Raw genomic sequence first — 108,780 nt, 5'->3', positions numbered from 1 at the left:
CCTCGCGCACGCCCAGATCGCCGTGTTCGATCGTGCCGGGCAGGCCAGCAAATGCTTCGTCGAGCAGCGCGGCGAGCGCGAGGCTGCTCATCCGCACGGCATAGACGGTCAGGAACAGGAAGCGGCTGTTTTCGTCGAGCAGCTGGCGGCAGTCGGCGATCAGCGGGGCGAGCCCTTCCTCGATCCGCCAGGTCTCGTTCTTCGGCCCGCGTCCGAACTTGGGCGGGTCGAGGATGATCCCGTCGTAGCGATTCTCGCGGCGGACTTCGCGCGCGGCGAACTTGGCCGCATCGTCGACCAGCCAGCGGATCTGGCGATCCTCCATCTTGGCAAGCGCGGCGTTCTCACGCGCCTGCGCCACCGATTTCTTGGAGGCATCGACATGCGTGACCTGCCCGCACCGGCTCAGTGCGAGCGTGCCGACGCCGGTATAGCCGAACATGTTGAGGGTACTCGATCCTCCCCCCTCGGGGGAGGTGGCAGCCGCGTCAGCGGCTGACGGAGGGGGCGTGGCGGGAGTGTCCGCCCCTCCACCACCCTGCGGGTGGTCCCCCTCCCCATTTTGGGGAGGATTGAGCTGGGCGCGCATCCATTCCCACACCGGGGCCATGTCGGGGAAGAAGCCGAGGTGGCGGAACGGGGTGCATTGCGCATTGAAGCGCACATCGTCCCACGCGAGCGTCCAGCTGTCGGGAACTTCGGGCGAGAGATCCCAGCGCCCGCCGCCATCCTCGTCCGCGCCGGGGAGGAACTCGCCGTCGGCCTGCCAGTCGTCCTGCCGCGGGCTCCACATCGCCTGCGGTTCGGGGCGGATAAAGCGGAAGCGGCCGAATCGCTCCAGCTTGCGTCCATGGCCGCTGTCGATCAGCCCATAGTCCGCCCAGGGCTGCCCGATCATCAGCTGCGGTTCGAGGCTCAGCTCGGCCATCAGCGGGTGGCCTTGGCCGAGATGTAGTCGCGCACCGCCTCGTAATCGGCGGACAGCGTCTCGAAGCGTTCTTCCAGCGCGAACAGATCGCCCACGCGGTCGGGCAAATCTGCTCTGGTGCCGATCGCCTGCTCCACGGCATCGGGAAACTTCGCCGGGTGCGCGGTGGCGAGCGTGACGACAGGTATCGCCGGGTCGATCTCGTCCGCCATCGTCAGCGAGCATGCCGCGTGGAGGCCCACGGCGGTATGTGGGTCGATCACCTCGCCGCAATTCTCATACGCCCAGCGCATCGCCGTCAGCGTATCCTCGGGCGTGGCGCGGTGTGCGGAGAACATCTCCGCGATCCCCTCGCGCTGCATGGGATCGAGCGCCAGCGTCTTGCTCTGGCCGAACCCATCCATTTGCGCGGCGAGCCCTTCGGCATCGCGTCCGTTGGCTTCGAACAGCAACCGTTCGAAATTGGAGCTGACCTGGATATCCATCGACGGGGTGATCGTCGCGTGGCTTTCGCCCACCGAATAGTCGCCATCGCGAATTGCGCGCGCGAGGATGTCGTTCTTGTTGGTTGCGACGATTAGCCGCTCGACCGGCAGGCCCATCTGTGCCGCGACGTAGCCCGCGAAGACATCGCCGAAATTTCCCGTCGGCACGCTGAAGGCGACCTTGCGGTCGGGCGCACCGAGCTGGAGCGCGGCGGCGAAATAATACACCACCTGCGCCATCAGCCGCGCCCAGTTGATCGAATTGACCGCGCCGATGTCGAGCGTGTCGGTCAGCACAGGATCCGCGAACATCCGCTTCACATGCGACTGCGCGTCATCGAAGCTGCCTGCAATCGCGATATTGTGGACGTTGGAGGCGCTCACCGTGGTCATCTGGCGGCGCTGGATCTCGCTCACCCGGCCTTCGGGATGGAGCATGAATATCTCCACGCCCTCACGCCCCGCGACCGCATGGATAGCTGCCGATCCGGTATCGCCACTGGTCGCGCCGATGATCGTCAGCGGACGCTCGCGCTTCTCCAGAAATTTCTCGAACAGCAGGCCGAGCAGTTGCAGCGCGACATCCTTGAACGCCAGCGTCGGCCCGTGAAACAGTTCGAGCAGCCAGTGCTGCTGGTCGAGCTGGACCAGCGGCGTCACCGCAGCATGGTCGAACGCGCCGTAGGCCTGCTGGCAGAGCCCGAGCAGTTCCTGGTCGGTAAGGCTGTCGCCCACGAAGGGTGCCATGATCTCGTAGGCAAGTTCGGGATAGCTGAGCCCGCGCATCGCGCGAATCTCGTCCGCAGAAAATTGCGGCCAGCTTTCCGGTAAGTACAGCCCGCCATCGCTCGCAAGCCCGGTCAGCGTGACGCCTTCGAAATCGAGCACCGGGGCTCTGCCGCGAGTGGATATGTAGCGCATCGTCAGCCCTCCTCGTTCTGATCAGCGGAATCGCTTCCCAGCACTCGCTTGCGCACGGCCAGCCCGTAAATCACCAGCGCGGTCAGTGCGAAGAGGAACCACTGCCACGCATAGGCCATGTGGTTGTTCGGCAGGTCCGACGGATCGGGGCGTTCGAGCGGGATGAGCCCGGCACGCGGCGGATCGGCCACAAGGCGCGGTCCGGGAGCGAGAATTCCCGTCACTTCGCCGCCGTTCCAGATGGGGCCATCGGGCACCCGGGTCCACCCCAGCGCGATCCGGGCAGTGCCGCCGCCCTTGATCTCGCACTCGGCGATCTGCGCCCAGCCCGGCGTTCCCTTCGCGTTGGTCCCCGCAACGGCGGTCAGCTCCGTCACCTTGGTGCAATCGACCTCGCTACGACGATAGAGCCGCTTCTTGAGCAGGTCCTTGTCGTCGCCCGGCCATGCGACCAATTCCTTATTGTCGCCTGCAGCCGCATAGCGCGCGAGCAACCCTTCCTTCTCGTCGGCCCGGCCAAGCTGCCAAAAGCCGAGCCCGACCATGATCGCAGCCGCAAGAACGACGACAATCGTCGAGATAAGCGGGAGTTGACGCACATACTTCATTGCCCTGCCTCACCCGCCTTCTGTCGGTATTCGGACCACAGGAGCGCCGCCTTCGCCGCGCGCAGGCCGCCAATCGTCAGGGCAAAGCCCAGCGGCACCCACAGCAAAACATGAACCCACCAGGGCGGCGACACCGCGACCGCGAGCCATGCGGCGAGCCCGACAAGGATCGCCCCGATGATAAGGGTCAGGAAAGCGGCCGGGCCGTCGCCGACGTTGAACCGGTCGAACGCAAGCCCGCAAGAGGGGCACTGCGGCGCAAAGGCCACCCAGCCCGCGAACAGCGTCCGCTCGCCACAGCGCGGGCACAGACCGAAAAGGGCAGCCTCGCCAAGCGCGGGCTGCCCCTTCGTATTGTTCGGGGAATCGGGGGCCTTGCGGCCGTCATCCATCATCAGTGAACTTCGGCGCCCCAGCCACCCCAGACATAGACGACGATGAACAGGAACAGCCACACGACGTCGACGAAGTGCCAGTACCACGCAGCGGCTTCGAAACCGAAGTGCTGGCGCGGGGTGAAGTGGCCCAGATAGGCGCGACGCAGGCAGACGATCAGGAAGATCGTACCGATCAGCACGTGGAACCCGTGGAAGCCGGTCGCCATGTAGAAGGCGCTGGTGTAGTTCACGTACCCGAAGCCGAACGGCGCATGCATGTATTCGTACGCCTGGATCGACGTGAACAGGATGCCGAGGCCGATGGTCGCCCACAGGCCAAGCTTGAGCCCTTCGCGGTCGCCGTTGATCAGCGAGTGGTGCGCCCAGGTCACCGTGGTGCCCGAACACAGCAGGATCAGCGTGTTGATCAGCGGCAGGTCGAAGGCGTCGATCACATGGATGCCGTCAGCCGGGAAGTTGGCGAAAGCGGCTGCGCCATCCTGGCCGATCAGGTTCTGCCAGGTGTTTTCCGCCACCATCTGCAGCGGAGCGGGGAACAGCGCGAAATCGAACCAGCTCCAGAACCATCCGACGAAGAACATCACTTCGGAAAGGATGAACAGGATCATGCCGTAACGCATGTGCAGCTGCACCACGGGCGTGTGATCGCCGGCCTGCGCTTCGTTGACGATCTTGGAGAACCAGCCCCAGAAGGTCGCGATAAGACCGGCAATGCCCAGCCCCAGGATCACCTGCCAGCCCGACAGCACATCATTGTGCATGTAGAACACCATGCCGGTGGTGAAGGTGAGCGCCGACAACGCGCCGACGAACGGCCAGATATCGGGGGCGAGAATGTGATAATCGTGGGTTTTGGCGCCGGCCATAGGTCGTCTTTCCTTTTCAGCGGCTCCGCCCATACCGAGGCGGCTCGCCGTGGTCCAGTGGGTCAGCTATCTTGCGATGGTTTCGCGTGGAAGGTGTAGCTCAGGGTAATCTGCTCCACCCCTTCCATATTCGGATCGTCGAGCGCCGCCGGATCGACATAGAACAGCACCGGCATGCGGACTTCTTCGCCCGGCTGCAGGGTCTGTTCGGTGAAGCAGAAGCACTGAATCTTGTTGAAATACGGCGCAGCCTGCTCGGGCTCGACATTGAAGGTCGCAGTACCCGTGATCGGCTTGCTCGAATTGTTCTTCGCGGTGAAGAACGCAAGGTCACGGATACCGATCTGTACTGTATCCGTGGTCCGCTCGGGCGCAAAGTCCCACGGCAAACCGGGATCGGTGTTACCATCGAAACGGATCGAGATTGGCGGAGTACCGGCACTCTTGGCGAGATTCGCAGCAATGGCGGCGTCGCTTTCTGTCCCCACCTGCGTGGTGCCTGCGAAACCCGTCACCTGGCAGAACATGCGGTACAGCGGCACGGACGCAAAGCCGAGCGCAACCATCGCGAGCGCGATGCCGAATGCGATAATCGCCATGCGCAGGTTCTTGTTCTCGATACCCGAAGATGCTGTCGCGCCCATCAGTCGCCCATCCTCACGATCGTGATCGCGTAGAAAAGCACGGCGAGGAACAGCAGCGCGGCTCCGATCGCGAGATTGCGGCCTTTGCGCGCCTTCTTGAACCGCGCTTCCTCTTCGGGCGTCATCCGGTTGGATTCGTTTTCGTTCATCCGATCACTCCGGCATCCTGCAGCACCCGGTCGATCACCAGCACGCCGAACAGCGCAAACAGGTAAATGATCGAATAGGCGAACAGCCGCTTTTCAGGCTTCATGGTATCTTGCGCGCCCGACGTCCGCAGCCCCACCGGCACGGCCAGAAGAGCGAACATACCGGTCAGGACGAGCGAGGCCACACCATATACAATCCCTGCCGTTCCGAGATACCAGGGCGCGGCAGCCAGCGGGACCATGAACAGTGCGTAGGCGAGTATCTGCCAGCGCGTGGCGCGCTCTCCGCGGACGACCGGCATCATCGGAATGCCAGCCTTGGCGTAATCGCTCTTCACGAACATCGCGAGCGCCCAGAAGTGCGGCGGCGTCCAGAAGAAGATGATCGCGAATAGCAGGATCGGCGTCAGCGTTATGTCGCCCGTGACGGCAACCCATCCGATCAGCGGAGGAAAGGCACCTGCCCCGCCCCCGATGACGATGTTCTGCGGGGTCCGCGGCTTGAGCCACATCGTGTACACCACGACGTAGTAAAAGATCGATACGACGAGGATCGACGCGGCCAGCCACCCAATCGCTAGGCCCATTACGAGTACCGACGCGCCGCACAGCAACGCGGCGAAGTCGCGCGCATCCTTGGGCGCCACGCGCCCGGCCGGAATCGGGCGCCGCGCGGTGCGTTTCATCCGGGAGTCGAGATCGGCCTCGTACCACTGGTTGAACGCGGCGGCGCCGCCCGCTGCGAGCGCAATCGAGAGGATCGCCGCGAAACCGAGCACCGGATTGATGCTGCCGGGCGCGGCGAGCATGCCGCACAGACCCGTAAAGACGACCAGACGCACCACGCCCGGCTTCGCCAGCGCGAGGAAGTCGCGCCAATGGCTCGACATCGGCGTCGCTGCGGTCGGCGTAAAAAGGGTCGTCGTGCTGGTCATTATATTCGGTCGGTCCTCGCGCGGGTCGGGCACCTGCGCGCCGGAAATCGGGGACGAAGGACGGGGCACGAGCTCGCTGGCACCCCGTCCGTCAGTCGATTGCTCAGGCCGTGGCCGGCTTCGCGTCGCGCGGCAGGTGATCGTGATAGTCGTGATGCTCTTCGATCACCGGCAGCGTTTCGAACTGGTGGAACGGCGGCGGGCTGGACAGAGTCCATTCCAGCGTCGTCGCACCCGGGCCCCAGTAGTTGCCTTCGGCCCGGCGGCCCGCGGTGAACGCGTAGACCAGGTTGACGAAGAAGATCAGGACCGACGCCACCACGATCATGTAACCGATCGTCGAAACGTGGTTCCAGAAAGCGAAGGCCTCCGCATAATCCGGGATGCGGCGCGGCATACCGTTCGCACCGAGGAAGTGCATCGGGAAGAACACGATGTTCACGCCGACGAAGAACACCCAGAAGTGCAGGTGCGCGAGGAATTCGCTGTGCATGCGTCCGCTCATCTTCGGGAACCAGTAGTAGAACCCTGCGAAGATCGAGAACACCGCACCCATCGACAGCACGTAGTGGAAGTGCGCGACGACGTAGTAAGTGTCGTGCAGGTTGTCGTCGACGCCGCCATTGGCGAGCACGACGCCCGTCACACCGCCCACGGTGAACAGGAAGATGAAGCCCATCGCCCACACCATCGGCGATTTGAACTCGATCGAGCCGCCCCACATGGTCGCGATCCAGCTGAAGATCTTCACGCCGGTGGGCACCGCGATGACCATGGTAGCAGCGGTGAAGTACATCTTCGTGTTCACGTCGAGGCCCACGGTATACATGTGGTGCGCCCACACGATGAAGCCGACCACGCCGATGGCGACCATCGCGTAGGCCATGCCGAGGTAACCGAACACCGGCTTGCGGCTGAAGGTCGCGACGATCTGGCTGATCATGCCGAAGCCCGGCAGGATCATGATGTACACTTCGGGGTGCCCGAAGAACCAGAACAGGTGCTGGTACAGGATCGGGTCGCCGCCGCCGGCCGGATCGAAGAAGGTCGTGCCGAAGTTACGGTCGGTAATCAGCATGGTGATCGCGGCGGCCAGAACCGGCAGCGCGAGAAGCAGCAAGAAAGCGGTCACAAGCACCGACCACACGAACAGCGGCATCTTGTGCAGGGTCATCCCCGGCGCGCGCATGTTGAAGATGGTGGTGATGAAGTTCGTCGCACCCAGGATCGAGCCTACGCCCGCGAGGTGGAGGGAGAAGATCGCGAAGTCGACCGCCGGACCGACCGAACCGCTGGTGGAAAGCGGTGCATAAACCGTCCAGCCAGTACCCGCGCCAGGGCCCGTGCCGCCGGGCACGAACATGGAGAACAGCAGCGAGAAGAAACCTGCAACGGTCAGCCAGAACGAAACGTTGTTCATCCGCGGGAAGGCCATGTCGGGCGCGCCGATCATCAGCGGCACGAACCAGTTGCCGAAACCGCCGATCATCGCGGGCATGACCATGAAGAAGACCATGATCAGGCCGTGCGCGGTGATGAAGACGTTCCACATGTGCAGCGCGGTGTTCACATCGTTCGCACCGCCCATCATCTGCGCCCACCAGCCAAGGTACTGGATGCCCGGCTGCGCCAGCTCGGCGCGCATGATGCCCGAGATCGTGCCGCCGATCAGACCCGCGCAGATTGCGAAGATCAGATACAGGGTGCCGATGTCCTTGTGGTTCGTCGACATGAACCACCGGGCGAAGAAGCTCGGCTTGTGATCGGCATCGTGATGATGCTCGTCAGTGTGGGCCTGGAAGGTGTCAGCGGTGGTAGCCATGTCGCTCGGATTCTCTTCGGTTCTGCTTATCTGGATCGAATTGCGTCTGTTGGTCGCCGGGTCAATCGGTCCTTAGGGACTAGGCCGGCTCGGTCGCGTCGAGCGGAACCGACGGCGCATTGCCATCGTCCGCAGCGGTCGGGCCGTCGCCCGCAGCCGGCGCCCCTTCGGTCGCACTGGCCGGGGCCTGGATATCGGCGGCTTCGGTCACTTCGGCTTCATCGCCGAAGCTGCCGCCCTTCGAAGCGACCCACTGGCGCCACTTGTCCATCGGCACCGCTTCGATCGCGATCGGCATGTAACCGTGGCGCGCACCGCACAGCTCGGAACACTGGCCGTAATAGATGCCCGGCTCCTGAATGGTCAGAACGCGCTCGTTCAGGCGACCGGGGACGGCGTCCATCTTGAACCACAGGCTCGGCACGGCGAAGGAGTGGATCACGTCCGCGCCGATCGTCTGGATGCGCAGCGGCACGCCAGCGGGAACGACCATGCGGTTATCCACCGCAAGATGCCCGGGCAGCCCGCGGGCTTCCGCCTCTTCGGGGGGCAGCATGTTCGAAATGACCTCGAACCCGCCGTTATCCGAATAGGTGTAACCCCAGTACCACTGGTATCCCGTCGCCTTGATGGTGATCGCATCGGCCGGCGCGGTCTTGTACTGGCGCGCCAGCAGCGTGATCGAGGGAACCGCGATAACGATCAGGATCAGGACCGGCACGATCGTCCAGATCACCTCGATCAGCGTGTTATGCGTCGTGCGCGAAGGCTCGCGCCCCTCGCGGCGGCGATAGCGGACCACCACCACCAGCAGCAGGAAGAACACGAAGGCGCTGATGAACACGATAACCGGCGCGAGGATGTAATCGTTCATCCCCAGCGCGAACTGGCCATCGTCGGTGTACTGGTCCTGGAAAGTCATCGACTTGAGCGGGCTGTCTTCGAACGCTGTCGGCTGACCCTTGATCCATTCCGGCCCGAGGTGCTCGTAGCCGCCATCCGTATTGCCAGCAGCATCGGCCCCCACGGCCGGCTCGCCTTTGGCAGGCGCGGCATCGGCCTGCGCCGCGGCGGGAGCCGAGGCCTCCGGCGCGGTGGCGGCAGGCGCGGCTGCGGATACGCCCTGAACGGCGAATGCAAGGCCCACGAGGGCAAGGACACCGAACACAAGACGGCGGATATCGCGATAGGCGGCGGCAATTGGCATTGTCGGACTGCTTTCCTTCGAACCTGAAGAAATCCGCGCATAACCGCCATTCTCATGGGGTCAGCGCTACACACTGGGCTCGCCCTATAGGGGCGCTTGCCGCGACTCTCAAGCGCCTCTAGACGGGAATTCACGGGTCGTCCAATGCGTTCGTCGCAACGGCAATCACATCACATTATAAGTTACAGGGTCGAGCTGCTGATATGACGGACGAAGAAATCATCGGGGAACTGCGCGGTTGCGACGCCTTGCTCGAAGGTCATTTCCTCCTGAGTTCGGGCCGGCATTCGGCGCATTACCTGCAATGTGCGCGGGTGTTGATGAACCCGGACCGGGCCGGCCGGATGGCATTTGCGCTGTCGCAAAAGATCCCGCGCGAGATTCGCAGCCAGATCGATGTCGTGGTCAGCCCGGCGATGGGCGGCCTCATCATCGGCCATGAAATGGGCCGCGCGCTGGGGAAAAATGCCATGTTTCTCGAGCGCCCAGAAGGCACGTTCGAACTGCGCCGCGGCTTCGCGCTTGAGAAAGACGCCAAGGTTTTGATGGTGGAAGACGTCGTCACCACCGGCATATCGAGCCGCGAGGCTATCGAAGCAGTTGCACGCGAAGGTGGCGAGGTGATCGCCGAAGTCGCGCTGGTCGACCGTTCTTCGGGCGAAGCCGACATGGGCGTGCCCTTCTTCCCGCTGATCCAGCTTTCCTTCCCGACCTATGCGGAAGAGGACGTTCCCGCAGAACTGAAGGCCGTGCCGATCACCAAGCCCGGGAGCCGGAAGTGATCCGGCTGCTCGCGCCGCTCGCGTTTCTGATCGCGGGATGCGCGGGCCAGCCCGATATCCGAACTGCAGAGAGCATCCCTGCAATCACCGACACAGAAACGTCTGGCCTGTCGTCATGGGGATATCGCGCGGACGACGATTCTCGGGCGGTCGACGCTCTTGAGAAGAGCGATTTCGAAGGAGATTTCGCCATCAGCAGGCGCGATGGAAGCGTGCACATCTTCGCGCTCCGTCCTCCATCATCGCAGGAAAAATGGCCGTGGGCCTCGGTCACCAAGCAGGTTATGGCAGTGCTGGTGATGCAACAGGTCGAAGCCGGCACGCTCGATCTCGACGCCCCGGCGGATACCTATCTCTCCGATCTCGCCGCTGACGCCCCCTCCCCCACGATCCGCCAGCTGCTCCAGCATCGTTCCGGCCTGCACAATCCGGACGACAGCCCGGAAGATGCGACCGGCTTCCCGTCGTTCTATTCCGACGGCCCCACGGGCCTCGATTGGTGCATCGCCGACCGAACGGCCCCGACAGAAGAGTGGCGTTACAATAATTGCGACTACATCGTCCTCGGCGGAATTCTGGAAAAGGTAACGGGTTCGCCGGTCGAGGTACTTCTCGAAGAACGAATCGGCACGCCTTCGGGCTGGAGCGATACCGCGCTGCTGCGTGAAGGAAGCGCCCGCGACTTCCAGGGCCGCGATCCCACCTACACCACCCGGATCGCCCGCTACGGCTCTTCGGCCGCGCTGGTGGGCCCGCTGGAAGACATGGTGCGCTTCGACCGTGCCCTGATGTCGAGCAAATTGCTTTCACCGGAATCGCGCGCGATTCTCTGGGAGAGCGATCCCGCGCTCGGCTATATGGCGCTGGGCCAGTGGGTGTTCGAAGCCCCGCTGAAGGGCTGCGACGCGCCGGTGAAAATCGTCGAGCGGCGCGGCAACATCGGCAAGTATCAGGTGCGCAACATCATTATGCCCGAGCGCGACATCGCGATTGCCCTCGTCACGGAGAAGGAAAGCTTCGACTTCGGTGAGATCTGGACCGGATCGGGCGCAATGCACGATGCGCTGAGCGCGGTGGCCTGCCAATGAGCGAGCGGCTGCGCCTCGGCGTCAATATCGATCACGTTGCCACGATCCGCAACGCGCGCGGCGGCGATCATCCCGATCCGGTTCGCGCGGCTGAGATCGTCGCGGCCGTCGGTGGAGACGGGATCACCGCTCACCTGCGCGAGGACCGGCGCCATATCCGCGACGACGATCTGAAACGCATCCAGGACGCGACCGATCTGCCGCTCAATTTGGAAATGGCGGCGACCGAGGAAATGCTGGCGATTGCGCTCCGCCATCAGCCGCACGCCGCCTGCATCGTGCCCGAGAAGCGCGAAGAGCGCACCACGGAGGGTGGGCTCGACGCGGCTGGGCTCCACAACCAACTGGCGCCCATCGTCTCCCGGCTCACCGATGCGGGTATCCGAGTATCGCTGTTCATCGAGGCGAACCCGCGTCAGCTCGAAGCGGCAATGCGCCTCGGAGCGCCCGTGGTCGAGTTTCATACCGGGGAATATGCCCACGCTATGGGCGAGCAACGCGCGGTCGAGCTGAAACGGATCGCGGACATGGCGGCTCTCGCAGTGAAGAACGGGATCGAGCCCCACGCCGGCCACGGGCTGACCTTCGAGAACGTGCAACCGATCGCCGCCATCCCGCAACTCGCCGAGCTGAACATTGGGCACTATCTGGTCGGCGAAGCGATCTTCACCGGCCTGGAACCGGCGATCCGCCGGATGCGCGACCTGATGGACGACGCGCGATGAGTGGCGAGACGCAAGTTACCAACGCCCAGCATTTCTGGCTTATCGCAGGCGCGATACCGTTCCTGCTGAGCTTTTTCGTGCTTGGCCTTTCGTTCACGACCGGCGCGCTGACCGCATTCGCCGTTGGCTGGCCGCTCTTGCAGGTCTTCGGCTACGCGATGACACTGCGGATGGCGAAGGGCGACACCTCGCACGATCTGGTGAAGGTGCAGGTCGTACTGCACTATATCGCTCTCATCCTTCTCGTTACCCTACTGGTGCGCGCCTCATGATCATCGGCCTTGGCTCCGACCTCTGCAATATCGAGCGCATCCAGAACTCGCTCGACCGCTATGGAGAGCGGTTCGAGAACCGCGTCTTTACCGAGATCGAGCGAGCGAAAGCGAGGAAGCGCCCGTTCACCATCGCGGGCACCTACGCCAAGCGGTTTGCGGCGAAGGAAGCGTTCTCCAAGGCCGTCGGTACCGGTTTCAGGCGCGGCGTCTTCATGAAGGACATCGGCGTGGTCAACGCACCCTCGGGCGCACCCACTCTCGAACTGGCACACGGCGCAGCCAAGGCGCTTGCGCAAATCACGCCCGACGGCCATGTGGCGCATGTTCACCTTACCCTCACCGACGATCATCCATGGGCGCAGGCCTTCGTGATCATCGAGGCCTTTCCGCAATGAGCAATACCACCGGCATGAGCAACTCAGACACCGCCAAATCCGCCAGCGAAGACGAAAAGGTCAACTGGTTCGTCGAATTCCGCGGCCTCGCGCTGATGTTGCTTGCGGTGCTGGCCTTCCACAGCTTCGTGGCCAAGCCGTTCTACATCCCATCCACCAGCATGATGCCCAACCTGCTGGTCGGCGACCGTCTGATCGTCAGCAAGTATCCCTACGGCTATTCGTGGGCGTCGATCACCTTCCACCTGCTGCCGCGCGGCAAGTGGCGGCTGTTCGGCGGCACGCCCGAATATGGCGACATCGTCATTCCCGTGCACCCGGAGCGTAGCGAGGATTACATCAAGCGCGTGGTGGCCCTGCCGGGAGACCGCATCGCGGTGAAAGACGGACAGATCATCCTGAACGGCAAGCCCGTGCCGCAGAAGGTCGAACCCGATCTGCTGCTGCCCTACGACATCAATTCGCCCTGCACGGAAGCCGGGTTCGAAGTCGTCACCACGCCCAAGGGCGTGCAGAAATGCAAGGTCCCGGTGACGCGCGAGACGATGCCCAACGGCGTCAGCTATTCTATCATCGACGCCCTGCCCGACCAGCCGCTGGACAATTACGACGAAATTCTCGTGCCCGACGATGCCGTATTCGTGATGGGCGACAACCGCGACTATTCGGCGGACAGCCGCGCCTCGATCGCGCGCCAGGGTCTCGGCGGCCCGGTGCCGCTCGCCAATATCGGTGGGCGGGCTGAGTTCATCACCTTCTCGCTCGACGGGACGGCCAACTGGAACCCGTTCAGCTGGTTCGGCGCCATGCGCGGTGACCGGGCGTTCACGACGCTTCGCCCGACTCACACCGACACGCCGGCAAAGCAGGACTGACGCAGGGGGACATGGGGCAGTCTGACACCTCAGGCACAGGCGATTCGGGGCAGCAGGCTTCCTCGACGACCGATGCGCAATACGAAGGCTGGGACGATGCAAGCCCAACCTATATCTCCAGTCCCAGGCTGAGAGTGGAGGCCCAGAAGGCTCTGATCTGGGTCGGAGTGATCGGGCTTGCCGCGCTGACGGTTTACATATCCCAGTCGCTGCTGGTGATCTTTGCCGCGCTGGTCTTCGCCTCGATGATCGACGGCGGTGCGCGACTGATCGGCCGTTATCTTGCGATTCCCCGCACGCTGCGGATTGCGATGGTGCTCCTGCTGGCGGTCGCCTTCCTCGTGTGGCTCGGCTATTTCGCCGGATCGCAGATTGCCGAACAGGCAGCCACCCTGCCCGCGATCGTCGAAAAGCAGCTCAACCAGCTCATCGATCTCGCGCAGGACAATGGTGTTCAGGTGTCTCTGTCGGACGCGCAGTCGATGCTGAACCAGGTCGTCAGCGGCGTCGGCACCGTCACCCGCGCAATCGGCGGGATCGCCGGTGTCATCGGTACGAGTGCGGTGATCCTGATCATCGGTATTTACGTCGCGCTCGAACCCAACCTCTACGAACGCGGCGTCGAGTGGATGGCGCCGCGCGGCGAACGCAGCGAGCTTCGCAAGACGCTGGCCGAGATGGCGCAGACCCTTCGCCGCCTCATGGCCGGCAGGATCGTCGGCATGGTCTTCGAAGGTTTCTTCACATGGGTCGCGCTGGAGATGTTCGGCGTGCCCATGGCGGCGCTCCTGGGGATTTTGACCGGCCTCCTGGCATTCATCCCCAATATCGGCGCGGTCATCTCCGGCCTGCTGATGGCAATCGTCGGCTTTTCTGCCGGGGTCGAGACGGGGATTGCCGCAGTCGTGATCTACTTCGTCGTCCAGACCTTCGATGGCTACGTCGTGATCCCGATGATTGCGCGCAAAACAGTCGACCTGCCACCCGCACTGGTGCTGGGCGCGCAGCTGATCATGGGCCTGCTTTTCGGGATCATCGGACTACTGCTGGCCGACCCCCTGCTTGCCATGCTCAAGGTCGCACTGGTGCGCCGTTCCGAAGCGAACACCGCGATGCAGGCTGCCGAGGAAGCAGGAAAAGCCAGGTCCGGGGCCGCATAGGGGAAAACCGATGGTTCGCGCATTTCTGTACTTCGTCGCGACGATGATCGTGCTCGTCATTATCGGCACGTTCGCGCTCAACTACTGGTCCGACAAGGCGACCGAAATCGCCTTCGTCCCCAACACCGAATTCGTCGAGCAGGACCCGCTGGCCGACAACGCCTACGCGGACCCCGACATGTGGTATTCGCGCCCCGGCATCGGCACGGCCGATCCCGCGCGCTACCAGCCCGCCATCGCCGAAACGCAGAACCCCCTTCCGCGCAGCGAGAACGAAGGCACGCTGGTCGAACAGGCGAGCAAGGCGGGGTCGCGCCGGATCACTTCCGAAGAGGAGGAGAAGGCCCCGCCCTTCGCAGTCTTCTTCGTCCATCCGACGAGCTACATCCCGACCAACCTCGACCGCGACATCCAGTGGAACGCTCGGCTGGGCGACAAGGAGACCGAGGATCGCGCAAGGCTGTTCCTGCGCGGTCTCGCCAGCCCCTTCAACCGGGCGGCGGAGATCTGGGCGCCCAAGTACCGCCAGGCCACCGTCGGTGCCTTCCTGACCGACAAGCCCGAAGCAGAGCAGGCGATCGACGCGGCATACGGAGATGTCGAACAGGCATTCGACTACTTCCTCGAAAGCGTCGACAAGGATCGACCGATCGTCCTCGCAGGGCACAGCCAGGGCTCGCTCCAGTTGCTGCGACTGCTGCGCGAGCGGATCAAGGGCCGCCCGGTCGAGAAACGCATCGCCGCGGTCTACGCGGTCGGCTGGCCGATCTCGCTCGATCACGACCTGCCCGTTCTGCCGCTGCCTGCTTGCGAGCGCGCCAACGAATCCGGATGCATCCTCAGCTGGTCGAGCTTCGCCGACGATGGCGACCCGACGCAGCTGCTCAAACGTTTCCGCGCGAGCCCCGGGTTCGATGGCAAGCCGCGTGGCGATACCCCGATACTGTGCGTGAACCCGATCACCGGCTTCGCCAACAGCACCGCCCCGGCCGACGACAACAAAGGCACTCTCGTGCCGAGCGAAGACCTCACATCAGGTGAGCTCGTCGCTGGTGCGGTCGGCGCGCGCTGCGACCAGCAGGGCATCCTGCGGATCGGAGACCCGCCCGCGATGGGCTCCGCCGTGCTGCCGGGCGAGAATTACCACGTCTACGATATCCCGCTGTTCTGGCGGAATGTGCAGGAAGACGTCGTCACACGCGTGCGCGAATGGGCGGCAGCGAACTCGTAGGCGAGAGTGCTTCGGGACTGGCCGAGGCGCTGCCCGACGGCGGCGCGCTGATCGGCCTGGACCTGGGCACCAAGACCATCGGTGTCGCCGTGTGCGATGCGGGCTGGCGCTTTGCCAGCGCGCTGAAAACGTTGCCGCGTGGCAAATTCGGCCGCGACCGCGACGAGCTGCGCAAGATGATCGAAGCGCGCAGCGTGCGCGGCATCGTGATCGGCCTGCCGCGCAACATGGACGGCAGCGAAGGCCCGCGCGCGCAGGCGAGCCGCGCCTATGCGCGCAATCTGGCGGAAGCTTTCGGGCTGCCGGTGCTGCTGTGGGACGAGCGCTGGTCCACCCAAAGCGCCGAGGCGGCGATGATCGGGCTCGACGTCAGCCGCCGCAAGCGCGCCGAGCGGATCGATGCCGAAGCGGCCACGGTAATTCTGCAGGCGGCGATCGACGCGGCGACAGGTTCGCCGCTGCTATAGCAAGCGCTGTCCGTTCGCCCTGGGCGGCTTCTCAGCTGTGGGGTGGGATCAGCTCCCCCGCCACCCTCCGCATTGCAGCGCTCGGATGGTGGTCGGCATACTCCGCTGCGAGCGCGAGCGCATCTTCCTGCCCCAATGCCACGCCAAGCCGCAGCATCACCTCGTTCGCACTGGCGTTGAGCACACCCGCGATTGCACCCCGATCAAGGTCGAACTGGTACTGGTCGAACCACCCCTGCGCGGGACTGGCCGCGCAGATATTGAGCGAGACCGAGAGGCTTTCGGGCGGGTGCTGGCAATGGACATCGCGGTGCGCCCGGTAGTGCAGCACGCGGCCCTCGCTCAGCGCCGATCTCTCGACGAAGCGCAGATCCACCTGTTCGCCCACTTCGCCTGCGACGCTCTCGTAGTCATATTCATAGTAGTCGCTGACATAGCCCGGCCCGAAATAGCCGACCGTGAGGAAGTCGAAATTATGGTCGTGCGGCAGGCCGTAGACGAAGCTTCCCGCGCCGCTCGATTGAAAGGCCGGGTCGCCGCGAGCGGGCCAGATATTGGCGCGCAGGAAGTATCCGTTAGCGGGCGGCCTGAGCATGATCGCCTGCGGGCCATAGGCGGTCGCTTCCGGCGCGGAACGATCACAACCCAGCTCTTCAATCAGGATGTCGCCGAGAAATGTCCGGTTGGCGGCGAGACCGGCTAGCAATTCGGCTGCATTGATAAGAGAACGCTCGTCGCTTGGATCAAAGCCAGCCTCATCCAGTCGCGCGACGTATTCCTCGAGCGAAAGCGGCACGGGATCGACCACTTTCAGTTCACGAGGCATAGCTGATCCTGCAGGTGGGCAAGCTGTGGATAAGTTGTGCACAAGCTGTCCCGCAGTGCTCCCGCTTCATCAGCTATCGTATCGTCATTTCGATCCGCAATCCGGCAGAGAGCCCCGAATCCGACGCGTGTGTCGAGCGCAAGTGCATTCCTCAGCGCCTGCCAGCGCGCGCCCTCTCCGGTTTGTCCACAAGCATAGCGCGCCAGCGCCGGTGCGGCATCTTTGCGTCCCATCGCACCCAACAATGCGGCGGCAAGCTCTGCGCGTCCTTCTGCAGGGCTGGCGGAGGCGCGGTGAACGATCTTGCCGGTTGCGATGTCGACCTGCCGCGTCGATGCAGGGTTTTCGGGCTCGCGAACCAGTCGGAGAACGACAAGCGGCGTGTCGAGCGCAAGGATTGCGCGTGAATGGTCCTTGTCACCGCAAAAGCGTGTTCCGGGTCGCAATGGCAGCATAGAACCCTGCAGAGGACCATTCGCTTCGAACGCGTAGGCCATCCCCCTGCCCGTGCCCGCCAGGACGATCTCGTGCCGCTCGCAATCGGTGAAGGCGATACTCCTTGCAGGCGCATCGGACTGCGGCTCGATCGCAATCAGCGAAAGCGTTACGCGACCGACCCGATGCAACTGAATCGTGCCGACACCGCCCGAATGGCTGTGCCGAAAAGGCACCTGCGCGAGCGGATCGGCACGGCATGCTTCGACCATCGCCATGAGCCACTCGTTGGCGAAACCCACGGCTGCGTCGCCAGCCATAAGCTGCGATAATTCGGCACATTCGGGCAGCGTTGCTCCCTGCGCGAAGGTCGAGCAGTCTTCGAGAATCTTCCCGGTGTCGTCTCGCGATTGCCACCGCGCCTTGGCCAAGTTCACACGACCCTGCGCCCCCACGATCGCTGGATGATCGCTGGCGTAATGTTGGAGAGCAGGGTCGATGTGCACGTGGCGCCAGCCTCAGAGCATCGCGTCCGGCGGGAGCACTTCGTAGAGATACACCATCAGGTACACGATACGGTCGTCGATACCCGGCGTGTCGGCTTGAAAGAAGCTGCCCACCAGACCCGGCGCATCGGCGAGCCCCGGCAGATTTTCGAGCAGGATATTTGGCAGATTCATTGGCGCTAGGTCCCCCTTGCTTTGCGCGCGGCACCCCCACCGCGCCGGGGCACCGTTCCTGCAAAGACCCAGGGCAGGCGAATTAAAATATTGTCATCGCTGCGCGTACCGCACAGATGGCAGCGCATGGAAAAACAGCCATCTCCCAGAGATCCATCCGCCACGTTCGACCCGAAAGGTGCTGCGCAATTCCTGCTTTCCGGCGGGCATCCCGGCTGGCTCGGCCTGTCCTATCGCGGCCACGGCGAAGACTGGACCGAGCTCACCCTGCCCTGGCGCGAAGACCTGGTCGGCGACGATGTGCGCCGCGTCATCGCGTCCGGACCGATCTTCTCGATGCTGGACATGGGTGGCGGGATGGCGATCTGGACCCGTGAGAAACGATTCGTCGCTGTTGCCACGCTCGACATGCGGGTGGACTATCAACGCCCCGCCGGGGAGCGGGCCGATGTGATTGGACGCTGCGAATGCTTCCGTACCACGCGGTCTGCCGCGTTCGTGCGAGGGATCGCTCACGATGGCGATCCGGACGATCCGGTCGCGACGATGGCGGCGGTTTACATGACCATCGGCAACTCCGGCGCGGGAGGATCCAAGAATGGCTGAGCAAGCGCGCCCCGACCTGCTTTCCAATTATGCCCGCTCGCTCGGCATCGAGGTGGCCGAGTTCGAGGACGGCATGCCTGTGTTCTGGGTATCGGGCATCGACGCCATCGAAGGCCGCCCCGGCCATTTCCACGGCGGAGCGACCAGCGGCCTGATGGAAACGGCAGGCTACGCAGCATTGCGCGTTGCGCTGAGCGAGGCTGGCGAAGAAGCGCAGCTCAAGCCAATTAACATCACCGTCCAGTTTCTAGCCGCAGCCAAGAAAGCTCCGCTGTTCGCCAAGGCGCGGATCACCAAGCTCGGCCGACGCAGCGCCAATGTGACGGTCGAAGCATGGCAGGATCAGCGCGACCGGCCCCGGGCAAGCGCGGTGATGAACGTCATGATCCAGCGGGCCGTGCCTGAAGGCGCCTGATTAGCACGCGCTAGTTCGCCGGCGCCGCTTCGGTCTCTCGCGCAGCGGGTAACGGCGGCGCCGCGCGCGGCTCGCCCGGCGGTGCATCGATCGGTGGCGCTTCCCTGTCGGGCGTTTCTTCGCGGATCGTGATGCCGCTGGCATCCGTCGTGATCTCGACATTGTCCTCCGCAACAGGCGCGGGAATGTCGCTCGCGTCGGGAACATCGAGCGGCTGGACCGGTGCAGTCGGGCTCTGGCGACGCGTCGGCTCGCCGGGCCCGATGCCTTGGGCGCGCAGCATGAAGCTTTTCCAGATTTTCGCAGGCAAACCGCCGCCGCTGATACCCTTGAGCGGCGTGTTGTCGTCATTGCCGATCCACACGCCCACCACGAGGTCGCCTGCATAGCCGACGAACAGCGCGTCGCGATTGTTTTGCGTCGTCCCGGTCTTGCCGAAATTGACACCCGGCAGCCGCGCGTTGCGTCCGGTCCCCTCGTTCACCGCAGCGCGCAGAAGCTGCTCGATCTCGCGGTGCGTGGAGTTGGAGGTGCTGCGCGGGGCGTTGAAGATGCTGTCCCACAATCCGCGCGGCTCGCGCAGGAACGCGGTCGGTCGCACGGGGTAGGAATTGCCCGCGATCCCTGCATAGGCGGCGGTCAGCTCCATCAGGGACATCCCCGCCGTGCCCAAGGCCACGCTCGGGTCGCCGCGCGGGATCGGGCTGGTTATGCCAAGATCGCGCGCAAGGTCGATCACCTTGCCGCTGCCGACCTCGTTGAACATGCGCACCGCGGCTACATTGCTAGATCGGGCGAATGCCTGTTCCAGAGTGAGGAAATCGGAATATTTGCCGTCGTAGTTCTCGGGCCGGTAGCTGCCTTCGGTGAAGGGTCTGTTGCTGACCGGATCGTCGGGCTGATAACCGTCCTTCAGCGCCGCGAGATAGACAATGGTCTTGAACGTGGAGCCGGGCTGGCGTTGCGCCTGCGTCGCACGGTTGAAGGCGCTTTTCGAGTAGTCCTTCCCCCCGATCATGGCGACGACTTCTCCATTGGGCCGCATCGCGACCAGCGCCGCCTGCGCATCGCCCAGCGGTGCCTTGGCGATCACGTCGCTCGCGATACCTTGTAAACGCGCGTCGAGTGTCGTCGTCAGAGCCTGCAATGCATAACCGGGCGAAGTGCGATCGCGCGCCTCGGGCAGGGCCCAGTCGGCGAAATAGGTGCCCGTGGGCAGATCGTTGGTCAGCCGCATGTCGAGCTTGGGCGGCTGCATTGCTTCGGCCTCTTCCGAGGTCATGAACCCGGCCGACACCAGGCTCGCCTTCACTGCCTGCATCCGGTCGACCGCGCGATCGTAATGCTGCGACGGTGCGTAGGCGGAGGGAGCCTTGAGCAGCCCCGCCAGCATCGCAGCCTGACTGGGCGTGAGCTTTTCGGGCTGGCGATAGAAATAGTGCAGGCTCGCTGCGCGCAAGCCGTAGGTGTTGTCACCAAAGTACGCGTTCGAGAGATAGCGTTCGAGGATCTCGTCCTTGGTCAGCCATGTTTCCAGCCAGAACGCGATCAGCATCTCGCGCGCTTTGCGCGACAGCGACTGTTCGGGCGTCAGGAAGGTGAACTTCGCGAGCTGCTGGGTGATCGTGCTGCCGCCCTGCGTCGGCCCGCCGGTCATGTTGTTCCACGTCGCACGCGCAAGGCCGCGGGGGTCGACCCCCCAGTGATCGTAGAACCGGCGATCCTCCGTCGCCAGGAACGCATCGACCACGTGGTCGGGCAGGCGGTCTATCTCGACCGGTTCGTCATACACCGCCCCGTTTCGAGCGATCGGCGTTCCGTCGGCGGCGAGCAGCGTGACCTGCGGAGGTGCGATCGGTTCGAGCGATTTGGAAAGCGGCGCGGTGATCGTCAGCCACGCGACGATCAGGATCAGCAGCAGGGCAAAGGCCGCGACCGCGCGGACGGCCCAGTAACGGGTTTCGTGAGAGCGCAGGATGTCCAGCGCTCGCTGGCCGATGCCCGGCCCGGTCGACCTGTAATCGAAGTCGGTATCGTCCCCGTCCCACGGGTCTTCCAGCATGCTCTCGCGGGTGGAATAATAGCCGCTATGGCCCACGGGAGCTGCCCCGTGTCCGGTCCAGTCGTCTCCGGAGCCCCGCCGTGCCATGTTTCGTCCTTACTCCAACCTTAGGGCCGGCACCAGCGGCAAGCGGGCCCTCTACTTCCACACAACTATACCCGGGATTTAGAAACCTCGGATTTACCACTCGGCTGTAACACCAGCAAATGTGGCGAAATTTTCTTCAGATGACGCTATGAGCGACAATGGACACGCTCCCCTGATCAGGCGGGGCAGCGCGCTGTACAGACTCTTTCACTTACAGCTGATCGATCATCGGCCCGAAGAGAAGGACATCGAGTGGTGGGCGCGATGTCGGCTGGAGCACATCTGCGTTACGCCCTACCTCGCGTACGACTTCCTGCGAACATCGATAGCAGCGCTCGTCTTCAGCACGTTCATGTCGCTGACGTTCGTCGATCTCTTCGTATTATCCGGCATTGCGGTCGGAGTTTGCCAGATGGTCGTCAACCGGCGTCGCAAGACCCAGGTGCATCCACACTCCGACACGCTCACGCTGGTCAGGCGACTTGTCGTGCTCCGCACGATCTTGTGGGGCACATTCGCCGCAATCGCATTGAGCCATGCCCCGATCGAATACCTGCCCGCATTGCTGCCCACAGCCATCATGGTGATGTGGATCGAATCGGTTGCGCTGATCGCCGTGCCTCGTGCGGCAGTCCTCAATGCCGCGATCAACGGATCGACCATCGCAATCGCGGTTGTGCCAATTGGCGGCGCGGTCGCGATGGGCGGGATCACCGTGGCGCTTTGCAGTTTCCTCGCCCTTCACTGGCTCGTTTTCCACCTGAACTACATGTTTGCGACCCGCCGGCTACGCACGCGCAAGCTGACGGAGGCGAACGAAACGATCCAACTGTTGCTCAACCAGTACGACCAGGATGGTAGCGACTGGCTGTTCGAATGTACCGAAGACGGCCATATCATGCGCCCGAGCGGTCGCTTTTGCGATGCCGCGGGACGTAGTGCCGAGCGACTGGAGGGTATGCAGCTGCTCGACTTGTTCTACGACTCCCCCGAACGCGCCGAGTTACGCCACATGGGTGGGCAGGACGAAAGCTTTCAGCGGGTTGTCGTACCGCTCAGGATACGGGGCGAGCAGCGTTGGTGGTCGATCTCCGCTCGTAAGGTCACTTCGGACGACGACGAGACGCGACGCTACTGGCGTGGTTTCGTCGCCGATGTGACCACCGCACGCGAGGCAGAGGCGCGGATCAAGTACATGGCGCATTACGACGTGTTGACCGATCTGCCCAACCGCGCCCTGTTCAATACGACCATCAAACGTGCCTTCGATCGTCTGGGCTCGGACGGAATGGTCGCGATCCTCGCGATCGACCTCGATCACTTCAAAGCCATCAATGACACCTTCGGCCATACAGGCGGCGATGTGGTGCTAAAGGAAGCAGCACGCAGGATCGAGAAATGCGTGCCTCCTGGTGCGATGGTGGCGAGATTTGGCGGTGATGAATACGCCGTCCTCATCGAACACCCGCTCAGCCGCGAGCGCGTAATCGAAGTGGCTCACAGGATCGTCGATGCGATGGATCGCCCGATCGTGATCGAAGGCCAGAAAGCAAGTGTCGGGGCCAGCGTAGGCATCGCGTTCGGCCCCGATGACGGTTGCATCAGTGACGAAGCCATCTACGCAGCCGACCTCGCGCTGTACGACGCCAAATTGCGCGGGCGAAAGACCGCGAGTATCTTCAACCTTCGGATGCACGAAGAGGTGCAGGAGCGCCGTCAGCTCGAATTCGAACTGCGCGATGCGCTCGTGAATGGCGAGCTGGAACTGCACTATCAGCCGCTTGTGGCGACGCAAAGCATGGAGACCGTCGGGTACGAGGCACTGCTGCGCTGGAACCATCCCACCCGCGGCCCGGTCAGTCCCGACCAGTTCATTCCTATCGCGGAAGAAACCGGCCAGATTGTCCAGATCGGCGAATGGGTGCTGCGCGAGGCTCTGGCAGAGGCCGCTCGCTGGCCCGATCATCTTACGGTGTCGGTCAACCTGTCCCCTGTGCAGACGATGGACAAGGAACTCTACGGGACCATCGTCCACGCACTCGCGGCGAGCGCGGTGCCCGCCCATCGGCTCGAGCTCGAGATTACCGAAACCGTGCTGATGCGCGAGTGCGATGAGACGATCGCCCTGCTGCACAAGATCCGCGCGCTCGGTGTGCGCATCGCGCTCGACGATTTCGGAACCGGCTATTCCTCGCTCAACTACCTGCGCGCCTTCCCGTTCGACAAGATCAAGATCGACCGCTGCTTCGTGGGCGACATGGCCGAGCGCGAGGATAGCGACACCATCGTCAAGGCGGTGATCGCCCTGGCGACCCGCCTGAACATGAGTACGACCGCGGAGGGTATCGAAAACGCCGAGCAGATGGAGTTGTTGCGCGCTACCGAATGCAGCCAGATGCAGGGTTACCTGTTCAGCCGAGCGGTCCCTGCGGCGCAGCTGGTCCACCGAGTGCCGACACGAAAAGTCGCGGCGCCGTCGGTCGAACGGCTCGCTTCAAGATCGCCGAAAAGCCAGCCCAGGCGCGAAAAGGAAATCAGCCGTCGAGCGGGCTGACGACAGGGCATTCGGGCGTCAGGCCGATCCTACGACGCTTTCCGGCAGATCTTCGCCGAACACGCGCTGGTAGTACTCCGCCACCAGCATCCGCTCCGCTTCGTCGCACTTGTTGAGGAAGCTGACGCGGAAGGCGAAGCCGATATCCTTGAAGATCGCGGTATTCTGCGCCCAGGTGATGACGGTGCGCGGGCTCATCACGGTCGAGATATCGCCGTTCATGAAGCCCTGCCGCGATAGATCCGCCACCTTGATCATGTTGGCGATGGTCTTCTTGTCCATTTCCGGCGCCTTGGTAGCGACGATGGCTCCCTCGGTCTCTGCGGGCAGATAATTAAGTCCAACGACCACATTCCAGCGGTCCATCTGGCCCTGGTTGATCTGCTGCGTGCCATGGTAGAGCCCACTGGTATCGCCGAGCCCGACGGTGTTCGCGGTGGCGAACAGGCGGAAGCCGGGGTTTGGGCGGATCACCCGATTCTGGTCGAGCAGCGTCAGCTTGCCCTCCGCTTCCAGCACGCGCTGGATCACGAACATTACATCTGGGCGGCCCGCGTCGTATTCGTCGAAAACCAGCGCGACCGGGTGCTGCAAGGCCCAGGGCAGCAAGCCTTCGCGAAACTCGGTCACCTGCAAGCCGTCGCGCAGCACGATCGCGTCGCGGCCGACCAGGTCGATACGGCTGATATGCGCGTCGAGGTTGATGCGCACGCACGGCCAGTTCAGACGCGCCGCGACCTGTTCGATATGCGTCGACTTGCCGGTGCCATGATAGCCCTGCACCATCACGCGGCGGTTGAACGCGAAACCGGCCAGGATCGCCATCGTCGTATCCGGATCGAACACGTAGCTGTCGTCGCGATCGGGCACGCGGTCATCCGCCTTGCTGAAGGCGGGTACCTGCCAGTCGATATCCACGCCGAAGGTCTCGCGCACGTCGATCTTGGTGTCGGGCGCGGCGAGCACGGTGCTCTCGGTCGGATTGAAGGTCTTGCTGTCGGTCATCGCAGGCGGGACTAGAGAGGTTGCGCAGCCCTCGCAAGACGGCTTCGGCGATGGATTTCCAATCCTCGGCGATAGCCTATATTTCGCTGCCATGGCGCGCAGCGATCCTCTCGACCCCCTGCTCAACCCGGTGCGCGACGCGATCGTCAACCAGGTGCGCGCCGCGTTCAATCAGGGCAAGGTGCCCGAAACGCGCATTCCGCCTTCCGATGAAGCGCTGTTCGTGAAGGATTCGCCCATCCGCATGGTGCACGCGGATGTGATGGGAATGATGATCGGCGGCATTCGCGGGCTCTTCCTGCAAATGCTCCACCCGGCAGCGTTGCAGGGCGTGCTCGACTACTCGAATTTCCGCGAGGACGCGCAGGGGCGCTTCCATCGCACCGCGCAGTTCATCTCGGTCACGACCTTCGGCCACCGCGACGGCGCGCAGGACGCCATCGCGCGGGTCAACCAGATCCACCGCAAGATCACTGGCACCCTGCCCGACGGCACGCCTTATGCCGCGAGCGATCCTCGCACTGCGGCGTGGGTCCATATCGCCGAAGCATCGAGCTTCCTGGCAGGCTATCTGCGCCATGCGCGACCCGGCATGCCTCACGCCGAGCAGGACGAGTACTATGCGCAAATGGCGGTGATCGGGCGCGCACTGGGGGCCGATCCCGTGCCGACCAGCGTGGCCGAAGCGGAAGCGATCCTGCGCGATCTGCGCGGCGACCTCACCACATCCAAAGAAGCGCGCGAGGTCGCGCAATTCGTGCTCGCGATCCGTCCGCAAGGCTTTCCGGTCGCCTTGCAGCAGGCGATCGCGGCGGAGGCGGTGATGCTATTGCCGCCCTTCGCGCGTTCGATGCTGGGTCTGCACCGCCCCGGCCTTGCTGCCCTGCCTGCCCGCGCGACCACGCGCGCGCTTGGGCGAACCCTGCGCTGGGCGATGCGGCAGTAACGTTCTCAGCGCGGCAGGTGGAACAGGTCGATGAAACGCTCCGCCACCTTCGCATCGCCTTCGATCGTCGCGCCGACTGCGCCGGCGGATTGCTTGCCGTAGAACACCGCTGCCAATTGCGGAGCTTCGGCGACGATGAAGACGCTCTCCGCACCATCCGGATCGCCCCGCTCGATCGGCAGCTCTCCATCGGCAAGACTCGCGATGAAGCTGTCCTCGCCGATCCGGAAACCGATTGTGGCGCTCCACTGCCCCGCCCGACCCTGATCGAGCATTGTCCGCAGCGAGATCATGAAGGACACCGCAGACAGCGGCAGGGTCGGATCGTGCAAGGGAGAGGTGGCGGCCCAGCGGCCCAGTTCCTGCAGGATCGTCTCCGCGGAATAGCCCCACTCGGTCAGTTCGTAGACCTGCGATGCGGCGGGGGGCGGCAGCTTGTGACGGGTCAGCACGCCAGCCTCTGCCAGTGTCGCCAGCCGCTCCGTCAGGACCTTTGCGCTGATCCCCGGCAAGGTTGCGCGCAAATCGGAAAAGCGGCGCGGCCCCATCATCAGTTCGCGGATGATCAGGAGCGACCAGCGTTCACCCACCAGTTCGAGAGCAAACGCCGTACCGCATGCATCGTCGTACCATCTTCCGTGCAGATTAGTTTCTTTTTGTAACTTCATTGTTGCCTTACGTAATCGCGACGCGCATAAGATTCAATATCGAGTCGCGGGAATTGAGAGGACGCTGCGATGACAAAAATGATTTTCGTGAACCTGCCGGTCGCCGATCTGGCCGCCTCGACCGCGTTCTATTCCGCGCTCGGCTTCACGCAGAACCACATGTTCTCGGACGAAACCGCCAGCGGGATGGAATGGAGCAACACGATCAAGGTGATGCTGCTGAGCCACGACAAGTGGAAAAGCTTCACCAGCAAGCCCATCGTCGACGCTCATTCCGCCGCGCAAGTCGCGCTGTGTGTCAGCATGGAAAGCCGTGAGGCGGTCGACGAGATTACCGAGACCGCAGGTAAGCACGGCGGCAAGGCCGACATCAACCCGAAGCAGGAATTCGGCGACATGATGTATGGTCGCAGTTTCGAAGACCCAGACGGGCATGTGTGGGAGCCTATGTGGATGAACCCGTCCATGGCTACCGACGGCCCGCCCGCCGAAGCCGCCGTCGACGCCTGAGGCAACGGCGGCATGTCGATGATCGATCCCGGCGCCGATATCGAAATAACCGGCTATCAGTGGGTGCCACCGTTCGCGCGCGGTTTCGTGCGCGATCTGCGCCCGCGCTGGGCGTGCGAGGAGGCAGGCATCCCGTATCGCGAGCGACTTGCCGACGTGACCGACAAACCGGACTGGCTGCTCGCCGCGCAGCCTTGGGGGCAGGTCCCCACTATGCGCGATGGAGACATCGTGCTGTTCGAAAGCGGTGCGGCCCTGCTGCATCTCGGAGAGAAGAGCGAGGCTCTGCTGCCGCGCGAGCCGAAGCAGCGCGCCGACGCGATTTCGTGGCTGTTCGGCGCGTTCAATTCGGTCGAACCGTGGATGTTCGAGTGGGTCGACGTCACCGCCTTCGCACGCGACGAGGATTGGGCCAGGCTTCGCCGCCCGAGCCTCGAGGAATTCATCGCCAAGCGTCTCGCACCGCTTGAACAGCGACTGGGCGGGCAGGATTGGCTCGGCGAGACCTTCACCATCGCAGACATAGCCATGGTCACGGTGCTGCGAGCCATCGGCGGTAGTCAACTGCTTGCCGACCATCCTGCAACGCAAGCCTACGTCGCGCGCGGGGAAGCCCGCCCGGCATTCCAGGAGGCAATGGCCGACCAGCTTGCAGCCTTCGACCGCCACGATCCGCCGAATTCCAAGGGAGAGTAAGAATGTACGTGAATGGATTCGTCCTCGCAGTGCCTGGGGGCAACAAGGCCGCCTACATCGATGTCGCCAAGAAGTTCTGGCCGCTGGCCAAGGAGTTCGGCGCGGTAAGCCAGGTCGAATGCTGGGAAGCCGATGTGCAGGACGGGCACACCACCGATTTCCGCCGCGCCACCAAGGCAGAGGATGGCGAGAAGATCGTCTTCAGCTGGGTCATATGGCCCGATCAGGCAACCGCAAAGGCCGCGGAGAAGAAGATGATGGAAGACCCGCGGATGGCGGAGTTCGGCGATATGCCGTTCGACGGCAAGCGGATGATCTTCGGCGGGTTCGAGCCGATCGTCGAAGAACACGCCTGAGGAGGACCGAATGGCCGATAGCAAACGCGGTGCCTTCATCTGGTACGAACTGATGACCGACGACCCGGCAGGCGCGCGCGAATTCTATCGCGCGGTTGTCGGCTGGGTGATCGAGGCAGAGGGGCAGACAATGCCTACCGGTTCGACCTATCGAATGATCGGTCGGTCGGACGGCGGCTTCGCCGGTGGCGCGCTCGAAATCACCGCCGACATGAAGGCGGGCGGCGCGACCCCGGTCTGGCTCGGTTATATCCACCACCCCAATGTCGATGGTGCAGTATCGGCATTGAAGGACGCTGGCGGCACGGTGCACATGCCGCCAATGGACATGCCCGGCGTCGGCCGTATGGCGATGGTTTCCGACCCGCAGGGCGCGGTTCTCTACATCATGAGCCCTACCCCGCCCGCCGACGATCCCGATGCTACCAGCGACGTCTTCTCGGTCGACAAGGCGCAACACATGCGCTGGAACGAGCTGTGGACCAGCGACCCGGACGCTGCCGTTTCGCTCTACACCGACCTGTTCGGATGGACGCAGGAAGGTGCCATGCCGATGGGGCCGATGGGCGACTATCTCTTCATCCAGAACGAGGGGGTCGGCGTTGGTGCAATTGGGAAGACGCAAGCCGATGGCGAAGGCTCACGCTGGCAGTATTTCGCGGGCGTCGACGATATCGACCGCGCCTGTGCGGCGGTCACCGAAAACGGCGGCAAGCTGCTCGGCGACCCGCAGCAAATTCCCGGCGGCGAATACACGGTTTATGCGCATGATCCGCAGGGCGCGACCATCGGCCTGGTCGGGCCCAGAGGTTGAATGGCATATGGGAGACTGAGGATGGCTGACTACACATTCTACACCAACCCGATGAGCCGGGGGCAGATCGCCCGCTGGGCGCTGCACGAGGCGGGTGCCGATTACGAACAGGTGATCATCGAATACGGACCCGATCAGCCCGCAGGGTTCGTCAAGGCCAATCCGATGCGCAAATTCCCCACGCTCGTGCATCACCACGGCGGCCATGACCATGTGGTCACCGAAGCGGCGGCCATCTGCCACTATCTCGCGGAAATGCACCCCGATGCAGGGCTGCTCCCCGACGCGCACGAGAAGGCGGACTATTTCCGCTACCTCTTCTTCGCCGCCGGGCCGGTCGAGCAGGCGGTGGTCGCAAACAGCATGGGCTGGTCGTCCGATGACCCGCAGAAACAGGGCATGCTCGGCTACGGCAGTTTCGAGCGTACGGTCGACGCGTTCGAATCCATGCTGGCCGGGCGCGACTATGTCTGCGGCGACCGGTTCACGATGGCGGACGTCTATGTCGGGTCGCATGTCGACTGGGGCATGCAGTTCGGATCGCTCCCCCAGCGCGACGTGTTCGAAGCCTACGCGGATCGGCTGCGGACGCGCGACGCATACAAGGCGGCAAAGGACATCGACAACACGCTGATCGCAGAGCGGGAGGCGGCCAATGCCTGAGGCCCGATCCGCCCTGTGCCTGTGGTTCAAGGACCGGGCCGACGAAGCCGCGCAATTCTATTGCGATCTGTTCCCCGACAGTAAGATGGGCAGCGTCGAACGATCCCCGTCGGACTACCCCGGCGGCAAGGAAGGCGACGTGTTGCTCGCCAATTTCACGCTCCTCGGGATGCAGGCGCTCGCGCTCAACGGCAATCCGGGCGAGTTCTCCGACGCGGTCTCGATGCAGGTGTTTACCGATACACAGGAAGAAACCGACCGCTACTGGGCAGCGCTGACTGCCGATGGCGGCGGAGAAATGGCGTGCAGCTGGTGCCGCGACCGGTTCGGGATGCGCTGGCAGATCGTGCCGCGTGTGTTGACCGAAGGGCTCGGCGACCCCGACCCGGCGGCGCGCAAGCGCGTGTACGTGGCGATGATGGGCATGGCGAAGATCGATCACGCCGCCATCGAAGCCGCACGACGAGGAGACTGACATGGCGCGGAAAATCACCGGCGCGGCGTTCCTGTCGCTCGACGGGGTGATGCAGGCTCCTGGCGGCCCGACAGAAGACCCCACCGGCGGCTTCGATCAGGGCGGCTGGGTCTTCAAGCTGTGGGACGAGGGTATCGACGAGACGCTCGGCGCGCTGTTCACCCCGCCCTACGACCTGCTGCTGGGACGGCGCACCTACGATATCTTCGCCGCCTACTGGCCCTATGCCGATGGCGAGAACAAGCCCATGGGGGAAGCCTTCGACGCGGCGAACAAGTACGTGATGACGCGCGGCGACCAGCCGCTCGACTGGCAGAACAGCCACCGGATGCGCGGGGTGGAAGACGTGGCGGCTATCAAGCAGACCGAGGGGCCAGACCTCGTCATCCAGGGGTCGAGCGAGATCTATCCCGCGCTCCTCGCCGCAGGGCTGATCGATACGCTGATCACGATGACCTATCCGGTAATCCTCGGTCGTGGGAAGCGCCTGTGGGGCGAAGGCACTCCGGTCGACAAGCTGGAGATGACCGATCACCGCGTCACTGCGAAAGGCACGGTCGTCGCGACCTACAGGCCGGGCGGCACGCTGCCACCCTACCCCGACGAAGCGCCGATACCGATCACCAGCGACCGGGAGCTGGAGCGGCGCAAACGGATCGAAGACGGAACCTGGTGATGGAGCTCTACGGCCACCCCTTCTCCTCCTACACTTGGAAGGGCCTGATCCCACTATACGCCTACGACATCCCCTTCACCTTCCGCGAGGTGAACCCGATGGAGCAGAACGAAGCTTATGCCTTCGTTCAGTCGGCCCACCCGGTGGGCAAATTCCCGGTGCTGGTCGACGGCGATCATAGCGTGTGCGAAGCGACCGCGATCGCCGAATATCTCGCCGCGCGTGACCCGGAAGCTGCGGCGCTGATCCCCGCCGATCCGATCGAGGCGGCACGTGCGCGGATGATGGACCGCTTTTTCGATCACTACGTCATGGACGTCGGTCAGCTGGTCGTAAACGCTTGCATCTCCAACCCCGAAAACCCCGATCAGACACAGGTCGAAGCGGGGAGGAAGGGCCTGCTTCGCAGCTATGCCTGGCTCGAGGACTGGCTCGCGAAACACGATCTGCCGCCCCACGTCTCGCTGGTCACCTGCGCCGCAGCGCCTTCGCTGTTCTACGCCGACTGGATCGAGCGCATTCCGGCCGATTGCCCGCGCGTCGCCGCGCTTCGTGCGGAAATACTGGCGCTGCCTGCGGTGGCGCGGTGCGTCGACGATGCGCGGCCCTACCGCCACTACTTCCCGCCCGGCGCACCCGACCGGGATTGAGCGGATCAGGTGAAGACGCGGCTCTTCCTGAGCAGCTGATACGCCTCGACCACCCGGCCCAGCCGCGCCTCGTGAGTGCGATCACCCCCATTGCGGTCGGGGTGGTAGCGGCGCACGAGCTCCGAATAGCGCTGACGCAAACGTTTGCGGTCGGTCTCCACGCCGAGCCCAAGAACGTCCAGCGCCTTCGCCTCTTCCTTCGAGAAACGCCCGTCCATCGCCATTTCCGTCTCGCGCCGGGCGCGGCTCTTGATGCCGCCCGCACGCGCGGAAATCGCATCGAGCGGATCGTCGAACTCGCCCCAGCGCGGCATCCCGTCGACTGGGCCGCTCGCGCGAAACGCAGGTGTTTCGGTCTGCCACCCTGCCGAGGGCGATTGCGCGCGCAGGATTTCCTCCGCGCTCATCCCTTCGAACCAGTCGTAACCGGCGTTGAACTCGCGTATGTGCTCAAGGCAGAACCAGCGCCACTGGCCCGGCCCGTCGAAACTGTTGCCGTAAACGCCGGGGGCGCGAAATTCGCCCGGCTCGTCGCATGTGGGGTGGGCGCAAAGTCTGCCGTTCGCTTCGTAGCGACCATGGAACCGGGTCTGACGCATAGCGCTTTAGGATGGGCAGCGCAGACGCAAATTGCAAAGGGATAGAACGAGAAAATGGCACAATCCGTAGCTCAGGAGATGGAGCAACTGCTGCGCGAGGCGTTCTCCCCTACGAAGCTTGAGATCGTCAACGACAGCGCCAGGCACCGCGGCCATGCGGGCGATGACGGCACCGGGGAATCGCATTTCACGATTGTGATCGAGGCCCCCGCCTTCGTCGAGAAATCGCGGCTTGAGCGGCAGCGGATGGTCAACGGGGCGCTGGGCGACATTCCCGGCGACCGGGTCCATGCACTGGCGATCAAGGCCACTGCGCCGAGCCATCCGGGCTGATCCGATGGCCTACGATCTCTGGTACTGGCCGGGCATTCAGGGTCGCGGCGAATTCGTACGGCTGGCGCTTGAGGCTGCGGGCGTCGAATATCGCGACCGCGCGCGCAACGAAGGAGCGGAGGGACTGGTCGACGATCTAAACCAGCGCAGCGGCATCCGCCCATACGCCCCGCCCTACCTCGTAGATGGCGATTTCTGCATCGCGCAGGTCGCGCATATCCTCGCCTGGGCGAGCGAAAAGCATGGCTTCGGCGCTGGCGATCTCGATGGCGATCTGCAGCTCATTATGCTGCAACTGACCGTCAGCGATATCGTCGCCGAAGCGCATAACGTCCATCATCCGATCGCGGGCGACCTGTATTACGAGGAGCAGAAGGAAGCAGCGGCGCGCGCGGCGAAGAATTTCCGCGAGCAGCGTATCCCCAAGTACTTTCGCTATTTCGAGGATGCGCTGTCGGCCAATGAAGGCCCCTTCGTGCTGCGCGAGAAGTGGAGCCATGTCGACACTTCGCTCTTCCAGCTGGTCGAGGGGCTGCGCTACGCCTTCCCCATCCGCATGAAGGCGGTCGAGGGCGATTATCCGCTCCTGATCGCCTGCCATGACGCGGTGGCGCAGCTTGGCGGCATCAACGACTACCTTGCCTCAGACCGCCGCATCGCTTTCAACGAAGACGGCATCTTCCGCCACTACCCGGAGCTCGACGACCAATGACCGGACCCATCGAAGCCACGATCACCCCCACCAACCACGACCTCGGCGACTTCGAGGTGCGGCGTGCGCTGCCATCGAAGCAGCGGCGCATGGTCGGGCCTTTCATCTTCGTCGACGAGTTCGGCCCCGCGCACCTGCCATCGGGCGGCGGAATGGACGTGCGCCCGCACCCGCACATCAACCTCGCCACGGTGACCTGGCTGTTCGAGGGCGCGATCGACCATCGCGACAGTATCGGCACCTTTTCCACCATCCGCCCCGGCACGGTAAACCTGATGACCGCCGGCAGCGGAATCGTGCATTCCGAACGCTCCCCCGAAAGCGAGCGCACCGGCGGACCGCGCATGTTCGGGATGCAGACCTGGCTCGCGCTGCCCGACGGACGCGAGGAGATCGATCCCGCCTTCGAAGCGATCGCCAATCTGCCGGTGATCGAGGATGCCGGCGCGCGTGCCATCGTCATCATGGGCGATCTGTGGGGAGAGAGCGCCAAGACCACGACCTACGCCGACACGATCTACGCCGAAATCGTGCTCGCCCCCGGTGGCCAGCTGCCGATCGATACACCTGCGGACGAGCGCGCGCTGATGGTGGTCGATGGCGAGGCCACGCTCGATGGAATGGAACTGCCGCTTTACACGCTGGTCGTCATCAAGCCCGGCGATTGCCCTGCGCTGCGATCCGGGAAAGGCGGCCGCGTGATGTTGCTCGGCGGGGAGAGCTTCAAGACCGAACGCCACGTGTTCTGGAACTTCGTGAGCTCCGACCGCGAGCGGATCAACCAGGCGAAGAAAGACTGGAAGGCGGGCAATTTCCCCAAGGTGCCGGGTGATGAGGAAGAATGGATTCCTTTGCCCGAGAAGCCCAAGACGGTGACCTACCCTTGAGCTTCGCAGGAAAAACCGCGTGGATCACCGGTGCCTCGTCGGGCATTGGCGCCGCGCTCGCGCGAACATTGAGCAGCGACGGCGCCAGTGTCATCCTGTCTGGCCGTGACGAGGCCCGGCTGGCACAAGTGGCGCAGGACTGCGATAGCAAAACGCTGCTGCTGCCGTTCGATGTGCGTGACGAAGACGCGATGCATGTCGCGACCGAGAAGGCCATCGACTGGCAAGGCGGCATCGATCTTTTCGTCGCCAACGCGGGAATTTCGCAGCGCAGCCGCGCGACGCAGACTGCCATGCAGGTCTACCACGACATTATTGACATCGATCTGACCGCCCAGATCGCCGCCTCGCAGGCTTTGCTGCCTCACTTCGCCGGGCGCGGGAGCGGGCACCTGGTCTTCATCTCCTCGGTCGCGGGCAAGATCGGCATTCCGTTGCGAACCGCCTATTGTGCGGCGAAGCACGGGCTCGTCGGATACGCCGACGCGCTGCGGGCCGAACTCTCGCAAACGGGTGTGTCGGTACATGTCGCATGCCCCGGATCGGTGGCAACCAATGTCAGCCGCAATGCGCTGAGCGCCGACGGTTCGCCGCGCGGGCGCAGCGACAGCGTGATCGACAACGGAATGCCACCGGAAGAGGCCGCACAGCGCATCCTCGACGGCGTAGCCAGGGGCGAGCGCGAAATCATAGTCGCTCGTGGCGGTGAAAGCAGCTGGGGCGAGCAGCGCCGCACGCCCGACGACCTGTTCGATCAGGTCGCGGCGATGGTTGCGAATGGTTACATGGAAACGATCGAGGCGGAGGGGTGATGATGGATTTGAAGCGTGTGAAGCTGGCGAACGGGATCGAGCTGGATGTGATAGACGAAGGGCCGAAGGACGCCCCAGCGCTCATGTTCCTCCACGGATTTCCCGAAAGCCACCGCACCTGGCGGCACCAGATCGCGCATTTTTCCGATCGCTTCCGCTGCATAGCACCCGACCAACGCGGCTATCGCGGGTCGTCCAAGCCGCAGGAGGTGGAAGCTTACCGGCCGGACAAGCTGATCGGCGATATCTTCCTGCTAGCGACCGAGCTGGGTGTCGATGAGTTCACCATCGTCGGCCACGACTGGGGCGGCGCGATCGCCTGGGGTGTGGCCCTGATGGGTCAGAAAGGGATCGGCACGGGCCGCGTCAGCCGCGCGGTGATCGCCAATGCTCCCCACCCTGCCATCTTCCAGAAACTGCTGTTCACCGATCCGCATCAGCGCGAGAGCAGCCAGTATATCCGGGGATTTCGCAACACCGACAACGACGCTCTGGTGAGAGAACACGGGCTCGCCGCGATCCTGATGAAGGAGATCAAATGGGATCGGCCCAGCGCAATGGAGCCGGAGGAGCGCGAGGCCCTCTTGCAGGACTGGCAGGATCGCGAAGCCGCCTTCGGAATGCTCAACTGGTATCGTGCGAGCCCGATGATCGTGCCGCCAATGGATGCGCCCTTCGAACTGCCCGCCGATTACAAGCCGCCGCAGCTGCCGAATCTGGCAATCCCCACGCTCGTCATCTGGGCGATGGACGACATCGCGCTGCCGCCGGGCAATATGGTGGGGATGGAGGATATCATCGACGACCTGACCATCGAAAAGGTCAGCGGCTGCGGCCACTTCGTCCCGTGGGAAGCCCCGGAAAAGTTCAACGCGGCGATGGATGCCTTCCTGGCGCGAACCGCCTAGTCAGCCTTCCCACTCGACCCATGCGCCGTGAGGATGGGCAACGCCGAGCCGCTGCCAGTCCTCACCGCCCCCTTCGCTACCGGCCCAATAGCGCACGGATAGCTCGTGCCGGTGGGTATCGCGATTGGCTTCGAGCGAGATCCACGCCAGCGGTGCGTCTGGCATGGATCTCGCACCTGCGGCCTCGATCGCCGCGGTCACTTTTTCGCGCTGATACTCGGGCACATATTGCCACACGACCGAGTGCATGATGACACGGGTCACGCCTGACTCGGCAGGCTCGGCGAGAACCCCCTCAACGAAGACATCAGCGGTTTCTCGCGCGACCTCGGGCGGCATGGTGTTGGCCGCCGCGATGGCAGCGTCCATCCTCGCGAATCGTTCGGTAAATTCGGGCCAGATATAGGCCTTGAGCCTCAGCGCCTGTGCCGGATCGGTCAGGTCGACCGGGGCAATGTCGCACCCGCGTGCGGCGACGATGTCGTAGTGGGTGTCGGGCGGCGGCGAGCCCCGCCATTCGGGCGCCAACCGCATCTGCGCGCCCTTCGGCCCGGCGGTCACTCCGCCAAGATCGAAGAAATAGCGGCGCATCATCAGGTTGATCCCCGCGCTCGATCCGATCTCGTTGAGCGCGAATTTTCCCGGGAGACCCTTGTCCACCAACCAAAGCATCGCGGCGGCATAGGCCCAGCTGCGTCCAGCTTCGTTCGTCTGCGGCGGCCCGTCGAGCCACGGCATCAGAAATGCCTCGTTCCGCTCAATCGCATCGGCAACCAGTTCGGCCGCATTGCTGACGCGCTGTTCGAGGTAGATCGCCGATAGTGCCGGGTCCTGATCGGCCAAATGCAAGGCATGCAAGCCACCGGCAATGCGCAACGGCAGCGCATCGGCCAGCGGCGGCCCCGCCCATCTGCGCACGCGGCGCATTACCGCCCCGCCGCGCTCGGTCTCCAGCAAGTCACCCAGCGCTTGGCAGATCGTGGCAGTGATGGGGGCGCCATTGTCGCGGCAATAGGCGACCTGGTTGGCAAAGGCGCGCTGTACCGCCTCGAAGCCTTTTGCCTGCGGATCGACCAGTTCGTATTTCGCTTTGCCGGCTGCCATAACTCGCGCGCAATTGCCCTTTCGTCTCGCTCGCCCTATCTGGCGCCCATGCCGCAAAGCGACCTCACATTTGCCGTGCCCAAGGGCCGACTGCTCGACGATGCCTTGCCCGTCATGGAGCGCGCGGGCGTCGTGCCCGAGCCGGGCTTTCACGACAAGACCAACCGTGCACTATGCTTCGCAACGGAACGCCCCGATCTACGCCTGATCCGGGTGCGCGCGTTCGACGTAGCGACCTTCGTGGCGCATGGTGCGGCACAGATCGGGATCGTCGGCTCCGACGTGATCGAAGAATTCGACTACTCGGACCTTTACGCACCGGTCGATCTGGACATCGGCCATTGCCATCTGGCGGTGGCACAGGCTGTCGGTGAGGATGCCAGCCCGATCAGCAGCCACGTGCGCGTTGCGACGAAATATCCGAACATCACCCGCCGCTATTACGAAAAGCAGGGCGTGCAGGCCGAATGCGTCAAGCTGAACGGCGCGATGGAGCTGGCCCCCTCGCTCGGCCTCGCGCGGCGTATCGTCGATCTCGTGTCGACCGGGCGCACGCTCAAGGAAAACGGCCTGGTCGAAACCCAGCCAATTCTCGACATTACCGCGCGCCTGATCGTAAACCGTGCTGCGTTGAAAACCGATAGCCGCGTGGCCGATCTGGTGGAGGCTTTCCGCCGCGAAGCCGACGCCCGCCTGCAAGCGAAGGCGGCCGCCTGATGCAAGTCCTCGATGCAACCGCACCCGATTTCGCAGTTAAGTTCGATCGCCTGGTGCATTCCCGCCGGGAAAGCGGCGATGACATTACCCGCGATGTGGCGGACATCATCGCCAAGGTGCGTGCGCAAGGCGACAGGGCACTCGCGGAACTGAGCATCCGCTTCGATGGTCACACGCTGTCGTCGGAAGACGACTGGCGCATTCCTTCATGGCGCTGCGAACAGGCGTATAGCGAGCTGGATGGCGAGCTGCGCGATGCGCTCGACCTCGCGGCGGCGCGCATCCGCTCCTATCACGAGGCGCAAAAACCCAATCCGCGCGATTATACCGACGATGCCGGAGTGCGGCTGGGCCATCGCTGGAACGCGGTCGACGCTGCGGGGCTCTACGTCCCCGGCGGGCGCGCTGCCTACCCATCCTCGCTGCTGATGAACGCGATCCCTGCGCGGGTCGCTGGGGTGGAACGGCTAGTGGCGGTCACGCCGACGCCCCGGGGAGAATCGAACCCGCTGGTCCTGGCTGCGGCTCACATTGCCGGGATCGACGAGATCTGGCGCGTCGGCGGCGCGCAGGCGATCGCCGCGCTGGCTTACGGCACTGAGAAGATCGCCCCGGTCGACGTCATCACCGGCCCCGGCAATGCGTGGGTCGCGGAAGCCAAGCGGCAGGTGTTCGGCACGGTCGGGATCGACATGATCGCGGGGCCGAGCGAAATTCTCGTGATCGCGGACGACAAGAACGATCCCGAATGGATCGCCGCCGACCTGCTCAGCCAGGCCGAGCACGATCCCAGCTCGCAATCGATCCTCATCACCGACAGCGCCGATTTCGCAGCGCAGGTCGAAGATCAGGTCGACGTGCAGGCGGCAATGCTCGCCACCGGCAAGACCGCGCGCGCCGCGTGGGATGCGCATGGCGCGCTGATCGTGGTTCCCTCGCTCGACGACGCGGTACCACTCGCCAACCGGCTCGCTGCCGAACATGTGGAGCTGGCGGTCGACGATCCCGAAGCGCTGTTCGCCAAGCTGCGCCACGCGGGAAGCGTGTTTCTTGGGCGAATGGTGCCCGAAGCGGTCGGCGATTATGTGGCTGGCCCTAACCACGTCCTGCCCACCGGTCGCCGCGCGCGTTTTGCCAGCGGTCTGTCGGTGCTCGATTTCATGAAGCGGACCAGTTTTATCGAGGCGAATGCCGATGCGCTCGCCCAAATTGGCCCCGCAGCTATCGCCCTTGCCGAAGCCGAAGGGCTCCCGGCCCATGCCCAGTCCATAAGATTGCGATTGAAGTAATGTCCCACCAACGTTCTACCGCCCGCTCCGCCGCGCGCCTCGCCGCTGTACAGGCTCTCTACCAGCGCGACATGGAGGGCACTGGCCTTCCCAAGCTGCTCGACGAATTTCACCAGCACCGTCTGGGTCGCGAGATCGAGGGCGACACCTACGCCGATGCCGAGGTGCCCTTCTTCGACGATGTCGTGCGCGGGGTGGATGCAAGGCGCGAGGAAATCGACCTGCAGCTAAGCGAAAAGCTGGCCGAGGGCTGGAACCTCAAGCGACTCGACAAGACGATGCTGCAGGTGCTGCGCTGCGGCACTTACGAACTCATCGCGCGTGCAGACATTCCGACCGGTGCGGTCATCAGCGAATATGTCGACGTCGCGAAGGCGTTCTTCGACGATCGCGAGGCGAAGTTCGCCAACGGCGTGCTCGACGCTGTGGCCAAGGCCGTTAGGTAAATTCTGCAACCAGAAAACCGTTCATGCTGAGCTTGTCGAAGCATCGTCCTTCTTGAAGTAAAGTGCGGCCCTTCGACAGGCTCAGGGTGAGCGGTTAGGAGGTTGGATGACCGAACTCGATTTCATCGCCGCCCTTCGCGCGCTGGCCACGCAACCCTCCGCGCGAGGGTTGTCGGACGATGCGGCAGTGCTCGAATTCGGCACTGAGACGCTGATCCTGACCAAGGATATGATGGTCGAAGGCGTACACTGGCTGCCGCAGCAATCGCTCGCCGACGTGGCGTGGAAGCTGGTAGCGGTGAACCTGTCCGATCTTGCCGCCAAGGGTGCAGAGCCGGTGGGCGTCATGCTCGGCTATTCGCTTGCGACCAACAATGCTGCATTCCTGACGGGGCTCGAGGAAGCGCTTACGGCATTCGATGTGCCGCTGCTGGGCGGCGATACGGTGGCAGTCGAGAAGTCGCGCACCTTCAGCCTGACCGCTCTGGGCCGTGCAACCCACACACCCGTGCCATCGCGCAGCGGCGCGCAGCCCGGCGACCACGTCTGGCTATGCGGATCGGCGGGCGGCGCGATGATGGGGTTCGATGCGGTGAGCGGGCTTGCGGATGCGGACGAGAGGCCCTTCACCCGCCCGACGCCGCGTCTGGCAGAGGGGCGTGCGCTGGCCCCACACGTGACTGCGATGATGGATGTTTCGGACGGCGTGCTGCTCGACGCCTGGCGAATGGCGAAAGCGAGCGGTGCGCGATTTGCTATCGACAGCGCGAGCGTCCCAATTGCAGCACCCGAAAGCCGCCGCGACGAAGCGCTGCGGTGGGGGGAAGACTACGCCCTCCTTTTCACCGCGCCAAGCGGTGCCGATCTGCCCGTCCCGGCAACCCGCATCGGCACCGTGATGGAAGGCGGGCCAGAGCCACTCGTGCTCGATACGAAGATCATCGATGGCCCCGAGGGGCTCGGCTACCAGCACTGAATAGCGCCGCGTCACATTCGTGAAGTGTGCAGAAACGCTACGAGGGCTTGCGCCTTCATGCGTGCCCTTATAGCCCTACTCCCCTTCAATTGCCCACAATAAGGGCGAGCATCCGAATGCTGTTCGGTACATAACCTGGGGAGGTAAGGCGTGGAACTTGTTCTGGTCGCTATTGGACTTGGCCTGTTGGCCATCATCTACGGAATATTTACGAGCCGACAGGTTCTCGGTGCCGGAGCGGGCAACGAGAAGATGCAGGAAATTGCCGGCGCCATTCAGGAGGGCGCGCGCGCTTACCTAAACCGCCAGTACACCACCATCGCCATCGTCGGCGTCGTGGTCTGCGCACTGGTCTTCTTCCTCCTCAACTGGATCGCAGCCGCCGGTTTTCTGATCGGTGCGGTGCTTTCGGGCGCGGCGGGCTATATCGGGATGAACATCTCGGTGAAGGCCAACGTGCGCACCGCCGCAGCCGCGCAAAGCGGGTTGCAGCAGGGCCTGACGCTGGCGTTCCGCGCCGGTGCGATCACCGGGCTTCTGGTGGCCGGCTTGGCACTGCTCGCCATTGCAGGCTTCTTCTACTTTCTCGCAGGGGCCTTGGGCTTCGAGGCGAACAGCCGCGAAGTCGTGGACGGCCTCGTCGGTCTCGCCTTCGGCGCCTCGCTGATCTCTATCTTCGCGCGTCTGGGCGGCGGTATCTTCACCAAGGCGGCGGACGTCGGTGCGGACCTTGTCGGCAAGGTCGAAGCTGGCATTCCCGAGGATGACCCGCGCAACCCCGCCGTTATCGCGGACAATGTGGGCGACAATGTTGGCGACTGCGCGGGCATGGCGGCCGACCTTTTCGAAACCTATGTCGTGACCGTGGGCGCGACGATGGTGCTCACCGCGCTGCTGCTCGGCGGCACGCTCGGCGCGCTCCTGCTGCCGATGATGTCGCTGCCGCTGCTGATCGGCGGGGCGTGCATCGTCACCTCGATCATCGGCACCTACTTCGTGAAGCTTGGTAGCAAGCAGAACATTATGGGCGCGATGTACAAGGGTTTCATCGTCACCGCAGTTCTCTCGATCCCGGCGATCTACGCCGTAATGACTTGGGCTCTGGGCGACATGAACGCCCTGATCGGGGCGAACGTCGTCAGCGAAACTGCGACGGTTGCGCTGGGCGACACGCTGGTGACCGAAGGCGCTGCCGAAGTCGTCGGCGGCTTCACCGGCATGGACCTGTTCTGGTGCTCGATGCTGGGCCTCGTCATCACCGGCCTGATCATCTGGATCACCGAGTACTACACCGGAACCGAGTATCGCCCGGTCCGCTCGATCGCCAAGGCTTCGGAAACCGGCCACGGCACCAACGTGATCCAGGGCCTCGCCATCAGCCTCGAGGCGACCGCGCTGCCGACGCTGGTAATCGTTGCCGGGATCATCATCGCCGACCTGCTCGCAGGACTCGTCGGGATCGCCTACGCGGCGACCGCGATGCTGGCGCTGGCGGGGATGGTCGTGGCGCTCGACGCCTATGGGCCGGTCACCGACAATGCCGGCGGGATCGCCGAAATGGCAGGGCTGGACGACTCGGTTCGCGAGAAGACTGACGCGCTGGATGCGGTGGGCAACACCACAAAGGCCGTGACCAAGGGCTACGCCATCGGTTCGGCGGGCCTCGCCGCGCTCGTACTCTTCGCCGCCTACACCACCGACCTCACCGAGTTCTTCCCGGGCGTCACGGTGGACTTCAGCCTGAAGAACCCGTTCGTGATTGTCGGGCTGCTGCTGGGCGCACTGCTGCCCTACCTTTTCGGCGCGATGGGCATGACCGCCGTGGGCCGCGCAGCGGGCGACGTGGTGAAGGACGTGCGTGAGCAGTTCGCTGCAGACAAGGGCATCATGGAAGGCACCAGCCGCCCCAACTACGCCCGCACCGTGGATCTGGTGACGCGAGCGGCGATCAAGGAAATGATCGTTCCGTCACTGCTGCCGGTGCTGGCACCGGTGGTGGTCTACTTCGTCATCACGCTGATCGCAGGTCAGGCCAACGGCTTCGCCGCTCTCGGCGCGCTGTTGCTGGGTGTGATCGTCGGCGGTCTGTTCGTCGCGCTTTCCATGACTGCCGGTGGCGGCGCGTGGGACAACGCGAAGAAGTACATCGAGGATGGCAATCATGGCGGCAAGGGCTCCGATGCCCACCATGCCGCAGTCACCGGCGATACCGTGGGCGATCCCTATAAGGACACCGCGGGCCCGGCGGTGAACCCGATGATCAAGATCACCAACATCGTCGCGCTGCTCTTGCTCGCAGCACTGGCGGCAGGGGCCGCCGGATAACCGACGCCTGACAGGCGAACGACACAAGGGGCGCGGTTCCAATCGGGGCCGCGCCCCTCCCTTTGCCAGCCGTCCATTTCGCGCGCCGATTTAAGCAAATCCTAGTGAATCCCGCTTAGGCTTAACGCCACGGTAAGGGCTGATCGCTGGGAAGGGCATCGGGCTGCGATGGTCTTGATTGACACGGAATTCGACGATGCCAGCGGCTCGGCGCCACGGCTGCTGGTCGCGCCCTGGCTCAACGCAGCTCTTGGCGACGCCGAATGGGACACGCTGGCAGCCAGCGCGGCGGAGCCCAACCCCTTCTTCGAACGGCCTTTTCTGCGCGCTTCGCTGGACGCCTTCGATCCGCAAGGCGAGGTCAAGCTTGCGCTATTGAGAATCGACGACAAGCTCGCCGGGCTTCTCCCGCTGCATTACCCGCGCACCTATTACGGGCGCCCCATCCCGCATGTTGCCAGCTGGCTGCACGACAATGCCTTTTGCGGCGTGCCGCTGATCGCGCGTGGCTTCGAAACGATATTCTGGTCGATGTTGCTGCGCTGGGTGGACCAAAACCCAGGCCTTGCCGCCTTCCTGCACCTCCCGAGCATACCGGAAAGCTGTGCGCCGGACGCCGCGCTGGGCGTGCTGACGCAGGAGGATAGCCGCGCGAACGGCGTGGTCGAACGCGAGGTCCGCGCGCTCCTTGCGTCCAACCTCTCGCCCGACGACTACTTCGAACAATCGCTCTCGACCAAGAAGCGCAAGGAATTGCGGCGGCAAGCGCGTCGTCTTGCCGAACAGGGCGAGGTGACGGTGGATCGCGCCGAAACCCCCGAGGCCATCGGCGTCTTCGCGGACACATTCCTCGCCCTCGAAGCGGCCAGCTGGAAAGGTCGGGCCGGTTCATCGCTTGCGAACGATCCAGCGTGCGCGCGGTTCTTTCGCGAAAGCTTGATTGGCGCAGCACAGGGCGGTCGCGTCGAAGGCCTGTCCCTGCGCCTCGATGGCGAGGCCATTGCGATGCTAGTGACCTTCTTCGCTCCCCGCGGCGCGTTCAGTTTCAAGACCACTTTCGACGAACGTTTCGCCAGATTTTCGCCGGGCGTCCTCCTCCAGAAGGAAAACCTCGCCCTGCTCCAGCGCGAAGGGATCGACTGGTGCGATAGCTGCGCGGCGCCGGACCACCCGATGATCGACCATTTCTGGCGGGAACAGCGCAGCGTCGTGTCACGCAACATCGCCATCGGCGGTGCCCTCCGCCGCGCACTGGGTGGGCGCCTGATCGCCTTCGAATCCGCAAGACACGCGATGCCGAAGACTACGGAGAGTTAATCGCAATGAATGCCGTAAGCAGCTTCCCGCAGGATAACCATTCGGCCCAGCCCGATCGCGTCTTTCCCGAAAGCGCGCGCGAAACCTTTGCCGCGGCCTATCCGGAGCAACCGCATGTGCTCGAACATCGGCTGAAAGATCATCCACTGCTGCGGCTGGACGCGCTTGCCGAGCTTGCTGGACGCCTGCCGGAGAGCTCGATCGAGTATAATCGCGGCGATCTTCCGATCGGTGTCGATGGCAAGCCAGGCCAGACCGGCCTTTCCATTGCCGATACGATCCGCCGGATCGCCGAGGCGAACAGCTGGGCCGTGCTCAAGAACATCGAGCAGGACGATGGCTATCGCGCGCTCCTGCACAATCTGCTGGAGGAATTGCGTCCCGAAATCGAAGCGAAGACAGGCGAAATGCTCACGCCGCAGGGCTTCGTGTTCATCTCCAGCCCGAACGCAGTCACGCCCTACCATTTCGACCCCGAGCACAACATCCTGATGCAGCTGCGCGGCAGCAAGACGATGACGCAGTTCCCTGCCGGCGACGCGCGCTATGCGCCCGACGAGGTGCATGAGGGCTATCATCTCGGCGGACCGCGCGAACTGACCTGGAAAGACGAGCTGGCGCAAGGCGGAGTGGAATACCGCATCGGCGCCGGGCAGGCGCTGTTCGTGCCGGTCATGGCACCGCACTTCGTACGCAATGGCCCGGAAAGCTCGATCTCGCTGAGCATTACTTGGCGTTCGGACTGGAGTTATGCGGAAGCGGACGCGCGTGGCCTCAACCGGGAATTGCGGCGGCTCGGCCTCAATCCGCGTGCGCCGGGCCGCTGGCCCGCAAGCAATCGGACAAAGGCCCTCGCGTTCCGCGCTATCCGCAAGATGGGCATGATCCGCTGAGGTCTCACGTTGACCTGAACGTAAAGCCGTCGCACAGATGTGCAGATGACAGATAGTGCTTCCCGAAACCTCGATTTCGATAATGTCGAGCGCCCCACTCCCGCAGAACTGACCGCGCAGCTTGTCGACCTGCTGACAGTCGAGAAGATCGACAACGACAGGTTCCGGGGCAGGCCGCAGGTGGACGGGATCGGCCGCGTCTTCGGCGGCCAGGTGATCGCGCAAGGGTTACAGGCGGCGCAGGCCAGCATCGGCGACGGAAAGGTGGCGCATTCGCTGCACGCCTACTTCCTGCGTGGCGGCGAGGAAGGTCCTCCCATCGATTACACGATCGCGCGCGACTTCGACGGACGGAGCTTTGCAAACCGGCGCGCAGTGGCGAGCCAGGACGGTACCCCGATCCTGAATTTGACCGCCAGTTTCCAGACACCCGAAGACGGGCTCGCGCATGAGAACATGCCCTTCCCCCATGTCGCCGATCCTGAAACGCTCAAATCCGACTACCAGCTGCGCCGCGAGATCTTTGCCGACAAGCTCGACCTGATGAGCGAAGGCCAGCGCCGCTTCATGGTCCGCCCCCGCCCGATCGAGATGCGCCCGACCGACGGGTTGCACTGGATGAGCACGACCCCGCGCACCCCCAAGTCGCAGACCTGGTTCAAGACGGTCGGCAAGCTACCCGACGATCCGGCCTTGCACCGGGCGGTGATCGCATATGCGAGCGACTACACGCTGCTCGGCACGGCGGCGATCGCCCACGGGCTTTCGTGGATGCGTGGCGAACTGGTCGGCGCCAGCCTCGACCACGCGATCTGGTTCCACGCGCCTGCGCGCGCAGACGAGTGGCTGCTCTACGATACCGACAGCCCCTGGTCCGGCAACGGGCGCGGCTATAATCGCGGACGCATCTTCACCGAAGGCGGCACGCTGGTCGCCAGCGTTGCGCAGGAAGGCATGATGCGTAAGCGGCGGTCCAAAGCCAACTAATGGCGATTGCGGAACGCCTTCGCCCAAGGCCCGTTCGCGCTTCATGGATTTCGAAAAACAGCAGCAAGCCTTCCGGACCAGCAAACCATCGCTGATCGGGCGCGGTTTCGAAAAAATTACCAGCCCTGTGGGCGGAGCGGTCGCCGGGTTCATACCCAATGGGCTTGTTCGCGGTGTCTTGCAGGGCATCGATCAGGCAGTCGGGACCCCGCAGCTGGTAAAGTTCGATCACGACCTGACCGACCTGAAGGCCTGTCAGGACGCCGCCGAGCGCGTCGCCATCGCGACGCGCGCGATCAGCGGCACGACCGGAGCGGCATCGGGCATCGGCGGCATCCTGACCATGGGGCTGGACATTCCGGCGACCATCGCCCTCGCGCTGCGCTGCATCCGCGATACGGGCCGGGCCTATGGCTACGATGGCAAGGGCGCGCGCGAGCGGCTGTTCCGCCTTCAGGTACTCGAACTGGCGAGCCTCAACGACAAGAAGCAGCGCGCCGAACGCATTGCTGCGCTCGAAGCCGGAATTGGACCCGACGGCAACCTGTCGGAAGTGCCGCCCGAAGAAATCGACCCGGTGATTGAACAGGCGATCGAGCGCGTCTCGCGTGCCCTGGCCATCGCACTGTTTCGTCGCCGTGTGGGTGCGGTCGTGCCGTTGGTGGGCTCGGTGATCGGCGGCGCGGTCAACGTGTCGTTTCAGGGCGATGTCGGCGAGGCCGCGCGCTTCGCTTTTCAGGAACGTCGCCTGCGCGCGGGCAACGCATAAGCCTTCAGAGCAAGGTTTGATCCGCAGCGGATTCGCTGCATAAGGGCCCCGTAATCGGGAGTCCGAACCACTATGAATTTTGCCAAGACCGGAGCGCTGCTGCTCCTGCCATGCGTCCTGTCCGCCTGCGCGCATCTCGCTACGGACGAAGCTTCTCCGCAACCGACCGTGGCGGCCGAAGCACCGGTTGAAGCGGCTCCCATCGACTTTGATGCTGCGTTGACGCGGACAATGCAGGCCTACGATTCAACCGGTATGGTCGCTGCCGTTTCGAAGGACGGCACAACCATCTGGCAGGGCGCGGACGGCCTCGCCGAGGAAGGCACCAACCGCCCCGTTACACAGGATATGCTGTTCCCCATCGCCAGCATTTCCAAGGCGTTCACCACCACCGCACTCGCCATGCTGGTGCAGCGCGGAGAGGTGAAGTGGGACGAGCCCATTCGCACCTATATCCCCGAATTCGCGATGTACGATCCGTGGGTGAGCGAGCACTTTACAGTGCGCGATGCTCTGACGCACCGCTCTGGCCTGCCGCTTGGCGCGGGCGACCTGCTGATCAGGCCCGACGGCAACGCCGAGCCGGAAGACGTCATCAAGGCGCTCCCGCTGCTGCGCCCAACCGCCGGGTTCCGGTCCGAATATGCCTACGACAACCTGCTGTACGTGGTCGCGGGCGAGATCGTAGAGAGGGTCTCGGGCAAAAGCTGGGCCGACTTCGTCACGGACGAGATTCTCAAGCCGGTCGGCATGGAGCGCTGCGTGGCGGACAAGAGCCGCATCCCTGCAGGGGCGCGCTTCGTTACCGGGCACGAGCGTGCCGCAGGCGCGGATGCAGGCGTTCCGATCGACGAACGCCTCGCCTTCTCCGAAACCTGGAACGCAGCTGGCGGCATCTGGTGCGACACTGCGGGAATGATGAAGTGGGGCAACTTCTGGATCGACGGAGGCGTGACCGAGGACGGGACGCGTCTGCTCGACGAGAAGCAGGTGCGCGAAGTGTGGCAGGGCGTCACCCCCACCGGCGTCAATGGTCGTCTTCGCGCGGCGGGCCTATCGCACCTTTCCGAATATGCTCTGGGCTGGAACACGCAGGATTTCGCCGGCAGGCTGCTCGTCAGTCACGGCGGCGGCGCGCCCGGCGTGGTCAGCAACTTCATGATCATCCCGGAAGAAAAGCTGGTTCTGTTCAGCGCGACCAACGATTATCGCGGCGCGCCTTCGACATTCAACTACGCCGTTGCGGTCGCGTTGTTGGGTCATCCCGAGTACGATTTCATTACCGACTGGGGTGGCGCCTTCGCCAAGGCAGAAGCCGAAGGCACGCAGCTGATCGCCGATACCTCGGCGAGCGCGCCCGAAAACGCTGCCCCGCCCAGCCTGCCGCTATCCGCCTATGTCGGCACCTATCATGACCCGTGGTACGGCGATGTCACCATCCGCATGACAGCCCCGGATCGCCTGTTCATCGATATGGGCCGCAGCGAAATTCTCGATGGCGACCTGACCCACTACGATGGCGATCGCTTCGCGGCATTCTGGCCCGACAGCTCGCTCAAAGCCGACGCCTTCGTCGATTTTTCGATCGAGAACGGCAAGGTGACGGGAATGAAGATGAAGGCGATTTCGGACCTGACCGACTTCTCCTACGACTTCCACGATCTCGATCTGAAGCGCGTCGCGAATTGATGTGAAAAGCGGGCCAGCTCCTCCGTGGAGCTGGTCCGCTTCGTATTCAAAGGCAGCCCGTCAGTGAGGCACCTGCATGAAATCGAGGAAATTGGTCCGCAGCACCTTGTCTGCGTTCTTGCGCCAGAATTCGGATGAATCGAGCGCGCGCCTGAAATTGTCGAGGTAGCGACTGGCACCGGCCTGCTGCCCGAGCATGATCCAATCCGATCCGAAGGTGAGGAAATTGCCTTCGTCACCTACATCCTTGCAGACGCGTTCCAGCGCATTGAGGAAATACCGCAGCACGCCCTGGTTGTCCTCCAGGATGTCGATGTCGTAGCTGAGATCGAAGTAGACGCGCGCCTTGGGCTCCCCTCCGACCTGCTCGACATTCAGTTTCATCAAGTCTTTGAAGGCGCCTAGATCGTAGACGTAGTATCCGAAGTGACCGAGACAAAGCCTGAGCGGGCGACCTAACTCTGAAAAAGTCTGTTCGACCCTGGGCACCCAGTTGCGGATCAGCGCCTTCCTCGCAGAATTGCTCATGGCATCATTGCTCGGTGAGGCGTGTGCCATGATCGGCACATCTTCTTCCGCGCAGAACTTGAAGAACCCATCGAGCGAAGCGTCCAGACTGGTCCCAAGCTTGCTCAGCGGCCAGCCATTGTCGTCCCACCAACGCTTTACCTCGATCTCCGCCCGCTGCTCACGTGGTTCATTCGTCGGCAGCACGGGTTCGACGTTTTTGTCCGGCTGAAATCCCATCGGAGGATAAAGCTTGAAACCGGCGATCTTGTGCGCCGCATTCGAACCCGGTTCACGGCCAGCACGATACCATTCCTTCATGGTCTCGAATGTGGTCCCCTTTCCGCTCGAAAGTCTTTCGCCCGCGTCCTTGAGAGGATCGAATCCGGCAAAGGTGTGGAGACGCGGCCAGCCCGGGATGGATTCGGTACGCGCGGCGTAGGCCGTCCAGAATTCCACTTGCTGCGCATTTGTAGAATTACCGAGCGGACGATCGCCCAGCCACCGATCATAGTCCACCAGCAGGTTGCTCACATGCGTCACCTGGCTTCCGCCGGAAGGAATCGTGTTGAGATACCTCCGAACGTGCGAGCAGCGCGATTGGCACATCACGAAAACCCATTTGATGATCGCTTTGACGTCGACCGATGACTGCGCTGCGTATGCAACCATCGCTTCCGGCAAATCGAGCGAGTCCGGCAAGGTGCGCTGCGGCGCATCCCTGCCCTGCCGCGCGATATCTTCGTACACCTGCGGGTCGATCCTGACGTGATCGTCGTTCAGAGTGCGGCGCGTTCCGTAGTCGAAAGCTCCGAGCAGCGTCGCGAGATAGAAATAGCTGTCTGCAAGACTCTCGGTCGGCCTGCGCTCGGCAAAAGGCAGCGAACCGGCTTCGTTGATCACCCGTTCCTGCCGTTTTGCAGCGGTGCGCGCGAACTCGTCTTCCTGAATTTCATCGCGGCCGAACAGTTCGCCCGATCGCAAGTGCTTGATTTCCGAGGAAGCCGAGACCGACAGGCGTTTGGCAATCCACAGGGCCATGTCGGCGAGCGCCAATACAACCTCGGGCAGGTTCGGTGCATATACGGGCACGATTACGTAACGGACGAAATTATGTACCGGGAGATCCGCTCCGTTGAAGAAATGCGCATGAGCATCCGAGATAGGGCTGCTAACTGGCAAAGAATCCGGGAACTTGCAGCTAACGCACCCGCCAAGTGTTGCCGCGCTTGATGCGGCCATGAAATTGCGTCGATTGAGCATGACTTTCTCCCCCAAGAAACCATGTTCAAGAATACACAAAAGTTCTCGCGAGACGACCCCGCGTAATCACGGATAGGTGAGCGAGCGGGTCACGACCAGTCAGCTGGCCCCGGCGTGATAGAAATCGAACACCTGCTGCGCGACCGCATCGCTGATCCCGGGCGCGCGCTTTAGGTCGTCGAGCGCCGCCGCGCGCACCTTGCCCGCAGTCCCGAAATGCAGCAGCAGCGCGCGCTTTCGCGCGGGGCCGATGCCGGGGATTTCGTCCAGCGGCGAGGCGGTGATCGCGCGGCTGCGCTTCGCCCGGTGCGCACCGATCACGTAGCGGTGGACCTCGTCTCGCAGGTTCTGGAGGTGGAACAGCAGCGGCGAATTGACCGGCAGCGTTTTCTCCCGTCCGTCTGGGAAGTGGAACACCTCGCGCCCTTCACGGCCATGGTCGGGCCCCTTGGCGATCGCGATCAACGGCACGTTGTCGATGCCCATTTCGGCGAGCGTATCGCGCACGGTCGACATCTGCCCCTTGCCGCCATCGAGCAGGACGAGATCGGGCCAGACTGTCTCGTGGCTGTTGCGTTTGCCTTCCTCCCCATCGGGATTTTCGGCAAGATTGCGGAAGCGGCGCTGCATGACCTCGCGCATCATCCCGAAATCGTCGTTGGTCTGCGCGGTCTTGATGTTGAACTTGCGGTACTGGCCTTTTTCGAACCCTTCCGGCCCCGCGACCACCATCGCGCCGACTGCCTTGGCGCCCTGGATATGCGAGTTGTCGTAAATCTCGATCCGCTGGGGCGGCTCTTCCAGTTCGAGGAATTCGGCCAGATCGCGGTTGAGCTTGGCCTTGGTGCCCGACTCCGCGAGCCGCCGGTCGAGCGCGTCGACCGCATTGCGCTGCGTCTGCTCCATCAGCCGCCGCCGGTCGCCGCGCTGCGGCACTGAAATCTCTACCTTGTGTTCGGCCATCTCGCACAGCGCCTGCGCCAGCAGTTCGCCCTCGGGCAGCGCGCGGTCGACCAGCACGGTGCGCGGCGGGGGTACTTCTTCGTAAAATTGCATGATGACGCGGGCGAGGACCTCGTCCTTGTCCACATCCTGGGTGTGCGTCGGGAAGAAGGCGCGGTGGCCCCAGTTCTGCCCGCCGCGGATGAAAAACGCCTGCACCGCGATCTGGCCACCCTTGGCGGCAAGCGCGAATACGTCCGCATCGCCTACCCCGGTCGCGTTCACCGCTTGCGCGCCCTGAATGAAGGTCGCCGCCCGCAACCGGTCGCGCAGGATTGCTGCGGTTTCAAAGTCGAGCTTTTCCGCCGCCTGTGCCATCTGCTTTTCGAGGTCCAGCTGCACCGCAGAGGACTTCCCGCCGAGAAAGTCCTTTGCCTGCTGGACCAGCTCTTCGTAGCCGGCCTCGTCGATCCGGCCGACGCACGGCGCCGAGCAGCGCTTGATCTGGTAAAGCAGGCACGGCCGGTCTCGGTTGGAGAAAAAGCTGTCCGTGCAGGACCTCAGCAGAAACAGCTTCTGCAGCGCATTCAGCGTCTTGTTGACCGAACCCGCGCTCGCAAACGGGCCATAATAATTGCCCTTCGCGCGTCGCGCCCCGCGATGCTTGTGGATGCGGGGGAAGGCGTGGTCGGCGCGCAGCAGGATGAAGGGGAAGCTCTTGTCGTCGCGCAGCAGCACGTTGAACGGCGGGCGGTAGCGCTTGATAAACTGCGCTTCGAGCAGCAGCGCGCCAGCCTCGGAATTGGTGGTGACGATCTCCATGCTGCGCGTCTGGCTGACCATCCGCTGCAACCGGTTGGTCAGCGCGCCCACCTGCGTGTAATTCGCCACCCGCGCCTTCAGGCTGCGCGCCTTGCCGACGTAGAGCACGTCGCCGCGCGCATCGAGCATCCGGTACACGCCCGGACGCGGCGGCAGTGTTTTCACCGTTTCGCGGATCGCGTGGACGCCCGCTTCAAGGTCAGGCTGCGCGCTCGCGACTGTATAGGCGGCGCGTTCCTCGTTGAAGCGCTCCTTGCCGCGCGGATCGTGCGGCCGATTGGCTTTGGATTCAGCCGGTGTACGGGAGGGCGGGCGAGCCATGCGCGCCTAGATAGGCGGCACCCACCACTCATGCCAGCGCGTTGGGCAGGTTATCCGCTCGGGTCGTCAGTTCGGTCAAAATGGCGACAGTCTGGCTATCCAAGCCCCTCCACGAACCTTTCGACGTTCGCGGAGGGGCTTGGGGATGAGCCGGTCAGAACAGCTTGCGAAACTCGACGGAAACCGTCCGCCCGAGCGGATCGATCAGCGCGGGCTGGAAGCGCGTGGGAGTGAGCCCGTTGCCATCGACCACGTCCTGTCGCGTGTTGAACAGGTTATCCACCCTCAGCGAAAGGCGCGCACCCTTGAAGAAACCCGGTGTCTCTCCGGTCAGCCATTTCTGCTGCTCCAGGTTTGCGAACAGCCGCAGGTCAAACGTCACAAGATCGCCGAAATAGAGATCCTGCGCGCCGGTCGTATCGCTGCCGTCGATCCGCGTCGGACCTTGGTATTTGCCGCTCAGGCGTGCGCCGAGGCCTTTGTAGAACAGGCCGCCCTCCAGTTCGACCTGATGGCGCGGCACTCCGCCCGACTGGCCGGACGCATCGCCATCGAGGAAGTTCAGTTCGGGCACGCCCGCCGCGATCAACGCCGTGTTCTGGAATTCGATCGAGTGATAAAGGCTCAGGCTCCAGCGCCCCTGGCCGTCGCCGCCTCCGAACGGCCCCCCGCCGCCGCCGCCGCCGCGACGACCACCGCCACCGCCACGCCGCTGGCCTTCGCCGGCTTGCGAACCGTCTGCCTGGCAGATTGCCGTGCGCAACCGGGCGAGACGTTCCTCGTTCACCGTGCCATCCTCGTTGGTCAGCCGCTGGCGCAGGCCCTCGGGCAGTTTGGCAAGGTCGATCGGCGCATCGGGAGCCGTGCACAGCGCTTCGCGGATCGCTGCAACTTGCTGCGGATCGAAACCACCCGGACCGCCGGGGCCACCGGCGCCATCGCTCGAACAGATCCGTTCGCGCGCCTGGGCCAGTCGTTCCTGGTTGACCGAACCGTCTTCATTGGTCAGCCGGTCGCGAATGAAGGGCGGCAGCTGCGAAAGGTCGGGCACCGTGCCGGGTTCGCTGGCGCAGAACTGCTCCCGCATCTGTTGAAACTGTTCGGGTCCCATCCGCCCTGCGCCGCCGGACGGTGCGCCGCTTGTACCCTCCGCGGAAGGACGACCGGAACCGCCTCCGGGGCGTCCGCCACCGCTGCCGCGCGATCCCTCCTCTGCCTGAGCCTTGCCGACCTTGCCGAACAGGTTGATGCCGTAGCGCAGTCGCCGGCTGTTCCGCTTGGCATAGGTGATCGGGGTCTGGTCGACCGCAATCAGCGTGCCCGCACCATTACGTGTCACCCGATCGGGGAACGCCGCCTCGATATCCGCGGTGAGGAGGGGAAAGCTCTCGGTCGTGTTGCGCGCGTTGTTGTCGAAAAATTCGACCAGAATGCTCGCCCGATCGAACAGGTCGAGATCATAGTTCGCGCTCAGCTTGAAATCGTTCTGGTTCGACGCGGGCAGCGCAGCATTGCCGCCGGTCGTCACGGTCGCCAGCACATTGTCGCCGGTAGCGAAATCGTACACCGGCACGTTGAACGTCTGCACGTTCGGGGCACCCAGTTCGGTGAGGCTGGGCGCAGCATCGCGGTTGACCCACGTCGCGCCCAGAGTCAGCCGGTCGGTAATATTCCATGTCAGGCCCAGCGTCAGGTCGGTCAGCGTGCCGAAGTCGGAAAGATGGTCGACACCGAACGCGGCATTCAGCGTCAGGTCCCCGATCGCGTCGAGGAAGCCTTCGCGCCGACTGGTCAGCGGAATTCCGAGGTTGATCCCCCCATTGATCCGCCCCCGCGTCAGCTGGACACCGCCCAGCGCAGTACGCGTGTCGTCGCTTTCGATACGGTTCCATTTGTAACCGCCGTCCAGCGTCATGTTCACTTCGCCGCCGGGCAGCAGCAGCGGCGTACCGCGCAGCGTGGCAAGCGAATTGACCGTGTAGGTCGTGCTGTTGGAACGGTCCGTTCCGTTGCCCGGAACAACCGGCAGCGGCCCGTCGATCTCGATCAGGCCTGCATCGACCTGATCCTGCAATATCGAGAGGTCGCGGCGCCGGTCGATATCGGTCTGGCTGTCGCTGTACGTACCGTCGAGCGTAGCATCGAAGTCGAAATCGCCGAACCTCTGGCGATAGGCTCCTCCGCCGGAAATCGTGGTGCTACGTGTACGCCGGGTCAGCGGGTTCGCATCGACCGCGCGAACCTCGCTCTGGGTTCCGTCGGTCAGGGTGACGATTTCCAATCCCGACAGAGAGCGCGAATAGTTCTGCGCCGCCGAAAGATTGGCCGATATCGCCTTGGCATCCGCGCCTTCCCCGATCGCGGTGTTGAACGACCCTTCCAGTTCGTAGCTTTCCGACCCGCCTTGCAGACTGCGGAAGCGGGCCGGGTCTGGATCCGTCGCAACCGTGGGCTGCGTGCCCGGGGTTTGCACAATGTCGCGCTCCGCCTCGGTCAGCATGCTCGTGGTGTTGAACTCGGCGGCAATATTGATCCGTCGCGGGCCGCTGATCGAAAGCTGCGATACCTCGATCTCGCCGTTATCTGTGCCACCTTCCAGCGAGCCGCCATATTCGACCTCGATTTCACGGGCCTTGAAATTATCCTTCAGGATGAAATTGATCACCCGCTGATCGGCCGGATAGCCGTATTGCAGCGCGACCTCTTCGGGGAAGACTTCGACCTTCTCGATCGCTTCGGGCGGGTATCGGCGCAATTCCCTGAAATTGGCGATCCGCTGGCCATTGACCAGGATAACCGGGCGTCCGTCGCCCCGTCCCCTGCCCGACCCGGTCTGCGGGCCGAGCTGGGCGATAAGGTCTTCCAGCGAATCGGCACCGTAAGATGCAATGTCGGCTGCGGTCAGTTCGATGACCGGGGGAACATCGGTGTCGACCGAACCACGCTGCCGCTGAGCAGTTACGACGATTTCGGTCGGGTCGCCGCTCTGATCTGGCTCGGCCACCTGATTGGTGGCGGGGCCATCGCCAACAGCGTCCTGAGCGAGGGCAGGCATGCAGATGACCGTGGCGAGCGCAACAGCGGAAACCCGGGTGGCAAGGCGGGGAAGAGACGTCATAGTGGGCGTAATTCCTGAATTATCCTGCATCCGCCCCGGGGCATTGGGTTGCAGGCGAAAGAGCGAATTGCAATCGTCGGTACGTAACGGATTGTCGCCCGTTCCTTTCGCGTTGCTGACACGGACTTTCCTTTTCGCCCCATGATCGCTAAATCGCCGGAAAATTCGACGAACTGCATAAGGACACGATCAATTCATGGCTAAGGAAGAGCTCCTCGAAATGCGTGGTAAGGTGGTCGAGCTGCTGCCCAACGCAATGTTCCGGGTCGAGCTCGAAAACGGCCACGAAATCCTCGGGCACACCGCGGGCAAGATGCGCAAGAACCGCATCCGCGTGCTGACCGGCGACGAAGTGCTGGTCGAACTGACCCCATACGATCTGACCAAGGGGCGCATCACCTACCGCTTCATGCCTGGTCGCGGCGGGCCTGGTCCGCAGAACAACCCGCCTTCCTGATCCACCCCAAGTGGAGCGGATAGTGACGCCGCGCCTGATTCTCGCCAGCTCCAGCCCGCGTCGGCGCGACCTGCTCGCGCAGATCGGCGTGATCCCGGACGATATCCGCTCGCCCGACATCGACGAGGTGCCGCGCAAGGGCGAGCTGCCCCGCCCCTATGCCGAGCGCATGGCGAGCGAGAAGGCACTCGCGGTGCCGCGGGCCGAGGGCGAAGTCATCCTCGCTGGCGACACCACGGTGGCGGTCGGGCGACGCATCCTGCCGCAGGCGGCATCCGAAGCCGACGTATCCAGCTTCCTGCGCTTGCTGTCGGGTCGCCGGCACCGGGTCTATTCGTGCATCTCGGTCATCGATGCTACGGGGAACCAGCGCACCCGCTGCGCAGCCTCGCAGGTCCGGTTCAAGCAGCTCTCCGCAGAAGAAATCGCTGCCTATGCCGCCAGCGGCGAAGGCATCGGCAAGGCAGGCGGGTATGCGATCCAGGGGCGTGCGGCAGGGCTGATCGACTTTCTCTCCGGCAGCCATTCGGGCGTCGTCGGGCTGCCGCTGTACGAAACGCGCGGCCTGCTGAAGGCGGCGGGTATCGCGCTTGGCTGAGTGGTTGCCATGACCTGGTTGATCGAGCGCGGGGTCGCAGAGACCCGCGCCATCCAGGTCGAAGGCGAGCAGGTGCGCGCCGCGAGGGTGCAATGGCCGGGCGATATCGCGCTCGGCGTAGCACCCGCCCGGCTGGTCCAGCGCCGCGCTGGGGCGAAGCGAGGTGTCGCTCGCACCGCCGATGGCACCGAGATCAACGTCTCGGGCCTGGCTCGTGAAGCGAGCGAGGGCCGCGAGATTACGGTCCGCATCACCCGTGCCCTGATCGCGGAAAGCGGTCGCCTGAAGCGCGCGCAGGGCATTCAGGTCCGCGATGGAGCGAGCGACGCGGCATCTCCTTCCGTCCTTCACGATGCTACCACGGTCCACCGCTTTCCCGCCGGTGCGTGGGAGGATGTGTGGGCCGACGCATGGACCGGCGAGGTCGCCTTCGCGGGCGGATCGCTGATCGTGAGCCCGACGCCCGCGATGTGCGTCATCGATATCGACGGCGACCTGTCCCCGCCCGAGCTGGCGCTGGCAGCAGTTCCGGCGATCGCACGTACCCTGCGCCGATTCGATCTTGCCGGGTCGATCGGGATCGACTTCCCCACCCTTTCCGAAAAACAGCACAGGCGCGCGGTGGACGATGCGCTGGGGCAGGCGTTGGACGACTGGCCGCACGAACGCACGGCGATGAACGGCTTCGGCTTCGTCCAGCTTGTCGCCCGCCTCGAAGGACCGTCGCTGCTCCACCGCTTTCACTTCCACCGCGTAGGCGCGGCGGCGCGGATGCTGCTGCGGCGCGGCGAACTGGCCGAAGGCGCAGGTCCGCGCCTGCTGCTGCGAGCGCACCCCGCGGTTGCGGAGCGACTCGCCCCCGAATGGCTCGCCGAACTGGCCCGTCGCAGCGGACGCAAGGTCGAGGTCGAACGCGATGCGACGCTTGCACTCGATGCGGGGCACGCCCAAATCCTTGCATCATGAGCGAAACCAGACGCCCCCCCTCCAAGCGCCCCTGCCCCATCTGCAAGTCCCCCCGCCAGACCGAGGAATACGCGCCATTCTGCTCCGCGCGCTGCCGCGACAAGGACCTGAACCGCTGGTTCAACGACGGCTACAGCGTGCCCGGCAGGCCCGCCGATCCCGAAGAGATTGCCCGCGAACAGGATTGAGCGCGGGATAGGGCTTGCCAAGCGGCCGAGGCTTCGCCATAGGCGCGCACTCATTCGCTCGCCGGACCATCCGCCGCCAAGGCAGGTCCGTCGTCGTGGCGACGCCCGGGTAGCTCAGTGGTAGAGCAGACGACTGAAAATCGTCGTGTCGGTGGTTCGACTCCGCCCCTGGGCACCACGCCCCTTCCTTCCAGACCATCGCCTCGCCAAGCGGCAGCAGATGCCGATGCAGGCATCGCGTCCCGCCCCCGCAACACGATCGCTGCGTCCGATCGGTAGCGTGGAGAGAGTGACAGGGTGACAGGTGTCACCCAGGTGTCACCCTGCCAGCTGGAAAAACGACACTTTATTTTTCAATAGCTTATGGGGAACACCCGCCCCTCAGGGTGACAGATCGGCGTTTTTACGGCGTTTTTTCTCGGACGCACACGGCTCGCCCATGCGGATCGGCTCCGCACTTACCTCCCTGCGCGCAAACGCGGAACGGCGCGGCCTTCCAGCAGGTGCCCGACGGTGAGAATGAGCGCGTCCGGCCTAGCGGATCGGCCGCCTGTAGGAAAATCGGGACGCCGCCCTCTGCGAAACACCGACGCTTCCCACGCATTGGTCGATCACACATCGAACACACGCGAAGGGAAATCCATGACCAAGATCCTCGTCCTCTATTACTCCTCCTACGGCCACACCTCTGCGATGGCGGAGGCGGTTGCCGAAGGCGTGCGCGACGGCGGCGGTGAGGCCGTGATCCGCCACGTGCCCGAAACCGCGCCTGAAGAGGTCGCGAAGAACGCGGGGTTCACCGGGATGCCCGGGCACGACGAGATCGAGGGGCCGGACGCGTTGACCGACTACGACGGCATCGTGGTCGGCAGCCCCACCCGCTACGGCCGCATGACCAGCCAGATGGCGTCTTTCTGGGACCAGACCGGCGGGCTGTGGATGAAAGGTGCGCTCGTGGGCAAGGTCGGCGCGGCATTTACCTCCACCGCCAGCCAGCACGGCGGGCAGGAGACGACGCTGCTCTCCATCCTCACCAACCTGCTTCACATGGGCTGCACGATCGTCGGGCTCGACTACGGGTTCCAGGGCCAGATGGGCGTCGACGAGGTCAAGGGCGGCGCGCCCTATGGTGCGACGACGATCGCAGGCGGAGACGGCAGCCGCCAGCCGAGCACGACCGAGCTGGACGGTGCGCGCTACCTCGGCAAGCGGGTCGCCCAGACGGCGGCCAAACTGCACGGCTGATTGCCGATCGGACAGGACGGCGCGGCTCGCACTCGCGGGCCGCGCGGTGCCTGTTTCAGGCCGATGCCTGACACAGTGGGTCAACGCGAAAAACGAAGCCACCTCCCGCGCTCTGATGGGGCACGACAAAAGCTCGGCTACGGAGGGCGGCCATTCTCCGAAGCTAGCGTATCTCCAGCGTCGCAGCGCGGATCACGATGACGTCGCTATCACTTGCCATGCCAAGTACTTTAAGTTTTAAAGTGCGCGTCGCAACAAAGGAGAGTGACATGATTCGCCGATCCCTCTGCGCCGCTACCGCGCTCGTCGCGATGGCGACTGCCAGCCCTGCCCTCGCGGGCGACGTTACCGTCACGCTGACCGATGTGCGGCCGGACGCGGGCGACCTCTACATCAGCCTGCAAAGCGAAGATCAGTTCATGCAGGCCGCAGCCGTCGCGGGCGAGAAGGTGGTCGACCCGCAGACCGATACGGTGACGGTGACCTTCCGCGATGTCCCCGATGGCCGCTATGCGATGTCGGTATGGCACGACATCAACGGCGACGGCACGTTCAACATGGGCCCCCACGGCCCCGCAGACGGCTGGTCGATGATCGGCGCTGACGATCTGCGCGGGATGCCGACCTTCGCCCGAAACAGCTTCGCCCTCTCCGGCAGCGTTTCGCTTACCGAACGCGTGCACTACCCGGAGAACAGCCAATGACCGCAACCTCAGCACCCAGCGCGCAGGACGATCTGCGCATGATGCGCGAACTGGCGGAGGAAGGGCGTAGCCGCCCCCTCCTCTCAGGCCGCCATCTGCTGTTGTTCGGCGCGGCGATCGCTCTGGCGAGCCTGCTGCACGGGGCTGTGCTGGCGGGCTTTTTCGCCTGGCCGCCCGTCGCCCTGCCGATCATCTGGCTGGCCCTGATCGCTCCCGCCGCGATCGTGAGCCGCATGTGGCGCCCCGCCCCAGGCGATTGCCCGCAGACGATCGGCAACAAGGTGGAACAGGCGGTATGGCAGGCAGGCGGTGCTTTTCTGGGCGTGGTCTCGCTTTCGACGCTTGCCCTCGCCTACCTGAGGCTCGAACAGTCGGGGGAGACGATGACGTTCTTCCTGATGAGCATGATCGCGCCGATCACCTTCGGCGTCTACGCCACCGCGCTGGCCGCCAGCGCGGCCGCAGGGCGCGTGCCCGCGTTGAAAGCCTACGCTGCCCTCGCGATGGTCTTCGTCGTCGCCAGCGCGCTCACCGCAGGGACGGCGATTCAGTTCGTGGTCATGGCGCTGGGCGCGGTGGTGGTGTCGGTGCTCCCCGGTCTGATGCTGCTCAAGCGAGAGAGGCTGCCCCGTGGCTGATCCGCCGCTCGATTACCGGGCGATCGACGATACGATCCACGGGCGCGTCAGGCTGGCCACGATGGCCTACCTCTCAGGCGCGGAATGCGCCGATTTCGGGGATTTGCGTGCGCGCACGGGGGTGAGCGACGGCAACCTGTCGGTCCACCTGCGCAAGCTGGAGGACGCGGGCTACGTGAGAATCGAGAAACGCTTCGAAGGCAAGAAGCCCGTCACCACCGCGTGCCTGACCGACGCAGGGCGCGAGGCGTGGATCGTCTATCTCGACCGGATGAAGGCCATGCTGTTCGGGGAGGACGCGGAGTAACGGCAAAGCGGTCGCCCCTTCCCGCCAGCGCCGCGCGCGTCTAGGCGGGGTGCATGCACACCGCCGCCGCAACCGCGCTTTCGCCGTTCGACATCGCCGCGATCCTCGTCGTGGCGGCGGCGGTGTTCGGCTATATCAACCATCACTACATCCGCCTGCCGCATGTGATCGGCCTGACGATCATGGGCGCGCTGGCGTCCGTAGTGCTGACCGTGCTCAACGCGCTGGTGCCCAGCATCACGCTGGACGAGACGGTTTCCGGCCTGCTCGAGCAGATGAATTTCACCCAGACGCTGTTGCAGGGGATGCTCAGCTTCCTGCTGTTCGCGGGCGCGCTGCATGTCGATCTGGAGCGGTTGAAGGCGGACTGGCTGCCGGTGCTGCTGCTCTCCACCGTCGGCGTGATCATCTCCACCGTCGTAATCGGTGCGGCGGCGTGGGGCGTGGGGATGCTGATCGGCGTGCAGATCGCGCCGATCTGGTACTTCGTGTTCGGCGCGCTGATCTCCCCCACCGATCCGGTCTCGGTCCTCGGCGTGCTCCGCGAAGAGAACGTGCCCGCCTCGCTCCAGAGCGCGGTCGCGGGCGAGAGCCTGTTCAACGATGGCGTAGGCATCGTGGTCTTCACCATCCTGCTGGGCGCGGCGGTGACGGGCGCGGATTTCAGCTTCGGCGAAGGTGCGCGGCTGTTCGTGATCGAGGCAGGCGGCGGCGTGGCGATGGGGCTCGTGATCGGCTGGCTCGGCTTTCGCGCCCTGCGCTCGATGGACGAGTATACGCTGGAAGTGCTCATCACCCTCGCTGTGGTGATGGGCGGCTATGCGCTGTGCACCCAGCTGCATGTCTCCGGCCCGCTCGCGATGGCGGTTGCCGGCCTGCTGATCGGCAACCACGGCGCCAATCTGGCGATGAGCGACCTGACGCTCGATTACGTCAACAAGTTCTGGGAACTGGTCGACGAGGTGCTCAATTCGGTCCTGTTCCTGCTGATCGGGCTGGAAGTGATCGCGCTGGTCCCCGGCGTGAGAGAGCTGGTGTTCGGACTTGCCGCGATACTCATCACGCTGGCTGCGCGTGCCATTGCGGTGGGCGGCGCGATCAAGGCGATCCCTGCCGCGCGGCTTTCCACCCCGGGGTCTGGCCGGGTGCTGTGGTGGGGCGGCCTGCGCGGTGGCATCTCGGTCGCGCTGGCGCTGTCGCTGCCCGCGGGCAGCACGCGCGACCTGCTGCTGGCAGCGACATTTGCGGCGGTGCTGTTCTCCGTCCTCGTCCAGCGCGCTACGCTGGGCAAGTTGATCGACAGTCTCAAGGCCTCGCATTCCCCCGTGATGGACGCGAGCGGGCCCGGCGCGGATTGAAGCGGCACGCGTTTGGCTGTACGGCGAGCCGATCCGCCCCGGCAGGGACGCGCCGCATAGGTGCCGTTCGCGATGCCGGGGCGCAGTCATTTTTGCTAAATTGCGCAAGGTAAGCCCATGTCCCGTCGCCGCCAGATCTACGAAGGCAAGGCCAAGATCCTCTACGAAGGTCCCGAACCCGGCACGCTGATCCAGTATTTCAAGGATGACGCGACCGCCTTCAACGCGGAGAAGAAGGGCACGATCAACGGCAAGGGCGTGATCAACAATCGCATCAGCGAATACGTGTTCACCCGCCTCGGCAATATCGGCATCCCGACGCACTTCATCCGCCGCCTCAACATGCGCGAACAGCTGATCCGGCAGGTCGAGATCATCCCGCTCGAAGTGGTGGTGCGCAATGTCGCGGCGGGTTCGATCTGCAAGCGGCTGGGGCTGGAAGAAGGCGAGCCGCTGCCCCACTCGCTGATCGAATATTACTACAAGGACGACGCGCTGGGCGATCCGCTGGTCGCCGAAGAGCACATCGCCTGCTTCAACTGGGCGAGCCAGGACGAGATGCAGGACATGGCCGCGATGGCGATCCGCATCAACGACTTCATCGCAGGGATGTTTGCCGCAGTCGATATCCGGCTGGTCGACTTCAAGCTGGAATTCGGCCGTCTGTGGGACGGCGACTATAGCCGCGTGATCCTGGCCGACGAGATCAGCCCCGACGGGTGCCGGCTGTGGGACATGAACTCGGGCGAAAAGCTCGACAAGGATCGCTTCCGCCGCGATCTGGGCGGCGAAGAAGAAGCCTACCAGGAAGTCGCCCGGAGGCTCGGAGTGCTCCAGAACGACGACAACGCCCCCGGCGAAGTCTTCGACCTCTCCGCCCATCGCGGCCGCATGCGCACCGGCGCCCCGAAGAAGAAGTAACGGAAGAAGTCGTGAGCATCCGCTTCGGCCGCGTTGCGCTTCAAGCGGGGCGACGCTAGGCGACGGGTCGCATTCACTTACCGGACGACGAAAGCCCCTGCCGATGAAAAAGCGCATTTTCGTGACCCTCAAGCCCGGCGTGCTCGACCCGCAGGGCCGCGCGGTTCATCACGCTCTCGACGGGCTCGGCTACGCTGGCGTCAACGACGTGCGGATCGGTCGGCTGATCGAGCTCGACGTGGCGGACGACGTTTCCGACGAGACGATCGCAGAGATGTGCGAGAAGCTGCTCGCCAACATGGTGATCGAGAATTACCGGATCGAGGATGCGGGCTGAGCCATGAACAGCGCGGTCATCACCTTCCCCGGCTCCAACTGCGACCGCGACATGATGGTCGCGCTGCGCGACGTGTTCGGCAAGGCACCGACGCAGGTCTGGCACCGCGACACCGCGCTGCCCGACAACCTCGATTTCATCGCCCTGCCCGGCGGTTTCTCTTACGGGGATTACCTGCGTTCGGGCGCGATGGCGGCGAACAGCCCGATCATGCGCGAAGTGAAAGCGGCGGCGGAGCGCGGCGTGCCCGTGCTGGGCGTGTGCAACGGTTTCCAGGTGCTCACCGAAGCAGGCCTTTTGCCCGGCGCGCTGATGCGCAATGCGGGGCAGCATTTCGTGTGCCGCGATGTCGCTCTGAAGGTGGAGAACGCGCAGACGCTGTTCACCGCCGCCTATGAGGCAGGCGAGACGATCACCATCCCGGTCGCGCACCACGACGGCAACTATTTCGCCGATGAGGCGACGCTCGACGCGCTGGAAGGCGATGGCCGCGTAGTTTTCCGCTACACGCAGGCGACCAACGGCTCGCGTCGCGATATCGCCGGGATCGTCAACGCGGGCGGGAACGTGCTCGGCATGATGCCGCATCCCGAACGCGCCATCGACCCCGCACATGGCGGTACCGACGGACGGCGTCTGTTCCAGGCCGTCATGGAAGGCCTCGCCGCAACGGCGTGACCCGGCCTATCAGGCGCGCAGGGCCTGATAGTCGCGATCGAACAGGGCGCACGCGTCGACGCTGGTCATCGGGCGCCCGAAATGGAAGCCCTGAATCCGGTCGCAGCCCATGTCGCGCACCAGCTTCGCCTCTTCCTCGGTCTCTACGCCCTCGGCGGTGGTCTTCATCTCCAGGCTTTGCGCCATCGCGACCACCGCGCGCACGATCGCCAGGCTTTCGCTGCTGCCTTGCGCGGCCCCCTGAACGAAGCTGCGGTCGACCTTGATCGTGGAGAATTGCAGCTTGCGCAGGTAGCCGAGCGAGGAATAGCCCGTTCCGAAGTCGTCGAGCGCGACTTGGCAGCCGAGTGCCATGACCTTGCTGAGCGCAACGCGGGCGACCTCGGTATCGTTCAGGAAGATGCTTTCCGTCACCTCGATCTCGAGCCGGTGCGGGTCGAGCCCGCTGTGCGACAGGGCTTCGACCACCGATTCGACGAAATCAGGCTGGACGAGCTGCTCGGGCGAAACGTTGACATTGACCTTCACGTGATCGGGCCAGAGCGTTGCCTCGCGACAGGCGTTCTGCATCACCCAAGTGCCGATGGGCACGATCAGGCGGGTATCTTCGGCCACGGGGATGAATTTGGCGGGGCTGACCAGCCCGTGTTCGGGGCTGTGCCACCGCACCAGTGCTTCGAAGCTGACGACCTTTTCGGTCTTCGCGTCGACCACCGGCTGGAAATTGAGCATCAGCTCGTCTCTTTCGAGAGCCTTGCGGAGCGAGAATTCGAGCTGGCGGCGTTCCTCCGCATCGGCGTGGAGCGAAGGCTGGTAAGCGAAATGGACGCCGCGCCCATCGTCCTTCGCACGGTAGAGCGCCAGATCGGCATTGCGCATCAGCTCGTCCACCGTCTTGCCGTCGCGCGGCGCGAGGGCGGAACCTGCGCTGGCACCGACGAAAAGCGTGTGATTATCCACCTCGTAGGGCTGAGAGAGGCGCTCGATCACTCTGCAGGCGATCGCGTCGACTTCGCCGTAGTCACGTACTTCATGAAGAACGATGCCGAACTCGTCGCCGCCCAGTCGGCCGCAGATATCCGCTTCACCGACGACCTGGCGCAAGCGTCGCGAGACCTGTTCCAGCAATTTGTCGCCGATGTGGTGGCCCAGCGAATCGTTGACCGCCTTGAACCGATCGAGGTCGACCATCAGGAATGCGCACCGCCGGCGGGATTCGCGCGCTTCGTCCATCGCAGCGTTCAGCGCCTCGTGCAGCATCAGGCGATTGGGAAGTGCGGTCAGCGTGTCGTATCGCGCCAAGTAGGCGATCTTATCGGACGAATTGCGCTGCGCCGTCACGTCGGAGCCGACGCCGCGATAGCCGAGATATTCGCCCTTTTCGCCCACGATCGGTGTGCCGGACAATTCCCACCAGCGACGCTCGCCCCGCACTTCGACCTGGACCAGCAGGTTGGAAAAGCTCTCTCGCGACTTGATATGGTCAGCGAGATCGCGAAGTCGCATCGCCGCAGGGTCGGTCTCCGCCATATTGCCGGCAATCAGGCTGAAGAAGGGTTGTCGTTCGAGCTCGGCAGCGGTGGAGCCCATCGCATAGGCGAAGCGCGGCGATGCCGAGCGCACGCGCCGGCTCGGGTCGATCTGCCACAGCCAGTCGGCCTCGTTCTCTCCGAATTCTCTCAGGAGCAGCGAAACCGTGTGGGTTTTTTCGAGCAGCAAGCCTTCCGCGACCGCAAAGCGCAGGAAGTCCGTCGCCCTGATCCACACCGATCCGTAAGCGAAGAACGTGAAAAACGCGACGAATACGATCATGTCGTCGTGCCCCGCGAGCCAGAAGCCCGTGGCAGCACCCGCCGCCAGAAAGGTGATGAAGGCATAGGCGCTCAGCGGCACCACCCCCATCATGACGACACCCCCGATCGCGATACCGGCGCCCAGCACCAGCCCGCGAATTGCCATTTCCGATCCTGCCACGAGGTGCAGCAAGGGCATCAGGCTGGCCCAGCCCACCCCCAGCATGATGCTGCCGAGGAGGTGCGAGCGTGCCTCGCGGACAGTCAGGGCGGGCTCGTCGATCTCCAGGATGTACGCGTCGCGCCGGGTGTAGATGTACAGGCTGACGGCAATCCAGGTGACCCAGCAGGCCATCAGCGGCAGCGGGAGATCATCCGCGAACATCACCAGCGCGAGCAGTGCGCCAGCGACATGTCCGGCGATCCGGGGCCCCCGGAGCCTTGCGAGTTCGCGATGCTGGAGCAGCCACAGGCGTGGCCAATCGAGGCCCCGCCCGGCCTTCAGGCCGAACACTGCCGTCACCGGCAACCTCTGGCGCAAGGCCGGGTCTTCCAATGCTGTGTTATCGCTCACCCACGGGGGCGTATCGATAAATGGTTAGGTCCGGGTAAAACCCAAGCGACTTGTCAGATTTTTTATTCGACCGTCACCGATTTCGCGAGATTGCGCGGTTGATCGACATCCGTACCCTTCACCAGCGCCACATGATAGGCCAGCAGTTGCACCGGTACCGCGTATACCAGCGGCGCGATCAGCGGGTGCACGCGGGGCATCTCGATCGTGGCAAGGCAGCCCTCGCCCGCTTCCTCCAGCCCCTCGCGGTCTGAGATCAGCACGATCTTGCCGCCGCGCGCGCGGACTTCCTGCATGTTGGAGACGGTCTTTTCGAACAGCGGGCCCGAGGGTGCGATCACGATCACGGGCACATGCTCGTCGATCAGCGCGATCGGCCCGTGCTTCATCTCGCCGCTGGCGTAGCCTTCGGCGTGGATGTAGCTGATTTCCTTGAGTTTCAGCGCACCTTCCATCGCCATCGGATAGTCCGGCCCGCGCCCGAGATAGAGCACGTCGCGCGCGGGCGCGATCAGGTGGGCCATCGCGGCAATATCGTCGTCGTGATCGAGGGCGCTGTTGAGCGCGGCGGGCGCTTCGAGCAGGTGGCGCACCACCTCCTGTTCCTCGGCGCGATCCATGCCGCCCTTCACCACCGCGAGCTTCGCGGCGAGCGCGGCGAGCACCGCCAGCTGGCAGGTGAATGCCTTGGTCGAGGCAACGCCGATTTCGGGGCCCGCGTGGATCGGCAGCAGCAGGTCCGCCTCGCGCGCCATGGTGCTGGTGGGCACGTTGACGATCGCGGCGATGGTCTGCCCCTGCGCCTTGCAATAGCGCAGCGCGGCGAGCGTATCGGCAGTCTCGCCGCTCTGTGAAATGAACAGCGCAAGGCCGCCCTTGGGCAGCGGCGGTTCGCGGTAACGGAACTCGCTCGCGACGTCGATGTCGACGGGCACGCGCGCGAATTCCTCGATCCAGTACTTGCCGACCATGCCCGCGTAGTAGGAGGTACCGCAGGCAACGATGGTCATGCGTTCGATGCTGGAGAGATCGAAATCCATCTGCGGCAGCGCAACCGTCTGGTCCGCCTGACGCACATAGCTGGACAGGGTCTGCGCAACCACGGTCGGCTGTTCGAAGATCTCTTTCTGCATGAAGTGGCGATAGTTACCGCGCTCGACCGCAGCGGCGCTTGCGCCCGAGGCGACGATTTCACGTTCGACTTCATGGCCGTCGATATCGAAAATCTGCGCGCCTTCGCGCGTCACGACTGCCCAGTCGCCTTCTTCGAGATAGGAAATCCGCTGGGTTAGCGGGGCGAGCGCGAGTGCGTCGGACCCGACGAACATCTCCCCATCGCCGTAGCCGACCACCAGCGGAGAGCCGAGCCGCGCGCCGATGATCTTGTCGGGATGCTCGGGAAACAGGATCGCCAGCGCGAAGGCACCGCGCAGCCGCGGCAGCACGGTCTGCACCGCTTCTTCGGGCGATGCGCCGCGCTCCACCTCGCGGCTGACCAGCAGGGCGACGACTTCGCTATCCGTCTCGCTTTCGACCGCGTAACCGTCGGCAAGCAATTCGTCGCGCAGCGGGCGGAAATTCTCGATGATACCGTTGTGAACCAGCGCGGCGGCCTTGCCCGCGTGCGGGTGGGCATTGGCTGCGGTCGGCGCGCCATGCGTGGCCCAGCGGGTGTGCGCGATCCCGATATTGCCGGGCGCGGAATCCTTCGTCAGCACTTCGACCAGATTGGCGAGCTTGCCCTGCGCACGGCGACGAACCATCCGGCCGTCATCCAGCGTGCAGACCCCGGCACTGTCGTAGCCGCGATATTCCATCCGCCTGAGGCCATCGACCAGCCGGTCGACGACGCTCTCACCACTCACGATTCCGATGATGCCGCACATTTGCTCGGTTCCTTAAACCTATCTGTAGGGGACGCGTATGCCCGGCATCGCTGCCGGGAAATCGCGTGTATTTTTAGTGACCAGGATCGCGCCGTGCTGTTGCGCGGACGCAAACACGATCGCATCCGGAATAAGGAGGCTCTTGCGATGGAAGCGCAGTTCCGCCGTCCGGCGCGCGATCTCTGCCGAAACCTCGCTGATCGCGAAGTTCGACAGGAAATGCTCTGTCTCCTCGCGGACGACCGGCGGAACGCCCGCGAGCACCTCGATCCAGCTGATCCGGCTGATCCACGGGCGCGATGCACGGCGCAATTCGTCGAACGCCTCCCGCCGGTCGGCAAGCGCGTCGATCACGATATTGGTGTCGAAGAAAATGTCGCTCACGCGTCGCGCTCTTTCCCGACATGCTCGCCTTCCGGGTCCCACTCGCCGCGCAGCCGGTCCTGATAGGCCAGCCCGTCTTCCGAAAAGCCGTGCCTCGCCCACAGGCCGAAGCCTTGCTCGAGCCAGTCCTTGTCCCGGGCACGATAGGCGCTCACCGCTTCGCGAAGAATGGCCGCGCGCGACTTGCCCTGCTCTTCCGCCAAGCGGTCGAGCCACTGGATGTCGTCGTCGGGCAGGTCGGCGAGGATGCGGGTCATTGCGATATTCCGATATCATATCGCGATATCATGTCAATCGCGTCTGGCCGGAAGAGGGAGCAGGTTGGGCGGACGTGCCGCGCCCGCCCTCTACGCGATCAAAGGTCGTCACGGCAAATGCTCCATCGCGCCGCTTAGCGAATTGATAAGGTTTCGATCATATTCACCATCCCCGAAAAGGTGGTGTTGGCCATTTTGCCTTCACCCCGCACCGTTGGTTGCCGCATGGCTTTTGGGGGATTTCACAAATGAGCGCTTTCGGACGCAGGAACGGACCGGGGGGCATGGCTCCCGGCAGCCGTCCAGCATTCGGCAACGCCAAACCGATGAAGGGGAGCCCGCAATCGGCGACCCCGTCCGAGGGTGGCGAACAGTTCCCGCCGATCCCGGAAGACCAGCAGTCTGCAGGCGAAACGCCCGCAACCCCCACTCCCGCTGCCACTCCTCAACACCGCCACGCCGACGCGATGAGCCGCTTGAACGAGCGTTCCAACGCGATCCACGTGAAGGAAGAGGTTTCGGGCTTCGAGGCCAGCGTCCACAAGATCAAGGAGCAGGTGCTGCCGCGCCTGCTCGAACGAATCGACCCCGAAGCCGCATCGACGCTGAGCAAGGATGAGCTGGCGGAGGAATTCCGTCCGATCATCATGGAAGTGCTGGCGGAGCTGAAGATCACCCTCAACCGGCGCGAACAGTTCGCGCTGGAGAAGGTGCTGATCGACGAGCTGCTCGGCTTCGGCCCGCTCGAAGAATTGCTGACCGATCCAGATGTGACCGACATCATGGTCAACGGGCCGGACCAGACCTACATCGAAAAGAAGGGCAAGCTGACGCTCGCCCCGATCCAGTTCCGCGACGAACAGCACCTGTTCCAGATCGCGCAGCGGATCGTGAACCAGGTCGGCCGCCGCGTCGACCAGACCACGCCGCTGGCCGACGCTCGCCTCAAGGATGGCAGCCGCGTCAACGTGATCGTCCCGCCGCTATCCTTGCGCGGCACCGCGATCTCGATTCGTAAGTTCTCCGAAAAACCGATCACCATCGACATGCTTGCGGGCTGGGGCTCGATGGACAACAAGATGGCGACCGCGCTCAAGATTGCGGGCGCTTCGCGGATGAACGTGGTCATCTCGGGCGGTACCGGCTCGGGTAAGACGACCATGCTCAACGCCCTGTCGAAGATGATCGACCCGGGCGAGCGCGTGCTGACCATCGAAGACGCCGCCGAGCTCCGCTTGCAGCAGCCGCACTGGCTACCGCTGGAAACCCGCCCACCCAACCTCGAAGGTCAGGGCGCGATTACCATCGGCGATCTGGTCAAGAACGCGCTGCGTATGCGCCCCGACCGCATCATCCTGGGCGAAATTCGCGGCGCGGAAGCGTTCGACCTGCTCGCCGCGATGAATACGGGCCACGATGGTTCGATGTGTACGCTGCACGCCAACTCCCCGCGCGAGGCGCTGGGGCGAATGGAAAACATGATCCTGATGGGCGACATCAAGATTCCCAAGGAAGCGATTTCGCGCCAGATCGCGGAAAGCGTCGACCTGATCGTTCAGGTGAAGCGCCTGCGCGATGGCTCACGCCGCACGACCAACATCACCGAAGTGATCGGGATGGAGGGCGAGGTCATCGTGACGCAGGAACTCTTCAAGTTCGAATACATGGACGAAGCCGAAGACGGCAAAATCCTGGGCGAGTTCCGCAGCCAGGGCCTGCGCCCCTACACGCTGGAAAAGGCCCGCCAGTTCGGCTTCGACCAGGCTTACCTGGAAGCCTGTCTCTAGCAAGCGCGCGCACTACCCCTGCAACAGCGCGGGGAGCGCCATCGACAGCAGGCCGCCACCGATCACTGCCGCAGCGAGGAAGATCGTCAGCCACGGCATGCAGCCGACGCGGTCGATACGGGCGCGCTTGCCGCGCCTGCGCTCCGCCACCATCGCCACCAGCGCAAGCAGGATGAAACCGACGCCCAGCAGCGCAACGCGCCCCGCGTCGCTCAGGAATACCAGATCGTGCAGCCAGTCCATGCGCGGCCAGATGGCGATCTGCGCGCAATATGGCAATGCGCCCCCGACGCGGCTTGCGTGCGCACGGCTATTCTCTACCAGCGGGGCATGGAGTCCGGTGTTGCCCAATCCCGCCCGCTGACGGCGATCGGCCTTCGCCTGCTGGCCGCGCTCGCGCTCACGACCCTGTCGATGCTTGTGAAGCTGGCAGGCGAACAGGGCGTTAACCTGTTCGAGATGATCTTCTGGCGGCAGGCGATGACGCTGCTGGTGATGATCGCCTTCGCATCGGCCACGGTGGGCCTCGCTGCTTTGAAACCGGTGCGATTCCGCGCCCATGTCGTGCGCAGCACCTTCGGCATCGTCGGCATGGCGCTGGTCTATGGCGCGGTCATCCTGCTGCCGCTGGCAGAGGCGACCACGCTCAACTTCACCGCGCCTATCTGGGCTGTGATCCTCTCCATGCTGCTGCTGAAGGAGAAGATCGGTCGCTATCGCTGGAGCGCGGTGGCGATCGGCTTCGTCGGCATCCTGATCGTGACGCAGCCGGGCGGCACGCCGGTGGACCCGAAGGGCATTGCCGTGGGCCTTGCCGCAGCCTTCATGGTCGCGCTGATTTCTATCCAGATCCAGGATCTCAACAAGACCGAAGGATCGACCAGCATCGTCTTCTGGTTCTGCCTGCTGACCACGCCGGTGGCCGCGCTGGCGCTGCCCTTCGTGGGCAGGGCGCATTCGCCTGAAACATGGCTGCTGCTCGGCGGTATCGGACTGAGCGGCGCGGCCGCGCAGCTGCTGCTGACCAATTCACTGCGCTATGGATCGGCGGCGACGGTCATCGTGATGGACTACACCGCGCTGCTGTGGGCGACGCTGTACGGGTGGCAGGTGTTCGACGAACTGCCCGCCGCGACCACCTGGATCGGCGCACCGATCATCATCCTTGCCGGCTCGATCATCGTGCTGCGCGAAGGGCACCTCGCCCGGCAGGCGCGCAAGGAAAACCGGCGCGTGCGACCGCCCGAGGAACCGCTTGTGCCATAAGGCCGTTTCCTGCCCAATCGGGACCGCCGCGCATTGCGCGCGGAGCCCGGCTGGAATGAGGACACAGCCATGATCCGCAAGATCGCACTCGCCGTCAGCGTCGCCGCACTCGGCCTGACCGCCACCGCCTGCAACACCGTCAAGGGCCTCGGCCAGGATGTCGAATCGGTCGGCCAAGCCGGCGAAGACGCCATCGACTGATCACCCTGGCAGCCGGGTGGGCGCGATCGCCCCCCCCGGCAGCCTAGTTGCGGCGATAGACCAGCACCAGATTATTGGCGGGCATGGCAACGCGCCGCGTCCGCCTCAGCCCGTTCCGCGCAGCAAGCGCGTCCACATCGGCTAGCTCGCGCAGTCCCCAACGCGGGTCGCGCGCCTTCAGGCTCTCATCGAACGCCAGGTTCGAGGGCGCCGTTTCCACGTCTTCCTCAAGATACGGCCCATATAACACCAGCGGGCCATCATGCAGTGGCAGCAGCCTCGCCGCCCCCGCGAACAGGCCCTCGGTCGCCTCCCATGGGCTGATGTGCACCATGTTGACGCACACGATCGCATCCGCTGCATCGAGCGGCCACTCTACCGAAGCGGCATCCAGCGCCACCGGAGGCATAATGTTGTCGAGCCCGGCGGCATCGCGGTAGGCCGCAATCGACGCGTGCGCGTCTTCCTGCGGATCGGTCGGTTGCCAGTCGAGATTCGGGAACCGCGCGGCGAAATGGACGACATGCTCGCCCGTGCCGCTGGCGATTTCGAGAACGCGGCCGCCGTGCGGCAGCTCGTCCGCCAGCACATCGGCAATCGGTCCGCGGTTGCGCTGGGCGGCGGGGCTTTCTCGCATCGCCATGCCTAGATCCACCGCCGAACGCGCTGGCAGTACGCGCGGTACTCGTCCCCGAACGTCGCGCGCAGGTGCCGCTCCTCCCGTGCAATCACGAAACGGTCGACCAGCAGGATCGCCAGCGGGACGGAGAGCAGCCCGCCAATGCTCTGCGCGAACAGCGCGATGCCCAGCTGCACCAGCACCATCCCCAAATACATCGGGTTGCGGGTGAAGCGATACAGCCCCGTGGTAACGAAGGCGGTGTCCTTCTTCCACGGCTCGGGATCATTGCCCGCACGCACGAAGCCGAGAATCCCCGAGGCGATGATAGCCGCGCCCAGCAACCCGATCACGGCACCGACCGGGCGCATGGCCGCAACATCGATCCGCGCAAGTTCCAGCACATCGCCCAGCCCCAGGCCGAGCATCAGCGCGCCGAACACGATCAGCGGCGGGGGAAAGCGGACCTGCGCGCTGTCTTCTTCAACCAGCGCCATCGCCATCCCCACGGATGAACGCGCGCGCCACCAGCCAGCCGAACAGTCCGGCGGGCCCGGCCATGAAGGTCGCGAGCAGGAACGGCACCTGGATAATGCGCCCCACCCCGCGCTTGTCCGCGTCGCGCGCGATCCACAGACCGGTCATCAGGTCGAGCGCGAGATAATGCGTCCAGCCGACCACGATCGCCCCTTCGGACCGGAACATCGCCATCAGGCCTTGCACACTATATTCGAAATCGGGCGCGGGCGGCGCGCCTGCCGCCGGCATGGGATCGACCAGATTGCCGACCAGCGAGACCAGCATCACGAGATAGCAGGCGCATAACAGCCCGATCGCGCCGTAGAGCACCGCGTAAAGCACACTCTCACGGCGCGGCAGCAGGATCAGCAACGCCCACCCGATCAGGGCGACCACATTGGTGATGTCGAACAGCGTCTGCCACATCGTCCCTACCCCTGCTGCGCGTGCTGCTCGGCACCGTCCTTCATGGCAGGCGCGCGGGAGAGCATCGCTGCCGCGCGCTCGATCCCTTCTTCGTCGTGGGTGAACTTGCCCGGCGTTCGCCGCAGGCTCAGCGTCATCAGCGCCTTGGCCACGGTATCGACATCGGTGCCACGCCCCCGCAGCGCCGATATCCGCCGCTTTCCGCCGCTTTGCGACAGCGGGCCGGGGCGCACGATGTCGAGCCGCTTGAACCCGAGCCGCGAAAGCTCGGTCTCAGCCTTGCCCTTGGCGCTCAAGTGCCGGTCGCGCGACCAGCGGTCCGCCCCTTCGGAACTGATCGCGATCAATCGCTCGACACCGGCGAAGCGGGCGGTCTTGGCGATTTCTACCACCGTTTCCTCATCGTCGATGGCACGAAGGGCGCTGTCGTCTTTTCCGACGAGGTTGAGCGCAGGCCCCAGCCCGACGACGAAGACCTTCGGTTTCATCGCCCGCATGACGCGCGACCAGCGATCGGCATCGGCGATGAAGACCTCCATCCGGCTACCATGCGGCACATCGATCTCGCCCAGTGTCAGCGCCACCAGCCTGACCAGCGGCTGGTGTCGCGCGAGTTCGATCAGGCTCTCCCCGATCGGCTCGCTCACGCCCCCCATCGCCACACGAAATCGGCTACTCATCTAATGCCCCTGAGCCCCCACTCAAACGTGCCCCCACTCACACATTGCTCAGGTCGGCAGGAGCCGACCCGTAAATCTCCCGTACCTGCTCTAGCGCGAACCGGTCCGTCATGCCCGCGATATAATCGGCGATATGGCGGCTGCGATGCGGTTCGCTGTCGGGCAGCGTGCTGGTCCACTGCGATCCCATTCTTGCAGGATCTTCGCAATAGGCCTGCCACAGTTGTGCAATAACGGTATTGGCCTTGTCGGCGGTCGCCGTCTGCTCGGGATGGTAATAGAGCTTGGCGTACATGAACGCCTTGAGCCGCCGCTCCGCCGCGGCGAGCGCGGGTGAAAAGCCTGCGAGCGCGCGGTTCGCAAGGGCAATTTCATCACGATTCTCAACCCCTTGCGTGGCCGAGCGCGTGTGGCTGAGCACGTCGTTGACCATCCACCCGATCTGCCCGCGCACCAGTTCGCGCAGCTGCCGGTCGCGCGGCGCATGGGGAAACCGCCGCTCCACCTCGCGCCACTGATCGGCGATGAAATCGAGCGTCAGCAGGTCATCGAGTTCGAGAAACCCTGCGCGGAGCCCGTCGTCGATATCGTGATTGTCGTAAGCAATGTCGTCCGCAACTGCGGCAACCTGCGCCTCCAGCGATGGCCACTGCATCAGTTCCAGCGGAAATGCGTCGTCCAGCTCGGCCAGCGCCCAGTGCGGCTTTTCGACCGGGCCGTTATGCTTGGCGAGCCCTTCGAGCACTTCCCAGCTGAGGTTAAGCCCGTCATGCGTGCAGTAGGGGCTTTCAAGCCGCATCAGCGTGCGCAGCGTCTGCGCATTGTGATCGAACCCGCCATGATCGATCAGCGCGCGGTCGAGCGCCTCTTCGCCCGCATGGCCGAACGGCGGATGACCGATGTCATGCGCAAGGCACAGCGCCTCGGTCAAATCCTCGTCCAGCCCCAGCGCACGCGCAATCACGCGCCCGATCTGCGCGACTTCCAGGCTGTGGGTCAGGCGGGTGCGATAGTGATCGCCCGCCGGGGCGACGAACACCTGCGTCTTGCTGCGCAGGCGGCGGAAGGCGATCGAGTGGATGATCCGGTCGCGGTCGCGCTGGAATGCGGTGCGCGGCCCCCGGCTTTCAGGGACTTGCGCTTCATCTGGGGTACCGGGAAATTCGCGCCCGCGCGAGCGTGCGGGGTCGGCGGCGAGATGCGATCGGCTCATGCCGCGCTCGTCTATCCCCCCGCGCGCCACCGGACAACCGCCCTTCCGCGTGCCTCAGGCGCCCTCGCCCATGATCCAGTCGACCACCGCCTGGCTGTGGATGCGTGCGGAATCGAAGATCGGCAGCACATTGGCATCGACGTCGATCACCATGTCGAGCTCGGTACAGGCAAGCACGATGGCCTTGGCGCCATCCTGTTCGAGATTGGTGATCATCGTGCGGAAGAACCGCTCCGCATTGCGGCTGGCCTTGCCGTACATCAGCTCGTCGTAAATGATCTCGTTGGTGCGATCGACATGCGTCATGTCGGGCGGCAGCAGGTCGATCCCGTGGCTGACCAGCTTCTTGCGATAGAAGCTCTCCGTCATCACGTTGCGGGTGCCGATCAGCGCCGCGTTGACCGCGCCTTCCGCCTTCATCTTCTCGCCAACCGCGTCGGCAATGTGCAGCACGGGAACATCGACCGCATCGGCGACCTGATCGTAGACGCGGTGCATCGAGTTTGCGGCAATCGCGAGCGCCTCTGCCCCCGCAGCCTCCAGCCGTTTGGCGGAATCGGCAAGGATTTCCGCCGCGCGATCCCACTCGTCCTCGCTCGTGAGGCCGCTGAGTTCTGCGAAATTGAGGCTTTCGATCAGCAGCGGTGCGGACACCATCGCCCCGGCGCGCGCGGCCACGCCCTTGTTGATCCACTTGTAATACATTGCGGTGGAAACCCAGCTCATTCCACCGATCAGGCCAAACTTGCGCAAAACTTCAATCCTCGAATCCGGTCGTGGGGGATGGCCGACCTTACCGAGGAAATTTGCGCTGCGTCCATAGCGGCGCCGCGGCTTTGCCGGTCAATTTGCTGCGGATGCGAGATTCATTTCGTCGAGCCATTTGGCAACGTAGGCGGCAGACCGCTGCGCCTCTTCCTCGTGCGGCAAGTGCCCGATGCCATCGTAGACCACCAGACGGCTGTTCGGGAGGTATTTGTCGTACCACAGCCCGGCTTCCACGGGGATCAGTCGATCCTCGTCACCCCAGATAACCAGCGCAGGAACCGTGATCTTCACCATCTGCTCTGGCGAAAAGGTGTTCCACTTGCCGGAGAAGCGGCGGCGGGTGGCATCGCGATTGCCGGGATAGCGCAGCAGCTCCCAATAGCGGTCGACCATCGCGTCGGTGACGATCGCCTGATTGCTGACCGTTTCGCGGAGCGACTTTTCGATCATGCTGCGCGGGGTGACGTAATTCATGATCCGGTTGACCACCGGCGTGCGGGCGAGCGTGAAGCCGATATTGCCCTTGGATTTCTTGGTGATCGGCGCACCGCTCGCATCGACCAGGATGAGGCCCTTCACCCGGTCGGGATGGGCAAGCGTATAGGCGACCGCGTGGCCCCCGCCCATCGAATTGCCACCGAGGACGAAGGTTTCGACGCCAAGCTTGTTTGCCACCTCGTCGATATCGGAGACGAAATTCGCGACCGAATAATCGTTGTTCGGGTCGGGTCCGGTCAGCCCGTGCCCCACCTGGTCGAACCGGATCACGCGGTAGCGGCCCTTCAGCGCATCGACCCATGGCTGCCATGTGTGCAGATCGGCGTTAGAGCCGTGCAGCAGGATGATCGCAGGAGCGTCCTTCGGCCCTTCGTCGCGCAGATGCACATTGACGCCATCGCCGATCTCGACGAACTGAGATGGCTCGCCACCATACTTGGCGCGCATTTCCGCCGGATCGGTATCGGGCGTGCGGAAGATCAGGAACGCGACGACCAGCAGCGCGACGATCAGCAGGACGATGCGCAGGAGCCACTTCACTTGGCGGGCATTCCCGCAATCCAGCGTTCGACCACCTCGACACCCTCTTCATGCACGGTTCCCTTGCCAAGTTCGGGCATGGCAACGCCCGGCTCGTCACTCGCCATGCGATAGACGAGGATCGAGGCTTCGGGATCGCCGGGCACGATGTCGAACATCAGCCCGCCCGATCCGCGACCGGCAGCGACGGGTCGCTTGTTGATGCCGAAGCCGTGCGGGTCGTCGTTCTCCCACCGAAGATCGAGGCCCGAATTGGACGCGGTCGCACCCTGCCGGTGGCAATGCGCGCAGTTCACATCGAGGTAGGCACGCGCTGCGGCGGCGGGGTCCGCAGTTTCGCGATCCTCCCACATCGGCAGCGTGTCCGCCCCCTCGGGCACTTCGCCCAGAAACGATTGCAACCATTGGGCAGACATGTTGCGCGCCTTCGGCCCGATCGGCGTCACCGCACCATCGAGCCCGTGACATTCCTTGCACTGGTTCTTGTTCGGCACGCGGTAGCTGATCCGCTCGCCATAGGGCGTGGTCACCTCTCGCCGCGCGCCTGCCAGCGCCAGGGTCGCCTCGGTCTGCTCCTCGTTCCACACGTAGGGCAGCGCGACCCAGCCCTCGGCCCGGTGCAGCAGTACGCGCGTTTCGATATACCGCAGATCGTCGCCTTCTTCGAAAGCGAAGGTCTTGATCAGTGCCGAACCGACCGGCAGCTGCAACAGGCCCGGCCCATCACTCTCGGCCTTGGCGGTCGACGGCACGTAGACGTAGCGCAGCTTGGTCGCGCCGTCGGAAAACAGGGGCGTGTTGAGCCGGTACGGCACCACATCCATCGACGGCTCACGCCCGCGCCAGTCCTGAAAGAACCCGAATTCGGACAGCTTCTTCGGGATCGCATCCGACTGGATCACCCAATCGTGCACCACTGGTGGCGGCGTGGCCTGTACACCCGCACTCACCGCCAGCGTGGCTGCGGCGGCCGCAAGAATGCCGAGATGCCGGATCACTTCAGCCGCGCCTCCAGCGCCTCGGGTGCGCCCCAGCCCTCGATGCTGATCGGCTGCCCGATAAGGCCCGCGTCGAGCGGCCCCGGGTTCGCGGATTCGATGCCCTTGCCCTGCGCAGGCAGATTGACCGACCAGCCCTTCATATCCGGGTGGACCATCAGCGTGCCGCCGTCGGGCGTTTCTTCCAGACCGTCCCACATGACCGGCGGCAGTACCCCGCCGAATGCGGCAAGCAGCTGCTCCGCGCCTTCGAACTGCGGATCGGTGCCGCCCTCGTCGGTCTCGTTCCAGTCGATCGTGATCTCGCGGGGGTACGGATTGTACTCGGGATCGTCGAAGGCCATCGGGTAGGCGATCACCATAATCGGCGCAGTCGGGTTTTCGTAGATGAGGTTCTGGCCAACCCACACGATGTCATTCGCCATCACCATGATGCCCGTGCCGCGCCGTACGCTGGCGACGATATTGCCTTTGGGCGCGAAGTTGGCGGTGGTGTTGTTGGCCACCAGATTGTTGCGCACCAGCACCTCGCCGCCGTTCTTCACCGGCAGGCCGGGCAGGTCGAATATCAGGATGCCGCCGGTATTCTCGGTCACGAAATTACGCTCGACGATCGCCTTGCGGCTGTTCTCGATCTCGATCCCGGCGACATTCGCGCGCGCGGTCGAATTGCGCACGGTGATCCTGCTCGACTGGCCGACATAGATCCCTGCGTCGGACGCCCCCGAAACCTCGCACCCATCGATCATCACGCCGGTGCTTTCGACCGGGTAGATGCCGTAGGCGCCGTTCGTGGCGGCCGGGCCGTTGGTCCAGGTGACGCGGATGCCTTGGTAGACGATGTCGTCCGCGCCCTTCGATTTGATCCCGTCGCCTTGCGGGTTCTCGACCGCGAAGTCGCGCAAGGTCACGCCGTCGCTGGTGACGAGCAGCCCCTCACCCGCACCGCGCTGCCCGGTGAAATCGAGCACGCTCGCGTGCATCCCCGCACCGCGCACAGTCACGCCGTCGGCATCGAGGCTGAGGCCATCGGTCAGCTCGAACCGGCCCGCCTCCAGCACGATCTCGTCGCCCGGTTCGGCGAGGATCAGCGCCTCCTGCAAACGGTCCTGCGCGCCATCCCCGGGCGCGACGGTGATGGTTTCGGCAAGCGCAGGCGAAGCAAGAGTGGCCAGCGCGGTGGCAGCCATAAGCGTGCGGATCATGTCTCTCTCCCTTATGCGTTGCATTGTGCCACGCAATCGAGCGAAGACAAGGGCCTAGAATTGCGAGCCACTTCTGCCCCTGCCCCTTGAGGGGGAGGCTGGGAGGGGGTGTATCCCCGTTAGCGTGGACGCTCGGCTTGGCCTCGCTCCCCCACCCCCGGCCCCTCCCCGTGGGGAGGGGAGGAATTGCTACAGCTTGTCGAAGATCCCGCCAAACGTGCAGGCGGCAGCCGCGCGGACCGTCACCTCGACCGCTTCGGGATCGTCGACCCGGCGGATACGCGCCAGCGCTTCACCCGCGTCGCGCGGTAGCCTGCCCTCGCCTTCCTCGGGCGCGACCCGCTCCAGCTTGCGCAGCTGTTGCGGGGTCAGCCGTTCGGCCATGCGCGGGGCCATGCATTCGGCCTGTTTCTCCGGCACGCCTGCCTCGACCAGTGCGACCTTCACGCTGCGCTCGGTGACGATCTGCATCCCCCCGCCCCAATACAGCCAGGCACCCACGCCCAGCACGACGAGCAGGATCAGCAACAAAAGCTTGCGCATCAGTCGAGCGCCTTCACGATTTCCTCGACCATCTTCTTGGCGTCGGACAGCAGCATGGTCGTCTGGTTGAGGTAGAACACGTCGTTGTCCACGCCCGCGTAGCCCACGCCGCCCATGCTCCGCTTGATGAAGAACACCTGCTTGGCATTGCCCACGTCGAACACCGGCATGCCGTAGATCGGGCTGGACTTGTCGGTCTTCGCCGCCGGGTTCACCACGTCGTTCGCGCCGATGATGAAGGCGATGTCGGCCTGCGCGAACTCGGAGTTGATATCCTCCAGCTCGAACACCTCGTCATAGGGCACGTTGGCTTCGGCCAGCAGCACGTTCATGTGCCCGGGCATGCGGCCCGCGACCGGGTGGATCGCGTATTTCACGTCCACGCCCTTCTTCTTGAGCACATCGCCCATCTCGCGCAGCGCGTGCTGCGCCTGCGCCACGGCCATGCCGTAGCCGGGGATGATGATCACCTTTTCCGCCTGTTCGAGCATGAAGGCCGCATCGTCGGCGCTGCCCTGCTTGTAGGGGCGCTGTTCGCGCGCCTCGCCGCCGCCAGCCGCGCTGTCGTCCGCACCGAAGCCACCCGCGATCACGCTGATGAAGCTGCGGTTCATCGCGCGGCACATGATGTAGCTGAGGATCGCGCCCGAGCTACCGACCAGCGCGCCGGTGATGATCATCGCGGTGTTGCCCAGCGTGAAGCCCATCGCCGCAGCGGCCCAGCCCGAATAGCTGTTCAGCATGCTGACCACGACCGGCATATCCGCCCCGCCGATAGGGACGATCAGCAGGAAACCGATGACGAAGGCGAGGACTGCGACCGCGATAATCATCCAGCCTTCGCCCGGCCCGGCCGTGGAGGACATCGTATAGGCCGCGATCAGCGCAATGATGGCCGCGAGCGTGCCGAGATTGATGACATGGCGCCCGGGCAGCATGATCGGCTTGCCGCCCATCCGGCCCGACAGCTTGAGGAAGGCGATGATCGACCCGCTGAAGGTGATTGCACCGATGGCGATGCCCAGCCCCAGCTCGATCCGGCTGACGGTCAGAATCTGGCCCGCGGCGTCGAGAATGCCGAACGCGCCGGGGTTCATCCACGCGGCAAGGCCCACCAGCACGGCGGCCAGACCGACGAGGCTGTGAAAACCTGCGACCAGCTCTGGCATCTGCGTCATCGCAATCTTGCGCGCGATGGTGAAGCCGATCAGCCCGCCGATCGCGATGGCGATCAGGATTTCGACGATATTGGCAACGCTGTGGGTGACGAGCACGGTGACCACCGCGATCAGCATCCCGATCATCCCGTTGCGATTGCCCGCACGGCTGGTCGCCGGACTGGAAAGCCCGCGCAGCGCGAGGATGAAGAACACCCCCGCCACCAGATAGGCGAGCGCAACCCACGGATTGGTCGGCCCGTGGGTGGCAGCGGTCTCGACCGCATGGCTCATGCCGTAATCCGAACCCGGTGGCACGGCGAGCGGCTCTACATCGCGAGGAAGGCTCATTTGCTGTCCTTCTTCTTGTACATGGCGAGCATCCGCTCGGTCACGGCGAAGCCGCCGAAGATGTTGATGCTGGCCAGCACCACCGCCGCAAGGCCAAGCCACTTGGCAACATCGCTACCCGCCTCGGCGCTGGCAATCAGCGCACCCACGATGATGACCGAGGAAATCGCGTTGGTCACCGCCATCAGCGGCGTGTGCAGCGCGGGCGTGACCGACCACACCACGTAATAGCCGACGAAACACGCCAGCACGAAAATCGACAAAACCGAAATGAAGTCCATGCGAGTTTTCCTCAGCTCCCCTGCTGTTCGATTGGCGCCTTGCGCAGTTTTACGTCGCCGGTATCGCGGATCGTGAAAGTCAGTTCGCCGTCGATTGCGGCGATCAGTTTGGCAATTTCCTCGAGTGTGAACGAAGAAAGGCGCGCGCCGTTGATCCGTTCGACGATCATGCCCACGCGCAGACCTGCGCCCTCGGCCGCCGATCCGTCCAGCACCTTGGCGATCCGGACCTCGCCATCCACGATCTGGTATCCGAAGCCGACCACCGGCTGGCTCGTGTCGAAATCGGGCTGTAGGTCGGGCAGCCCCTTCATCATATCGAGCAGTTGCTCGACAGGAGATGGCTGCTGCGCATCGGCTGTGCCGGGTTGCGCGTCCTGCGCGGCAACTGGCTGCAAGGCGAAGATCATTGCGACCGGCAGGGTCATACAGGCAATTTTACGTCGCATGTGCCCTCCCCCGTGGCCGAAAGCGAATGGAGGGCTTATTGCAAGGCGGATCGACGCTGTCGATGGGTCAGGCGCGCGAACGCACGGCTTTGACGAAGAAAAAGGCTAGAGAACGTTCATCCGCGACGCGAGCAGCTTTTGCAGCGCCTCGGTATTGGTGAACTTGCCGACCTTGAATTCGATCGGCGGGTGGCCCGAGAGGAACACGGCGATCTCTGCATCGATGTCGATCGTGCCCGCGCTGGTGATCGAGAATGCGGTGATCGAGCGATAGGGGACGGTCAGGTATTCCTTCTTGTTGCCGAGGATACCCTGCACGTCGACATAGATCAGTCGCCAGTCGGTGAACGCGATCCAGTCACGAATCGTGCGGAACGCGAAGTAGACCTCTTCGCCTTCGACCAGCGCGTGGCCGTGATTGTCCACGAACCCCTGCGGCGTGGTCTGCGTCTGATTGAAAACCCCCATCGGACGTTTACCCCTCCTTCAAACGCGCGCTCACCACCTGGCCACCTTTGGTCAGTCGCACCGCATCGCCGATTTCCTCGTCGAGGATCGGCTCGCCCGCCTCACCGTCCCAGAAGGCGGAGAGGAAATTGTACAGGTTTCGCGCGAACAGCGCGCTCGCATCGGGTGCAAGATGCGCGGGCGTGTTGGCGTAACCCATGATCGTGACACCATGGCGCGTAACGATCTGGTCCGCCACTGCGCCTTCGACATTGCCCCCTTGCGGCACAGCAATGTCGTAGATCACGCTGCCAGGCTTCATGGTCGCAATCTGATCGTCGCTGATCAGCCGCGGCGCGGGACGCCCGGGAATCAGCGCAGTCGTGATCACGATGTCCTGCTTGGCGATGTGTTCGGAAACGAGCTTGGCCTGTGCGGCCTTGTATTCGTCGCTCATCTCGCTGGCATAGCCGCCGCTGCCCTCGCCCTCGATCCCGCCTTCGGCGACGAAGATCGCCTTGGCACCGAGCGATTCGATCTGCTCGCGCGTGGCCGAGCGGACATCGGTCGCGGAAACCTGCGCGCCCAGCCGCTTGGCCGTGGCGATGGCCTGCAGTCCGGCAACGCCGACGCCCATCACGAAGACGCGCGCGGCCTGCACCGTGCCCGCGGCGGTCATCATCATCGGGAAGGCGCGGCCATACTGGTTCGCCGCCGCCATCACCGCCTTGTAACCCGACAGGTTGGACTGGCTGGAGAGCACGTCCATGCTCTGCGCACGGGTAATGCGCGGCATGAACTCCATGCTGAGAGCCTCGAAGCCCGCCGTGGCATAGGCATCGACCCGCGCGCCATCGCGGAACGGATCGAACAGCGCGGCCACCTTCGCATCCGGCTTCGCGCCCGTCAGCAAGGCGGGATCAGGCGCCTGGACGCCAAGCACGATGCCCGCATCCTTTACCACCTGGTCTGCCGTGCCAACGGTTACGCCTGCATCGGTATAGGCTGCGTCGGTGATCGAGGCAGTTTCGCCCGCGCCTGCCTCGACCGCGACATCCGCGCCGAGCGCGACGAATTTCTTCGCGGTCTCGGGCGTCAGCGCAACCCGGGTTTCGCCTTCTGCCCGCTCTTTGAGAACCGCGATCTTCATGCGATTCAGGAAGAGATCAGCAGAACGACGATGAAGACGATCACCATGATAACCGGGATCGCCCATTTGAGCGTGCCCATGAAGCGTTCGTAAGTGTGGCGCGCCTTTTCAATATCCTTGGTGGGCGCGTCGGTCGGGTTGGCCATGACGAATAGATTCTCCGGTTTGGGCACTGATTGCCAGAGCGGTCTATCCGCGCGTTCCGGCATTCTCAAGACATTGCTGACGCCCGTTCCCCCGTGTCGGCGCCCTACTTGTCCTTAATCTGGTCTTTACCGCCATCGGGTAGTGCATCCCCCTGCACCGCAATGGGACGGTTCCCGTGCGGCCTTTCTGCGGGGGTTCATGGCCGATCAAGACGAACGTTTGCTGATGCTGATCGATGACGAGCCGGCTCAAAGCCGCCTTGTCACCGCTCTTGCCGCGCGAGAAGGATGGCGCACCGTGGTCGTGAACGACGCCGAGACGGCGATTGCGACGCTGGGCACGCGCCAGGGCATGCAGCTTTCCGCGATCATTCTCGACCAGTGGGTGCCCGGCGATGCCGCGTGCGACCTCATTGCCGAACTGAAACAGCGCCGCCCGGCCCTGCCGATCCTGATGCTGACCACCAGCGCCAGCCCGCTGCTCGCGGTGGAAGCGATGCGTGCCGGTGCCACCGACTACCTTATCAAGCCGATTGCGCCCGAACGCCTGATGCGCGCGCTGCGCAGCGCCACCCGCATGGAAGCGACCCGCAACGAATTGCAGCCGCTGACCGAAAAAATGCCGGCGGTGCTCGATTTCGATGCGATGATCGGTACCGATCCCGCATTCCGGATTGCGCTTGCCCGCGCCGCCAAGGCTGCCCGCGCGCATTCTCATGTCCTGATCGAAGGGGAGAGCGGCACCGGCAAGGAAATGCTGCTGCGCGCTATCCACGCCACCAGCCCGCGTGCCCGCGCTCCCTTCCGCCTCGTCAATGTTGCAGGCGTTTCGGTCAATTCGATCGAATCGGCGCTGTTCGGGCATGAAAAAGGCGCGTTCGCCGGGGCTTTCGAGAGCCAGATGGGCGCGCTCCAGCATTGCGACACCGGCACGCTGGTGCTCGACGAGATCGACCGGCTTTCGCCCGATCAGCAGGCGCGGCTCGCCGCGACGCTGAACGACGGGATCGTCCGCCCGATCGGGGCCAAGCATGGCTTCCGGATCGACACCCGCCTTCTTTCGGCGAGCAATCGCCCGCTGTCCGAGCTCGCTGCGAAGGGCCAGTTCGACCAGGACCTGCTCGCCGCGATTTCCGCGACCCGCATCACCCTGCCGCCCTTGCGCGAGCGACCCGGCGACATCGCCGCACTTGCCCGCCACTTCCTCGCCCGCATCGGCGAGCAGCCGGGCCTGCGCCATCTGAGCCTTGCCGACAGCGCGCTCAATCTGCTGTGCGCGTTCGACTGGCCGGGCAATGTTCGCCAGTTGCAGGCCGTCCTCTTCCGCGCCGCGGTTTTCTGCGAAGCAGAGATGCTCACCGCAAGCGACTTCCCGCAGCTCTCCGAACTGATTGGCGAAAAGGCGGAAACCGGCCAGCATGTGCAGGAGGCGGTGGGCGTGATGCTCTATACCGACGACGGCAACCTGCGTCCGCTCGAAGAGATCGAGGCCGACGTGATCCGCCTCGCCATCGGGCATTATCGCGGCCGGATGACCGAGGTGGCCCGGCGGCTCGGCATCGGGCGCTCGACGCTTTACCGCAAGCTGAGCGATCTGGGCATCGACAACGCCGCCTGATGCGGACCTGCGCCGGTCGGCTCGGAACCGGCACAGGGAGACGACGTTTCCCTTTCGATCTTCAAAATTCGAAACGGGGGCTATCCGCAAATGGATATCGTCGACTGCATTCTTGCCGACCATGATCGCCAGCGCCGCTGGTTTGCCGCACTGGACGAGGCGCGCGACGACCTCGATTCGGCGGGCAAGATCTTCAAGCGGCTGCGCGACCATCTCGAAGCGCACGCCATGGCGGAAGAGAAGTATTTCTACCCCACCCTGCTCGAACTCGGCAAAGGCGCACTCGATTCGGGCAGCGCCGACGAGACGACCGAGGACGCGATCGACGATCACAACAAGATCGCCAACGCCGCCGACGCTGCGCTGAACGAAGAGGTCGGGTCGGACGCCTGGTGGGAATGCGTCGACAAGGCGAACTACCAGAACAGCGCGCACCTTTCCGAAGAGGAACGCCAGGGCCTCACCGATTTCCGCCGCCGTGTGCCGCTCGAAAAACGCATCGCGCTCGGGATCAAGTATCTCGCCTTCGAAGCGGATCACGTGACGAACGTGGAGCGCGAGGAGAAGGATCCGGACAGCTACATCAAGGAAAACGAGGCGGCCTGAGCCGCCAGCCTTTGCTCCCCGGGCATCGACAATGGCGCGCAACGCGCTAAGCCGCGGCGCATGATCCAGGGATACGACTTTACCAACCGCACCGCGCTGATCACCGGGGCCGCATCCGGCATCGGCGCGGCGAGCGCCCGCTGGCTGGACCGGCAGGGGATCGCACGCCTTATCCTGATCGACCTCGACGGCGATGGGTTGAGCAAGCTCGACCTTTCCTGCGAGGTCGAAACGCACGCCGCCGACGTGGCCGACGAAGCTTTCTGGCAAGCTCTCGAACCCAGGCTCGGCAAGCTCGATCATGCCGTGGTCAACGCAGGCATCGGCGCAGGCGGCCAGATGGCAGAGCTCGAATTCGCCGAGTGGCGGCGGGTTATGGCGATCAACCTCGATGGCGCTTTCCTCACTCTTTCCACCGCGCTTCGGGCGATGCGCAAGGCGGGTCGCGGCAGTGCGGTCGTCACCGCGTCGGTCACCGGGCTCAAACCGATCCCCGGCATTGGCGCATATGGCGTCTCGAAGGCGGCGGTCGCGCACATGGCGCGGATTGCGGCGGCGGAGAACGCTGCGCATGGCATCCGCGTCAACGGCATCGCGCCCGGCGGTGTCGACACCGCGATCTGGAACTCGCCCGAGCTGGAAGCCCAGTTCGCTGAGCACGGGCGCGAGGCGGTGATCGGGCAGATGGGCAAGACCACCCCGCGCGGCCGCTTCGCCACAGCGGACGAACTGGCGCAGGACATCGGCTATCTCCTGTCCGACGCCTCTGCCAACGCCACCGGCACCGTGCTGACCAGCGACGGCGGCTATACGCTGTAGCGTGCTAGCCCGGTAAATCGCCAAAATCGGTGAGCGCCGCATCGCGAAGCCCGCGCCAGACATCGCGCGCCTGCACCGTTTCGGGGACGTCGTGTACCCGCAGGATGTGCGCGCCCGCGTCCATCGCTTTGAGCGCCAGCGCGATGCTCCCGCCGAGCCGTGCATTGGCCGCCGCTTCCTTGCTCAGCGCGCCGATCATCCGCTTGCGGCTCGCGCCTAACAGGATCGGGCAGCCCAGCGCATGGAACAGCGGCAGCGCGTTGATCAGCGCGAGATTGTCGCCCAGCGACTTTCCGAAGCCGAGCCCCGGATCGATCAGGATTTTGTCGCGCGCAATGCCCGCCGCAACCGCCGCATCGCGCCGCTCGCGCAAGGCATCGAACACGTCGAACACGACGCTTTCGTACCCACCGCCCCCTAGATCGGATTTGGCGTGCAGGTCGGTGCCCGATCCCGGCGCGTGCATCAGCACCACCGGGCAACCGGTCCTGGCGACCAGCTCGGCAGAACGCGGGTCGTAGCGCAGCGCGGAGACATCGTTGATGAGGACTGCCCCCGCCTGCAGCGCGGCCTCCATCGTGCCCGCCCGGCGCGTATCGATGCTGACCGCCGCGCCCATGCTGGCGGCGGCTTCCACCGCGGGGAGGACGCGGCGGATTTCCTCTTCCTCCCACACGGCTTCGGCGCCGGGCCGCGTGCTCTCCCCGCCAATGTCGATGATCCCTGCGCCCGCCTCGACCATCGCGGCAATCGCATCGCGCGTGCCCGCCGGATCGCCCACATGCTTGCCCCCGTCGGAAAAGCTGTCGGGCGTTACGTTGAGGATGCCCATCACCTGCGGCTGGTCGAGGCGCACGGTTCGTGCGCCCAGCTCCAGCGGCGGGTGCGACTTGCGCAGGTTGCCCCACTGCGCCTCCGCCTCCGCACCCACGCTTTCGGGCAATTGGCCAAGCACCTGCGCAATGCTCTCGGGCGAGGCGCGCCATCGTCCGACCACGCGGCCATCTTTGCGCAGGATCACCGCGAATCGGCTGGCATAGACGAGGCCCCCGGCAAGGCGGACGGCATCGCCCTCCTCGCTCTGCGGACCCGGCGCGAAGCCGATCGGGCGGATGTAGACCTGTTCGCTCATGGCAGAAGCCCAGCCAGTACGGGAGCGACACGGGTGACACGTGTCACCCTGGTGTCACCCTCCCGACGATCGACACAGCGCCCTGATAAGTCACGGAAAAAATACCCCGAGAGGGACGTCGGGTGACACATTCGCGATTTGGAAGGCTGTATATTCGAAGGACGGGACGCGCTGCGGTACGGGATCGTGATCTTGGCCATGGGCTAAGCTGGTAGCGGCCTATCGCCTCGTAGGACAGATGTTGCAGCAGGGGCCTCCCGGCATAACTGCCCCGATCGGCAGTTCACCGCCGATCCGCGCGCCTGCAATCTCACCCGGTGCGGCACGCTGCCCCCGCAGGTTTGCTTTCGATGCATTTCGTCGGTCATTTTCATCCGTTGGGCGAATTCCGGTGCGTGAAGGGCGACACACCCATAGAAACGCGAACGGTTATCAATAAGGTGCTCCTCTCGGTTCCATCGCCAGAAGTTCGACGAAACATGCCATCCCCCGCCCACCTCGTCCCGACATTGTCGGCCCGTTCTCTGGAACGCGCCGGTTGCGGCGTTGCGTAAGGGCTGACGAATGGAAACCATGCGCCTTTTTCATGAAGCGCAGCAGGCCGCTGCCAGTCTCGATCGACAGGGCATGCGCAATGCGATGATCGAGCTGCTCAGCGCCAGCGACGGCACGCCCGATTTCTGGCATCGTCTCATCGATTTCGCGAGCTCGGTGGGCGAAGGCGGTGCCGCGATCGAGGCCGCCCGGCGCTACGCCTCCATCGATTCACGCTTTCTCCAGCCGCAAACGATGTATTGCGAAACGCTCGCGGAATTCAGCCGGGAGGAGCAGGCGCTCTCCCTGTTGCAGCAATTGCCCGAGCCGGATCAGAAACACCCGGCAGCCGCGTACCTGATGGGCCTGTTGTACGCGCAGAACGGCGATTTCTCCGAAGCGGAGGAATGGCTGCGATGCGTCGTGGAGGCAGGCGTGTCCGTCGATGCGGCATGGCTCACCCTCAGCGGGATCAAGAAATTTACGCCGGACGACCCCGATCTGGCCGAGATGCGCGTTCTGGCGACCCATCTCGACGGGCAGGACCGTCGGCGTGCCTCGCGGATCGGTTATGCGATCGGCAAGGCCGAATGGGACATCGGCGAATTCGACGCCTCGCTCGACACGATCACTGCGGCGGCGGACCTGCAGCGCGGCTTGCAGGCGTTCGATCCCGATCGGCACGACGCCTTTGTCGGGCATGTCATCAAGTCCTTCGATCGCGCAGCTCTCGATTCCCTGACCCCGTCGCGGCTGCAGGGATCGCGGTCACTGTTCGTAACCGGCCTGCCGCGGTCGGGCACGACGCTGGCCGAACGCCTTCTGGCGGCGCACCCCGATGTCCGCTCCGGCGGAGAGGTAAACCTGTGGGGCTATCGCCTCTTCCAGACCGAAACGCCCGATATCGAATGGGCGCGTGCGCGCGACCGGGCGGGCAATGGACCCGGCGTATGGGAGAAGCTGGCCAGCGCCTATTCGCTGCTTATGTGGAACCAGTTTCCCGAGGCACGCTGTGTGGTGGACAAGACCCTGCTGCAGACCCAGTGGATGGGGCTGCTGCTCCACGCCCTGCCCGATGCACGGGTGATTTACGTGATGCGCGACCCGGTGGACACGGCATGGTCGTGCTACCGCTCGCTGTTCCCGGGATCGCTACCGTGGACCAACAGCCTGCGCGACATCGGCCGGTATTTCGCCGCGGAGGCGGCATTGCTGAAGCACTGGCAGAGCATTTTCGGCGACCGCATCCTGACGGTGAAGCACGCGGACCTGGTCCATTCGCCGCTCGGCCAGTCCGAACGGATGATGCAGCATTTCAACCTGCGTCCACCCGGCGAACAACTGAATTCCGGCGGAAAACCGCTGCGGATCAAGACCGCCAGCATGTTTCAGGCCCACCAGAGCGTGGACCGCAACAGCAGCGGCAATTCACTCCCGATCCGCGAACGCCTGTTGCCCGAACTGCGGGCCGGAATCGAAGCCAGTCCGTTCAAGGATGGCTATTGCGACCTTTCCGGCGACCGCGAGCTGGAACCGACCTCCTGACACTGCCCGCCGACGGCCGGGCCCGGGCTTTGCGGTCGGCCTACCGCTCTCGCGAAAGCGTGTAGATCGCGACGTCGCAGACGCCCTTGTGCGTTTCCTCGAATGCAATGTGCAGCGCGCTTCGATGGAAACCGAGGCGGTCCAGCAGGCGGATCGACGCGATGTTCTCCGCATCGACCTCGGCGATGACCTCGCGCTTGCCCTCTTCACCCAGCAGGTATGCGAGCAGCGCAGCGGTGCATTCGCGCGCGATCCCCTCGCCCTGCCGATGCGCGCAGGTGATGTAGCCGATTTCCTCGACCTCGGGGTCGTCGGTCGGCACCGCAACGACGCGAGCCACCACTTCGCCCTCGCCATCCTCGGCAATCCAGGTGCGCCCGTTCCAGCCCGGTTCGGCCAGCCAGCCCCACAGCTCTTCCTCGCTCCCGAACGCCGGGCGCGTGAGGTAGAGGCACTGCTGCGGATCGCCCAGCGTCGGGAAAAGCGCGCGTGCATCGTCGCGCACCAGCGGGCGCAGCCGGAAGCGTTCGGAATGCAGGGTGGGGACGGACGGGATCATGACGACGGGTGGAAGGGAGCGGACGTCAATCCTCCGTCGCGAGCAGATAGAGCTGCCGCGCGGCGTCCAATGGCTTCACCAGCCCCTCGTCCTCGTAGTGCCAGAAGGTCCAGCCGTTGCAGCTGGATGCACCTTGCAGGTCCTTGCCGACCTGGTGGATCGAACCGTTGAGCTTATCGCAGACGAGCGACCCGTCGGCGCGCACCGTGGCGGTGAAATGGCGCTTCTTGTCGAACACCTGCGTGCCGGGTTTGACGAAGCCCGCCTCCACCAGCGTGCCGAAGGCGACGCGCGGTGCGGTGCGCTTGCTCTGCATCGTGGTCAGCGCGGTTTCGTCGAGCGGGAGTTCCTTCTCGATCCGTGCGCGGGCGACTGCGCGATAGCTTTCTTCACGCTCGCAACCGATCCATTCGCGGCCCAGCCGCTTGGCGATCGCGCCGGTGGTGCCGGTGCCGAAGAACGGGTCGAGCACCACGTCGCCGCGCTCCGTCGTGGCGAGCAGCACGCGGTAGAGCAGCGCCTCGGGCTTTTGCGTCGGGTGGGCCTTGTGGCCCTCGTCATCCTTCAGCCGCTCCCCGCCCGAGCAGATCGGGAAGGTCCAGTCGCTGCGCATCTGGAGTTCGTCGTTGAGCGTTTTCATCGCGCGATAATTGAACTGGTACTTCGCCTTTTCGCCCTGGCTCGCCCAGATCAGCGTCTCGTGCGCATTGGTGAAGCGGGTGCCGCGGAAATTGGGCATCGGGTTGGTCTTGCGCCACACGATGTCGTTGAGGATCCAGAAGCCCAGGTCCTGCAAGGTCGCGCCGAGGCGGTAGATATTGTGATAGCTGCCGATCACCCACAGCGCGCCGTCGGGCTTCAGAACGCGTCGGCACTCCGCCAGCCAGGCCTTTGAAAAATCGTCGTAAGTCTTGAAGCTGTCGAACCGGTCCCAGTCGTTGGTCACGGCGTCGACATGGCTGCCATCGGGCCGGTTGAGATCGCCCCCCAGCTGCAGGTTGTAGGGCGGATCGGCGAACACGAGATCGATGCTGTTGTCGGGCAATTCGCGCAGCCGCTCGACGCAATCGCCATCGAGGATCTGCCCCAACGGCAGCGCGGGAGCGGGCGCAGCCTTGGCCTTGCCCCGCGTCCGGCTTTCCGCCCGAGTCCTTGCAATCGTCTCTACCGGCATTGTTTGCTTGAGGCCCCCTCACCAGATTTATCCACAGGGCGACTCGATGAGTCCTCGCGGACTCGCCGTCAAGTCAAACTTGGTAAACGGGTTTGGTTAGCGCCTGGTAAATCGAACGAAACCGGGTGCCGGATCAGGTGAACGCAATCGCCGTGTTGGCTGCGAAAGCGCCCAGCATCAGCAGGCCGAACAGCCGCCCGATGCGGTTCATGTAGCGGCAGAGCAACACCAACAGCAAAGCCGACGCAATGCACACGGGCCATGCGGTCGCCAGCAGTTCGGGCGGCAGCGGCTGCCCCGAAACGCTCATCGTGACCCCGCCGATCAGCAGGATGTTGAAGATGTTCGACCCCAGCACGTTGCCCAGCGCCAGTTCCGCATGGCCGCGAAAGGCGGCGACGGCGGATGCGGCAAGCTCGGGCAGAGACGTGCCGACCGCGACGATGGTCAGGCCGATCACCGTCTCGCTGACGCCAAGGTCGCTCGCGATTTCGATCGCCCCGGTCACCAGCCAGCCGCCCCCGAAGACCAGCGCCGCGACGCCCGCGACGAAGAAGACGAGCGAGAGCAGGAAGTTGGGCGGTGCAGCGGTCTCTTCCGCTTCGACTTCGGCCTTGGCCGGCGGGTGGCGGTATCGCCACACGATATAGAGTACCAGCGCCACCAGCAGGGCAACGCCGACGTACCGGTCGGCATAGCCTGTATAGGCGATCCCCGCCGCCACCAGCGTCACCAGTAGCGCAACCACGGAATCTCGGCGCCCGACGCCCGCCAGCACGATCGGCGCAACCACCGCCGCACCGCCGAGGATCAGCAGCGAGTTGGCAATATTGGAGCCGACGATATTGCCCCACGCAATCTCGGGCGAACCGGCCAATACCGCCTGAATGCTGGCGACCATTTCGGGCATCGAGGTCGCCGCGCCGACGATCACCAGCCCGGTGAACAGCGTCGAGACGCCCAGCTTGAGAGCGATACCGACCGCACCGCGCACCAGCAGCTCGCCGCCAACGGCCAGGGCAACCAGCCCGATGGCGACGAGGATCAGCGATCCACTCATGCGCGGCGTCCCTTCAGAAGTATCGTCACGCCGAGCAGCGCGGAGATGATCGAGCCCGCAAGCACGCCCAGCTTGACCGCATTGATCGCGGCAGGATCGGCGAAGGCGAGGTTACCGATGAACAGGCTCATGGTGAAACCGATACCCGCAATAAGCGAAAGACCCCAGACCTGCATCCAGCCTACCCCCTGCGGAAGACGGGCAATTCCCGATTTCACCGCCAGCCAGGCAAGGCCGACGATCCCGAGCTGCTTGCCGATGAGCAGGCCCAGCGCAATGCCGAGCGGCAGCGGCGCAAGCAGCGCGGCAGGCTGCATCCCTTCGAACGAGACGCCCGCATTGGCGAGCGCGAAGATCGGCACGACCATGAACGCCACCCACGGGTGCAGGCCATGCTCCCAATGCTCCAGCTTCGGCTCGCCCTTGCGGTCGGTCATCGGGATGCACATCGCCAGCGCGACACCGGCCAGCGTCGCATGGACGCCCGATTTCAGCACGAAGTACCACAGCGCCACGCCGAGGATGGCGTAGGGAATGGACGAGCCGACGCGCATCCAGCCGAAGCCCGCCAGCAGGACGAGCACGACCGCAGCCGCGCCGAGCATTCCGAGGTCCACGCCCGGGGTATAGAAAAGCGCGATGATCGCGATTGCGCCGATATCGTCGATCACCGCCACCGCAAGCAGCAGCGCCTTGAGTGCCACGGGCACCCGGCTGCCGAGCAGCGCGAGAATGCCGAGCGCGAAGGCAATGTCGGTCGCGGCGGGGATCGCCCAGCCTTGCAGGTTGCCCGGCTGGCCGAGGTTGATCGCCACGAACACCACAGCGGGCATGGCCATGCCGCCCAGCGCGGCGAAGATGGGGAGCGAAGATTGCTGCCAGCTGGAAAGCTGCCCGATCAGCACCTCGCGCTTCACCTCCAGCCCGACGAGCAGGAAGAACAGCGCCATCAGCCCGTCGTTGATCCACAGCAGCGCGGATTTCTTGACGCCCTCCCCACCCACGGTTGCTGCGACCTGCGTGTCGAGCATCCCGAAATAGGCAGGCGACAGCGGGCTGTTCGCCCACAGCACCGCAATCGCGGCAGCAGCCATCAGCACGATCCCGCCCGCGCTTTCCTGCTTCAGGAAGTCGCGCAGCGAACGCGCTGCTCGGGCAAGGATTTCGGGCGGTCTGGGTGCAGGCACAGGCTCGGTGGTCATGAAAGGCCCCGGATTATTGTCCTTTAAGCCTGTCTGGCAGGCGACGGCGGTGGAAACAAGCGCCGCGCAGGACGCGGGGAGGAGCGCCCTGCGCGGCGGGAGGCAGGATCACACGCGGCGAGGGGATCGGGGGGTGCCGATATCCGCGATGCGATCCTTGAGCGCGAGCCGCATCTTCTTGAGCCGCTTCACGTCTTCCTGGCGACCGGGTGCACGGGTGGTGTCGATCGCGCGGTTGAGGTCGCGATGCGCCTGACGAAGCTTGTCGAGGTGGGATTGCATGTTCGTCTCCTTTCACTCGGTACGCCAACCGATATCGCAAGGCCGCAATCATGATTCCAATTGAAACAGAAACAGTGGTTCAATAGATTTTATCTATGGCGCTCACGCTCAAACAGCTCCGCTACCTCGTCGCGATCCAGCAGGAACGGCATTTCGGTCGCGCCGCGCAAAGCCTGCACGTCACCCAGCCGACACTGAGCCACCAGCTGCGCAAGCTGGAGAAGACGCTGGGGGCGGAACTGGTCGAACGCGGGCAACCCGTCGCGCTGACGCCGGTCGGGCGAGAGATCGCCCGCCGCGCGCGCGGCATCCTGAGCGAAGTGTCGGACATCCAGCGGCTCGCCTCGCGCGTCGGCGGGTTGCTGGTGGGCACGATCCGTTTCGGCGTGACGCCCACGCTCGGCCCCTATCTGATGCCGCAGGTCGTCATGCGGCTGCACGGCGCGCACCCTGACCTGAGGCTGCATGTGCGCGAAGGCATTCCCGACGATCAGGCGCAGGCGCTTGCGAGCGGCGATCTCGACATGATGCTCGCCCCGCTGCCGATCGACGATCCGCGCCTGACAATCGAACCGCTGTTTCGCGAGCCGCTGCTGCTGGTTGGGCCGACCGACCATCCGTTTCACACGCGCGAGGCACTCTCCATCGCCGATTTCGAAGGGGTGGATATGCTGACGCTCGACCGGCGGCATCACTATGCCCGCCAAGTGGGTGAAATCTGCGAACAGATCGGGGCGCGCGAGCTGCGCGATTACGAGGGCACCAGTCTCGACGGATTGCAGCAAATGGCAGGTTCAGGGCTCGGACTGGCGATCCTCCCCGAAACCTATCTGCGGTCGGAAAGCGGCGGGGAGCATATGGTCCGGCGCTTCGACATTCCCGACTGGAAGGCGCACCGCTCGATCGCGGCGGTATGGCGCAAGGGCAGCGTGCTGGCCGACGCCTATCATCAAATCGCCACCACGATTACCGAGGAAGCCCGGCGGATGCTCGACTAACGTCTGCCTGCCGCACCCCGATCAGGTCGCGGGTTTGAGCCCGGGATCGACCCCGGTCATGTCCTTGGAAATCTCCCACAGTCGCGCGGCGAGCAGCGGGTCGCGCGCGGTAGCGGTGGCGACCGCCCTGCCCGAGGTCGCGCCCCGCGCTTCCATGAAGCCGTAGGGGCCATAATAGTCGCCGCCCTGCGCCGCCGGATCGGTCGCCGCCTGCAAGGCGGGGAGCGCGCCCTGCTTGGCGGTGTTGAGAAGCGGTGCGGCAACCGGCATCACCCACTTCGCCCAGGTCACCTGCCGCGTCAGCTCGGTCTTGGCGACGCCGGGGTGGCACGCGATGCTGGCTATGGGCGATCCCGCCGCGCGCAGCCGCCGGTCCAGCTCCAGCGCGAACATCAGGTTGGCAAGCTTGCTCTGGCCGTAGAATTTCTGGAGCGCGTAGTCGTGTTCCCCCGACAAGTTCTCGAAATCGATCGAGGCCGGGCGGTGCGCGATGCTCGACTGGACGACGACGCGCGGGTCCTTGCCCTTGGCGAGCTTGGGCAGCAGCAGAGAGGCAAGCGCGAAATGGCCGAGATGGTTGACCGCAAAGTGCATCTCCGCCCCGCCCGTGCCGATGGCGTGCGGCACCCACATGATCCCGGCATTGTTGATCAGCACATCGAGGCTGTCGATACTCTCGGCCGCCGCGCGGACCGATGCCATGTCGGCAAGGTCCAGCTCGACGATCTCGATGCTCGCACCCGGCGCCAGCTTCAGCAGGTCCTGCCGCGCGCTTTCCGCTTTGTCGCGATTGCGGCAGCCCATCAGCACCTTGGCGCCGTTCTTCGCGAGCATTTCGGCGATGTGGAAGCCGATGCCGGTATTCGCACCTGTGACCAGCGCGGTGCGCCCGGTCTGGTCGGGAATATCGTGGAAGGTGAAACCGCTCATGCAAACATCTCCTGCTGGGCGACCGGTGCGAAGCTGCGGCGGTGCAGCGCGCATGGCCCGTGTCGCCTCAACGCATCGAGATGCTCTGCGGTCCCGTAACCCTTGTTACGCTCCCACCCGTAATGCGGATGCTCAGCTGCGGCGGCGATCATCAGCCGGTCGCGCCATTCCTTGGCGACGATGCTGGCGGCGGAAATCGCCGGTTCCTTCGCATCGCCGCCCACGATCGCGCGCGCGGGCCATTGCCACTCGGCGCAGCGGCCATGCGGGGTCAGGTTGCCGTCGACCAGCACGATATCGGGTGCTCGCCCCATCGCTTCGGCCACCCGCGCCACCGCCAGCGTCATCGCGTACATCGTCGCGCCGAAAATGTTGCGCCGGTCGATTTCGTCAGGCTCGATCACCGCGACGCCCCACGCGCAGCGGCGCCTGACCTGCAGGTCGAGCGTGGAACGCTTGTTCGCGGTAAGCTTTTTTGAATCGTCGAGCCCCGCCGGGCGCGGCTTGCACAATGCCACGGCCGACGCCACCACCGGCCCGGCAAGCGGCCCGCGCCCCGCCTCGTCCACGCCGACGACGAGCGCACCCGGGGGGCAGTCGTTCACGAATTTTGCGAAGGGAATAGCTGCCAGCATGACCAAGAACCGCCTGATGTCTGCCGCCCTGTCTATCAGCGTCGCCCTCGCCGCCTCAAGCTGCGGCAGCGCCTCGTCCGGGGAGAATGCGCCTAACCCGACCTCTTCCACCCCCACCACTGCCACGCCCGACGAGACTGTCGGGCCGTTCGCGGTGCAGAATATCGCGAGCTTCGACGAACCCTGGGCAGCGGCCTTCGTGCCCGGCACTAAGGTGCTGCTGGTTACCGAGAAGGCAGGCAGCATCAAGGCTGTCGACAGCGCGACCGGAAAAACGGTGACCGTCAGCGGTGCACCGAAAGTCGACTACGGCGGTCAGGGCGGGCTCGGCGATGTGGCGTTCCTCGACAGCGAGGCGGCCGCCACCATCGGTACGCGCACGATCTATCTCAGCTGGGTCGAAGCGGGCGACGGCAACACGCGCGGCGCGGTGGTCGGGCGCGGCCAGCTGGCGTGCGACGATGCGTCCTGCGCGGTCGAGAACCTCGAGGTTATCTGGCGCCAGACGCCCAAGGTGACCGGACGCGGCCACTTCTCGCACCGTATCGCCTTCAGCCCCGACGAGAAGTACATGTTCGTCTCCAGCGGCGAACGCCAGAAGGGTGAGCCCGCGCAGGACACCTCGAACACGCTCGGCACGGTGGTACGCCTCAACCTCGATGGCAGCGCGGCGGCGGGCAATCCGTTTGCGAACAAGGGCTCGCCCAGTGACCAGATCTGGTCCTACGGCCACCGCAACCTGCTCGGACTGCAATTCGATAGCGCCGGGCGCTTGTGGGATCTGGAGCACGGGCCTGCGGGGGGCGACGAGCTGAACCTTGTTGAGCGAGGCAATAATTACGGCTGGCCGGTCCGCTCGAACGGCGACAATTACGACGGCACGCCGATCCCCGATCACAGCGCGGACGACGGCTTCACCAAGCCCGCGATCTACTGGACCCCGGTCATCGCGCCCGGCGACTTCCTGTTCTATTCGGGCGACCTGTTCCCCGACTGGAAGGGCGACGCACTGATCGCCAACCTCAAGGAAGAGAACATCGTCCGCGTGAAGATGGACGGCACTACCGCGACCGAGGCCGCGCGCTACGATTTCGGCAAGCGGCTGCGCGAAATCGTGCAGGGGCCCGATGGCGCGCTCTGGGTACTGGAGGACGGCGACGGCGGCAGGCTGCGCAAGCTGACGCCAGCGAGTTAGGCAGCCAGTTTCCCCCGAGACTCCGCTCACCCTGAGCTTGTCGAAGGGCTGCACTTTTCTTCAGAGCCGTGGTCGCGAAAGAAAAACTGCCCTTCGACAAGCTCAGGGCGAGCGGGAAAGCTATCGACTCGCACCGCGCTGCGGCCTAACCGGCGCAGCCCATGCCCACGATCGTACCCATCGACGCGGTTCCGGCCGCCATGCACGAAGAATTGCTCGACGCGGTGTTCGGCGACGACCGGACGACGCGCACCGCCTATCGCATCCGCGAGGGGCTGGAGCGTCTGGCCGGCCTCAGCTTCGCCGCGCTCGACGATGATGGCTACCTTGCCGGCACGATCGAGCTATGGCCGGTCTCGCTGACCGACGAGGACGGGCGGCAATATCCGCTGCTGATGGTCGGCCCTGTGGCGGTCGCGCCGAGCCGCCAGAACGAAGGCTATGGCCGCGCGCTGATGGCGGCCGCGCTGGGCGCCATCGAGGGCCCTGCGACGGCGGAGAACCCTGCGCTTCCGCAAGTCCTGATCGGCGACCCCGAATATTACGACAAATGGGATTTCACCGCCGCACCGACCGGCGGATGGGACACTCCCGGCCCGGTCGAACGGCACCGCCTGCTGGTCCGCTGCGCCAATCCCGCCGTGCTGCCCAAGCGCGGAATGCTGGGCCCGTGGCGGAGCTAGCCGTGCTCGATTGCGCGACCTTCGCGCTTCTGCCAAGGAATCCGAGATGCCCTACGAGCCCCCACCCCACCTCGCTTCGCTGACCCTGGCGCAGATCGCCGAGCAGGTTGAGGCGCGCAAGTTGCCGCCGGTGGAAGGCTGGGCGCCCACCAAGATGGGCGAATCGGGGATGCGGATCGCGGCCGATGGCACGTGGTTCCACGATGGCAGCCCCATCAACCGGCAGGCCATGGTCCGCGCGTTCTCCGGCCTGCTGGTGCGCGACGAGAGCGGGCGGCACTGGCTGATCTCGCCGTTCGAAATGCTTTCTATCGAGGTCGAGGATGCCGCGTTCGTCGCCACCGACATGGTCGTGCGGCAGGAAAACGGGGGGCCTGCCCTCGCCTTCCGCCTCAATACCGACGAGCTGGTGATTGCGGGCCCCGACCACCCCATCGTCGCGCGCGGCGATGCGGAAACGCCTGCGCTCTATCTCGGCGTGCGGCGCGGGCTGGACGCGCGGCTCAACCGCAGCACTTACCAGCAGCTGGCCGAACACGCCCTTGCGGTCTCCGCGGATCAGGCGGACGACGACTGGACCGTCTCGAGCATGGGCGAGACGTTTGCCCTGAAGCCGTGAGCGCACCTGCTGGCAAACTGGTCGACCGCCTCCAGGCGATCTTCGACGAAGGCCACGGGATCGAACTGCCCGGTCTGCTGACCGACAAGGAATTCGCCGACCGCGATCCGCGCCCCGCCGCGGTGCTGATCCCGGTCACCGACCGCGAACAACCCGGTGCCATCCTCACGCAGCGCCCGCGCGGCATGCGCAACCATCCCGGACAGGTCGCATTTCCCGGCGGCAAGCTCGATCCGGGGGAGGATGCGGTGGAGGCTGCTCTGCGCGAGGCGCATGAAGAACTGGCGCTCGACCCATCGCTGGTGCGGGTGATCGGTGCGACCGATCGCTACCATACCGGAACCGGGTTCGACGTAACCCCGGTGCTCGGCGTGATCCCGCCCGACCTGCCGCTGGTGCCCAATCCGGGCGAGGTCGACAGCTGGTTCGAAGTTCCGCTGAAGGTGCTGTTCGACAGGTCCAACTACACCGAGCACCGCGCGCAGTGGCGCGGGGCGGAGCGCCGGTATTACGAGCTGCATTTCGAAGGCTATCGCATCTGGGGCGTGACCGCCGCGATCATCTTCAACCTTTCGCGCAGGTTGGAGATTACCGAAACATTTTAGAAGCGCCCGGCAGAGCTTGTCGAAACCCCGCACTTTTTCTAGCGCGAGGGATCGAGCAATAACGGCCCTTCGACAGGTTGAGGGCGGGCGGAGAATGGTTTGACCGCGACACTACCTTCACGCGAATGGACGCAGCGCGCCGATCTGGCGGCGCTGGTCGCGGCGCTGGGGGCAGACAATGTCCGCTGGGTCGGCGGCGCGGTGCGCGACACGCTGCTGGGCGCGCCGGTCAAGGATATCGACGCCGCCACCCCGCTCCGGCCAGAAGAGGTGATCGAAGCCTGCAAGGCGGCGGGGATCAGGACCGTGCCGACCGGGATCGATCACGGCACGATAACCGCACTGCTCGATGGTGGCCCGGTCGAAGTGACGACGCTGCGCCACGACGTTTCCACCGATGGCCGCCGAGCGACGGTCGCTTTTGCGAGCGACTGGCGCGAGGATGCGGCGCGCCGCGATTTCACGATCAATGCGCTCTACGCCCATCCGGAAACGCTCCGGATATCGGACTATTTCGGCGGGCTGGACGATCTCGACGCGCGCCGCGTGCGCTTTATCGGCGACCCGCACGAGCGCATTCGCGAGGATCACCTGCGCATCCTCCGGTACTATCGCTTTCAGGCGCGCTTCGGTTCGGCGCTGGACGAGGCGGCGGAGGATGCCTGCGCCGAACTCGCCCCGACGATGAAGGGCCTCAGCCGAGAGCGTGTGGCGATGGAGCTGCTTGCGATCCTCGCGCTGCCCGATCCCGCGCCGACCATCGCGCGGATGCGGACGCGCGGCGTGCTACCTGTGATCCTGCCCGAAGCAGGCGCCAGCCAGATCGCGGCGCTCGAACGCCTTATCCAAAGCGAAGCCCGGTTCGAGGTCGAGGGCGATGCGATCACGCGCCTTGCTGCGCTGATCCCCGCAGTCGACGGCGTGGCAGACAACGTCGCCGCGAGGCTGCGCCTTTCGCGCAGGCATCGCGATCTTCTCGGCTGCCTCGCACGCCGCCAGCCAGACGACGGCGAAGCTGCCAAGGCGCTTGCCTATGCCGAGGGGAGCGAATGCGCCGTGGGTCGCCTGATCCTGGAAGGGCACGATCCGCGACCGCTGAGCGGCTGGGACGTGCCCGACCTGCCGCTAAAGGGTGGAGAGATCGTTGCGCGCGGGCTCGCAGGCCCCGAAGTCTCGAAGGCTCTGCGCGAAGTCGAGGCGCGCTGGATCGCGGAGGATTTCCCCGACAGGTCGCGCGTCCTCGAACTGCTCGACGCCGTGTTGGCCGGACGCGGCTGACGGGCCTGCGCGGTCTGCCGTGTTCGACGCGGCCGCCCAAGAGTCATTCGAACATGACGGCTTTGCCCGCCTGTCCGGCCTCATTCCACCGCCTGTTCTCGAGCGGCCGCGCGCGTTCATCAATCCGCTGCAGATACCGGCGCGGGTAATCCAGCGCGCGACGAATAATCCACCCCAACAGGCTCTTAAGCTTCCCTTCATGCGCAATATTCTAATTATTGTGCATCGGATCAGGACGGCTGAGGATGATTGACCGCATCGCGGTTGACATCATTTGCCTCATTTACATACCGACCGACCCCGGAAGGTGCCCTGAGCGGCACATTCGTCCCCTTTTTGCGGGACCATCCGGCGCCACAGACCGTTTCCTGGGGGACACCCCCATTGCGGCCTTGCAAGAGGTCGCCATCAACAAGGAGAGTTCGATGAAATTCAAGACCGCCCTTACCGCCGCCGCCGCGCTGACGCTGGCGACCGCCGCCTATGCCCAGGTCGGTCCCGAAGTCGGCGCGACGATCTACACCGCCGATGGCGCCGAAGTCGCCACGATCGAATCGCTGCAGAACGGCGTTGCGGTCGTGAACACCGGTTCGCACACCGGTTCGATCCCTGCCAACGTGCTGGGCGAAGGCCCTGACGGTCCGGTGATCTCCGTCACCAAGGCGCAGCTCGACCAGCTTTTCGCCGATCAGGAAGCGCAGGCAATTGCCGCGCGCGACGCAGCGCTGATCACCGGCGCGACGGTGATGAGCACAGATAACGTCGAGATCGGCACCATTACCGAGGTCAACGGCGACACTGCCATCCTGACTCTCGCCGACGGTCCGCTGACGCTTGCTCGCGACCAGTTCGCGACCAACCAGACCGGTGCGCTGGTCGTGCTCGTCCCGCAGGCAGACCTGATGGCTGCGCTGAACGGCGCAGCGACCGCAGAGGTCGATGCCGAAGTGGAAGCTTCGGGCGGACAGTAAGAACACGCGATTTCCCTCGGGGCCACCACTCACGAGGGTCGCAAGGGGCGGGTCGGATGGCGCAAGCTGTCCGGCCCGCCTTTCTTTGTGGGGCCCCCACCCCCTCTTCCGCTCATGCTGAGCAGGTTAAGGAAGGTGGCTTAGAACCTGTTATCCCGCGGGAAGCCCTGCGGCGGCATTCGGCCTGCGCCGCCGCGCGCAACCTTCCACTGCCACATCTCCATCTCGGTGCGGGTGCGTTCGCCCGATCCGCCCATCTGCCAGCTGAGACCTTCGTCGAGCTTGAAGGTGGTGACGTCGGCCATCCCTCCATCCTTGTAGCGTTGCAGCTGGACGCCCTGCCCGCGCTGCATCTCCGGCATTTCCTCCAGGTTGAACACCACCAGCTTGCGGTTGTCGCCCACGACCGCGACGTGATCGTGCCCCTCGCCGATATGCGCGACGCGAGTCAGCTTGGCATCGCCCTTCAGCGTCATCACCGCGCGGCCCTTGCGGGTTTCGGCCAGCAGATCTTCGCTTTTGATGACGAAGCCCTTGCCCAGCGTGCTCGCCAGCAAAAGTCGCTCGTTCGGCTTGTGCGCCCATGAGGCGACGATGTGCGCCGCGTTGTCGATATCGAGCATCGTGCGCACCGGTTCGCCGAAACCGCGCGCGCCGGGCAGCTTGTCCGCCCCCATGGTGAAGAAGCGCCCGTCGTTGGTCGCGATCAGCAGCTTGTCCGTGGTCTGCGCGTGGAAGACGAAGGCAAGTTCGTCGCCTTCCTTGAACTTCCAGTCCTGCGTCAGGTCGACATGGCCCTTCGCCGCGCGAATCCAGCCGCGCGCCGACAGGATCACCGTGATAGGTTCCTTCTCGATCATCGCGTCCATGCTGAATTCGACCGTCGGCGCCGCTTCGTGGATCGTCGTCCGGCGCGCGCCCAGCCCGGTGTCCTTGCCGTATTCCTTGAGCAGGGCATTGAGATCGCGCTTCAACCGGGTGCGCTGGCGAGCCGGAGAATCGAGCAGCTTCTGAAGCTCGTCCTGCTCCTTCAGCAGGTCGTCCTTCTCCTGCCGCAGCTGCATTTCCTCCAGCTTGCGCAAACTGCGCAGCCGCATGTTGAGGATCGCCTCGGTCTGCCGGTCGGTCAGGCCGAATTCGGCCATCATCACCGGCTTTGGCTCGTCCTCGGTGCGGATGATCTCGATCACCCGGTCGAGGTTGAGGAAGGCGATGATATAGCCTTCGAGCAGTTCCAGCCGGTCCGCGATCTTCGCCAGCCGGTGGCGGCTGCGGCGCTGGAGGATGTCGATCTGGCTGGCGATCCAGTTCTGCAACAGCTCCTTCAGGCCCATCACCATCGGTGTGCGCGTCGCATCGAGCACGTTCATGTTGAGGCCGAAGCGCGTTTCCAGATCGGTCAGGCGATAGAGCGACTCTTTCAGCAACTCGGGATCGACATTGCGGCTGCGCGGGACAAGTACGATGCGGATCTGCTCGTCGCTCTCGTCGCGCACATCCTCCAGGATCGGGACCTTCTTGTCCGCGATGACCTGCGCGATCTGTTCGATCAGCTTGCCCTTGGGCACCTGATAGGGAATTTCGCTGATGACCAGCTGCCACTGGCCGCCGCCCAGCCGCTCGATCCCGGCGTCGCGGTCGGCCGCGTTCTCGCTTTCCGCCGCATGGAATCGCGCGCGGATGCGGAAGCTTCCACGTCCGGTTTCGTACGCCGCACTGATGGTTTCCGGGCTGTCGACGATGAGCCCGCCCGTGGCGAGGTCCGGTCCCTGCACCAGCTGCATCAGTTCGGCATGCTCGATTGCCGGGTTCTCGATCAGCGCCAGCGTCGCGTCGATCACTTCTGCGACATTGTGGCTGGGGATGTTGGTCGCCATGCCCACCGCGATCCCGCTGGCCCCGTTGGCGAGCAGGTTGGGGAACAGCCCGGGGAAGATGACCGGCTCTTCTTCCTCGTTGTTGTAGGTCGGCACGAAGTCGACCGTGCCCTCGTCCAGCCCCGACATCAGGGCCATCGCGGTCCTGGTCAGGCGCGCTTCGGTGTAGCGGGCGGCAGCGGCATTATCGCCGTCGATATTGCCGAAGTTCCCCTGCCCTTCGACCAGCGGGTATCGCAGTGCGAATGGCTGCGCGAGGCGGACCATCGCGTCGTATACCGCGGTGTCGCCATGCGGGTGATACTTGCCCAGCACCTCGCCGACCACGCGCGCCGACTTCTTGAACGCAGTGTCGGGCCCGAGGCGCAGTTGGCGCATCGCCCAAAGCAGGCGGCGGTGAACCGGCTTCAGCCCGTCGCGCAGATCGGGCAGCGAACGTGCGGTGATCGTGGACAGGGCATAGACGAGATACCGCTCGGACAGCGCGGTCTCGAACGGCGCATCGACGATTGCAGCGGGGGAATCGGGCTCCGCGGGGCCCTGATCTTTGGAAGCCATCGGCTCGCCCTACCACCGGCTCGCCTCGGCCAGAAGCGCGGAACGCAAAGCTTTCCCCGCCCGTTTAGCCCGTGAAAGCACAATTGATACGAAAGGACTTCATCATGGCCAAACGCGTTATGATCCTCGCCACCAACGGGTTCGAGCAGTCGGAACTCTTCGATCCCAAAAAGAACCTCGAAGATGCCGGCATCGAGACCGAACTGGTCAGCCTCGAAGCGGGCGAAATCAAGGCCTGGGACAAGGACGACTGGGGCAAGACGATCAAGGTCGACAAGACTGTCGACGAAGTATCGAATTGCGAAGGCTACGATGCCCTTCTTCTTCCCGGTGGCCAGATCAATCCCGACCTGCTGCGCGTCAACGACCGCGCCGTCGCCATCGTCCGCGAGTTCAACGCTGCGGGCAAGCCGATCGCCGCGATCTGCCACGCCCCGTGGCTGCTGATCGAAGCGGGTCTGGTCGAAGGCAAGACGCTGACCAGCTACCACTCGATCCGCACCGATATGAAGAATGCAGGCGCGAACGTGGTCGATCAGGAAGTGGCCGAAGATGGCAACCTCATCACCAGCCGCAATCCGGACGACATTCCCGCCTTCTCGGATCGTCTGATCAGCCGCGTGATGGAGAAGGTGCCCGAAAACGCCTAAGCTTTTAAAAAGCCTAGAAAACCGGGGCCCGGTCGCAGGAATGCGGCCGGGCTTTTTTCTGCGCGCTTGTCGATGTGGCGGAATTGAGGCATAAATGTGTTCGCAATGTGATGGCCACATTGAAATTGGGGAGAGAATTGATGGCTTTGCGTTCTTCGCTACTTCTCGTGTCCGCCGGCGCCCTCGCGCTGCCTGCCTGTTCCGACAACAGCTCCTACGAGACGGCAGAGGCGGTCACCACGGTAGACGTGGCGGAAGAACCGATGGCCGACGCCGCACCGCCTCCTCCACCGGCTATCGCCTCTGCCGAGGCCGGAAGTGATGGAAACGAGACCAGCTCGCTCCCCGCAATCCCCGCCGCCGCGCCAAAGATCGCCTATGTCTATTCCTACGGCTTCCGCGTCGCGCGCGACGAGATCGCGCCCTTGCAGGAACGCCACGCCGACATGTGCATCAAGCTTGGCCCGCTCACCTGCCAGGTCCGCTCGCTCCAGCAGAACGGCGCGGAGAACGATTACGGCTATGGCGAGCTGCAACTCTCCGTCGCGGCGGACAAGGCGCGCGAATTCGGGCGCGAGCTTGTTGCGGCGACTGAGAAGGCCGGGGGCGACCAGGTTTCCTCATCCATCGAGGGCGAGGATCTCTCCAAGCAGATCGTCGACACCGAAGCGCGCCTGCGCAGCCGCGAAGTGCTGCGCGACCGGCTGATGGAAGTGCTGCGCACCCGCAAGGGCAGCGTGCAGGAGCTGGTCGAGGCCGAACGCGGCGTGGCGCAGGTCAATGAAGAGATCGATCAGGCGCGCAGCTGGCTGCAGGAAATGCGCGGCCGCGTCGCCTATTCGCGCATCACCGTGAACTATCAGAGCGAGGGCGCGGGCCCCGGCGGCTTCTTCGAGCCCATCCGCAAATCGATCGGCTCGATCGGCCCGGTCGCGGGCACGGTGATCGGCGCGCTCATCGTACTACTGACAATCTTCCTGCCTATCGGGCTGGTCGGATTCGGCATCTGGGCGGTGGTGAAGCGGCTGCGGCGGCGCGCACCTGACGATACCAGCGCGGAATAGGCTCCAGGCGATCGGGGGCATAGCCCTCCCCCGTGCGGGGGAGGGTTGGGTGGGGGCTTGCAAGACCGATAGTTTTGACGCGCGCCTACCGCGCGCTCCCCCACCCCCGGCCCCTCCCCGTGGGGAGGGGAGAGATTCACCTAGCGCCCGCTCATATCGTGCGCGTCGGCGGGGATGGTGACTTCGAGCCCGTCGAGCGCATCGGTCAGCGTGATCTGGCACGACAGGCGGCTGGTCGGGCGCACGCCGTAGGCGAGGTCGAGCATGTCTTCCTCGTCCTCGCTCGCCTCGGGCAAATGCGCAAACCAGTCCTTCGCGACGAGCACGTGGCAGGTGGAACAGGCCATCTGCCCCTCGCAGGTGCCCTCCAGCGGCATGCCCGCAGCCTGGCCGACGCGTAGCAGCACGTCGCCCGCCTGCGCCTCGGCCTCGACCCGCTGCCCGTCCGCCTTGTGAAAGATGACCTTCATGCCTGGCTCTCCGCCGCTTGAATGATGAGTTTGCACGCGCGCTGCATACCCTCGCGCGTGGTGTAGCGCCCCCAGCCGAGGCGGATCGAGGATTTCGCCTGCGCGTCACTGAGCCCGATGGCGCGCAGCACATGGCTCGTCCGGCCCGACCCGCTGGCGCAAGCCGACCCGGCGGAAAACATGACCTCGCGGCATTCGCTCATGAGGCGCGCGACATCGAGGCCGTCTTTCCGAATGTTGAGATTGCCGTGCCAGCGATGCTCCGCACTGCCGTTGAGCGTCCAGCCTGAGAAGGCGTCGCGGGCAATGTGCCACAGCTGCTCGACATGCCCGGCGTCCTCGTCCCGCCTCTCGACCGCCAGCTTTGCCGCTGCGCCGAACCCTGCGCATAGCGCTGGGCTGAGCGTGCCCGAGCGCAGGCCCTGCTCCTGACCGCCACCCTCGATATGGGGTGTGAGAGACAGCCCGTCGCGCACCCACAGCGCGCCGATCCCTTTGGGCCCGTGCAGCTTGTGCGCGCTGACCGCGATCATGTCGGCTTGCTGAGGCAGCGCCATCTTGCCTGCCGCCTGGACGCCATCGACCAGCAGGAGTGCGCCGGTCTCCTTCGCGCGGCGTGCCATGTCGGCAATCGGCTGGATGGTGCCGATCTCGTTATTGACCTGCATGACGCAGAGCAGCCCGACGTATTTGGGCATCTCGACATCGGGCGCGATGACGCCGTTCGGGCCGACCGGCAATTCGGTCCAGTTGCCGATCGCCTTTACGGTATCGATCACGGCCGCATGCTCGATCGCGCTGAAGGCGGTGTGCTCGCCAGCCCGGACGGGTGTGTTGCAGCGGATCGCCAGATTGAGCGCCTCGGTCGCGCTGCCGGTGAAGATTACCTGACCACCGGGCGGGAACAGCGCCGCGACCTGTTCGCGCGCCAACTCGACTGCCGCGGCTGCTGCGCGACCCATGCGGTGCGGGCTGTGCGGGTTGCCGAAGGTCCCGCTCTCGGGCCCGCCGAGCCACGCGAGCATCGCCTCACGCGCTTCGGGCGCGAGCGGGGTCGTGGCCTGGTAGTCGAGGTAGATCATGTAAATCGAACCCGCTCATGCTGAGCTTGTCGAAGCATCGTAGTTCCCTTCGCGCCTTGCGTAGAAGAAAGTGCAGTCCTTCGACAAGCTCAGGACGAGCGGGTCACTTGAGGGAGGACCAAGCCTCAGCAAACGCATCCAACTCCTCGGGCGTGGTGTTCCACCCCATGCTGACGCGGATCGTGCGCGCGGCGACATCGTCGGGCACGCCAAAAGCATCGAGCACTCGGCTCTTCTTGAGCGTCCCCGAAGAACACGCGCTGCCCGCCGACACCGCGAAGCCCATCGCGTCGAGCCGGATCAGCTGGGCCTGGGCGCTCATTGTGGGGTGGGTGAGAGGAACGATATAGTCGACCTGCTCCCCAATCCGCAGGGCCGTTTTGTCGAGACTTTCGCGAAACTTTGCGCGGTCTTCCGGAGTGGTCGTCCATTCTCCTGCCTCAAGCGCTGCCGCCATGCCCAGAATATCAGGAAGATTCTCCGTCCCTCGCCGATAGCCACGCTCGTGACCGCCTGGGGGGTTTAGCATAGCGTAGTCGCGCACCAGCAATGCGCCGACGCCGATTGGCCCACCGAATTTGTGAGCCGAAACGATTACCATATCGGCAATCTGCGGGATCTCAATCTTGCCCACGCTCTGCGCACAATCAACCAGCAGCAATCCGTTATTGCCGTGCACTACTTCGGCAACCATGCCGATGTCGTGCCGAGTGCCCGTTTCCGAGTTCACATGCTGTACTGCGATCAAGCACCGATTCTCTACTTCACCACTTGCAGCTCTAGAGGGTTCTTTTGACAGACGATCGAGAGCAGCTGTGTCGATCATGCCGTCGGATCTTAGGGGAATGCTCTCGGCCCCCCTGTTCAAGACCATCGTGTAAATAGCATCATGCTCGACCGCGCTCACCGCTTCATCGAGAACGTGGGCGTTGTCGAACGCAAGAAGCGCACTCTCACTCGCGCCGCTGGTGAAGATCACCTCGCCATCCCACCCCAGCGCGGCCTTCACCCGTGCGCGGGCATCCTCCAGCGCCTGCTTGGCCTTGCGCCCCTCGGCGTGTGGGGACGACGGGTTGGCCCAGATCGCGAAGCCTTCCTCAATCGCCGCCTTGGCCTCGGGGCGCAGCGGGGAGGTGGCGGCGTGGTCGAGATAGATGCGCGGCTTGCTCAAGCGATGCTCGCCAGAATGCTCGAAGTAATTGCGAAATGCGGCATAAAGCCTATATAGCCGCGCACTTCATGCGCGCCACCGTCGCGTGTGTCAGCCTCGCTATTTCC

At 64.5% G+C, this 108,780-nt stretch carries 119 protein-coding genes and 1 tRNA gene (1 of these 120 cut by a window edge); 66 read left to right on the top strand and 54 right to left on the bottom strand.

Annotated elements, in window-relative coordinates; translation table 11 throughout:
* From AAG591_RS02245 to coxB, 10 genes are all read right to left on the bottom strand, one after another.
* A protein-coding gene (locus tag AAG591_RS02245) for an RsmD family RNA methyltransferase (RefSeq protein ID WP_342529302.1) crosses the window boundary here: on the bottom strand, positions 1–928 show its 5' portion. 59 nt of this gene lie to the left of the window's left edge; only the first 928 of its 987 coding nucleotides appear in the window; the start codon lies at positions 926–928; its stop codon lies beyond the left edge, outside the window.
* On the bottom strand, positions 928–2,334 hold the full coding sequence (thrC, locus tag AAG591_RS02240) for a threonine synthase (protein WP_342529301.1): 1,407 nt from the start codon (positions 2,332–2,334) through the stop codon (positions 928–930). The genes AAG591_RS02245 and thrC overlap by 1 nt, the downstream gene beginning before the upstream one ends.
* Positions 2,335–2,336: 2 nt before the next feature.
* On the bottom strand, positions 2,337–2,942 hold the full coding sequence (locus AAG591_RS02235) for an SURF1 family protein (protein WP_342529300.1): 606 nt from the start codon (positions 2,940–2,942) through the stop codon (positions 2,337–2,339).
* Entirely contained in the window at positions 2,939–3,334 is a 396-nt protein-coding gene (locus AAG591_RS02230; RefSeq protein WP_342529967.1) for a DUF983 domain-containing protein, read from the bottom strand. Before AAG591_RS02230 ends, AAG591_RS02235 begins: the two co-directional genes overlap by 4 nt.
* A gap of 2 nt (positions 3,335–3,336) precedes the next feature.
* Positions 3,337–4,206, bottom strand: coding sequence for a cytochrome c oxidase subunit 3 (locus AAG591_RS02225; protein ID WP_342529299.1), 870 nt, complete (start codon positions 4,204–4,206; stop codon positions 3,337–3,339).
* A gap of 62 nt (positions 4,207–4,268) precedes the next feature.
* Positions 4,269–4,850 (bottom strand): cytochrome c oxidase assembly protein, encoded by a 582-nt coding sequence (locus AAG591_RS02220; RefSeq protein WP_342529298.1) that lies wholly within the window; start codon positions 4,848–4,850, stop codon positions 4,269–4,271.
* Positions 4,850–4,999 carry a hypothetical protein gene (locus tag AAG591_RS02215; RefSeq protein ID WP_342529297.1) on the bottom strand — a complete coding sequence of 50 codons (150 nt, stop codon included), beginning with the start codon at positions 4,997–4,999 and terminating at the stop codon, positions 4,850–4,852. The genes AAG591_RS02220 and AAG591_RS02215 overlap by 1 nt, the downstream gene beginning before the upstream one ends.
* The gene (locus AAG591_RS02210) at positions 4,996–5,934 is read right to left on the bottom strand and encodes a heme o synthase (protein ID WP_342529296.1); all 939 of its coding nucleotides are present in this window, start codon (positions 5,932–5,934) and stop codon (positions 4,996–4,998) included. Before AAG591_RS02210 ends, AAG591_RS02215 begins: the two co-directional genes overlap by 4 nt.
* A gap of 103 nt (positions 5,935–6,037) precedes the next feature.
* Positions 6,038–7,756 (bottom strand): cytochrome c oxidase subunit I, encoded by a 1,719-nt coding sequence (ctaD, locus tag AAG591_RS02205; RefSeq protein ID WP_342529294.1) that lies wholly within the window; start codon positions 7,754–7,756, stop codon positions 6,038–6,040.
* A gap of 79 nt (positions 7,757–7,835) precedes the next feature.
* Complete coding sequence (gene coxB, locus AAG591_RS02200; RefSeq protein WP_342529293.1) at positions 7,836–8,963, bottom strand: cytochrome c oxidase subunit II; 1,128 nt, start codon at positions 8,961–8,963, stop codon at positions 7,836–7,838.
* A 203-nt stretch (positions 8,964–9,166) separates the two neighbouring features.
* Here coxB and pyrE point away from each other — a divergent pair, with 203 nt between their 5' ends.
* The 9 genes from pyrE to ruvX are packed head-to-tail and all read left to right on the top strand — an operon-like array spanning position 9,167 to position 15,961.
* Entirely contained in the window at positions 9,167–9,745 is a 579-nt protein-coding gene (gene pyrE, locus AAG591_RS02195) for an orotate phosphoribosyltransferase (RefSeq protein ID WP_342529292.1), read from the top strand.
* The gene (locus tag AAG591_RS02190) at positions 9,742–10,833 is read left to right on the top strand and encodes a serine hydrolase domain-containing protein (protein WP_342529291.1); all 1,092 of its coding nucleotides are present in this window, start codon (positions 9,742–9,744) and stop codon (positions 10,831–10,833) included. The genes pyrE and AAG591_RS02190 overlap by 4 nt, the downstream gene beginning before the upstream one ends.
* Positions 10,830–11,558, top strand: coding sequence for a pyridoxine 5'-phosphate synthase (locus AAG591_RS02185; protein ID WP_342529289.1), 729 nt, complete (start codon positions 10,830–10,832; stop codon positions 11,556–11,558). Before AAG591_RS02190 ends, AAG591_RS02185 begins: the two co-directional genes overlap by 4 nt.
* On the top strand, positions 11,555–11,830 hold the full coding sequence (locus tag AAG591_RS02180) for a pyridoxal phosphate biosynthetic protein (protein ID WP_342529287.1): 276 nt from the start codon (positions 11,555–11,557) through the stop codon (positions 11,828–11,830). Before AAG591_RS02185 ends, AAG591_RS02180 begins: the two co-directional genes overlap by 4 nt.
* The gene (gene acpS / locus AAG591_RS02175) at positions 11,827–12,228 is read left to right on the top strand and encodes a holo-ACP synthase (protein ID WP_342529286.1); all 402 of its coding nucleotides are present in this window, start codon (positions 11,827–11,829) and stop codon (positions 12,226–12,228) included. Before AAG591_RS02180 ends, acpS begins: the two co-directional genes overlap by 4 nt.
* Positions 12,225–13,103 carry a signal peptidase I gene (gene lepB, locus AAG591_RS02170; RefSeq protein ID WP_342529284.1) on the top strand — a complete coding sequence of 293 codons (879 nt, stop codon included), beginning with the start codon at positions 12,225–12,227 and terminating at the stop codon, positions 13,101–13,103. The genes acpS and lepB overlap by 4 nt, the downstream gene beginning before the upstream one ends.
* Positions 13,104–13,114: 11 nt before the next feature.
* Entirely contained in the window at positions 13,115–14,263 is a 1,149-nt protein-coding gene (locus AAG591_RS02165; RefSeq protein WP_342529282.1) for an AI-2E family transporter, read from the top strand.
* 10 nt (positions 14,264–14,273) lie between these two features.
* The gene (locus tag AAG591_RS02160; RefSeq protein WP_342529281.1) at positions 14,274–15,494 is read left to right on the top strand and encodes a DUF3089 domain-containing protein; all 1,221 of its coding nucleotides are present in this window, start codon (positions 14,274–14,276) and stop codon (positions 15,492–15,494) included.
* A complete protein-coding gene (gene ruvX, locus AAG591_RS02155; protein ID WP_342529280.1) occupies positions 15,473–15,961 on the top strand; it encodes a Holliday junction resolvase RuvX in 489 nt (162 codons plus the stop codon). The genes AAG591_RS02160 and ruvX overlap by 22 nt, the downstream gene beginning before the upstream one ends.
* Before the next feature lie 31 nt (positions 15,962–15,992).
* Here ruvX and AAG591_RS02150 read toward each other — a convergent pair whose 3' ends face one another.
* From AAG591_RS02150 to AAG591_RS02140, 3 genes are all read right to left on the bottom strand, one after another.
* Positions 15,993–16,787 carry a transposase gene (locus AAG591_RS02150; RefSeq protein ID WP_342529278.1) on the bottom strand — a complete coding sequence of 265 codons (795 nt, stop codon included), beginning with the start codon at positions 16,785–16,787 and terminating at the stop codon, positions 15,993–15,995.
* Positions 16,772–17,659, bottom strand: a complete 888-nt coding sequence (locus AAG591_RS02145) for a hypothetical protein (RefSeq protein ID WP_342529276.1) — start codon at positions 17,657–17,659, stop codon at positions 16,772–16,774. Before AAG591_RS02145 ends, AAG591_RS02150 begins: the two co-directional genes overlap by 16 nt.
* 81 nt (positions 17,660–17,740) lie before the next feature.
* Positions 17,741–17,902 (bottom strand): hypothetical protein, encoded by a 162-nt coding sequence (locus tag AAG591_RS02140; RefSeq protein ID WP_342529275.1) that lies wholly within the window; start codon positions 17,900–17,902, stop codon positions 17,741–17,743.
* A gap of 126 nt (positions 17,903–18,028) precedes the next feature.
* Here AAG591_RS02140 and AAG591_RS02135 point away from each other — a divergent pair, with 126 nt between their 5' ends.
* Positions 18,029–18,508, top strand: coding sequence for a PaaI family thioesterase (locus tag AAG591_RS02135; RefSeq protein ID WP_342529273.1), 480 nt, complete (start codon positions 18,029–18,031; stop codon positions 18,506–18,508).
* The gene (locus AAG591_RS02130; protein WP_342529272.1) at positions 18,501–18,923 is read left to right on the top strand and encodes a PaaI family thioesterase; all 423 of its coding nucleotides are present in this window, start codon (positions 18,501–18,503) and stop codon (positions 18,921–18,923) included. The genes AAG591_RS02135 and AAG591_RS02130 overlap by 8 nt, the downstream gene beginning before the upstream one ends.
* Before the next feature lie 10 nt (positions 18,924–18,933).
* Here the strand turns inward: AAG591_RS02130 and AAG591_RS02125 are convergent, their stop codons facing one another.
* A complete protein-coding gene (locus tag AAG591_RS02125; RefSeq protein ID WP_342529271.1) occupies positions 18,934–21,072 on the bottom strand; it encodes a transglycosylase domain-containing protein in 2,139 nt (712 codons plus the stop codon).
* Between the two features lie 148 nt (positions 21,073–21,220).
* Between AAG591_RS02125 and AAG591_RS02120 the strand changes: the two genes are divergently transcribed.
* Positions 21,221–23,626 carry a putative bifunctional diguanylate cyclase/phosphodiesterase gene (locus AAG591_RS02120; RefSeq protein WP_342529270.1) on the top strand — a complete coding sequence of 802 codons (2,406 nt, stop codon included), beginning with the start codon at positions 21,221–21,223 and terminating at the stop codon, positions 23,624–23,626.
* Between the two features lie 18 nt (positions 23,627–23,644).
* On the opposite strand, the gene cobS is transcribed toward AAG591_RS02120, so the two are convergent.
* The gene (gene cobS / locus AAG591_RS02115) at positions 23,645–24,631 is read right to left on the bottom strand and encodes a cobaltochelatase subunit CobS (RefSeq protein WP_342529269.1); all 987 of its coding nucleotides are present in this window, start codon (positions 24,629–24,631) and stop codon (positions 23,645–23,647) included.
* Positions 24,632–24,722: 91 nt separating this feature from the next.
* On the opposite strand from cobS, the gene AAG591_RS02110 reads away from it, so the two are divergent.
* Positions 24,723–25,577, top strand: coding sequence for an oxygenase MpaB family protein (locus tag AAG591_RS02110; RefSeq protein ID WP_342529268.1), 855 nt, complete (start codon positions 24,723–24,725; stop codon positions 25,575–25,577).
* Positions 25,578–25,582: 5 nt separating this feature from the next.
* Here the strand turns inward: AAG591_RS02110 and AAG591_RS02105 are convergent, their stop codons facing one another.
* A complete protein-coding gene (locus tag AAG591_RS02105) occupies positions 25,583–26,245 on the bottom strand; it encodes a winged helix-turn-helix transcriptional regulator (RefSeq protein WP_342529267.1) in 663 nt (220 codons plus the stop codon).
* A 69-nt stretch (positions 26,246–26,314) separates the two neighbouring features.
* Between AAG591_RS02105 and AAG591_RS02100 the strand changes: the two genes are divergently transcribed.
* Genes AAG591_RS02100 through AAG591_RS02065 form a run of 8 tightly spaced genes read left to right on the top strand, consistent with a single transcriptional unit; the run spans position 26,315 to position 31,085 of the window.
* On the top strand, positions 26,315–26,755 hold the full coding sequence (locus tag AAG591_RS02100; protein WP_342529265.1) for a VOC family protein: 441 nt from the start codon (positions 26,315–26,317) through the stop codon (positions 26,753–26,755).
* A gap of 18 nt (positions 26,756–26,773) precedes the next feature.
* Positions 26,774–27,451: a glutathione S-transferase family protein gene (locus AAG591_RS02095; protein ID WP_342529263.1), complete on the top strand. Its 678-nt coding sequence runs from the start codon at positions 26,774–26,776 to the stop codon at positions 27,449–27,451.
* Between the two features lie 2 nt (positions 27,452–27,453).
* On the top strand, positions 27,454–27,807 hold the full coding sequence (locus AAG591_RS02090) for a DUF1428 domain-containing protein (protein ID WP_342529261.1): 354 nt from the start codon (positions 27,454–27,456) through the stop codon (positions 27,805–27,807).
* 10 nt (positions 27,808–27,817) lie between these two features.
* Positions 27,818–28,621, top strand: coding sequence for a VOC family protein (locus AAG591_RS02085; RefSeq protein ID WP_342529260.1), 804 nt, complete (start codon positions 27,818–27,820; stop codon positions 28,619–28,621).
* Positions 28,622–28,642: 21 nt separating this feature from the next.
* On the top strand, positions 28,643–29,284 hold the full coding sequence (locus tag AAG591_RS02080; protein WP_342529257.1) for a glutathione S-transferase family protein: 642 nt from the start codon (positions 28,643–28,645) through the stop codon (positions 29,282–29,284).
* A complete protein-coding gene (locus AAG591_RS02075) occupies positions 29,277–29,759 on the top strand; it encodes a VOC family protein (RefSeq protein ID WP_342529255.1) in 483 nt (160 codons plus the stop codon). The genes AAG591_RS02080 and AAG591_RS02075 overlap by 8 nt, the downstream gene beginning before the upstream one ends.
* 1 nt (position 29,760) lies before the next feature.
* On the top strand, positions 29,761–30,435 hold the full coding sequence (locus AAG591_RS02070; protein ID WP_342529253.1) for a dihydrofolate reductase family protein: 675 nt from the start codon (positions 29,761–29,763) through the stop codon (positions 30,433–30,435).
* Positions 30,435–31,085: a glutathione S-transferase family protein gene (locus AAG591_RS02065; RefSeq protein WP_342529251.1), complete on the top strand. Its 651-nt coding sequence runs from the start codon at positions 30,435–30,437 to the stop codon at positions 31,083–31,085. Before AAG591_RS02070 ends, AAG591_RS02065 begins: the two co-directional genes overlap by 1 nt.
* A 5-nt stretch (positions 31,086–31,090) precedes the next feature.
* Here AAG591_RS02065 and AAG591_RS02060 read toward each other — a convergent pair whose 3' ends face one another.
* Complete coding sequence (locus AAG591_RS02060) at positions 31,091–31,684, bottom strand: J domain-containing protein (protein ID WP_342529249.1); 594 nt, start codon at positions 31,682–31,684, stop codon at positions 31,091–31,093.
* A gap of 54 nt (positions 31,685–31,738) precedes the next feature.
* On the opposite strand from AAG591_RS02060, the gene AAG591_RS02055 reads away from it, so the two are divergent.
* The 5 genes from AAG591_RS02055 to AAG591_RS02035 are packed head-to-tail and all read left to right on the top strand — an operon-like array spanning position 31,739 to position 35,336.
* Positions 31,739–32,017, top strand: a complete 279-nt coding sequence (locus AAG591_RS02055; protein ID WP_342529247.1) for a BolA family protein — start codon at positions 31,739–31,741, stop codon at positions 32,015–32,017.
* Positions 32,018–32,021: 4 nt separating this feature from the next.
* A complete protein-coding gene (locus tag AAG591_RS02050; RefSeq protein ID WP_342529245.1) occupies positions 32,022–32,729 on the top strand; it encodes a glutathione S-transferase in 708 nt (235 codons plus the stop codon).
* Positions 32,726–33,616 (top strand): pirin family protein, encoded by an 891-nt coding sequence (locus AAG591_RS02045; RefSeq protein ID WP_342529243.1) that lies wholly within the window; start codon positions 32,726–32,728, stop codon positions 33,614–33,616. The genes AAG591_RS02050 and AAG591_RS02045 overlap by 4 nt, the downstream gene beginning before the upstream one ends.
* On the top strand, positions 33,613–34,428 hold the full coding sequence (locus AAG591_RS02040; RefSeq protein ID WP_342529241.1) for an SDR family NAD(P)-dependent oxidoreductase: 816 nt from the start codon (positions 33,613–33,615) through the stop codon (positions 34,426–34,428). The genes AAG591_RS02045 and AAG591_RS02040 overlap by 4 nt, the downstream gene beginning before the upstream one ends.
* The gene (locus tag AAG591_RS02035) at positions 34,428–35,336 is read left to right on the top strand and encodes an alpha/beta fold hydrolase (protein ID WP_342529240.1); all 909 of its coding nucleotides are present in this window, start codon (positions 34,428–34,430) and stop codon (positions 35,334–35,336) included. Before AAG591_RS02040 ends, AAG591_RS02035 begins: the two co-directional genes overlap by 1 nt.
* Here the strand turns inward: AAG591_RS02035 and AAG591_RS02030 are convergent, their stop codons facing one another.
* Positions 35,337–36,440: a DUF2332 domain-containing protein gene (locus AAG591_RS02030; RefSeq protein WP_342529239.1), complete on the bottom strand. Its 1,104-nt coding sequence runs from the start codon at positions 36,438–36,440 to the stop codon at positions 35,337–35,339.
* A gap of 48 nt (positions 36,441–36,488) precedes the next feature.
* Here AAG591_RS02030 and hisG point away from each other — a divergent pair, with 48 nt between their 5' ends.
* The 10 genes from hisG (at position 36,489) to AAG591_RS01980 (ending at position 47,848) form a co-directional block, all read left to right on the top strand.
* Positions 36,489–37,157, top strand: coding sequence for an ATP phosphoribosyltransferase (gene hisG, locus AAG591_RS02025; protein WP_342529238.1), 669 nt, complete (start codon positions 36,489–36,491; stop codon positions 37,155–37,157).
* Positions 37,157–38,446 (top strand): histidinol dehydrogenase, encoded by a 1,290-nt coding sequence (gene hisD, locus AAG591_RS02020; protein ID WP_342529236.1) that lies wholly within the window; start codon positions 37,157–37,159, stop codon positions 38,444–38,446. The genes hisG and hisD overlap by 1 nt, the downstream gene beginning before the upstream one ends.
* Positions 38,446–38,892 (top strand): transcription antitermination factor NusB, encoded by a 447-nt coding sequence (gene nusB, locus AAG591_RS02015; protein WP_342529234.1) that lies wholly within the window; start codon positions 38,446–38,448, stop codon positions 38,890–38,892. Before hisD ends, nusB begins: the two co-directional genes overlap by 1 nt.
* A 106-nt stretch (positions 38,893–38,998) precedes the next feature.
* Positions 38,999–39,868: a thiamine-phosphate kinase gene (gene thiL / locus AAG591_RS02010; RefSeq protein ID WP_342529232.1), complete on the top strand. Its 870-nt coding sequence runs from the start codon at positions 38,999–39,001 to the stop codon at positions 39,866–39,868.
* 150 nt (positions 39,869–40,018) lie between these two features.
* Positions 40,019–42,193, top strand: a complete 2,175-nt coding sequence (locus AAG591_RS02005) for a sodium-translocating pyrophosphatase (RefSeq protein WP_342529231.1) — start codon at positions 40,019–40,021, stop codon at positions 42,191–42,193.
* Between the two features lie 168 nt (positions 42,194–42,361).
* The gene (locus tag AAG591_RS02000; protein WP_342529229.1) at positions 42,362–43,510 is read left to right on the top strand and encodes a GNAT family N-acetyltransferase; all 1,149 of its coding nucleotides are present in this window, start codon (positions 42,362–42,364) and stop codon (positions 43,508–43,510) included.
* Between the two features lie 5 nt (positions 43,511–43,515).
* Positions 43,516–44,403, top strand: coding sequence for a transcriptional regulator (locus AAG591_RS01995; RefSeq protein WP_342529228.1), 888 nt, complete (start codon positions 43,516–43,518; stop codon positions 44,401–44,403).
* A 45-nt stretch (positions 44,404–44,448) separates the two neighbouring features.
* A complete protein-coding gene (locus AAG591_RS01990; RefSeq protein ID WP_342529227.1) occupies positions 44,449–45,390 on the top strand; it encodes an acyl-CoA thioesterase in 942 nt (313 codons plus the stop codon).
* Positions 45,391–45,433: 43 nt separating this feature from the next.
* A complete protein-coding gene (locus AAG591_RS01985) occupies positions 45,434–46,159 on the top strand; it encodes an EcsC family protein (RefSeq protein WP_342529225.1) in 726 nt (241 codons plus the stop codon).
* A gap of 72 nt (positions 46,160–46,231) precedes the next feature.
* Positions 46,232–47,848 carry a serine hydrolase gene (locus tag AAG591_RS01980; protein WP_342529224.1) on the top strand — a complete coding sequence of 539 codons (1,617 nt, stop codon included), beginning with the start codon at positions 46,232–46,234 and terminating at the stop codon, positions 47,846–47,848.
* A gap of 60 nt (positions 47,849–47,908) precedes the next feature.
* Here the strand turns inward: AAG591_RS01980 and AAG591_RS01975 are convergent, their stop codons facing one another.
* From AAG591_RS01975 to AAG591_RS01965, 3 genes are all read right to left on the bottom strand, one after another.
* Positions 47,909–49,618: an amidohydrolase family protein gene (locus AAG591_RS01975; protein WP_342529223.1), complete on the bottom strand. Its 1,710-nt coding sequence runs from the start codon at positions 49,616–49,618 to the stop codon at positions 47,909–47,911.
* 99 nt (positions 49,619–49,717) lie between these two features.
* Positions 49,718–51,703, bottom strand: coding sequence for an excinuclease ABC subunit UvrC (gene uvrC, locus AAG591_RS01970; RefSeq protein WP_342529222.1), 1,986 nt, complete (start codon positions 51,701–51,703; stop codon positions 49,718–49,720).
* Between the two features lie 154 nt (positions 51,704–51,857).
* Positions 51,858–54,821 (bottom strand): TonB-dependent receptor, encoded by a 2,964-nt coding sequence (locus AAG591_RS01965; protein ID WP_342529221.1) that lies wholly within the window; start codon positions 54,819–54,821, stop codon positions 51,858–51,860.
* Between the two features lie 196 nt (positions 54,822–55,017).
* Between AAG591_RS01965 and infA the strand changes: the two genes are divergently transcribed.
* The 13 genes from infA (at position 55,018) to purQ (ending at position 63,218) form a co-directional block, all read left to right on the top strand.
* Positions 55,018–55,278: a translation initiation factor IF-1 gene (infA, locus tag AAG591_RS01960; RefSeq protein ID WP_342529220.1), complete on the top strand. Its 261-nt coding sequence runs from the start codon at positions 55,018–55,020 to the stop codon at positions 55,276–55,278.
* 22 nt (positions 55,279–55,300) lie between these two features.
* On the top strand, positions 55,301–55,876 hold the full coding sequence (locus tag AAG591_RS01955) for a Maf family protein (protein ID WP_342529219.1): 576 nt from the start codon (positions 55,301–55,303) through the stop codon (positions 55,874–55,876).
* Positions 55,877–55,885: 9 nt separating this feature from the next.
* Positions 55,886–56,842 carry a ribonuclease E/G gene (locus AAG591_RS01950; protein WP_342529217.1) on the top strand — a complete coding sequence of 319 codons (957 nt, stop codon included), beginning with the start codon at positions 55,886–55,888 and terminating at the stop codon, positions 56,840–56,842.
* Positions 56,839–57,030, top strand: a complete 192-nt coding sequence (locus tag AAG591_RS01945) for a DNA gyrase inhibitor YacG (RefSeq protein ID WP_342529216.1) — start codon at positions 56,839–56,841, stop codon at positions 57,028–57,030. Before AAG591_RS01950 ends, AAG591_RS01945 begins: the two co-directional genes overlap by 4 nt.
* A gap of 103 nt (positions 57,031–57,133) precedes the next feature.
* Positions 57,134–57,208, top strand: a tRNA-Phe gene (locus tag AAG591_RS01940).
* A gap of 464 nt (positions 57,209–57,672) precedes the next feature.
* Positions 57,673–58,275 carry an NAD(P)H:quinone oxidoreductase gene (gene wrbA, locus AAG591_RS01935; protein WP_342529215.1) on the top strand — a complete coding sequence of 201 codons (603 nt, stop codon included), beginning with the start codon at positions 57,673–57,675 and terminating at the stop codon, positions 58,273–58,275.
* Positions 58,276–58,544: 269 nt separating this feature from the next.
* On the top strand, positions 58,545–58,979 hold the full coding sequence (locus tag AAG591_RS01930; RefSeq protein WP_342529214.1) for a DUF2141 domain-containing protein: 435 nt from the start codon (positions 58,545–58,547) through the stop codon (positions 58,977–58,979).
* Entirely contained in the window at positions 58,976–59,617 is a 642-nt protein-coding gene (locus AAG591_RS01925) for a hypothetical protein (RefSeq protein ID WP_342529213.1), read from the top strand. The genes AAG591_RS01930 and AAG591_RS01925 overlap by 4 nt, the downstream gene beginning before the upstream one ends.
* The gene (locus tag AAG591_RS01920) at positions 59,610–59,924 is read left to right on the top strand and encodes a winged helix-turn-helix domain-containing protein (RefSeq protein WP_342529212.1); all 315 of its coding nucleotides are present in this window, start codon (positions 59,610–59,612) and stop codon (positions 59,922–59,924) included. Before AAG591_RS01925 ends, AAG591_RS01920 begins: the two co-directional genes overlap by 8 nt.
* A 53-nt stretch (positions 59,925–59,977) precedes the next feature.
* Positions 59,978–61,282, top strand: coding sequence for a cation:proton antiporter (locus AAG591_RS01915; protein WP_342529211.1), 1,305 nt, complete (start codon positions 59,978–59,980; stop codon positions 61,280–61,282).
* A gap of 117 nt (positions 61,283–61,399) precedes the next feature.
* The gene (purC, locus tag AAG591_RS01910) at positions 61,400–62,203 is read left to right on the top strand and encodes a phosphoribosylaminoimidazolesuccinocarboxamide synthase (protein WP_342529210.1); all 804 of its coding nucleotides are present in this window, start codon (positions 61,400–61,402) and stop codon (positions 62,201–62,203) included.
* Between the two features lie 103 nt (positions 62,204–62,306).
* The gene (gene purS / locus AAG591_RS01905; RefSeq protein ID WP_342529209.1) at positions 62,307–62,540 is read left to right on the top strand and encodes a phosphoribosylformylglycinamidine synthase subunit PurS; all 234 of its coding nucleotides are present in this window, start codon (positions 62,307–62,309) and stop codon (positions 62,538–62,540) included.
* Between the two features lie 3 nt (positions 62,541–62,543).
* Complete coding sequence (gene purQ, locus AAG591_RS01900; protein ID WP_342529208.1) at positions 62,544–63,218, top strand: phosphoribosylformylglycinamidine synthase subunit PurQ; 675 nt, start codon at positions 62,544–62,546, stop codon at positions 63,216–63,218.
* A 9-nt stretch (positions 63,219–63,227) separates the two neighbouring features.
* On the opposite strand, the gene AAG591_RS01895 is transcribed toward purQ, so the two are convergent.
* The 4 genes from AAG591_RS01895 to AAG591_RS01880 all read right to left on the bottom strand — a co-directional run bounded on the left by AAG591_RS01895 (position 63,228) and on the right by AAG591_RS01880 (position 68,112).
* Positions 63,228–65,585 (bottom strand): putative bifunctional diguanylate cyclase/phosphodiesterase, encoded by a 2,358-nt coding sequence (locus AAG591_RS01895; RefSeq protein WP_342529207.1) that lies wholly within the window; start codon positions 65,583–65,585, stop codon positions 63,228–63,230.
* Positions 65,586–65,647: 62 nt separating this feature from the next.
* The gene (glmS, locus tag AAG591_RS01890; protein ID WP_342529206.1) at positions 65,648–67,471 is read right to left on the bottom strand and encodes a glutamine--fructose-6-phosphate transaminase (isomerizing); all 1,824 of its coding nucleotides are present in this window, start codon (positions 67,469–67,471) and stop codon (positions 65,648–65,650) included.
* Positions 67,472–67,489: 18 nt separating this feature from the next.
* Entirely contained in the window at positions 67,490–67,855 is a 366-nt protein-coding gene (locus tag AAG591_RS01885; RefSeq protein ID WP_342529205.1) for a type II toxin-antitoxin system VapC family toxin, read from the bottom strand.
* A complete protein-coding gene (locus AAG591_RS01880; protein ID WP_342529204.1) occupies positions 67,852–68,112 on the bottom strand; it encodes a ribbon-helix-helix protein, CopG family in 261 nt (86 codons plus the stop codon). Before AAG591_RS01880 ends, AAG591_RS01885 begins: the two co-directional genes overlap by 4 nt.
* 248 nt (positions 68,113–68,360) lie before the next feature.
* On the opposite strand from AAG591_RS01880, the gene AAG591_RS01875 reads away from it, so the two are divergent.
* The gene (locus AAG591_RS01875) at positions 68,361–69,899 is read left to right on the top strand and encodes a TadA family conjugal transfer-associated ATPase (protein ID WP_342529203.1); all 1,539 of its coding nucleotides are present in this window, start codon (positions 68,361–68,363) and stop codon (positions 69,897–69,899) included.
* 12 nt (positions 69,900–69,911) lie between these two features.
* Here the strand turns inward: AAG591_RS01875 and AAG591_RS01870 are convergent, their stop codons facing one another.
* On the bottom strand, positions 69,912–70,142 hold the full coding sequence (locus AAG591_RS01870) for a hypothetical protein (RefSeq protein ID WP_342529202.1): 231 nt from the start codon (positions 70,140–70,142) through the stop codon (positions 69,912–69,914).
* Positions 70,143–70,229: 87 nt separating this feature from the next.
* Here AAG591_RS01870 and AAG591_RS01865 point away from each other — a divergent pair, with 87 nt between their 5' ends.
* Both AAG591_RS01865 and AAG591_RS01860 read left to right on the top strand, forming a co-directional pair.
* Positions 70,230–71,165: a DMT family transporter gene (locus tag AAG591_RS01865; protein ID WP_342529201.1), complete on the top strand. Its 936-nt coding sequence runs from the start codon at positions 70,230–70,232 to the stop codon at positions 71,163–71,165.
* A gap of 69 nt (positions 71,166–71,234) precedes the next feature.
* Entirely contained in the window at positions 71,235–71,366 is a 132-nt protein-coding gene (locus AAG591_RS01860; protein WP_342529200.1) for an entericidin A/B family lipoprotein, read from the top strand.
* A 43-nt stretch (positions 71,367–71,409) separates the two neighbouring features.
* Here AAG591_RS01860 and AAG591_RS01855 read toward each other — a convergent pair whose 3' ends face one another.
* The 16 genes from AAG591_RS01855 to AAG591_RS01780 all read right to left on the bottom strand — a co-directional run bounded on the left by AAG591_RS01855 (position 71,410) and on the right by AAG591_RS01780 (position 83,356).
* Entirely contained in the window at positions 71,410–72,009 is a 600-nt protein-coding gene (locus tag AAG591_RS01855; protein ID WP_342529199.1) for a DUF938 domain-containing protein, read from the bottom strand.
* Between the two features lie 2 nt (positions 72,010–72,011).
* The gene (locus AAG591_RS01850) at positions 72,012–72,482 is read right to left on the bottom strand and encodes a methyltransferase family protein (protein ID WP_342529198.1); all 471 of its coding nucleotides are present in this window, start codon (positions 72,480–72,482) and stop codon (positions 72,012–72,014) included.
* Positions 72,469–72,930, bottom strand: a complete 462-nt coding sequence (locus AAG591_RS01845) for an ABA4-like family protein (RefSeq protein ID WP_342529197.1) — start codon at positions 72,928–72,930, stop codon at positions 72,469–72,471. Before AAG591_RS01845 ends, AAG591_RS01850 begins: the two co-directional genes overlap by 14 nt.
* 5 nt (positions 72,931–72,935) lie before the next feature.
* Positions 72,936–73,610, bottom strand: a complete 675-nt coding sequence (locus AAG591_RS01840) for a Rossmann-fold NAD(P)-binding domain-containing protein (protein ID WP_342529196.1) — start codon at positions 73,608–73,610, stop codon at positions 72,936–72,938.
* A 37-nt stretch (positions 73,611–73,647) separates the two neighbouring features.
* Complete coding sequence (locus tag AAG591_RS01835; RefSeq protein ID WP_342529195.1) at positions 73,648–74,823, bottom strand: deoxyguanosinetriphosphate triphosphohydrolase; 1,176 nt, start codon at positions 74,821–74,823, stop codon at positions 73,648–73,650.
* 54 nt (positions 74,824–74,877) lie between these two features.
* Complete coding sequence (locus AAG591_RS01830; RefSeq protein ID WP_342529194.1) at positions 74,878–75,576, bottom strand: aspartate/glutamate racemase family protein; 699 nt, start codon at positions 75,574–75,576, stop codon at positions 74,878–74,880.
* 90 nt (positions 75,577–75,666) lie between these two features.
* Positions 75,667–76,629 carry an alpha/beta fold hydrolase gene (locus AAG591_RS01825; RefSeq protein WP_342529193.1) on the bottom strand — a complete coding sequence of 321 codons (963 nt, stop codon included), beginning with the start codon at positions 76,627–76,629 and terminating at the stop codon, positions 75,667–75,669.
* Positions 76,626–77,627, bottom strand: coding sequence for an SO2930 family diheme c-type cytochrome (locus AAG591_RS01820; protein WP_342529192.1), 1,002 nt, complete (start codon positions 77,625–77,627; stop codon positions 76,626–76,628). The genes AAG591_RS01825 and AAG591_RS01820 overlap by 4 nt, the downstream gene beginning before the upstream one ends.
* Positions 77,624–78,832 (bottom strand): parallel beta-helix domain-containing protein, encoded by a 1,209-nt coding sequence (locus AAG591_RS01815; RefSeq protein ID WP_342529191.1) that lies wholly within the window; start codon positions 78,830–78,832, stop codon positions 77,624–77,626. The genes AAG591_RS01820 and AAG591_RS01815 overlap by 4 nt, the downstream gene beginning before the upstream one ends.
* Before the next feature lie 189 nt (positions 78,833–79,021).
* The gene (locus tag AAG591_RS01810) at positions 79,022–79,375 is read right to left on the bottom strand and encodes a hypothetical protein (RefSeq protein WP_342529190.1); all 354 of its coding nucleotides are present in this window, start codon (positions 79,373–79,375) and stop codon (positions 79,022–79,024) included.
* Positions 79,375–80,826: an NAD(P)(+) transhydrogenase (Re/Si-specific) subunit beta gene (locus tag AAG591_RS01805; protein WP_342529965.1), complete on the bottom strand. Its 1,452-nt coding sequence runs from the start codon at positions 80,824–80,826 to the stop codon at positions 79,375–79,377. Before AAG591_RS01805 ends, AAG591_RS01810 begins: the two co-directional genes overlap by 1 nt.
* A gap of 53 nt (positions 80,827–80,879) precedes the next feature.
* Positions 80,880–81,164, bottom strand: coding sequence for an NAD(P) transhydrogenase subunit alpha part 2 (locus AAG591_RS01800; protein WP_342529189.1), 285 nt, complete (start codon positions 81,162–81,164; stop codon positions 80,880–80,882).
* An 11-nt stretch (positions 81,165–81,175) separates the two neighbouring features.
* Entirely contained in the window at positions 81,176–81,613 is a 438-nt protein-coding gene (locus tag AAG591_RS01795) for a PDZ domain-containing protein (protein ID WP_342529188.1), read from the bottom strand.
* A gap of 105 nt (positions 81,614–81,718) precedes the next feature.
* Positions 81,719–82,081: a PH domain-containing protein gene (locus tag AAG591_RS01790; protein WP_342529187.1), complete on the bottom strand. Its 363-nt coding sequence runs from the start codon at positions 82,079–82,081 to the stop codon at positions 81,719–81,721.
* Between the two features lie 7 nt (positions 82,082–82,088).
* Positions 82,089–83,210 (bottom strand): NAD(P) transhydrogenase subunit alpha, encoded by a 1,122-nt coding sequence (locus AAG591_RS01785; protein ID WP_342529186.1) that lies wholly within the window; start codon positions 83,208–83,210, stop codon positions 82,089–82,091.
* Positions 83,211–83,215: 5 nt separating this feature from the next.
* Positions 83,216–83,356 carry a hypothetical protein gene (locus AAG591_RS01780; protein WP_342529185.1) on the bottom strand — a complete coding sequence of 47 codons (141 nt, stop codon included), beginning with the start codon at positions 83,354–83,356 and terminating at the stop codon, positions 83,216–83,218.
* A 199-nt stretch (positions 83,357–83,555) separates the two neighbouring features.
* Here AAG591_RS01780 and AAG591_RS01775 point away from each other — a divergent pair, with 199 nt between their 5' ends.
* The 3 genes from AAG591_RS01775 (at position 83,556) to AAG591_RS01765 (ending at position 86,399) form a co-directional block, all read left to right on the top strand.
* Positions 83,556–84,974: a sigma-54-dependent transcriptional regulator gene (locus tag AAG591_RS01775; protein ID WP_342529184.1), complete on the top strand. Its 1,419-nt coding sequence runs from the start codon at positions 83,556–83,558 to the stop codon at positions 84,972–84,974.
* A gap of 90 nt (positions 84,975–85,064) precedes the next feature.
* Positions 85,065–85,580, top strand: a complete 516-nt coding sequence (locus tag AAG591_RS01770; RefSeq protein ID WP_342529183.1) for a hemerythrin domain-containing protein — start codon at positions 85,065–85,067, stop codon at positions 85,578–85,580.
* 60 nt (positions 85,581–85,640) lie between these two features.
* On the top strand, positions 85,641–86,399 hold the full coding sequence (locus tag AAG591_RS01765; RefSeq protein ID WP_342529182.1) for an SDR family NAD(P)-dependent oxidoreductase: 759 nt from the start codon (positions 85,641–85,643) through the stop codon (positions 86,397–86,399).
* 4 nt (positions 86,400–86,403) lie between these two features.
* Here the strand turns inward: AAG591_RS01765 and folP are convergent, their stop codons facing one another.
* On the bottom strand, positions 86,404–87,531 hold the full coding sequence (folP, locus tag AAG591_RS01760) for a dihydropteroate synthase (RefSeq protein WP_342529181.1): 1,128 nt from the start codon (positions 87,529–87,531) through the stop codon (positions 86,404–86,406).
* Between the two features lie 573 nt (positions 87,532–88,104).
* Between folP and AAG591_RS01755 the strand changes: the two genes are divergently transcribed.
* The gene (locus AAG591_RS01755; protein WP_342529180.1) at positions 88,105–89,610 is read left to right on the top strand and encodes a tetratricopeptide repeat-containing sulfotransferase family protein; all 1,506 of its coding nucleotides are present in this window, start codon (positions 88,105–88,107) and stop codon (positions 89,608–89,610) included.
* Between the two features lie 40 nt (positions 89,611–89,650).
* Here AAG591_RS01755 and AAG591_RS01750 read toward each other — a convergent pair whose 3' ends face one another.
* From AAG591_RS01750 to AAG591_RS01730, 5 genes are all read right to left on the bottom strand, one after another.
* Entirely contained in the window at positions 89,651–90,169 is a 519-nt protein-coding gene (locus tag AAG591_RS01750) for a GNAT family N-acetyltransferase (protein WP_342529179.1), read from the bottom strand.
* A 25-nt stretch (positions 90,170–90,194) separates the two neighbouring features.
* Complete coding sequence (locus tag AAG591_RS01745; protein ID WP_342529178.1) at positions 90,195–91,343, bottom strand: site-specific DNA-methyltransferase; 1,149 nt, start codon at positions 91,341–91,343, stop codon at positions 90,195–90,197.
* A 133-nt stretch (positions 91,344–91,476) separates the two neighbouring features.
* Entirely contained in the window at positions 91,477–92,403 is a 927-nt protein-coding gene (locus AAG591_RS01740; protein WP_342529177.1) for a calcium/sodium antiporter, read from the bottom strand.
* Positions 92,400–93,605 carry a Na+/H+ antiporter NhaA gene (gene nhaA / locus AAG591_RS01735; RefSeq protein WP_342529176.1) on the bottom strand — a complete coding sequence of 402 codons (1,206 nt, stop codon included), beginning with the start codon at positions 93,603–93,605 and terminating at the stop codon, positions 92,400–92,402. The genes AAG591_RS01740 and nhaA overlap by 4 nt, the downstream gene beginning before the upstream one ends.
* A gap of 108 nt (positions 93,606–93,713) precedes the next feature.
* Entirely contained in the window at positions 93,714–93,887 is a 174-nt protein-coding gene (locus AAG591_RS01730; protein ID WP_342529175.1) for an HP1242/YdcH family protein, read from the bottom strand.
* Between the two features lie 95 nt (positions 93,888–93,982).
* Here AAG591_RS01730 and AAG591_RS01725 point away from each other — a divergent pair, with 95 nt between their 5' ends.
* Positions 93,983–94,885 carry a hydrogen peroxide-inducible genes activator gene (locus tag AAG591_RS01725; protein ID WP_342529174.1) on the top strand — a complete coding sequence of 301 codons (903 nt, stop codon included), beginning with the start codon at positions 93,983–93,985 and terminating at the stop codon, positions 94,883–94,885.
* Between the two features lie 21 nt (positions 94,886–94,906).
* On the opposite strand, the gene AAG591_RS01720 is transcribed toward AAG591_RS01725, so the two are convergent.
* Complete coding sequence (locus tag AAG591_RS01720; RefSeq protein ID WP_342529173.1) at positions 94,907–95,815, bottom strand: oxidoreductase; 909 nt, start codon at positions 95,813–95,815, stop codon at positions 94,907–94,909.
* Entirely contained in the window at positions 95,812–96,450 is a 639-nt protein-coding gene (locus AAG591_RS01715) for a ribonuclease HII (RefSeq protein WP_342529172.1), read from the bottom strand. The genes AAG591_RS01720 and AAG591_RS01715 overlap by 4 nt, the downstream gene beginning before the upstream one ends.
* Here AAG591_RS01715 and AAG591_RS01710 point away from each other — a divergent pair.
* From AAG591_RS01710 to AAG591_RS01680, 7 genes are all read left to right on the top strand, one after another.
* Positions 96,449–97,645 (top strand): PQQ-dependent sugar dehydrogenase, encoded by a 1,197-nt coding sequence (locus AAG591_RS01710; protein ID WP_342529171.1) that lies wholly within the window; start codon positions 96,449–96,451, stop codon positions 97,643–97,645. The genes AAG591_RS01715 and AAG591_RS01710 overlap by 2 nt on opposite strands.
* A 161-nt stretch (positions 97,646–97,806) precedes the next feature.
* The gene (locus AAG591_RS01705) at positions 97,807–98,328 is read left to right on the top strand and encodes a GNAT family N-acetyltransferase (protein ID WP_342529170.1); all 522 of its coding nucleotides are present in this window, start codon (positions 97,807–97,809) and stop codon (positions 98,326–98,328) included.
* Between the two features lie 46 nt (positions 98,329–98,374).
* Positions 98,375–98,947 carry a DUF1285 domain-containing protein gene (locus AAG591_RS01700; protein ID WP_342529169.1) on the top strand — a complete coding sequence of 191 codons (573 nt, stop codon included), beginning with the start codon at positions 98,375–98,377 and terminating at the stop codon, positions 98,945–98,947.
* A complete protein-coding gene (locus AAG591_RS01695; protein WP_342529168.1) occupies positions 98,944–99,552 on the top strand; it encodes a CoA pyrophosphatase in 609 nt (202 codons plus the stop codon). Before AAG591_RS01700 ends, AAG591_RS01695 begins: the two co-directional genes overlap by 4 nt.
* A gap of 99 nt (positions 99,553–99,651) precedes the next feature.
* Positions 99,652–100,830 carry a CCA tRNA nucleotidyltransferase gene (locus AAG591_RS01690; protein WP_342529167.1) on the top strand — a complete coding sequence of 393 codons (1,179 nt, stop codon included), beginning with the start codon at positions 99,652–99,654 and terminating at the stop codon, positions 100,828–100,830.
* A gap of 19 nt (positions 100,831–100,849) precedes the next feature.
* Positions 100,850–101,083: a hypothetical protein gene (locus AAG591_RS01685; RefSeq protein WP_342529166.1), complete on the top strand. Its 234-nt coding sequence runs from the start codon at positions 100,850–100,852 to the stop codon at positions 101,081–101,083.
* A 172-nt stretch (positions 101,084–101,255) separates the two neighbouring features.
* Entirely contained in the window at positions 101,256–101,801 is a 546-nt protein-coding gene (locus AAG591_RS01680) for a hypothetical protein (protein ID WP_342529165.1), read from the top strand.
* Positions 101,802–101,941: 140 nt separating this feature from the next.
* Here AAG591_RS01680 and parC read toward each other — a convergent pair whose 3' ends face one another.
* On the bottom strand, positions 101,942–104,236 hold the full coding sequence (parC, locus tag AAG591_RS01675; RefSeq protein WP_342529164.1) for a DNA topoisomerase IV subunit A: 2,295 nt from the start codon (positions 104,234–104,236) through the stop codon (positions 101,942–101,944).
* A 104-nt stretch (positions 104,237–104,340) separates the two neighbouring features.
* Here parC and AAG591_RS01670 point away from each other — a divergent pair, with 104 nt between their 5' ends.
* Complete coding sequence (locus tag AAG591_RS01670; RefSeq protein ID WP_342529163.1) at positions 104,341–104,886, top strand: type 1 glutamine amidotransferase domain-containing protein; 546 nt, start codon at positions 104,341–104,343, stop codon at positions 104,884–104,886.
* A gap of 140 nt (positions 104,887–105,026) precedes the next feature.
* Positions 105,027–105,950 carry a DUF4349 domain-containing protein gene (locus AAG591_RS01665; protein ID WP_342529162.1) on the top strand — a complete coding sequence of 308 codons (924 nt, stop codon included), beginning with the start codon at positions 105,027–105,029 and terminating at the stop codon, positions 105,948–105,950.
* A 140-nt stretch (positions 105,951–106,090) separates the two neighbouring features.
* Here AAG591_RS01665 and AAG591_RS01660 read toward each other — a convergent pair whose 3' ends face one another.
* The 3 genes from AAG591_RS01660 to AAG591_RS01650 all read right to left on the bottom strand — a co-directional run bounded on the left by AAG591_RS01660 (position 106,091) and on the right by AAG591_RS01650 (position 108,673).
* Positions 106,091–106,420: a 2Fe-2S iron-sulfur cluster-binding protein gene (locus AAG591_RS01660; RefSeq protein ID WP_342529161.1), complete on the bottom strand. Its 330-nt coding sequence runs from the start codon at positions 106,418–106,420 to the stop codon at positions 106,091–106,093.
* Entirely contained in the window at positions 106,417–107,502 is a 1,086-nt protein-coding gene (locus AAG591_RS01655; protein WP_342529160.1) for a cysteine desulfurase family protein, read from the bottom strand. The genes AAG591_RS01660 and AAG591_RS01655 overlap by 4 nt, the downstream gene beginning before the upstream one ends.
* A gap of 103 nt (positions 107,503–107,605) precedes the next feature.
* Positions 107,606–108,673, bottom strand: a complete 1,068-nt coding sequence (locus AAG591_RS01650) for a cysteine desulfurase family protein (protein WP_342529159.1) — start codon at positions 108,671–108,673, stop codon at positions 107,606–107,608.
* Between the last annotated feature and the right edge of the window lie 107 nt (positions 108,674–108,780).

The organism is Citromicrobium bathyomarinum, assembly GCF_038594485.1.
GTDB classification, from domain to species: Bacteria; Pseudomonadota; Alphaproteobacteria; order Sphingomonadales; family Sphingomonadaceae; genus Alteriqipengyuania; species Alteriqipengyuania bathyomarina_A.
This window is presented reverse-complemented; position numbering and strand designations above follow the sequence as displayed.

Coding starts and splice junctions, on each gene's coding strand:
- AAG591_RS01875 (WP_342529203.1), top strand. CDS start 68,361: ATGAGCGCTTTCGGACGCAGGAACGGACCGGGGGGCATGGCTCCCGGC.
- AAG591_RS01880 (WP_342529204.1), bottom strand. CDS start 68,112: ATGACCCGCATCCTCGCCGACCTGCCCGACGACGACATCCAGTGGCTC.
- AAG591_RS01780 (WP_342529185.1), bottom strand. CDS start 83,356: ATGGCCAACCCGACCGACGCGCCCACCAAGGATATTGAAAAGGCGCGC.
- folP (WP_342529181.1), bottom strand. CDS start 87,531: ATGAGCGAACAGGTCTACATCCGCCCGATCGGCTTCGCGCCGGGTCCG.
- AAG591_RS01755 (WP_342529180.1), top strand. CDS start 88,105: ATGCGCCTTTTTCATGAAGCGCAGCAGGCCGCTGCCAGTCTCGATCGA.
- glmS (WP_342529206.1), bottom strand. CDS start 67,471: ATGTGCGGCATCATCGGAATCGTGAGTGGTGAGAGCGTCGTCGACCGG.
- AAG591_RS01850 (WP_342529198.1), bottom strand. CDS start 72,482: ATGGCGCTGGTTGAAGAAGACAGCGCGCAGGTCCGCTTTCCCCCGCCG.
- AAG591_RS02140 (WP_342529275.1), bottom strand. CDS start 17,902: ATGAATCTGCCAAATATCCTGCTCGAAAATCTGCCGGGGCTCGCCGAT.
- AAG591_RS02235 (WP_342529300.1), bottom strand. CDS start 2,942: ATGAAGTATGTGCGTCAACTCCCGCTTATCTCGACGATTGTCGTCGTT.
- AAG591_RS02165 (WP_342529282.1), top strand. CDS start 13,115: ATGGGGCAGTCTGACACCTCAGGCACAGGCGATTCGGGGCAGCAGGCT.
- thrC (WP_342529301.1), bottom strand. CDS start 2,334: ATGCGCTACATATCCACTCGCGGCAGAGCCCCGGTGCTCGATTTCGAA.
- AAG591_RS02120 (WP_342529270.1), top strand. CDS start 21,221: ATGAGCGACAATGGACACGCTCCCCTGATCAGGCGGGGCAGCGCGCTG.
- AAG591_RS02090 (WP_342529261.1), top strand. CDS start 27,454: ATGTACGTGAATGGATTCGTCCTCGCAGTGCCTGGGGGCAACAAGGCC.
- AAG591_RS01915 (WP_342529211.1), top strand. CDS start 59,978: ATGCACACCGCCGCCGCAACCGCGCTTTCGCCGTTCGACATCGCCGCG.
- AAG591_RS02045 (WP_342529243.1), top strand. CDS start 32,726: ATGACCGGACCCATCGAAGCCACGATCACCCCCACCAACCACGACCTC.
- AAG591_RS01855 (WP_342529199.1), bottom strand. CDS start 72,009: ATGGCGATGCGAGAAAGCCCCGCCGCCCAGCGCAACCGCGGACCGATT.
- AAG591_RS01750 (WP_342529179.1), bottom strand. CDS start 90,169: ATGATCCCGTCCGTCCCCACCCTGCATTCCGAACGCTTCCGGCTGCGC.
- AAG591_RS01845 (WP_342529197.1), bottom strand. CDS start 72,930: ATGTGGCAGACGCTGTTCGACATCACCAATGTGGTCGCCCTGATCGGG.
- AAG591_RS01835 (WP_342529195.1), bottom strand. CDS start 74,823: ATGAGCCGATCGCATCTCGCCGCCGACCCCGCACGCTCGCGCGGGCGC.
- AAG591_RS02130 (WP_342529272.1), top strand. CDS start 18,501: ATGGCTGAGCAAGCGCGCCCCGACCTGCTTTCCAATTATGCCCGCTCG.
- AAG591_RS01740 (WP_342529177.1), bottom strand. CDS start 92,403: ATGAGTGGATCGCTGATCCTCGTCGCCATCGGGCTGGTTGCCCTGGCC.
- purS (WP_342529209.1), top strand. CDS start 62,307: ATGAAAAAGCGCATTTTCGTGACCCTCAAGCCCGGCGTGCTCGACCCG.
- AAG591_RS01925 (WP_342529213.1), top strand. CDS start 58,976: ATGACCGCAACCTCAGCACCCAGCGCGCAGGACGATCTGCGCATGATG.
- AAG591_RS02000 (WP_342529229.1), top strand. CDS start 42,362: ATGGTCTTGATTGACACGGAATTCGACGATGCCAGCGGCTCGGCGCCA.
- AAG591_RS02210 (WP_342529296.1), bottom strand. CDS start 5,934: ATGACCAGCACGACGACCCTTTTTACGCCGACCGCAGCGACGCCGATG.
- AAG591_RS01790 (WP_342529187.1), bottom strand. CDS start 82,081: ATGGGGGTTTTCAATCAGACGCAGACCACGCCGCAGGGGTTCGTGGAC.
- AAG591_RS01705 (WP_342529170.1), top strand. CDS start 97,807: ATGCCCACGATCGTACCCATCGACGCGGTTCCGGCCGCCATGCACGAA.
- AAG591_RS01930 (WP_342529214.1), top strand. CDS start 58,545: ATGATTCGCCGATCCCTCTGCGCCGCTACCGCGCTCGTCGCGATGGCG.
- AAG591_RS02160 (WP_342529281.1), top strand. CDS start 14,274: ATGGTTCGCGCATTTCTGTACTTCGTCGCGACGATGATCGTGCTCGTC.
- AAG591_RS01840 (WP_342529196.1), bottom strand. CDS start 73,610: ATGAGTAGCCGATTTCGTGTGGCGATGGGGGGCGTGAGCGAGCCGATC.
- AAG591_RS01700 (WP_342529169.1), top strand. CDS start 98,375: ATGCCCTACGAGCCCCCACCCCACCTCGCTTCGCTGACCCTGGCGCAG.
- AAG591_RS02060 (WP_342529249.1), bottom strand. CDS start 31,684: ATGCGTCAGACCCGGTTCCATGGTCGCTACGAAGCGAACGGCAGACTT.
- hisG (WP_342529238.1), top strand. CDS start 36,489: ATGCCGCAAAGCGACCTCACATTTGCCGTGCCCAAGGGCCGACTGCTC.
- infA (WP_342529220.1), top strand. CDS start 55,018: ATGGCTAAGGAAGAGCTCCTCGAAATGCGTGGTAAGGTGGTCGAGCTG.
- hisD (WP_342529236.1), top strand. CDS start 37,157: ATGCAAGTCCTCGATGCAACCGCACCCGATTTCGCAGTTAAGTTCGAT.
- AAG591_RS01815 (WP_342529191.1), bottom strand. CDS start 78,832: ATGATCCGCACGCTTATGGCTGCCACCGCGCTGGCCACTCTTGCTTCG.
- AAG591_RS02185 (WP_342529289.1), top strand. CDS start 10,830: ATGAGCGAGCGGCTGCGCCTCGGCGTCAATATCGATCACGTTGCCACG.
- AAG591_RS02225 (WP_342529299.1), bottom strand. CDS start 4,206: ATGGCCGGCGCCAAAACCCACGATTATCACATTCTCGCCCCCGATATC.
- uvrC (WP_342529222.1), bottom strand. CDS start 51,703: ATGGCTCGCCCGCCCTCCCGTACACCGGCTGAATCCAAAGCCAATCGG.
- acpS (WP_342529286.1), top strand. CDS start 11,827: ATGATCATCGGCCTTGGCTCCGACCTCTGCAATATCGAGCGCATCCAG.
- AAG591_RS02220 (WP_342529298.1), bottom strand. CDS start 4,850: ATGGGCGCGACAGCATCTTCGGGTATCGAGAACAAGAACCTGCGCATG.
- AAG591_RS01745 (WP_342529178.1), bottom strand. CDS start 91,343: ATGCCGGTAGAGACGATTGCAAGGACTCGGGCGGAAAGCCGGACGCGG.
- AAG591_RS01860 (WP_342529200.1), top strand. CDS start 71,235: ATGATCCGCAAGATCGCACTCGCCGTCAGCGTCGCCGCACTCGGCCTG.
- AAG591_RS01660 (WP_342529161.1), bottom strand. CDS start 106,420: ATGAAGGTCATCTTTCACAAGGCGGACGGGCAGCGGGTCGAGGCCGAG.
- AAG591_RS02150 (WP_342529278.1), bottom strand. CDS start 16,787: ATGCCTCGTGAACTGAAAGTGGTCGATCCCGTGCCGCTTTCGCTCGAG.
- AAG591_RS01795 (WP_342529188.1), bottom strand. CDS start 81,613: ATGCGACGTAAAATTGCCTGTATGACCCTGCCGGTCGCAATGATCTTC.
- nusB (WP_342529234.1), top strand. CDS start 38,446: ATGTCCCACCAACGTTCTACCGCCCGCTCCGCCGCGCGCCTCGCCGCT.
- AAG591_RS01770 (WP_342529183.1), top strand. CDS start 85,065: ATGGATATCGTCGACTGCATTCTTGCCGACCATGATCGCCAGCGCCGC.
- AAG591_RS01775 (WP_342529184.1), top strand. CDS start 83,556: ATGGCCGATCAAGACGAACGTTTGCTGATGCTGATCGATGACGAGCCG.
- AAG591_RS01655 (WP_342529160.1), bottom strand. CDS start 107,502: ATGATCTACCTCGACTACCAGGCCACGACCCCGCTCGCGCCCGAAGCG.
- AAG591_RS01995 (WP_342529228.1), top strand. CDS start 43,516: ATGAATGCCGTAAGCAGCTTCCCGCAGGATAACCATTCGGCCCAGCCC.
- AAG591_RS01785 (WP_342529186.1), bottom strand. CDS start 83,210: ATGAAGATCGCGGTTCTCAAAGAGCGGGCAGAAGGCGAAACCCGGGTT.
- wrbA (WP_342529215.1), top strand. CDS start 57,673: ATGACCAAGATCCTCGTCCTCTATTACTCCTCCTACGGCCACACCTCT.
- AAG591_RS01945 (WP_342529216.1), top strand. CDS start 56,839: ATGAGCGAAACCAGACGCCCCCCCTCCAAGCGCCCCTGCCCCATCTGC.
- AAG591_RS02075 (WP_342529255.1), top strand. CDS start 29,277: ATGCCTGAGGCCCGATCCGCCCTGTGCCTGTGGTTCAAGGACCGGGCC.
- parC (WP_342529164.1), bottom strand. CDS start 104,236: ATGGCTTCCAAAGATCAGGGCCCCGCGGAGCCCGATTCCCCCGCTGCA.
- AAG591_RS01975 (WP_342529223.1), bottom strand. CDS start 49,618: ATGCTCAATCGACGCAATTTCATGGCCGCATCAAGCGCGGCAACACTT.
- AAG591_RS01965 (WP_342529221.1), bottom strand. CDS start 54,821: ATGACGTCTCTTCCCCGCCTTGCCACCCGGGTTTCCGCTGTTGCGCTC.
- nhaA (WP_342529176.1), bottom strand. CDS start 93,605: ATGACCACCGAGCCTGTGCCTGCACCCAGACCGCCCGAAATCCTTGCC.
- AAG591_RS02095 (WP_342529263.1), top strand. CDS start 26,774: ATGATCGATCCCGGCGCCGATATCGAAATAACCGGCTATCAGTGGGTG.
- lepB (WP_342529284.1), top strand. CDS start 12,225: ATGAGCAATACCACCGGCATGAGCAACTCAGACACCGCCAAATCCGCC.
- AAG591_RS02105 (WP_342529267.1), bottom strand. CDS start 26,245: ATGAAGTTACAAAAAGAAACTAATCTGCACGGAAGATGGTACGACGAT.
- AAG591_RS01980 (WP_342529224.1), top strand. CDS start 46,232: ATGAATTTTGCCAAGACCGGAGCGCTGCTGCTCCTGCCATGCGTCCTG.
- AAG591_RS02230 (WP_342529967.1), bottom strand. CDS start 3,334: ATGGATGACGGCCGCAAGGCCCCCGATTCCCCGAACAATACGAAGGGG.
- AAG591_RS02110 (WP_342529268.1), top strand. CDS start 24,723: ATGGCGCGCAGCGATCCTCTCGACCCCCTGCTCAACCCGGTGCGCGAC.
- AAG591_RS01670 (WP_342529163.1), top strand. CDS start 104,341: ATGGCCAAACGCGTTATGATCCTCGCCACCAACGGGTTCGAGCAGTCG.
- AAG591_RS02035 (WP_342529240.1), top strand. CDS start 34,428: ATGATGGATTTGAAGCGTGTGAAGCTGGCGAACGGGATCGAGCTGGAT.
- AAG591_RS01800 (WP_342529189.1), bottom strand. CDS start 81,164: ATGGACTTCATTTCGGTTTTGTCGATTTTCGTGCTGGCGTGTTTCGTC.
- AAG591_RS01985 (WP_342529225.1), top strand. CDS start 45,434: ATGGATTTCGAAAAACAGCAGCAAGCCTTCCGGACCAGCAAACCATCG.
- AAG591_RS01765 (WP_342529182.1), top strand. CDS start 85,641: ATGATCCAGGGATACGACTTTACCAACCGCACCGCGCTGATCACCGGG.
- AAG591_RS01950 (WP_342529217.1), top strand. CDS start 55,886: ATGACCTGGTTGATCGAGCGCGGGGTCGCAGAGACCCGCGCCATCCAG.
- purC (WP_342529210.1), top strand. CDS start 61,400: ATGTCCCGTCGCCGCCAGATCTACGAAGGCAAGGCCAAGATCCTCTAC.
- AAG591_RS02215 (WP_342529297.1), bottom strand. CDS start 4,999: ATGAACGAAAACGAATCCAACCGGATGACGCCCGAAGAGGAAGCGCGG.
- AAG591_RS01990 (WP_342529227.1), top strand. CDS start 44,449: ATGACAGATAGTGCTTCCCGAAACCTCGATTTCGATAATGTCGAGCGC.
- ctaD (WP_342529294.1), bottom strand. CDS start 7,756: ATGGCTACCACCGCTGACACCTTCCAGGCCCACACTGACGAGCATCAT.
- AAG591_RS01665 (WP_342529162.1), top strand. CDS start 105,027: ATGGCTTTGCGTTCTTCGCTACTTCTCGTGTCCGCCGGCGCCCTCGCG.
- AAG591_RS01725 (WP_342529174.1), top strand. CDS start 93,983: ATGGCGCTCACGCTCAAACAGCTCCGCTACCTCGTCGCGATCCAGCAG.
- AAG591_RS01680 (WP_342529165.1), top strand. CDS start 101,256: ATGAAATTCAAGACCGCCCTTACCGCCGCCGCCGCGCTGACGCTGGCG.
- AAG591_RS01720 (WP_342529173.1), bottom strand. CDS start 95,815: ATGAGCGGTTTCACCTTCCACGATATTCCCGACCAGACCGGGCGCACC.
- AAG591_RS02050 (WP_342529245.1), top strand. CDS start 32,022: ATGGCCTACGATCTCTGGTACTGGCCGGGCATTCAGGGTCGCGGCGAA.
- AAG591_RS01810 (WP_342529190.1), bottom strand. CDS start 79,375: ATGCGCAAGCTTTTGTTGCTGATCCTGCTCGTCGTGCTGGGCGTGGGT.
- AAG591_RS02070 (WP_342529253.1), top strand. CDS start 29,761: ATGGCGCGGAAAATCACCGGCGCGGCGTTCCTGTCGCTCGACGGGGTG.
- AAG591_RS01730 (WP_342529175.1), bottom strand. CDS start 93,887: ATGCAATCCCACCTCGACAAGCTTCGTCAGGCGCATCGCGACCTCAAC.
- AAG591_RS02030 (WP_342529239.1), bottom strand. CDS start 36,440: ATGGCAGCCGGCAAAGCGAAATACGAACTGGTCGATCCGCAGGCAAAA.
- AAG591_RS02065 (WP_342529251.1), top strand. CDS start 30,435: ATGGAGCTCTACGGCCACCCCTTCTCCTCCTACACTTGGAAGGGCCTG.
- AAG591_RS02080 (WP_342529257.1), top strand. CDS start 28,643: ATGGCTGACTACACATTCTACACCAACCCGATGAGCCGGGGGCAGATC.
- thiL (WP_342529232.1), top strand. CDS start 38,999: ATGACCGAACTCGATTTCATCGCCGCCCTTCGCGCGCTGGCCACGCAA.
- AAG591_RS02135 (WP_342529273.1), top strand. CDS start 18,029: ATGGAAAAACAGCCATCTCCCAGAGATCCATCCGCCACGTTCGACCCG.
- AAG591_RS01715 (WP_342529172.1), bottom strand. CDS start 96,450: ATGCTGGCAGCTATTCCCTTCGCAAAATTCGTGAACGACTGCCCCCCG.
- AAG591_RS01870 (WP_342529202.1), bottom strand. CDS start 70,142: ATGGACTGGCTGCACGATCTGGTATTCCTGAGCGACGCGGGGCGCGTT.
- purQ (WP_342529208.1), top strand. CDS start 62,544: ATGAACAGCGCGGTCATCACCTTCCCCGGCTCCAACTGCGACCGCGAC.
- AAG591_RS02055 (WP_342529247.1), top strand. CDS start 31,739: ATGGCACAATCCGTAGCTCAGGAGATGGAGCAACTGCTGCGCGAGGCG.
- AAG591_RS02125 (WP_342529271.1), bottom strand. CDS start 21,072: ATGGCACGGCGGGGCTCCGGAGACGACTGGACCGGACACGGGGCAGCT.
- AAG591_RS02085 (WP_342529260.1), top strand. CDS start 27,818: ATGGCCGATAGCAAACGCGGTGCCTTCATCTGGTACGAACTGATGACC.
- coxB (WP_342529293.1), bottom strand. CDS start 8,963: ATGCCAATTGCCGCCGCCTATCGCGATATCCGCCGTCTTGTGTTCGGT.
- AAG591_RS02100 (WP_342529265.1), top strand. CDS start 26,315: ATGACAAAAATGATTTTCGTGAACCTGCCGGTCGCCGATCTGGCCGCC.
- AAG591_RS01865 (WP_342529201.1), top strand. CDS start 70,230: ATGGAGTCCGGTGTTGCCCAATCCCGCCCGCTGACGGCGATCGGCCTT.
- pyrE (WP_342529292.1), top strand. CDS start 9,167: ATGACGGACGAAGAAATCATCGGGGAACTGCGCGGTTGCGACGCCTTG.
- cobS (WP_342529269.1), bottom strand. CDS start 24,631: ATGACCGACAGCAAGACCTTCAATCCGACCGAGAGCACCGTGCTCGCC.
- AAG591_RS02180 (WP_342529287.1), top strand. CDS start 11,555: ATGAGTGGCGAGACGCAAGTTACCAACGCCCAGCATTTCTGGCTTATC.
- ruvX (WP_342529280.1), top strand. CDS start 15,473: ATGGGCGGCAGCGAACTCGTAGGCGAGAGTGCTTCGGGACTGGCCGAG.
- AAG591_RS01805 (WP_342529965.1), bottom strand. CDS start 80,826: ATGAGCCATGCGGTCGAGACCGCTGCCACCCACGGGCCGACCAATCCG.
- AAG591_RS01710 (WP_342529171.1), top strand. CDS start 96,449: ATGACCAAGAACCGCCTGATGTCTGCCGCCCTGTCTATCAGCGTCGCC.